The following is a 113,826-nucleotide window of genomic DNA, read 5'->3' as shown; positions in this document are numbered from 1 at the left end:
CACACCGTGAACAGTGCATTGGCTTTGCCGGCCTTCAGCTTCAGGGCCACGCCTTGGGCCGTGCGCGTCGCCTGCACCTGCGGCAGGCCCGGCTTGTCGCTGCCCAGCCAGGGCGTGGCCGGCACCAGCGCCGGGGTCGCGTAGAGCTGGGTGCGCAGCTGGTCGGTGATGCCCTTGCGGTTCTGCATCAGCGCAGCCATGCTGAAGTGTACGTGACCGCCGGCCTGCGGGCGCGCACGGGTCGCGTCGATCTGGTCCAGGATTTCCTGCGGCTGGTAGTCCTTGCTAGGGGCGCCGATGCGGCTGGTGTACAGGCCCGGCCAGATGTGGCGGCCCATGGTGTTCTGGCCGATCCAGTAGTCGAGCAGCACGTCGTAGGCTTGCGCCGTCTGGCTGCGCGCCCAATACAGCTGGGGCGTGAAGTAGTCCAGCCAGCCGTTCTGCAGCCACAGCTCGGCGTCCGCATACAGCTTGTCGTATTGCGAGAAGCCGGCAATGCCCGGCGGACGGCGGTCGGGACGGCCCAGGCCGAAGGGGCTGATGCCGAAGCGGACCCAGCTCTTCTCGCGGTGGATGCCCTTGTACATGTCCTCGATCAGGCGGTTGACGTTGTCGCGGCGCCAGGAGGCGCGGTCGAGCTTGCCGCCGCGGGCGAGGTAGCGCTCCCAGGCCGGTCCGTCCGGGAAGTCGAGCTCGGCCTTGGTCGCCGGCTTGCCGTCGAGCGCGGCCTGGTTGCCGGCCACCGCCGGGGTCGCCTCGATCGGGTAAGGATAGAAGTAATCGTCGATGTGCACGCCGTCGATGTCGTAGCGGCGCACCACGTCGAGCACCACGTCGAGGGTCTGCTTCGATGCGGTTTCCTCGGCCGGGTCCATCCACATGAACTTGCCGTAGCGTTTCACCGCCGTTGGGTTGGCGCGGGTAATGTGGTTCGGCGCGGCCGGCGAACGGGCATTGTCGTGGCGGGCGCGGTAGGGGTTGAACCAGGCGTGCAGCTCGAGCCCGCGCGCGTGCGCCTCGGTCACCCAGAATTTCAATGGGTCGTACCAGGGCTGCGGCGCCTGGCCTTGCGCGCCGGTGAGGTATTCCGACCACGGCTCGATCTTCGAGGCGTAGATGGCGTCGGCCGAGGGGCGCACCTGCAGGATGATGGCGTTCATGTTCATCGCCTTGGCGCGCTCGAGGATGGCGATCGCCTCGGCCTGCTGCTGGGCCGCGCTCAGGTTCTGCTTGCTCGGCCAGTCGATGTTGGCCACCGTCGAGACCCAGGCGGCGCGGAATTCACGCGGCGCCGCCGGCGGCACGTCGCCGGGAGCGATGATGCTGCCGTCCGGCGTGGCGGCGTGGCGCGTTCCGGGCGTCGAGCAGGCGCCCAGGAAGCCACTCATGGCCAGTACGCCGGCGACACCGGCCAGCGCGAACGCGCGTCGTTTCTTATCAGCTTGCACTACCGCTCCCCTATGCTTTTCGATGTTTATACTTTGACGAACCACTTCCGGCGCCACATGAACCAGGCGATCGCGAACATGCAGGCGTTGAACAGCAGCGCATGCAGCAGCGAACTGTTCACCGCCCCGATCGGCAAATCCCTGAGCGGCGCATACAGGCTGCGCCCGAGCGACAGCGTGCCGCCGTCGGGCTGGGCCAGCTTGATAAAGCCGAGCATTTTCGCCACCAGGCCCGAGAACGCGAAGATGAATAGCGCATTCATGCCGTAGATCTTGAACGGATGGGTCCAGCGCGCCGCCGCCTCGCGCACCGCGCGGTAGGGATTCACGTCGAGCAGCCAGAAGAAGGCGCTGAATAGTAGCAAAGCCCAGCCGGTCATCAGGAAACAATAGGACGGCGTCCACAGGCTTTTGTTGATCGGCATGAGGACGGTATCGAGGATCACGCCGAGCCAGAGGCACAGCAGGCCGGCCAGCAGCATCCAGACGACCTGCTCGGTGCGGTCGATCTTCGAGAGCAGGAAACGCCCGGCCAGCACGCCGAACAGCTGGCTGCACAGGGCGGGCAGGGTGCTGAACAGACCTTCCGGATCCCAGGTCTTCGATTGCACCCACATGTGGCCGTCGAGCACCATGCGGTCGATCCAGGCGCCGAAGTCCTTGCCCGGCTCGAGCACGCCGGCGCCGATGCCGGGCACCGGATAGAACAGCATCAACGCGCTGTACACGGTGAGAAGCAAGCCGATGATCGCCAGCTGCATGCGCCAGCCGCAGTAGACGACGATGGGCGCGGCCAGCAGGGTGCACAGGGCGATACGCTGCAGCACGCCGGGGATGCGCACCTTGTCGAAATTAAAATAGGGGATCAGGTTCAGCAGGAAGCCGATCAGGAAGATCAGCATCGCGCGCTTGGCCAGCTTCAGCAGCAGTTTCGGCTTGTCGGCGCCCGCGGCCGCCAGGCGGCCGAGCGAAAGCGCCATCGAGACGCCGCCGATGAACAGGAAGAAGGGGAAGATCGCATCGGTGAAGGTCCAGCCATGCCAGAGGGCGTGGGCCAGTTGCGAATACAGGTTGCTCCAGTCGCCGGGATTGTTAACCAGCACCATGGCGGCGATGGTGAAGCCGCGGAAGGCGTCGAGCGAATTGAGGCGGCCGGTGGGGTCGCTCATTGGTGGTGTGTCTCCGTTGGTTTTATTTTTGGATACGCATAGGTTCGTTGAACGCGTGGGCCGTAGGGTGGACGGGTTCCCCGTCCACGCGTCCAACCAGCCTTCGCACCGCCGCGCTATTACTTCTTCCCAAACTCCGGATCGATCTTCACCAGCGCCGCCATGATGAAAGCGGGAATCGTCGCCAGGCAGGTCCAGATAAAGAAGTTTTTATAGCCCAGGTATTCCTGCAGCGCGCCGCTCCACATGCCCGGCACCATCATGCCCAGCGCCATGAAACCGGTGCAGATCGCGTAGTGCGCCGTCTTGTGTTCGCCCTCGGCGACCATGATCATGTACAGCATCATGGCGGTGAAGCCGAAGCCGTAGCCGAACTGCTCGATCGCCAGGAAAGCGGAGATCAGATAGAAATTGGTCGGCTGGGCCTGGGACAGATAAACAAATACCAGGTCCGGCAAATGCACCGCGAACACCATCAGCCACAGGCAGCGTTTCAGGCCCAGGCGCGAGATCAGGTAGCCGCCGGCCAGGCCGCCGATGGTGAGAAAAATGATGCCGATGGTGCCGTAGGCGATGCCGTACTGGGCCGTGGAGAGGCCGAGGCCGCCTTTTTCGATCGGGTCCTTCAGGAAGGGCGCGACCAGTTTCAGCAGCTGCGATTCGCCCAGGCGGAAGGTCAGAATAAAACCGAGGATCAGCCAGATGTCGCGCTTGCGGAAGAAGGCGCCGAAGGTGCCGAAGAATTCGCGCAGCGGGTTTTCGCCGCGCGCCACGGCGCGGTCCTCCGGCGGACGCGGCAGCACCAGCTGGTGCCAGGCGAAGGCCAGGGCGAACATGCCGGCCAGCACGAAGAACACGACCGACCAGGCCTGGTGCGCGTCGTTCAGGCTGACGGCCAGGTAGCCGGCCAGCACCACCAGCGGACCTTGTCCGGCCAGGGTCGCCAGGCGATAGAAGGTGCTGCGCACGCCGACGAAGGCGGCTTGCTCCTTCTGGCGCAGGCCCAGCATATAAAAGCCGTCGGCGGAAATGTCGTGGGTGGCGGAACTGAAGGCCATCAGCCACATCACGGCCAGGCTGACGCTGAAGAACACCGGCAAATGCAGCACCATGCCGACCGCCACCAGCGAAGCGGCGACCACCAGTTGCAGCGCCACGGTCCAGCCGCGCTTGGTGCCGAACATGTCGACCACCGGCGACCACAGGGGCTTGATCACCCAGGGCAGGTAGAGCAGGCTGGTATAGAAGGCGATGTCGGTGTTCGAGATCCCCAGGTCCTTGTACATGATGACCGACAGCTGCATCGCCACCACGTAGGGAATGGCCTGGGCAAAATAGAGCGACGGCACCCACAGCCACGGACTTTTCGCTTGCGAAGTTTGCATAACTCTTTCGTGATGGAAGTACAGAGCCGCTGCGCGCCTGGGCCGGAACCGGCCCTGCCGGCTTGCTTATCCGACCAGGGCCTGGCGCACGCTGCCGCGCGCCGCTTCCAGCAGGGCGCGTGCCTGCTCGACATCCGTTTGTTTGGACAAGGCCACGATCGCGGTCTTGACGTGGAAATCGCACTGTTCCAGCACGGCGCGGGCGGCGTCCTCGCTGGCGCCGGTGGCGAACGAGGTCAGGCGGATGGCGCGGCGTACCAGCTTGGCGTTGGTAGCCTTCAAGTCTACCATCAGGTTCCCGTAAACCTTGTTCAAACGCACCATCAAGGCGCTGGAAAAACTGTTCAGGGCAATCTTTTGCGAGGTGCCGGCTTTCAGGCGGGTGCTGCCGGAGATGACTTCCGGGCCGGTGTCGAGGGTGATGCCGATCTCGGCCTCGTTGGCGATCGGCGCGTCGGTATTGTTGGCGAAGCCGATGGTCAGCGCGCCCAGTTCGCGCGCGCGGCGCAGCGCGCCCAGCACGTAGGGGGTGCCGCCGGAGGCGGCGATCAGCAGGACGACGTCATCGGCCGTGACGTTCACCGAATCCAGGTCGGCCGCGCCCTGCACCGCATCGTCCTCGGCGCCCTCGACCGCGACGAACATGGCGTCGGTGCCGCCGGCCAGCAGGGCGACGGCGCGGCCGTGCGGCCAGGAAAAGGTGGGGTACAGTTCCACGCTGTCGAGCACGCCCAGGCGGCCCGAGGTGCCGGCGCCGACGTAGACCAGGCGTCCGCCCGCTTCCACCCGCGGCAGCGCGGCGGCCACGGCGGCGGCCAGGCGCGGCGCGGCGGCGCGCACCGCGTTGACCGCGTTGAGCTGGTCATCCACCAGCGCGTTCACCAGCTCCGTGGTCGGATACTGGTCGAGCTCGGCATGGTTCTGGGATGGGGTTTCGGTCTTCAGCATGATCGCAACGGTCCAAACGGGATTATCGATAAAACCAGTGTAATACCAATTACGCAGGGCATCCCATGAAAGGAAGGGCTGTCGTTATGTCCAAAAGTTATGCCCAACGCTTATGCGGCCTCTTCCGCTGCCGCGTGGTCGGTCCATTACGCCGGCGCCCGGCGTAGTTCGGCGACAAAATCGTAATAATCGCTGCGGCAGTACGAATGGGTCAGCTCGACGGCCACGCCCGACTCCAGGTAACCGACGCGGGTGATGAACAGCACCGCCTGGCCTTCCGGCACGCCGAGGCGCTCGGCCAGTTCCTGCGGGGCGTTCATGGCGCGGATGTGCTGCAGGGCGCGCACCGGCACCTGGCCGCCGCGCTCGAGGTGGGCGTACAGCGAATGCGATACTTCCTGCGGTTGCGGCAGGATGCTCGCCGGGATCACGCTGGTCTCGTAGGCCATCACCACCTCGTCGGCCAGGCGCAGGCGCTCGAGGCGCGCCACCCGGGCCCCGGGCGACAGGCCCAGCGCCAGCTGCTCGTCGGCGTCGGCCGCCACCACCTCGCGTTTCAGCCAGTGCGAATTCGGCGTATAGCCGCGCTGCTGCAATTGCTCGGAAAAGCTCGACAGGTTCGACAGCGGCTGCTCGATGCGCGGCGCGATGTAGTTGCCCGAGCCGCGCCGGCGCACCACCAGGCCCTGCTCGACCAGCTGGTCGATCGCCTTGCGCGCCGTCACGCGCGAGACGTCGAGCTGCTCGGACAGGGTGCGCTCGGACGGTAAAGCCTGGTCGGCCTGGTAGCGGCCCTCGCGCACGTCCTGCATCAGCTTGCGCGCCAGCTGCATGTAGAGCGGAGAATTGTCGTTCAGGTCGACCTTGAAGTCGGTGATGGGTTGGTTCATAAGCGCCAAGTGTAAGGGCAGTGCCGCGCTCGCAAGCGAAAATTTGCGTGCGCACGCTCTATCATGCGCAGTTTGTGCGCGGCAGCATATCAAAAAGTTATGTGGCGTTCACGGCATTTCATTGGCAGGGGCGGCGGGCACTCCCTATGCTCGACGCAGACAATACAGGAGAACACAGGCATGGACCAGGGCAGGCGAACGGTAGTCGGATTGGCATTGCTGGGAGCGGCCCAGCCGCTGTGGGCCATGGCGCCGGCGGGGGGACCGGCGGCGCAGAAGCAACTGGAACGCGAACTGGCGGCGATCGCCCAGGACCCGGCCTGCGAATTGGCCAGCGTGTCGGTGCTGGCGATCCGCGGCGGCAAGCTCGCCTTCGAGGGCGCTTGCGGCCGGCGCCGGATCGGCGCCAGCCCGGAGCAAGACCTGCCGGCCACGCCCGACACCCTGTACCGCATCGCCTCGGTCTCGAAGATGATGACCACGCTCGGCCTGATGCGCCTGGTGGAAGACGGCAAGGCCGAACTCGACGCCGACGTCTCCGCCTACCTGGGTCTTACCTTGCGTAACCCGCACTTCCCGAAGCAGGCCATCACCCTGCGCCAGCTGCTGACCCACCGCTCCTCGCTGCGCGACGAGGCCGGCTACTCGTTCCCGGCCGGCACCGCGCTGCGCGACTTCCTGCTGCCCGGCGGACCGCTGCACGGCGCCGGCGCGATGTGGTCGCCGAAAGCGGGGCCGGGCGAATACTTCACTTACTGCAACCTCGGCTGGGGCCTGATCGGCACGCTGATGGAGCGGCTCACGGGCGAACGCTTCGACCGCCTGATGACGCGCCTGCTGCTGCGACCGCTGGGCATCGAGGGCGGCTACAACCCTGCCGAACTGCCGCCGCGGGCGCTGGCGAACCTGGCCACCCTGTACCGCAAGCGCACGGTCGACACCGAAGTGTGGGACGCGGCCGGCCCCTGGATCGCCCAGGCCGACGATTACGCCGGCCGCGCGCCCGCCGCGCCGCCGGGCCTGGAAAAGTACGTGATCGGCGAAAACGCCACGCCCTTCAGCCCAACGGGCGGCCTGCGCATCTCGGCGCGCGGCCTGGGAACGATCATGCTGATGCTGATGAACGGCGGCGTGCACGAGCATCGACGCATCCTGGAGGCGGAGACGCTGGCGCGCATGTTCGCGCGCCAGTGGACGGCCGATGGCCAGGGCGGCAACGGCGACACCCTGGGCGGCTTCTTCAATGCCTGGGGCCTGGGCAATGCGCAGTTCCCGGACCAGCCGGGCATGCGCTTGGTCGAGGGCGGCTTCGATGCCGTCGGCCACCTGGGCGACGCCTACGGGCTGCGCTCGGTGTTCGCCTTCGACCCGACGCGGCGCAACGGGATGATCGTCCTGGTCGGCGGCAGCGCGCGCGATCCGGGCAGCCAGAAAGGGCGCTATTCGGCGCTCGCGAGTTTCGAAGAAAAATTGCTTACCAGCACATTTAACCATGCCATCGTCGGCTAAATCCGCTTTTGTTGGATAGATCTATCCATGGTGCATGAAATGTGCATGACTGCCGGTTATGGCGAGACATTTCACTTTCATTGGCACGAAAGGGGTGTCAACCCCTAAGCTCTTCCTTTATATCAGCAAATAAAAAGTGTATCGGGATGCAGCAAAAGAGGCAGCAAATCATCGTCATCGGTGGCGGAGTCGTCGGCCTGACCTCGGCCTGGTGGCTGCTCGAGGCCGGCTTCGAGGTCAGCCTGGTCGAGCGCGCTCCCGAGCTTGCCAGCGGCGCCAGCTACGGCAATGGCGGCCAGCTGAGCTACCGCTACGTGTCCCCGCTGGCCGACGCCGGCGTGCCGCTGAAAGCGGTCCAATGGCTGTTCCAGGAACACGGACCGCTGCGTTTCAGGCCCGAAGCCGACCTGCGCCAGTGGCGCTGGCTGGCCAGCTTCCTCGGCCAGTGCACGGCCGCGGCGAACCGCCGCACCACGGCCAAGCTGCTGGAATTGGGAGAATGGTCGCGCGCCGGCATGCACGAACTCGGTTCCCTCATCTCGCCCGACGATTTTGCCTGGCGCGACGCCGGCAAGCTGGTGGTCTACCGCTCCTCGAAGATCTTCGAACAGGCCGCCGGCAAGGCCACCGCCGGCGAAATCTGGAGCGGCGCCGAATGCGCCGAGCGCGAGCCGTCGCTGGCGGCGGCTCGCAGCCTGCTGGCCGGCGGCATCTACAACGCCGGCGAAGCCGTGGCCGACTGCCATGCCTTCTGCGTGGCGCTGGCCGAGCGCGTGCGTGCTCACCCGCGCTTCAAAGGGTTCATCCAGGCCGACGTGGAGCGCATCGTCGCCACCGGCGGGCGCGTGGTCGGCCTGGACACCAGCATCGGGGCGCTGGGCGCCGACGCCTTCGTGCTGGCGGCCGGCATCCAGAGCCGCAACCTGGCGTTTCAAGTCGGCATCGACCTGCCGCTGTACCCGCTCAAGGGCTACAGCCTCACGGCGCCGATCCGCCCGACCGACACCGGCCCGCAGATCAGCGTGACCGATTTCGAGCGCAAGGTGCTGTACGCGCGCATCGGCGACAAGCTGCGCGTGGCGGCCATGGTCGACATGGTCGGCGAAGACCTGACCCTCAACCCGAAACGCGTCGCCAGCCTGACGCGGCAGGTGCGGGAGACCATGCCGCACGCAGCCGACTACAGCCAGGTATCGAGCTGGGCCGGCCTGCGCCCGGCGACACCGAACAGCGCCCCCATCATCGGCGCCTCGCCGCTGTCGAACCTGTGGCTGAACGTCGGCCATGGCCCGCTCGGTTTCACCTTTGCCGCCGGCACCGCGCGCATCCTGGCCGACCTGATGCAGGGCAAGAACCCGCCGTTCGCACTCGAGATGCTGGCGCTGCGCGGCTGAGCACGGCCTACGCGGCGGCCGCGCCGCCGCGCGAAAATCGCGGATAATCCGCGCATGCTTACCAAGAACGCCAAGAACGTCTCCTCCGGAACCTGCCCCTGCGGCGGTCCGAGCCTGGCCGCCTGCTGCGGCCCATATATCGCCGGCGCCGCCCTGCCGCCCACGGCCGAAGCCCTGATGCGCTCGCGCTACACCGCCTACACCCAGCGCAATGAGGATTACCTGCGCGCCACCTGGCATCCGCGCACCCGCCCGCAGGACGCGATCCTGGACAAGGACGAGAACCTGCGCTGGCTCGGCCTTGAGATAAAATCTGCTTTACGTTTACGTCAACGTAAAGCAGAATTGCCGGAGAACCCAGATAGCGATACGGTCGAATTCGTCGCCCGTTTCAAGGTCGGCGGACGCGCGCACCGGTTGCACGAGGTCAGCCGCTTCCTGCGCGAACCCGACCCGGACCTCGGCGGCACGCCCCGCTGGTTCTATCTGGACGGCACATTTCCAAAATAAGCGTGCCTGGACATATCCCTCAGGGCTAGCCATGAGGGATATGTCAGGCGATCAAGAAGAGATAGAGGACGGCAATGCCCCACATCGAGAGCAAACTCAACCCACGCAGTGAAGATTTCAAGGCGAATGCGACGGCCATGCAGCAGATCGTGGACGACCTGCGCGCGAAAGTGGCGGCAATGAGCGAAGGCGGCGGCGAAGCGGCGCGCGCCAAGCACGTCGCCCGCGGCAAACTCCTGCCGCGCGACCGCGTGCAGATGCTGCTCGACCCGGGCACGCCCTTCCTCGAGTTTTCCCAGCTCGCCGCCTACGAGATGTATGAGAATGCCGCCCCTTCGGCCGGCATCATCACCGGCATCGGCCGCGTCGCCGGCCAGGAATGCGTGATCGTCTGCAACGACGCCACGGTAAAAGGCGGCACCTACTACCCGATGACGGTCAAGAAACACCTGCGCGCCCAGGAAATCGCCGAGCAGAACAATTTGCCGTGCATTTATCTGGTCGACTCGGGCGGCGCCAACCTGCCGAACCAGGACGACGTCTTCCCCGACCGCGACCACTTCGGCCGCATCTTCTACAACCAGGCGAATTTGTCGGCGAAAGGCATCCCGCAGATCGCGGTCGTCATGGGTTCGTGCACCGCCGGCGGCGCCTACGTGCCGGCCATGAGCGACGAGTCGATCATCGTCAAGGAGCAGGGCACCATCTTCCTGGGCGGCCCGCCGCTGGTGAAGGCCGCGACCGGCGAGGTCGTGAGCGCGGAAGACCTGGGCGGCGGCGACGTCCACACCCGCCTGTCAGGCGTGGTCGACCACCTGGCCCAGAACGATTTGCATGCGCTGTCGCTGGCGCGCACCATCGTCTCGAACCTGAACCGGGTGAAACCGGTGCAGGGCGCGACGCGCGAGGTGGTGGAACCGAAGTACGCGCCGCAAGAGCTGTACGGCGTGATTCCGGTGGATACCCGCAAGCCCTTCGACGTGCGCGAAGTGATCGCGCGCGTGGTCGACGGCAGCGAATTCGACGAGTTCAAGGCCCGCTACGGCACCACCCTCGTCTGCGGCTTCGCCCACATCTACGGGGTCAAGGTCGGCATCATCGCCAACAACGGCATCCTGTTCTCGGAGTCGGCGCTGAAAGGCACCCACTTCATCGAGCTGTGCTGCCAGCGAAAAATCCCGCTGGTCTTCCTGCAGAACATCACCGGCTTCATGGTCGGCCGCAAGTACGAGAACGAGGGCATCGCCCGCAACGGCGCAAAAATGGTGACGGCTGTCGCCACCGCTTCGGTGCCGAAGTTCACCGTCATCATCGGCGGCTCGTTTGGCGCCGGCAACTACGGCATGTGCGGCCGCGCCTTCTCGCCGCGCTTCCTGTGGATGTGGCCGAACGCGCGCATCTCCGTGATGGGCGGCGACCAGGCCGCCTCGGTGCTGGCGACGGTGAAACGCGACGGCATCGAAGCCAAGGGCGGCCAGTGGTCGCATGACGAGGAAGCCGCGTTCAAGCAGCCGATCAAGGAGCAGTACGAGCACCAGGGCCACCCGTATTACGCCAGCGCGCGCCTGTGGGACGACGGCGTGATCGATCCTGCCGATACGCGCATGGTATTGGGCCTGGGACTGTCGGCGGCGCTGAACGCGCCGATCGAAGAGACGAAGTTCGGCGTGTTCCGGATGTAACAGCGCGGATGTAAACAAGGATTGGTCATGGATTATCAAACCCTCACGATCGCGATCACCGACAAGGTCGCCACCGTCACCCTGAACCGCCCGGAACTGCGCAACGCCTTCAACGAAGGGGCGATCGCCGAGCTGGCGCTGGCCTTCGACGAACTCGGCCGCAACGAACTGGTGCGCGCCATCGTCCTGGCCGCCAACGGCCCGGCCTTCTGCGCCGGCGCCGACCTGAACTGGATGAAGAAAATGGCCGGCTACTCGCATGACGAGAACCAGGCCGACGCGGCGCGCCTGGCCGACATGCTGCGCACGATCTACCTGTGTCCGAAGCCGACCGTGGCCAAGGTGCAGGGCGACTGCTACGCCGGCGGCATGGGCCTGGTTGCGGCCTGCGACATCGTGGTGGCCGCCGAAGGAGTAAACTTCTGCCTGTCCGAAGTGAAGCTGGGCCTGATCCCGGCGACGATTTCGCCCTACGTGATCAAGGCCATGGGCGAGCAGGCCGCGCGCCGTTACTTCATCACCGCCGAGCGTTTCGACGCCACCGCGGCGCGGCGGATGGGCTTTGCCCATGAAGTCGTACCGCTGGAGGAGCTCGACGTCACGGTCATGGGCATCGTGCGCGGCCTGGTCTCGAACAGCCCGCACGCCGTCGGCGAAGCGAAAAAGCTAGTGCGCGAGATCGTCGGCCAGCCGGTCAGCGACGCACTTCTGGACGACACGGCGCGCCGCATCGCGGAGATCCGCGCGTCAAGCGAGGGACGCGAAGGCGTTTCTTCCTTCCTGGAGAAGCGCAAGCCCTCATGGCTGAACTAGAGAAGCATTGGATTCATTTTGAAGCAACATACATCGTCCGACTGGATCGCACGCAGCCTGCGCAGCGTGTGGCATCCCTGCACGCAGATGCAGCACCACGAGGAAGTGCCGCTGATCGCGGTCAGCCACGGCAAGGGCGCCTGGCTGTACGACCACGAGGGCCGGCGCTACCTCGACGGCATCAGCTCGTGGTGGGTCAACCTGTTCGGACACGCGAACCCGCGCATCAACGCGGCGCTGAAGGACCAGCTCGATAAACTCGAGCACGCCATGCTGGCCGGCTTCACCCACGAGCCGGTGATCGAACTGTCGGAACAGCTGGCCGCGCTCACCGGCCACGCGCTCGGCCACGCCTTCTACGCCTCCGACGGCGCCTCGGCGGTCGAGATCGCGATGAAGATGAGTTTTCACACCTGGCGCAACGCCGGCTACCCGGACAAGCAGGAGTTCGTCTGCCTGCAGGGCAGCTACCACGGCGAGACCATCGGCGCGCTGGCCGTCACCGACGTCCCGCTGTTCAAGGACGCCTACGGCCCGCTGCTGCGCGCCGCCCACGTGGTGGCTTCGCCGGACGCGCGCAACGCGGCCGAAGGAGAATCCAGCCAGGACGTGGCGCGCCGCGCATTGAAAGACGTGGAAACGCTGTTCGAGGAACGTGGGCATAAAATCGCGGCCATCATCGTCGAACCGCTGGTGCAGTGCGCGACCGGCATGGCGATGTACGACCCGCTCTACCTGGAACTGCTGCGCGCGCTGTGCGACCGCCACCACGTGCACCTGATCGCCGACGAGATCGCGGTCGGCTGCGGCCGTACCGGCACCTTCTTCGCCTGCGAGCAGGCGGCGATCTGGCCGGATTTCCTGTGCCTGTCGAAGGGCATCAGCGGCGGTTATTTACCGCTGTCGCTGGTGCTGAGCACCGATGAAATTTATCAGGCCTTCTACAGCGAAGACATCACGCGCGGCTTCCTGCATTCGCACTCCTACACCGGCAATCCGCTGGCCTGCCGCGCCGCACTGGCGACGCTGCAGATCTTCCGCGACGACGACGTGTTGAACCGCAACCGCGAACTCGCAACGAAGATGACGGTGGCGCTGGCGCCGCTGGCCGAGCACGAGCGCACCCAGCAGTTCCGCCAGCGCGGCATGATCTTCGCGTTCGACGCCATCGAGCCGGATCCGGCCAAGGCCTCGAGCTTCGCGCGCCGCTTCTTCACGGCCGCCGTCGAGAAGGAACTGCTGCTGCGCCCGATCGGCCGCACCGTCTACATGATGCCGCCCTACGTGCTGGGCGACGAGGAGATCGAGCTCCTCGCCGTGCGCACCCGGGCCGTGTTCGAATCCGTGATCGGGGCTTGAGCATGGACCTGATCGCAAGCGTCCACCGCAAGCTCGCGGCGCTGGAACAACAAAGCCTCACGCGCCGCCGCCGCATCGCCGACACGGCCTGCGCGCCGGAGCAGACGGTCGATGGCCGCCCGATGCTGGCCTTCTGCAGCAACGACTACCTGGGCCTGGCCAACCACCCGCGCGTGGTCGAGGCCCTGCGCGAAGGCGCGAGCAAATACGGCGCCGGCAGCGGCGCCTCGCACCTGATCAGCGGCCACGGCCGCGCGCACGCGGTCCTGGAAGAGCGCCTGGCGGCGTTCGTCGCGCCGCATCTCGAGGATGCGCGCGCGCTCTACTTCAGCACCGGCTACATGGCGAACCTGGCGGTGCTGACCGCGCTCGGCGCCGAACCCGACGCCATGATCTTCTCGGAGGCGCTGAACCACGCCTCGCTGATCGACGGCGCCCGCCTGGCGCGCGCTGCCGTGACTGTCTATCCGCACGGTGACGTCGACGCGCTGGCCGCGCAACTGGAGGCGAGCAGCGCGGCCACGAAAATCGTCGTCACCGACAGCGTCTTCAGCATGGACGGCGACATCGCGCCGCTGCCGGCACTGCTGGCCCTGTGCGAACGCCACGGCGCCTGGCTGGTGGTCGACGACGCCCACGGCTTCGGCGTGCTCGGACAAAGCGGACGCGGCGCGCTGGAACACTGCGCGCTGCGCTCGCCGAACCTGGTCTACGTCGGCACGCTGGGCAAGGCCGCCGGCGTCTCCGGCGCCTTCGTCGCCGCGCATGCCAGCGTGATCGAGCTGCTGGTCCAGCGCGCCCGGCCCTACATCTACACGACCGCGTCGCCGCCGGCGCTGGCCCACGCCCTGCTCACCAGCCTGGACATCATCGCCGGCGAGGAGGGCGCACGGCTGCGCGCCCACCTGGCGGCGCTGATCGAGCGGCTGGATGCATCGCTGCGGCTGGCACGCTGGCAGCGCCCGGTCTCGCACACGCCGATCCAGCCGATCGTCATCGGCGCCAACGACGAGGCGCTGCGCGTGGCGGCAAGCCTGCACGCGCAAGGCCTGTGGGTGCCGGCGATCCGTCCGCCCACCGTGCCTGCGAACACGGCGCGCCTGCGCGTGACGCTGTCCGCCGCCCATACCCTGGAGCAGGTCGACCGGCTGGCCGGCGCCATCAACGAACTGGAGGCCATGTGACCCGCAACCTCAACGAACCCCAGGAACCGGCGGTCGAGACCGCCGTCGTGCAGCCGCCGGTGCAAACGGCGCCGAGCGCCCCGGACGAGACGCCGGCACCGGCCGTGTCCGAAGCATTGGCCGCCGAAGGCATCCCCTCGCGCTTCGCGTGTTTCGTCACCGGCACCGACACCGAGATCGGCAAGACCCTGGTCTCCGCCGCGATCCTGCATAAACTGGTGGCAGCAGGCCAGCGCGCCTGCGGCATGAAGCCGATCGCCGCCGGCGCCGAACTGGTCGACGGTATACTGCACAACGAGGACGCCGACATGCTGGCGGCGGCCGGCAACGTCCACCTGCCGCAGAACATCACCACGCCCTTCATGCTGCGCGAACCCTGCGCGCCGCACGTGGCCGCCGCGCTCGAGGGCGTGACCATCGACCCGGTGCCGATCATCGCGGCGTACGCCGAAATCTCGGCCGCGTCCGATTCGGTCGTGGTCGAAGGCGTGGGCGGCTTCCGGGTGCCGTTCACCGACACCTTCGACAGCGCCGACCTGGCCGCGCAGCTGAATTTGCCCGTGATCCTGGTGGTCGGCATGCGCCTGGGCTGCATCAGCCACGCGCTGCTGACGGTGGAAGCCATCGTCGCGCGCGGGCTGGTGCTGGCCGGCTGGGTCGCCAACACGGCCGACCCGGACATGCGCTTCGTCGACGAGAACGTCGAGGCGCTCGCGGCGCGCATTCCCGCGCCCCTGCTGGGCATCGTGCCGCGCCTCGAACAAGCCAGCGCCGCCAACGCGGCCCGATTCATCGATCTCGCGGGACTGCCGGGCTGGCCGTCTTCGAAGATCCAAGCACCACAATAAGGAAACACCCATGAACGCTCCACACACCGTCGCCCTCCACCGCCCGACCGCCGCCATCAAGGAACGCGCGGACGCCACCTGGCCGCTGGCCGACGTCCTGGCCCTGTTCGAACTGCCGTTCAACGAGCTGATGTTCCGCGCCCAGCAGGCGCACCGCACCCACTTCCCGGACGGCGACGTCGAACTGGCGACCCTGCTGTCGATCAAGACCGGCGGCTGCGAGGAAGACTGCGGCTACTGCCCGCAGGCCGCGCGCTACGACACCGGCGTCGAAGCGAAAAAAATCCTCGACATCGACACCGTGCTCGACGCCGCGCGCCAGGCGAAAGCCAACGGCGCCACCCGCTTCTGCATGGGCGCCGCCTGGCGCAGCCCGAAGGAGCGCGACATGGCCAAAGTCGAAGAGATGGTGCGCGAGGTAAAAGCGCTGGGCATGGAAACCTGCGCCACGCTGGGCATGCTGGAAGAGGGTCAAGCCGAACAGCTGAAAAATGCCGGCCTCGATTTCTACAACCATAACATCGACACCGCGCCCGACTTCTACAACAACGTGATCTCGACCCGCGAATACCAGGACCGCCTGGACACGCTGGGCCGCGTGCGTAACGCCGGCCTGAAGGTCTGCTGCGGCGGCATCGTCGGCATGGGAGAGACGCGCGAACAGCGCGCCGGCTTGCTCGCCCAGCTGGCGAACCTGAACCCGTATCCGGAATCGGTGCCGGTCAACCACCTGGTGCAGGTCGAGGGCACGCCGCTGCACGGCCTCGATCCGCTCGACCCGCTGGAATTCGTGCGCACCATCGCGGTCGCGCGCATCACCATGCCGAAGGCGCGCGTGCGCCTGTCGGCCGGCCGCCGCCAACTGGGCGAGGCGGTGCAGGCCATGTGCTTCATGGCCGGCGCCAATTCGATCTTCTACGGCGACAAGCTGCTCACCACCGGCAACCCGGAAGCGGAAGACGACCGCGCGCTGCTGGCCAAGCTGGGCCTGAAGACCCGCTCGGCCACGCTGGAGTCGGCGCCGAAGGAAGCCTGCGGCTGCTGACACTTACCAGGAGCGCCTGCCTGCCCCGGGCGCTCGAACCCGATCAACACAGAGAATAAAGCGAGACAAACAGCATGTTCACCAAGATCCTCATCGCCAACCGTGGCGAAATCGCCTGCCGTGTCGCCGCCACCGCGCGCCGCATGGGTATCCGTACCGTCGCCGTGTATTCCGAAGCGGACGCCGGATCGAAGCACGTGGCGGTCTGCGATGAGGCGGTGTTGATCGGGCCGGCGCCGGCCAAGGAAAGCTACCTGCGCGGAGAGAAGATCATCGAGGTCGCGCTGGCCACCGGCGCCCAGGCGATCCACCCGGGCTACGGCTTCCTGTCGGAGAACGCCGAGTTCGCCGAAGCGTGCGAAAAGGCCGGCCTGGTCTTCATCGGGCCGCCGGGTTCCTCGATGCGCGCGATGGGTTCGAAGTCGGCTGCAAAACAACTGATGGAGGCTGCCCGCGTGCCGCTGGTGCCGGGCTACCACGGCGACAACCAGGACCCCGATTTCCTGCGCGACCAGGCCGACCGCATCGGCTATCCGGTACTGCTCAAGGCCAGCGCCGGCGGCGGCGGCAAGGGCATGCGCGTGGTCGAGCGCAGCGAGGACTTCGTCGCCGCGCTGGCCTCGTGCAAGCGCGAGGCGATCAGTTCCTTCGGCGACGACAAGGTGCTGGTCGAGAAATACCTGATCCGTCCGCGCCACATCGAGATCCAGGTGTTCGCCGACAAGCTGGGCAACTGCGTCTACCTGCACGAGCGCGACTGCTCGGTGCAGCGCCGCCACCAGAAGGTGCTGGAAGAAGCGCCGGCCCCCGGCATGACTCAACACCGCCGCGCCGACATGGGCGAAGCGGCAGTGGCGGCCGCGCGCGCCGTCGGCTACGTCGGCGCCGGCACGGTCGAATTCATCGCCAACCAGGACGGCTCGTTCTACTTCATGGAGATGAACACCCGCCTGCAGGTGGAGCACCCGGTCACCGAGATGATCACCGGGACCGACCTGGTCGAATGGCAGCTGCGCGTGGCCGCGGGCCAGCCGTTGCCGAAGAAGCAGCACGAGCTGGCAATCCACGGCCATGCGATCGAGGCGCGCATCTACGCCGAGAACCCCGAGAAGGGTTTCCTGCCGTCGATCGGCACGCTGCGCCACATGGACACGCCTGCCGCCGTCAGCTTCGAGCTGGGCGGCACCGCCGGCGTCGAGCCGGCCGCCGTGCGCATCGATTCCGGCGTGCGCGAAGGCGATGCCATTTCTCCCTTCTACGACCCGATGATCGCGAAGCTGATCGTCTGGGGCGCGGACCGCACCCAGGCGCTGGCGCGCCTGTCGCAGGCCTTATCCGAATTCCAGATCGTCGGCCTGGCCACGAACATCGCATTCCTGAAACGCCTGGTCGAGGGCGAGGCCTTCGCGACGGCCGACCTGGATACCGGCCTGATCGAGCGTAACCATGCGTCCCTGTTCCCGGCCTCGAAAGCGGCGCCTGCCGGCGCGCTGGCGCTGGCAAGCGTGGCCCTGATCGAGGGCGAAAAGGGGCAGTCGAGCGGCGCCTCGCGCGTGGCCGCCGATCCTTGGGGCCAGGCCCAGGGCTGGCGCCTGAACGGCGACTACCGGCGCGTGCTCTCGTTCAGCGACGAGCATGCGGCCGGACTGGAAGGCGGCGCCTACCAGGTCGGCGTCACCTACCACCCGCAGGGCTGGGAGCTCGACGTGAATGGCGGCAAACAGTCCTTGACCCTGCTGGCGCGCGACGGCGCGGCCTATTCGATCCGGCTGGGCGAGCAGTCGATGCACGGCAATGTGCGCCGCGACGGCGAGCTGTTCCACGTGTTCACCAACGGCGAACACCACACGCTCTCATACAACGACCCGATGGCCCATGCGGGCGAAGCGGAGGCCGCCGGCGGGCGCCTGACCGCGCCGATGCCGGGCAAGGTCGTCGCCGTGATGGTCGAGGCCGGGCAGGAAGTCACGAAGGGCACGCCGCTGGTCATCATGGAAGCGATGAAAATGGAGCACACCATCGCCGCGCCGGGCGACGGCCTGGTGGAAGAGGTGCTGTACGCGGTCGGCGACCAGGTCGCGGACGGCGCGCCGCTGCTGGCCTTCAAGGCCGCCTGAGATGCCGGCTGCACTACGCATCCTGCTCTACCGCGGCGATGGCCAGGTCGCGCCCTGGGCCGAGGATCTCGCGCGCCTGATGCCGGGCGTCGAGACCGTCGGCTGGCAGGAAGGCGAGACGCTGGCCGCGTGCGACTACGCGGTGCTGTGGAATCCGGCGCCGAGCCTGCTGCCGCAGCTGGCCAGCGTGAAAGCCGTGTTCCTGATGGGCGCCGGCGCGGATGCCATCCTGAAATTCGGCGACGCGCTGCCCGACGTGCCCATCGTGCGCCTGGGCGACGCCGGCATGGCGGTGCAGATGGCGGAATACGTGGCCTACGCGACGCTGCGCTACTTCCGCCGCTTCGACGAATACGAGGAACAGGCCCGTCACGGGCTGTGGTCGCCGCTGCCAACCTACGCGAAGGAGGACTTCACGGTCGGCGTCATGGGACTCGGCAAACTCGGCCTGCGCGTGGTGGAGACCATGCGCGGTTTCGGCTTTCCGGTGCGCGGCTGGAGCCGCAGCGCGAAGGACATCCCGGGCGTGGACTGCTACGCCGGCATGGAAGCGCTCGACGATTTTTTGCGCGGCACGCGCGTGCTGGTGTCGCTGCTGCCGCTGACACCCGAAACGAATAATTTGCTCGACCGCCGGCGCCTGGCGACGCTGCCGCAAGGCGCTTATCTCATCAACGTCGCGCGCGGCGCCCAGGTGGCCGAGCCGGACCTGCTCACGCTCATCCGCTCGGGCCACATCGCCGGCGCCACGCTCGACGTCTTCCGCAACGAACCGCTGCCGGCGCCGCATCCGTTCTGGGAAGAGCCGCGCATCACGATCACGCCGCACATCTCGGCACTGACCGTGCGCGGCGAGGCGGTGCGCCAGATCATCGAAAAAATCACCGCGATCGAAGCGGGCCAACAGGTCGACGACGTGGTCGACCGCTCACTGGGATACTGACATGAACAATGGAACCACCCTGCCGAAGAAGGTCAAGATCGTCGAAGTCGGCCCACGCGACGGCCTGCAGAACGAGAAGGAAACCATCAGTGCGCAAGTGAAGATCGAGCTGGTCGACCGCCTCACGCGCGCCGGCTTTTCGAACATCGAGGCGGCCTCCTTCGTGTCGCCGAAATGGGTGCCGCAGATGGCCACCAGCACCGAAGTGATGGCGGGGATTACGCGCAAGCCCGGCACCCTCTACTCGGCGCTCACGCCGAACATGCAGGGCTTCGAGGCGGCGCTGGCCGCCAGGGCCGACGAGGTCGTGATCTTCGGCTCGGCGTCGGAAGCCTTTTCGCAGAAGAACATCAACTGCTCGATCGCGGAATCGATCGCGCGCTTCGAGCCGGTGGCGAAGGCAGCCAAGGCCAACGGCATCCGCCTGCGCGGCAGCATCAGCACCGCCTTCGGCTGCCCCTACCAGGGAGACGTGCCGTTAGACGCCGTGGCCGACGTGGTGCGCCGCATGCGCGACCTCGGTTGCGACGAGATCGACATCGCCGACACGATCGGCGTCTCGACCGCACGCAAGACCCAGGAAGTGATGCTGGCGGCCGCGCGCGAATTCCCGCTGCAGCAATTGTCGGGCCACTTCCACGACACCTATGGGCAGGCGCTGGCGAACATCTACGCCAGCCTGGAAGTGGGCGTGCAGATTTTCCATTCTTCCATTGCGGGACTCGGCGGCTGCCCGTATGCGAAGGGGGCGACGGGGAACGTGGCGACCGAGGATGTGGTCTACATGCTGCACGGCCTCGGCATCGAGACCGGCATCGACCTCGACCAGGTGGTGGATGCGGGGCAGTTCATTGCGCAGCAGCTGGGGCGCAAGGGTTCCAGCCGCGCGGGGAATGCGATTGCCGCGAAGCGGGCCGGCTGATTGGCGAAAATGTGGTGGACGTAGGGTGGGCTCTTGAGCCCACGCGGTGATAGTTAGCTGCAAGATCATCGCGCACGAACACGGAGCCGGTAACGATCACCGCGTGGGCACAGGTGCCCACCCTACGGATGGCATTAACACCGGCCGACGGAAATGTCGCCGATGGGTGATAGACAACCGCGCCCACCAAATATCCCCGGCAACATGTCGATAAAAACCGCGACGACAACGAAAAAAGCCGACAACTTTCGCTGTCGGCTTCTCTCTTAATACTGGTCGGAGTACAAGGATTCGAACCTTGGACCCTCTGGTCCCAAACCAGATGCGCTACCGGGCTGCGCTACACTCCGAAGACATCCATCATAGCCGCTGTAGGGTTAGCGGTCAAGGTTGCATGGGCAAATAGCTGATCTTTTTGGGATTTTTCACACAAGCGGAAGCAGGTATTGTGAATTTGGCAGCAACAGGTATGGGATCGTTCGACGCGGAAGAACGCCGCCGGGTACGGCGCGTGGCCTGGGGAATCGTCGTGTCCATCCTCGTCCATGGCGCGCTGCTGACGGCCTGGCGCGGCGGCCAGCCTGTCGTGGCGCCGGCGCCGCCGCGTCCGATCGCCGTGCGCGTGCAGCCGCCGCCGACGCCACCGCGCGTCGAGACCTTGCCCCCACCGGCGCCCAGGCCCGCGCCTTCAGCGCCGACAGCCAGGCCGAAGCCGAAACCGAAACCGAAGGCGCCGGTGATTGCCGTTCCGCCCGACACGAGCCGCGCGGGCGAACCGGATCCTTTCGTGGTCGAGCAGCAGGAAGCCCCGGCGGAGCCGGAGACGCCGCGTTTCGATCCAGAAGCGGCCAGGCGTACGGCGCGTTCGCTCGCCAACATGCGCGATCCGGCGAAGGAGGGCACGGCGGTCGGGCAATTTCCCGAGAAGCCGCTGGAAACCGAGAGCCGCGCCGCGCGCGCCATCAAGGCGGCCAAGCGGCGCGATTGCAAGGATGGGATTCCGGGAGGCTTGCTGGCGCCCTTGCTGCTGTTGGCGGACAAGAAGGACAGTGGGTGTAAATGGTGACGGGTGCGATGCGGCAATGCGTGCGCTGCTTGAACGCGTGGGCGGCGCACCTGGTGCGGGACATCAATCGTCTGGTGGAGCCGCCCACCCTACTACCCGTAGGGTGGGCGGCTATACCCGGCAACGTGCACGCACGGAACCGGTAGGCCGCCCACGCGTTCAACCAGCTCCAGCGTCAAACCTGCTCGCCCTTGATCTGCAGCGCGCGCTCATACAGCGCATTCTTCTTGCGCCCGGTAATCTGCGCCGTCAGGTTCGCCGCCTGCTTCACACTACACTCGGTCAACAGGATGTTCAGGATGCGCTCGGCTTCCAGGTCCTCGGCGTCGCTCGCCAGGGTCGCGCCCTCGACCAGCACGACGAATTCGCCGCGCTCGCGGTGCTGGTCGGCCTTGACCCAAGCCAGCGCTTCGCTCAAGGGGCAGCGGTGCACTTCCTCGAACAATTTGGTCAATTCGCGCGCGAACACGACCTGGCGCGTCGGCTCGAACGCGGCAAGCAGGCCTTCGACGCAATCGACAATCCGGTGCGGCGCCTCGTAGATGACGAGGGTGGCCGGCTCGCGCACCAGTTCCATCAACGCCGCCTCGCGCTGCTTGGCCTTGGCCGGCAGGAAGCCGACGAAGTTGAAACGGTCGTTGACCAGGCCGCTGGCGGACAGGGCCGCGACGGAGGCCGATGCGCCCGGCAGCGGGATCACGCGCAGGCCGGCCGCGCGCACCGCGTCGACGATGCGCGCGCCGGGGTCGGACACGGCCGGGGTGCCGGCGTCCGACACCAGGGCCACGCGCTCGCCGGCCTGCAGGCGGGCAATCAGTTTGTCGGCGACTTCGCGCTCGTTGTGCATGTGCGCGGCCACCATCTGCTTGTTCAAGCCGTAACGGGTGAGCAGGGCGCCGGTTTTGCGCGTATCCTCACAAGCGACCACGTCGGCCAGCGCCAGCAGGTGCAAGGCACGCAGCGTGATGTCGGTGGCATTCCCGATCGGGGTGGCCACGACGTACAACGTTGCGGTAGGATAGGACTGCTGAGCTGCCTCGGCCATTACTGGCAGCTTGGCAATATCGATGGACTGGTTGTCGGTCATGTTGGAGAGACGATGCTCGTAAATAATCTGAAGGGCCCGCGTGCGATTGCCGTTGCCGCCGCTGTCGTTGCCAGTGCGATGGTAGCCGGCTGCGCCAGCACGCCCCTGCCACCCGATCTGGGATGCGGCGTACCGGGCGGATTGTGCGCGCCCGCAGAGCCAAACACAAGTGCGCAGCGCCCGCCGCCCCCGCCGCCGCCCGCGTCGGCGCCGCGTTCCGAGACCCGCACCATGCCGGTCGACCTGTATCCGCGCACCGACGGCAGCCACGCCGCGGTCCCCGGAGCGCAGGCGCGCGTGGCCCTGCTGCTGCCGCTGCAATCGCCCTCGCTCGGCCAGGCGGCCGAAGCGGTGCGCGCCGGCTTCCTGGCCGGCCACGAGCGCGACAGCGCCGGCATCACGGTCGACGTCATCGCCAGCGGCGACACCCCCGAATCCACGCTGGACGCCTACACCCGCGCGGCCGAGCAGGCCGACGTCGTGGTCGGCCCGCTGGCGCGCTCCGCCGTCGCCGCCCTGGCCGCGAGCCGCTTCGTGACCAAGCCGACGGTCGCGCTGAACCACCCGCAGACCGACCGGCCGCTGCCGGCCAACATGCTGGTGGTCGGGCTGTCGCTGGAAGACGAAGCGCGGCAAGTCGCCGACTGGGCCGCGCAGGAACACCCGGCCGGACGCGCGCTCGTCGTCAGCGGCAGCACCGCCTGGCAACAGCGCGCCGTCGGCGCCTTCAGCGAACGCTGGGGGCAATTGAAACGCAACAACGCCACCGTCGAACTGCCGGTGCACGACGGCTACGTCGACGGCAATGCGCTGGCCGAGCTGCGCGCGCGGCTGGAAGTCGACCGTCCCGACCTGGTGTTCGCGGCGCTGGGCGCCAGCCAGCTGCGCCAGGTGCGCAGCGCGCTCGGCACCTCGCTGCCGACCTATGCGGTGTCGGCGGCGAATCCGGGCCGCACGCCGGGCGCCGCCTGGCCCGAGCTCGACGGCATCCGCCTGCTCGATTTGCCGTGGACGGTCCAGCCCGACCATCCGCAGGTGATGGTCTACCCGCGGCCGCTCGACGCCGACACGCTCGACATGCAGCGCCTGTATGCGCTGGGCATCGACGCCTTCCGCGTGGCGCGCGAAGTGGCCCAGCATCCGGGCACCTCGTTCGAGCTGGACGGCGTCACCGGCCGCCTGTCGGTGCGCGTCGACAACAGCGGCGCCTATGCGCTGCGGCGCCAGGAAGCGGCCGCCGTCTACCGCGACGGCATCGGTTTCGACACGGTGGCCAACGACGAATAAGCATGCCCGGTCCGCGACTGTCCGCCAAGCAGTCGCAGGGCCGCGACTGGGAACAGGTGGCGCTGCGCCACCTGAAACGCCAGGGCCTGGCCTTCGTCGAGGCCAATTTCACCTGCAAGGGCGGAGAAATCGACCTCGTCATGCGCGACGGCGCGTCCCTCGTCTTCGTCGAGGTGCGCCAGCGCGCCGGCAGCCAGTACGGCGGCGCGGCCGCCAGCATCACTCCCGCGAAAATCCGGCGCCTGCTGCGCGCCGCCCAGGTCTACCTGCTGCGTTTTCCGAAGACGCCGGCCTGCCGTTTCGACGTGGTCGCCATCGACGGCGAGCAACTCGAATGGTTGCGCAACGTCATTGAAATGTAAGCAATTCTTAAAACCCTTTGCCCGCCCGTGCTTGCCACTGCACTATAATCGTCGGCTATGAACACTCAACGCATCCTCGCTCACTTCCAGGAGAGCGCCGATCTCAAGCTGAAGTCGGCTGCGGCGCTGTCCTCTCCCATCTCGCAGGCGGTCGAACTGATGTTCAGCGCCCTGTCCAACGGCAACAAGATCCTCGCTTGCGGGAATGGCGGTTCGGCCGCCGACTGCCAGCACTTCGCTGCCGAGCTGGTCGGCCGATTCGAGCGCGAGCGCTTCCCGCTCCCCGCCATCGCCCTGACCACCGATACCTCGATCATGACCGCGGTCGGCAACGACTACAGCTTCCGCGAGATCTTCTCGAAACAGGTGCAGGCCTTCGGCCAGGCCGGCGACATCCTGCTGGCGATCTCGACCTCGGGCAACTCGGCCAACGTGCTGGCTGCCGTCGAGGCGGCGCTCGAGCGCGAGATGCGCGTGGTGGCGCTGACCGGCAAGGACGGCGGCGCGCTGGCCAAGCTGCTGACCGACGCCGACGTGCACATCAACGTGCCGCACAACCGCACCGCGCGCATCCAGGAAGTACACCTGGTGGCGATTCACTGCATTTGCGACGGCATCGACGTCGCGCTTTTCGGAGGAGACGTGAATGAGTAAGACTGGCCAGGCCCTGAAGGGGCCGTTGACCAAGGCAATCCTGTGCGCCGCCCTGCTGGGCTCGCTCCAGGGCTGCGTGCCGCTGGTGATGGGCGGCGCCGCGCTGGGCGCGGCCGCGACCATGGACCGCCGTACCCTGGGCGCGCAGACCGAGGACAAGTCGATCACGGTGAAGGCCGAGATGGCGGTGCGCAAGCTGGTCGGCGACGCCGGCCACGTCAACGTCGCCAGCTACAACCGCAAGGTCCTGCTCACCGGCGAAGTGCGCGACGAGGCGATGAAGGCCTCGGTCGAGCGCGAAGTGCGCGGCATCGAGAACGTGATCTCGGTCATCAACGAGCTGGCGATCGCCGGCCCGTCGAGCCTGACCTCGCGCTCGTCCGACGCCCTGATCACCACCAACGTCAAGGCCAGCCTGGTCGAAATGAAGACCATCTCGGCCACCTCGTTCAAGGTCGTCACCGAGCGCGGCACCGTCTACCTGATGGGCCGCGTGACCCAGCGCGAAGGCGACCTCGGCGCGAAGATCGCCCAGAGCGTCTCGGGCGTCCAGCGCGTGGTCAAGATCTTCGAATACATCACCGAAGAAGAACTGCGTACGCAGTATCCGCAGACCTCCTCGGTCCAGCTGTAATCATCTCGGCAGGGTCCGCCCTGCCGTTTTTTTTATTGCACTGCCATGACTGCTTCCGCTTCCCGTTCCTGGATCAAGCCCGCCGCCATCGGCGCGGTCGTGCTCGCGCTGGCCGGCGTCGGCTACGCCACGCTGGGCAGCAGCCAGAAAGCCCCCGACGTCACCTTCATCAGCCTCGCCGGCGACAAGATCAGCACCCAAGGGCTGCGCGGCAAGGTGGTGATGGTGAATTTCTGGGCCACCTCCTGCGCCAGCTGCGTGCGCGAGATGCCGGCGATGGTCGACACCTACAACAAGTTCAAGGGGCAAGGCCTGGAATTCGTCGCCGTGGCCATGCAGTACGACCCGCCGAACTACGTCGTCAACTTCACCGAAACCCGCAAGCTGCCCTTCATCGTCGCGCTCGACGCGGGCGGCGACCTGGCCAAGTCCTTCGGCGACGTCACCCTGACGCCGACCACCTTCGTCATCGGCAAGGATGGCACCATCCTCAAGCGCTACGTGGGCGAGCCCGAGTTTTCCCAACTGCACGCCCTACTGCAGAAGGCGCTGACGGCCGGCTGAGCAAGTCCGGCCGTGCTCGCCTTGCCGCGCCTTCCCTCCCTTATTACACTGGCGGCTGCGAACGTCGACAGGCGCACCGCGCTATCCTGGTTTTCACAACCGGAAGCGCTGCGCCTATGCCACAGCACGCCTGATAAAACGCAAGCCTGGAGCGCCGGAATCGGCCAAGCTTGACGCGTTCGCTGACCGCAAACCCGTGGTCATGCTCGTAAAGGAGATGTAATGGGTCACTTTCTTCGCACGACAGCTATTGCCGCCGGCATGCTGGCGCTCGCCGGATGTGCGCAGCCGCCACGCAAGGCCGATGCTGTCCTGCACTACCAGCACGTGGCCAACGCGCACGAAATCCGCTTCACCAATCCGATCGCGCTGTCGGCGGCGCTGTACCGCGTCGGCTACCTGGCGCCGGTCGATTCCAAGGGCTTCTGGGCCATTTTCTTGCTGTGCAATGTCGACGTGGCCGAGCAATCCGTGCGCGGCTTCCATTACAACGTCAACAATTTCCGCGTGACCTACCAGGGACGCGACATTGGCGGCCTGCCGCCCTACAGCCTGCGCTACCAGGGCCAGGTCGACCTGAACAATGCCGGCGACACGCTCCCCATTCTCGACGCCATTGCCGCCGAGATCCAGGAAGGGCCGCCCGAGCAGATCTTCCAGAGCGGTTTCTATCCCGACCTGAACTACCGCTTTGCGGTGTTCGTTCCCAAGGAACTCGAGGGCTATGCCGGCGAACAATTGCAGCTCAGCTACAAGGGCCAGGACGCCATCCTGGTCGGCAACGGCAAGTCGCCGTCCGACCTGCCGGCCGTCGGCGCCACCGCGGCCGGGGTGACCGCGGTCTGCCTCCCGCCGGCGCCTTGATCACTCCAGTTTCGGACTTATTTATGTCCGAAAATGGAGTCGTTTTATTTCGGATACAGGATCATCTGGGTGCAGCGGAACAGGGCGATGGTCTTGCCATTCGCCTCGTCCGTCACGGTGACGTCCCACACCTGCGTCGTGCGGCCCAGGTGCGCCGGCGTGGCGACGGCCGCGATCGCGCCTTCGCGCGCGGTGCCGAGGTGGTTTGATTTCAATTCGATGGTGGTGAAACTCTGGCCGCCTTCCGGCAGGTGGGCCATGCAGGCATAGCCGGCGGCGGTGTCGGCCAGGGTCACCACGCTGCCCGCGTGCAGGTAGCCGTTCGGCGCCAGCAAATGGGGTTGAATTGGCAGGCGCGCGGCGATGCGGCCCTCGGCGACCTCCGTGATCTCGATGCCCAGGTAGGCGGGCAGGGTACCGCCGCCGCGTTCGTTGAAGATTTCGGGAGTCAGTTTCTTGTTCATGTTCGCAAGTGGATGATGAGGAATTCGTCATCGTACACGTGCTCGCGGCCATGCGCTGAACGTAGGGCGGACACTCCGTGCCCGCGCGGAACGTCGCGGCGTGTTGGCTGCGCTTAAATGTTGGGTTATGCGATGAGATGCGGCGTCACCATGCGGGCCACACGGCTTCAATCATGCCAACGTTATGCACGCTTTCGCGTGGGCACGGGATGCCCACCCTACGGTTCTTTAATGATGCCAACGCCATGCACGTGTTCGCGTGGGCACGGGGCGCCCACCCTACGATTTTCCGCTGACATCCTCAATAACGCGAACAATAGGCAAACCAGCACAGCCAAGTACCTCTTACGCGCGCCGCTTCTGCTTCCCGCCTGCCCCTGCATGCTTTCCGCCGCCCGCCTGGCGCCGGCGCGAGGCCGAATTCTGCTGCTGCAGGATCGCATCGACCCGCTCGGCCGCCTCGCGCGCCAGTTGCTGGGCTTCCTCGATGCTGGGGAAGAAGTCCGGCTGGCGGTAGCCCAGCCAGGCATAGGCCGAGTACATGCGGCAGGTGTCCTCGACTTCCTGCAAATTCATCCAGAACAGTTCCTGGGTGTGCGGCTGCAGCTTGCAGATCTTCTTCTTCGCCAGCGACAAGGACCAGTGCTCCCAGGCGCTTTGCAGCATCGGCACCCTGGTCGAGATCGGCACCAGCGAGAGCATGAATTTCTCGGCGATCGACAGCGGTAACGTGTCGAGCCATTCGGCGCGCTCGTTCTGCTCCTCGGTAATCTTCGGATAGAAAAAGCCGTCCGGCACGTCGATGTTGTGGACGAAGCGCTTGAGCAATTTGACCAGCGAGGTCTCGCCGGTGACGGCCGAGATGCGGTGCAACTGCTCGAGCGAGGGCGCGACCGCGAAGCCACTGGTCGGCACCGGCGGAATCTTCTCTTTCATCAGCGCGCGCATCACCTCGTGGGTATCGTCGTCGTAGCCGGCGACAAAGCCCTCTTCGTGCACGCCGTAGCGCCCGGCGCGGCCGGCGATCTGCTTGGCCAGCGCCGCCGAGATCTCTTCCTCTTCATAACCGTTGTACTTCACGGCGGTGGTCATGACGATGCGCGCGATCGGCATGTTCAGGCCCATGGCCAGCGCGTCGGTGCCGACCACGATGTCGGCCTGCCCCTCCCTGAAACGCTCGGCCTGGGCGCGCCGCACTTCCGGCGACAGGTTGCCGTAGACGGTGGCAACGGATAAACCCTTTTCAGTGATCATGTCGCGCCACATCAGCACCTCGCGCCGCGAAAAGGCGATGACGGCGTCGCCGCGGCGCAGGTTCGACAATTTACGCACCGGCGACGGCTCCATCGCCAGCGGCGCCATGCGTTTCAGCACGTGCACCTCGAGCGGCACTTCCAGGCGGTCGGCCAGGGCCTCGATCGCGCGCCGCGCTTCCGGCGCGCCGACCAGGTAGACGGTGTTGGCGGGCGCGCCGCAGACGGCGGCGGTCCAGGCCGCGCCGCGGTCGCGGTCGGCCAGCATCTGGATCTCGTCGATCACCGCCACCTCGACCGGCGTTTTGGTGTCGAGCATCTCGACCGTGCTGGCGACGTGGGTGCTGCCCTCGGCGATGCGGCGCTCTTCGCCCGTGACCAGGCTGACTTTGAGTTCCTCGCCGTGCGGACGTGCCGCCTGCAGGCGCTCGTAGTTTTCCAGCGCCAGCAGGCGCAGCGGAGCGAGATAGACGCCGCTGGCGGCCTTCGCCAGCGCCTCCATCGCGCGGTGGGTCTTACCCGAGTTGGTCGGGCCGAGCAGGGCGATGAACTTGCGCGGCAGGCGGCTCGCCGCCTCGAACGATTGCGGGTATTCGGCCAGATTGATGCTTTCCTTGGTGCGCGCGGCGTGGCGTTCTTCCTGCTCGCGCTCGATGGCGTGGGTAACGCGCTGGCGAATGCGGTCGAACACGTACTCGGCCGGTTCCGAGGTTTCCAGCTCGTCGAGCACGCCCAGGAACACGCGCGGATCGAAGCCGGCATCATCCGCCTCGTCGGCGATCTCGCGCACGAATTCCTCGGTGTCGACCTGCAATTCGGCGATCGCCTTGTCGCCCGTCCTCTCCTCGATCAGTTCGCGGCGCGCCTGCATGTCCATCTTGCGCCACTTGCTCGGCTTGGCCAGCACGCCGCGCGAAGGCACCAGCGCGTAGCGCACGCGCAGGCCCTCGTACTTCACTTCGCCGGAGAAGCGCAGGAAGACGCGGCCTTCCATCTTGACCAGCGCGATGCCGCGCGCGGCCAGCCCCATGTCCTGTTCGAGGAAGGCGTCGTCGCCGGTATCCATCTCGGGATTGTCGTTGTCGCGGGAATGGCTCATGTGTCGTGAATGCGATGTCTGGTTGTTATCACTATATCGCGGAAGGAAAACGGGCACGGTTCAGGACGGACATGCGCCCGCCCCAAAAAAAACGGCCTCCATCCGGAGGCCGTCTTTCCGAAGACCGATAACGGCAGTTTATGCCGCCACGCCCGCGTCGTGCGCCTGCTGGTCCGCGTGGTACGAGGAACGCACCATCGCGCCGACGGCGGCGTGCACGAAGCCCATCTCGTAGGCCGCTTCCTCGAACTTCTTGAACTGGTCCGGGTGCACGTAGCGGCGCACCGGCAGGTGCGAGTTCGACGGCGCCAGGTACTGGCCGATGGTCAGCATGTCGACGTCGTGGGCGCGCAGGTCGCGCATCACTTCCAGGATTTCCTCGTCGGTCTCGCCCAGGCCGACCATGATGCCGGACTTGGTAACGGCGTTCGGGTACTTGGCCTTGAAGTCGCGCAGCAGTTCCAGCGAGTGCTTGTAGTCGGCGCCCGGGCGCGCTTCCTTGTACAGGCGCGGCACGGTTTCCAGGTTGTGGTTCATCACGTCCGGCAAGCCGTCGGCGAAGATGTTCAGGGCCTTTTCGAGGCGGCCGCGGAAGTCCGGCACCAGCACTTCGATCTTAGTGCTCGGCGACAGCGCGCGCGTCTTCTGGATGCACTCGACGAAGTGGCCGGCGCCGCCGTCGCGCAGGTCGTCGCGGTCGACCGAGGTGATCACGACGTAGGAGAGGCGCAGGTCGGCGATGGTCTTGGCCAGGTTGCCCGGCTCGTTGACGTCGAGCGGGTCCGGACGGCCGTGGCCCACGTCGCAGAACGGGCAGCGGCGGGTGCACTTGTCGCCCATGATCATGAAGGTCGCGGTGCCCTTGCCGAAGCATTCGCCGATGTTCGGGCAGCTGGCCTCTTCGCAGACGGTGACCAGGTTGTTCGCGCGCAGGATGTCCTTGATCTCGTAGAAGCGCGACGAGGCGGTCGCGGCCTTCACGCGGATCCAGTCCGGTTTTTTGAGGCGTTCGCCGTCGGCGATCGGCACGATCTTGATCGGGATGCGCGACGTCTTGCTGGCGCCCTTCTGCTTTTCGCTGGCGTTGTAGGCGGCGTTGTTTGCGGGAGTCACACCGGTGTCGGTTTCGGTAGTCATGTCGCTCATGCCCGGAAGGGCTCAGTTGGTTTGTTCGGTTCGCGGCGAATTGTCGGCAACGTCGGCCGCTGTCGCTTCGATCGGCTGGGACAGGTGGCGCACCAGTTCGCGCGCCAGCGCCTGCTGCACGTCGGCCAGCGGCGCCTCGATGCCCATGCTGCGCATGTCGACCGTGGCCAGGCCCGAGTAACCGCAGGGATTGATCCACGAGAACGGCGCCAGGTCCATCGCCACGTTCAGCGACACCCCGTGATAGGTGCAGCCGTTGCCGCGCACCTTGAGGCCGAGCGCGGCGATCTTCGCGCCCTTGCGCGGGCCGTCGGCGATATAGATGCCGGGGGCGCCGGCGATGCGCTCGCCGCCAAGATTATACGCCGCCAGCACGTCGATGACCGCCTGTTCGATTTTCGCCACAAATTGTCGGGCGTATAACTTGCCGCCCGGCTTGTTGCGGCGCAGGTCCATCAGCAGGTAGATCACGACCTGGCCGGGACCGTGGTAAGTCACCTCGCCGCCGCGGTCGGTCTGCACCACGGGGATGGCGTGCGCCGGCACGCCCGGGCCGGCCAGCAGGTGCCCGCGGTCGGCGCCCAGGCCCAGCGTGAACACCGGCGGATGCTCGACGATCCACAATTCGTCCGGCGTATCGGGCGTGCGCGCATCGGTGAAGGCGCGCATGGCGGCGAAAGTGGGCTCGTAGTCGGCGCGGCCCAGCTCGCGGATGATCGGGCTGGCGGGACGGGTCGGGTGCATGGGGTCTGGTCGGAGTGTGGAACAGCCCCGACATTATAAGCCAGTGCCCCCGGCAGTGCCGGGGCACCGGATAGTCTTACTTTACAGAACGATCTTCACCATCGGGTGCGACGACAGGGTGCGATAGATGTCGTCGAGCTGCTCGCGGCTGGTGGCGCGCACGATGCAGGTCAGGCCCGTGTAGTTGCCCTTGCCGGAAGGACGCACTTCCATGCGGCCGTGGTGGAAGGTCGGGTCGAAGCCCATCACCACCTCGACGATGGTGGCGGCGAAGGTCTCGTGCGTCGGGCCCATCACCTTGATCGGGAAGTCGCTCGGGTATTCGATGAGGGATTCTTTCGGGTCCATATGCAATTCCAGTGCAAAAGCACATTGTAGCCAATGCGCGCCGACGGCGTATCGCCGGCGTCCGGTTCGGCGCGCCGGATCAGCGTTCCATCTGGCGCGGGATGCCGCGGCGCATGCCGCTGTCGATATGCCTCGGCTGGGAGGGCGCCGCTTCGCTCCGGTCCGGCGCGGCAACCGGCGCCGGCGCCGAAACCGGCGGCGGCGGCGGCGACACCACCGCCGACGGCGTCGGCATCGCCCGCGGCGCGCTCGGCATCGCGCGGGGCGGCGGCGGCGCCACCGCGACCGGCGCCTGCTGCGCCTGCATTGCCTGCTGCGCCTGCATTGCCTGCTGTTCCCGCTGCGCCCGCATCCCCGCGGCGGCCTCGAAGACGGCGCGGCCGCCGCCATGCCGGGCCGACGGCGGCGCCGGCTCGGTGGAGAGGGTCGGCACCGGCATCGCCGGACGCCGCGCGGGAGCGCCGATCACGCCGACCGCACCGCCGCTCTCGGCTTGCTGCTGGTAGCGCTGGCGGCGCGCATCCTCGAACGCGGCGCGCGCTTCGCGGCGGCGCTCGTCCTGTGCGCCGCCATTCAAGACCGGCGGCGCGGTCGTGATCACGCCCGGCTGTGAAATCGCCTGCTGGACCGGCTGCGTGCCGGCCGCCACCGGCGCCGGCTGGGTACCGAGCACCGCTGCCGCCTGCGGCGCCGGGCTGGCGCCGCGCCGGTCGCCGCGCAGCCAGTCGCGCCGTCCATCTCTGCCTTCGGCGCGGCGGTTCTCGCCGCCGCCGCTGTGCCAGATCACCGGCGGCGTCGGCGGCAGCGCCACCGGGGCGCGCTGCCAGTCGGCCGGCGGCGTCACGCGCGGCTCGCGCGGCACCACGACCTCGCCGCGCCGGTTGAAACGGTCCTGCGGCACCACGGTCAGGCCCTCGCGGCGGTAGTCACGCTTGCCGCCGTCGCGCTTGCCGCCGTCGCGGTCGCGCCAGCCCTGCCAGTTCAGGCGCCGCAGGCGCTCGTCCGACAAGCGGTAGCCGGGCACGTAGCGTTCGTGCGGCGCCAGCGGGTACCAGCCCTGGCCCGGCGCCGGGCGGGCATTGACATTCAGGTTCCAGCCGCTGCCGCCGACCCAGCCGACCAGCGCCGGCGACCACACCGGATGGCGGTCGTGGCGGCCCGGGGCCCAGGCCCAGCGCCGGTTCACGTGGACCCAGCGGCCGTAGTGGAAGGGCGCATAGCCCCAGGGCGCGTTGTCGACCCAGGTCCAGCCCCAGGGAGCGATCCAGGTCCAGCGGCCGTCGCGGTAGGGTACCCAATCGGCTGCGACCGACGGCATCCAGAGCGTGCCGTATTCGCTGTCGTTGCTCCAGCTGCCGTAGCGGTCGAGCTCCTCGTAGCCGGTCATTTCCGGCGGGATGTAGCGGGTGGCGAGTACGGCGTCGGCGGCGCGGTCGCGTCCCGCGGCCCAGTCGTCGAAGGCGTCGCGCACGGCCTGCGTGGTGCGCAGGTCCAGGCCCTCGATGTCGGCGCGGCGGCCGGCGCGCACGGTCAGGCGCTCGCCGCCGCCTTCGACGATGGCGACGCCGTCGAACACGTTGACGCTGCTGGTATCGGGCTCGCGCCCGGCGTCCACACGCAGGCGGCCCGGCTCCTGCAGCAGCACGCGGCCCTCGGGCGTGGTCAGCTCGAAGCCGGGCAGCACGTCGGCGTTCACGATGCGGATGCTGGCGCTGCCGTAGTGCAGGCGCAGGCGCAAGTTGTCGTCGTCGAGCTGGACCACCTCGAGCGCGGAGTCGCCGTCGAGCCGGATCGCGGTCGAGCCGACGCGCAGCTCGGTGCGCGCGCCCGGCGCGGTGGTGATGGTGTTGCTTGAGGTGAGCGGCCAGTTGACCAGGGCGCTGCTCGGGCTGTCGCCGGGACCGGCGCTGATGCTGACCTCGCCCTGGGTGAGGGCGATGCGCCCGACCCGTGCCGGCGGATCGTCCGCCAGCGCCGGCTGCGCGGCGAGCGCGGCGCCGAGCGCAAGCGCCAGGAGCGTTGCGGTCTTCAGAAAACGTGGTTTCATGATGGGGCTCCGGGCGTGGGACGGTGGGCGTCTACCCGATTACAACGCAGGAAGGGCGCCGGGGCAACGCGGGTTACAGTCGGTTGCAACTTGTGCGCGAGCGAAACATCAGCCTTGCGCGCCGCGCTTAACGAAGAACAGCATCGAACCGACGACGACCAGCACCGCGCCGAAGAAGCGGTTCTGGATGCGCACCGCGCGCGCGTCGCGGAACAGGCGCTGCATCGAGGCCGCCAGCGCGGCGTAGCCGTGCATGACCAGGCTGTCGATGGTGACCATGGTCACGCCCAGGATCAGCAGTTGCGGCAGCAGCGGCGCGTCCTTCGAAATGAACTGGGGCAGCACCGCGACCATGAAAATGATGCCCTTCGGGTTGGTGGCGTTGGTGAGGAAGCCGGTCAGCACGCGCTTCTTGACGGACGGGTGCGCGGCCAGGCCGGCGCTGCTCGCCATCGGGCCGGAGTCGGCCTTCGAGCGCCACTGCGACACGCCCAGATAGATCAGGTACAGCGCGCCGATCACCTTCACCACGGTGAAGGCGGTTTCCGAGGCCAGCAGCAGCGAGCCGACGCCGGCGCCGGCGATCGCCAGCACCAGGATCAGTCCCAGCTGCAGGCCGAGCACGGTGGCGCTGGCTTTCCGGACGCCATAGGCCAGGCCGTGGGACATCGACAGGACGGCGCCCGATCCCGGCGAAATGGCGATGACGGTGCCGGCGATGACGAAGGCGATCCAGGTGGCGAAACTCATGCTGGCAACTCGGGGAAGGAAAGGGGAAAAGCGGGAGAAAAGAGAAGGAAAACGGGAAACGGCAGGGCGCGCGGCGTCAAGCCGCGGCGCCCTGCCGTGGCATGCGATATTACTTCTTGCGCGGGTTGACGGCGGCCTTCAGGGTCGCGCCGGCCGAGAAACGCGGGGTCTTCGATGCGGCGATCTTGATGACGTCGCCGGTTGCCGGGTTGCGGCCCTTGCGGGCTGCGCGCTTGGTCACCGAGAAGGTGCCGAAGCCGGTGATGCCGACCGTGTCGCCTTTTTTCAGACGCTCGGTGATGATCTCGATGATCGTGTTGACCGCAACGTTGGCCGCGGTACCCGACATGTCGGTACGCTTGGCAAATTCAGCGATCAGTTCGCCTTTTTTCATGGTGCCTCCGGGGTTGAAAGAGCGGAAAGATTAGCACAAAAAATTGCCAGTTGTAATCTTTCGCGCGGCCGTGCGCAACGGCCGTCGTTTCCCGGGAAGGCTTAAAAGACGGGCTTCCTGCGAAATCGGCGCAATCCGGCGCGCCGCAACCGTCGGGTGGGCGGATTCTCCGCCCACGCGGCGATGGTTGGCGATGGCGCTGCCGGGTTCGACGATCCTGCCGGATCAGAGCAAGCCCGTCTCCGTCCCCGCATTCGCCAGGCGATGACGCAGCGCGGCATTGATCAGGGTCTGGTAGCCGGTGCCGCAGCGCTCGGACAGGTTGCGGAACTCGGTCAGCACTTCGTCGTCGAGGTAGATCGTGATCCGGGTCTTGCGTTTGGGCGGACGCGTGCGGCGCACCGGCGCAGTGGCTTGGTGTGCGGCTTGATGCGCTGCTGGGTTCGCGGCTTGGTTCGTGGTCGGGGTCATGGATGTCTCCTTCGCTAGGCGAGGCTGCCGTACCGCAGCACTCGATGCTGGACTATACGTATGTCGGCGTCCGGCGGGGGGCGAAAGCGACGAGCTGCAGTTTTTCGCGCCTGAACTGCAATAAATCGCGCTGAACCGTGTGCCTGGAGCTGCTGCCCTCGGTTAAGATGCTGCCATATTGACATCACAGGAGCAGGGCCCATGGCTGCAGGCAGTTTGCTGGCATTACTCGACGACATCGCAAGCGTACTCGACGACGTCACGCTGATGAGCAAGGTGGCGGCGAAGAAGACCGCCGGCGTGCTCGGCGACGACCTGGCCCTGAATGCCCAGCAGGTCACCGGGGTAAAGGCCGACCGCGAGCTGCCGGTGGTATGGGCGGTCGCCAAGGGCTCGCTGATGAACAAGGCGATCCTGGTGCCGGCGGCCCTCTTGATCTCCGCCTTCATCCCCTGGCTGATCATTCCACTGCTGATGATCGGCGGCGCCTTCCTCTGCTACGAGGGCTTCGAGAAGCTCGCCCACAAATTCCTGCACAGCGCCGAGGAGGACGCGGCCAACGAGGAACGCCTGGCGGCGGCGCTGGCCGACAGCAACGTCGACATGTGCGCGGTGGAAAAGGACAAGATCAAGGGCGCGATCCGCACCGACTTCATCCTGTCGGCCGAAATCATCGTCATTTCGCTGGGCACGGTGGCGGCGATGCCCTTCCTGCAGCAGTTCTCGGTGCTGGTGATCATCGCGCTGGTGATGACGGTCGGCGTGTACGGGCTGGTGGCGGGCATCGTCAAGCTCGACGACGCCGGCCTCTACCTGAGCAGGAAGACGAGCGGCTTCGCGCGCGGCCTGGGCCGCCTGCTGCTGGCCGCCGCCCCGCGCCTGATGAAATTCCTGTCGATCGTCGGCACGGCGGCCATGTTCATGGTCGGCGGCGGCATCATCGGCCACAACTGGGAGCCGCTGCACCACTTCGCCGTGGGCGCCGCCGAAAAAATGGGCACGGTGCCGGGCGTCGGCGGCGTGCTGGAGGCGATCACGCCGGTCGTGATCGACGCGCTGGCCGGCGTCATCGTGGGCGGCCTGGTGCTGCTGGTGGTGACGGTCGTGAACAAGCTGCGCGGCAAGAAGGCGGCGGCGCATTGAGATGGAGCGCGGCCGGTACCAATTGGGTATCGGCTGCGCTGACGCCGTACCGCGTGGGTTCAAGAACCCACCCTACGGGCCCGTGTTGTCGTAGGGTGGGTTCTTGAACCCACCCTGTATAACGCTTCCTGAACGCACAGCGGTTCTTCGCCTGCGCTTTGCCGCGCCTCCATCGCGCGTCGCGTACAGCGCCTCTTCAAGCCTGGACTGCCTGCTGCTTGCCCCTACCGGTTGCGGCGCAGGGCGATCGCGCCCAGCGCGAGGCCGACGGCGAAGGCGGCGTAGACGCCGGCCAGCGATTTTTTCGACAGGCGCTTCTCGTAGCCCGGCTGCAGGCGCTTCGGCGTGAGCTTGTAGTCGGCGAAGCAGGCGAACGCCGAGGTGGCGGCGGACGCGGCGAGCGTCACGCGCAAATCCTTGCGGTCGAGTTTTTCGCCGGCCAGGCGCTCGAACAGCACCGACCAGAAGGTGGCGCTGAGGTGGTGGATGGCGTAGCCGGTGATCGTATACTTCAGCGAAAAGCCGTCGTGCTCGGCGGCCTCGTCGCCCCAGATCCAGTGGCTGACGGCATTGGTCGGGGCATAGGCGCTGCCCGCCTCGCCGCGCCCGAGCAGGGCCAGGGCCGCGGTCGAAACCACGCTGGAAGCGGCGCCCGAGACCAGGCCGCGTTGCATCGATGTCGTCCAATCTGTCATTGTGTCGTCCTCATTCATCGGTAAAGGAGTGTGCATGCGGATCTTGCTGACGGGAGCCAGCGGCTTCATCGGACAACACCTGCTGCAGGCCTTGCTCGCGGAAGGCCACCACGTCGTGTGCGCGGTGCGCTCGCCGAAAACCAGCCCTGACCCGCGCCTGAGCTACATGCATGCTGACTTCGCAAAAGATACCGATAAATCCGTCTGGCTGGCGCGCCTTAGCGGCATCGACGCGGTGGTGAACACGGTCGGCATTTTCCGCGAATCGGGCAGCCAGACCTTCGAGCGCCTGCACCTGGAAACCCCGCGCGCGCTGTTCGCCGCCTGCGCCGAATCGCAGGACGTGCAGATGGTGGTCCAACTGTCGGCGCTGGGCGCCGACGGCGCCGCCGAGACCCGCTACCACCTGACCAAGAAGGCGGCCGACGACTTCCTCGCCTCGCTCCCGTTGCGCGCATACATCGTCCAGCCTTCGCTGGTGTACGGCCGGGGAGGCGCCAGCGCGCGCATGTTCAAGGCGCTGGCCAGCCTGCCGTTCGCGTTGCGCTTCGGAAACGCGCCGCAACTGGTGCAGCCGGTGCACATCGACGACGTGGTCGGCGCCATCGTCGCTCTGCTGCGCCACCGCCTGCCGCCCGCGCCCGGCGTCACCGCGCAGCGCGTGCCGCTGGTCGGGCCGCAGGCGCTGTCGTTCACCGATTACCTGGCGGCGCTGCGCGCGGCGATGGGGATGGGAAGGCTGCGCGTGCTGCCGCTGCCCGGCTTTGTCGCGCGCGCCATGGCCAAGCTGGGGCGCTGGCTGCCCGGCGCCATCCTCGACGAGGATGCGCTGCGCATGCTCGACCGCGGCAACACCGCCGACCCGGCCATCACCGCCCACCTGCTGGGCCGGCCGCCGACGCCGATCGCGCAGTTCGTGACCGACCCGCAGGCCGAGCGCACCGCGGCCAAGCTGGGCTGGCTGCTGCCCGTGCTGCGCTGGAGCATCGTCGCGGTCTGGATCGTCACCGCCATCGTCTCCTTCGGGCTGTATCCGGTCGAGGCGAGCTACGATCTGCTTGCCCGCACCGGCATTCCCCCCTCCCTGCAGCCGCTGATGCTGTACGGCGCGGCCAGTTTCGACCTGCTGCTCGGGCTCGGTATCGCGTTTCTGCCGCGGCGGCGCTGGCTATGGCTCGCACAATTGGCCCTGATCAGTTTTTACACGGTCGTGATAGCGTGGAAGCTGCCGGAATTCCTGCTGCATCCCTACGGGCCACTGACCAAGAACCTGCCGATGCTGGCCGCCATCTGGCTGCTGTATGAACTCGAGGAGAAATAATGGAGTACGTCGTCGTGAAATGGCTGCATATCCTGTCGTCGACCTTCCTGTTCGGCACCGGCATCGGCTCGGCTTGGTACATGCTGTTCGCCAACATCAGCCGCGACGTGCGCGCCATTGCCGTGGTCGCGCGCAACGTGGTGATCGCCGACTGGATTTTTACCGCCACCACGGCCGTCATCCAGCCGCTCACCGGCTTCTACATGATCCACCTGGCCGGTTATCCCCTGCACAGCAAGTGGATCATGTGGTCGATCGCCCTGTACATCCTGGCCGGCGCCTGCTGGTTGCCGGTAGTCTGGATCCAGATGCGCCTGCGCGACCTGTCCGCCGAAGCGGTACGCAACAATACCGAACTGCCGCCGCTCTACTGGCGCTATTTCAAGACCTGGGTGGCGCTGGGCGTGCCGGCGTTTATCGCCTTTGTCGTCATCTTCTGGCTGATGGTGGCCAAGCCGATGTAAGCGTACGAAGTGCACTGGCGGACCGCAGTAGAATGGCCCGCCTTGATTATCAACTCATGGAGGAAGCAATGCGGGCTTACCAGATACTTCCCGGCAGTAATATCGACGGACTGCAGTGCGTGGATTATCCCGAGCGCGAGCTGGCGCCCGGCGAAGTGCGGGTGCGGGTGCATGCGGTGTCGCTGAACTACCGCGACCTCATGGTTGCCAGCGGTAATTATCTGGTGAACGTGGACGATCCCATCATCCCCTGCTCGGACGGCGCCGGCGAAGTCCTGGCGGTCGGCAGCGGCGTCACGAACCTGCAGGTGGGCGACCGCGTGGCCGCCTCCTTCTTTCCCTACTGGCAGGACGGCCGCACCGCGCCGGAAAAGGTGCGCCATGCCCTGGGCGGCGACATCGACGGCATGCTGGCCGAGGAAGTCATCCTGCACGAGGAAGCGCTGGTCAAGATTCCGCCGCAGATGAGCTTTGTCGAAGCCTCGACCATGCCCTGCGCCGGCGTCACCGCCTGGAACGCGATTTTTGAATCGAGCAACGACATCAAGCCGGGCGACACCGTGCTGCTGCTGGGCACCGGCGGCGTGTCGGTGCTGGGCCTGCAGCTGGCGAAGGCGGCCGGCCTGCGCACCATCATCACGTCCTCGAGCGACGAAAAGCTGCAGCGGGCGCGCGAGCTGGGCGCCCACCACACGATCAACTACCGCCGCACGCCCGAGTGGCAGGAAGAAGTGCTGCGCGTGACCCACGGTCGAGGAGCCGACGTGGTGCTGGAAGTGGGCGGACAAGGCACCGTCAACCGCTCGGTGGCCTCGGCGGCGATGGGCGGCAGCGTCGCCATCATCGGCGGCGTCAGCGGCTTCGGCGGCGAAGTCAATCCGGCGACCCTGCTCGCCAGCGCCAAGCGCATGGTCGGCATTTTCGTCGGCAGCCGCAAGATGCTGGAAGACGTGATGCGCTTCGCCGCCGTCACCGAACTGAAACCCGTGATCGACCGCGTGTTCACCTTCGACCAGGCAAAAGAGGCCTACCGCTACATGGAATCGGGCTCGCACTTCGGCAAGGTCGTGATCGCGGTGACCGCTTGAACCCTATCTGCCCTCGAAGCGCACCAGCTCGATTTCAAACAGCTTGGGCCACAGCTTGCCGGTGACGTAGAGCCGGCGGTGCTTGCCGTCCCAGGCGATGCCGTTCAGGACGGCATCGACCGAGCTGGTGCCGCGTTTTTCGCGCGGCAACAGGTTCGTCAAATCGACCCAGCCGACCACGCGGCCGGATGCGGGATCGATGCGCGCGATGACGTCGGTGCCCCAGACGTTCGCAAACAGTTCCCCATCCACGACCTCCAGCTCGTTGAGCGCGTCGATCGGCTTGCCTTCGGCCGTGACCGTCACGCGCCGCACTTCCTTCAGGGTAGCCGGGTCGAGCACGCGGATCTGCGCGCTGCCGTCGCTCATGTAGATGGCGCGCGCATCGCTCGCCAGACCCCAGCCCTCGCCCTCGTACTGGAAACGGCCCTTCAGGCTGAAGGTCTTGGCGTCGAACACGTAGCCGGTCTTCGATTGCCAGGTCAGGCCGAGGATCCGGTCGCCGAAGGCGGTCGATCCCTCGCCAAAGACGTCCGGCGGCAGGTCCGTCTTCTGCAGCACCTTGCCGGTTTTGAGGTCCACCTTGCGCAGCGTCGAGCGGCCGGTCAGGCCGGTGGTCTCGTACAGGTGGCCGTCGCGGAAGAACAGGCCCTGGGTAAAGGCTTGCGGATCGTGCGGGTAGGTGTTCTTGACAACGAAACCGTAGACGGGAATCGCGGCCTGCGCGGCGTGGCTGGCGCAGGCCGTCAGGACGAGCGCGGCAATGGCGGATGTTTTCAGCATGGGAGGGCTGGATGAGGCTGATCGAAGCGGTCACTGTAGCAGAAAAGGAGAAGCGGACAGGCGGCTACACATAGGCCAGCAGGCGCCCGCAGCTGATCACGCCGATCCAGAGCAGGATCGACAGCAGGGCGTGCAGGCGCGCCGCGGGCGGCGCCGGCAGCGCGCGCTCCCAGGCGCCGACGCCGCGGTACGGGAACATGTGAAAAGCGAGCGCATTCAGGCCGGCGGCGGCGATCAGGACCAGTTTTAGCTGGAACACGGGATTGCGCGCCAGCTCCTCGGGATGGGCGGAAAACAGCAGCAGCCCGGCCGGCACGACCAGCAACAGGCTGGCCAGCGCCCAGCGCAGCAGGTGACTCGCCAGCGCCGTGATCGACAGGCCGCGCGCACAACCAAGCACGCGCAGGTCGAACAGCAGCACGCTGCCGACCAGCACGGCAAAGCCGAGGATGTGGACGATCTCGACGACCGGATAGAGCCAGGCATTGCCGCGCATGACCCGGGACAGCGCGGTGGCGCCCAGCCACTGCGCCGCGTCCCATCCTGACATCAGCGCAGCTCCGTCGTCTTGCCCTCGATGGTGATGCGCTCGGCGCGCAGCTCGTCGCCCTTGCTGCGGTGCGGATAGCCGTGGACGCTGGCCTTCTGGCCCGGCACCAGCTTATCGGGCGGCAAGCCGCGGCTTTCCATGCGCGAGGGCGGCGCCAGCACGACAAGCCAGGTTTTGTTATCGGCCGTTTTCAGGCGCACGAAGCCGTGCGGCTGCTCGTAGCCGGCCTGTTCGATGGTGCCGGACAGGTCGAGCGGCTTGTCGGCCTGGTATTCGCTCCAGCCGTGGTGGGCAAAGGCGCTGCCGGCGGCCAGCGCAGCGAGCAGGATCAGGCGTTTCATGAGGTGTTGTTTCATGACGGACTCCCGGGACGCGACAGGGACCGATTGTACGTCGGCCTTTTTCCCCGGCGTGCGAAGCGCGTCTATCGTGCGGAAGACGCCGTCCACCCGACAAGGGCACGTCATTTGCCGGCAGGCGGCCGCGCGTGGAGATTCAGGCGGCCGATCACTTCCAGGCGATCGGCGTGCGGCACCGCCAGCAGCATCTCTCCTTGCGCCAGGGTTTCCCCGGTCAGGGCGCGGATGTTGACGTCGTGCGTGACCATCACCAGCGGACCGGTCTCGCGGCGCGCGGCCAGCTGCGCGCGTAGCGTGCGCAGCTTGGCGCCGGCGGCGTCATCGTCGTCCCTGAAGATCGAATCGAGCGCGGGTTCCGGCGTGGCCTGGTCGAAGGCCAGGCGCGCGGTGTCCAGGCAGCGGCACCAGCGGCTCGACCAGACCGCGTCCGGATCGATGCCGCGCTCGCGAAACGCGGCGCCGATGGCGAGCGCATCGCGCCGCCCGGCCTCGGACAGCTTGCGCTGGGTGGCGCAGTTGCCGAGCGCAAAACCGGGCGGGTCGCCGATGCCCGGCGTGGTGGCCGCATGGCGCATCAGCACCACCACGTCCCCGGCGCGCAGCCGCTGCCACAGGACGTCCTCGTCCGCGTTCGCCGCATGGGCCGCGTGGACGGTGGAGAGGAAGAACAACAGGCAGAAAACGCTACGTCGGCGCATGGCGGGCCTCCGGTCGGGGAGCGGCCCATTATGGCGTCAGGCGCCCAGGACGGGCGCACGGGGCGTGTTACTCTTTGGAAATTATGTTTTTGTGAACATTCTCATGCGTTTGAAGACGATGTGCGTAGCAGCGCCTGGCCTGGGCCTGTGTGCGATGTTGCTGTGTGGCGCGGCGCAGGCGGGCGCCGGCTCCGCGTCCTGCGCGGCGTACGCCCAGGATCTGGCGGTCATGGCGGGCGCCGACGCAGCCCTGCGCGGGCGCCAGGATTTGCTGGCTTCGCCCGAGGACCCTGGGCAAGCACGGCGCCGCAGCCAGCTGGCCCTGGTCGAGCGCAGCAATGGCGTCCGCCTCAAGGCGCTGCTGGCGAGCTGCGGCTGGCCGCTGCGCGGCGTCCATGGCGAACAGGCGGGCAAGGATGCCTGGCGGCTGGTCCGCCAGGCCGGAGACGATCTGGCCTTGCAGAAGACGGCGGCGCCGCACCTCGAACAGGCAGTGCTGCGCGGCGAAGCGCCGGGCCGCGACTGGGCGCAGCTGGACGACCGCATCGCCGTCGCCGAAGGGCGGCCGCAGCGCTACAGCACCCGGATGCGCCAGCGTGATGCCTGCCACTGGGTGTTTTACCCGATGGACGACCGGGCCAGGGTGGCCGAGCGCCGCGCGCAGGTCGGACTGCCGACGCTGGAACAGCAGGAAAGCATGGCGAACGGCATGGTCATTCACGAAAACTGCCCGCCGCCGAACAATCCGCCCGCCCCCGTCCATATAGAATAATACGGTTTATATTGTTTATTCCGAATAAACGATATAAACAGTATGCAACGCCAACTCGGCGGTTTTTCCGACCTTTCCCGAACTCATCAAAAAATCCCGGGAGACGCCGAAAAACCGCTTATGAAATCACGCTCCGAAACCTTCGAGCACGACCTTGCCGTTGGCGGCGCCACTCTCGATAAAGGCGTGCGCGCGGCGCAGGTTGGCAGCATTGATCGGGCCGAAATTCTGGGCCAGCGTGGTGCGGATGCGCCCGGCGTCGACCAGTTCCGACACCGCGTTGAGCAGGTCGTGCTGGGCCTGGATGTCGGGCGTGTCGAACAGCGATCGGGTGAACATCAGCTCCCAGTGCAGCGAGATGCTCTTGCGCTTGAGCAGGCGCACGTCGATCGGTTCCGGATCGTCGATCAGCGCCAGCTTGCCTTGCGGCTTGAGCGCGTTGACCAGGGCGGTGAAGTGCTGGTCGGTGTGGGTCAGGCTGATTGCGTAGTCGACTTCGCCCAGGCCGGCGTCGAGCAGCGCCTTGTCGAGCGGCTGGCGGTGGTCGACGACGTGCTGGGCGCCGAGGTCGCGCACCCAGGCCTGGGTCTGCTCGCGCGACGCGGTGGCGATCACGGTGATGCCGGTCAGCTGGCGCGCCAATTGAATCAGGATCGAGCCGACGCCGCCCGCGGCCCCCACCACCAGCAAGGTTTCGCCGGCGTGGCCGCCTTGCTTGAGCCCCAGGCGGTCGAACAGCAGCTCCCACGCGGTGATGGCGGTCAGCGGCAAGGCGGCGGCTTCGGCAAAGCCGAGCGAGGCCGGCATGCGGCCGGCGATGCGCTCGTCCACCAGGTGCAGCTCGCTGTTGCTGCCCGCGCGGTTGATGGCGCCGGCGTACCAGACGCGGTCGCCGGGCCGGAACAGGGTCACGCTCGGTCCGACGGCGCGCACGATGCCGCTCGCATCCCAGCCGAGCACGCGCGGCTCGGCCTGGCCCTCGGCCGGCAGGCCGCGGCGCACCTTGGTATCGACCGGATTGACGGATACGGCGTGGACTTCGACCAGCAGGTCGTGGCCGCTGGCGACCGGATCGGCCAGCACCAGGTCTTGCAGGGCGCTCGGATGGTCGGCGGGCAGGGCGGCGAATGCGGCAATGGCTTTCATGGTGTTTCCTGATGTGGGTTTGAATAGACAAAGTGTAGCGCCTGGGGATTGTGTTGATTAGTCGCTATAATCCGAAAAGACTATCCACAAAGGCGGACAATGAAGCTCGACGCCATGGCGCTGTTCGTGCAGGTCGCCGCCAGCGGCAGTTTCACCGCCGCGGCGCTGGCGAGCGGGCTGCCGAAATCCACGGTCAGCCAGCGCGTGGCCGAACTCGAAGCGGCGCTGGGCGTGCGCCTGCTGCACCGGACCACGCGCCGCCTGAGCCTGACCGCCGCCGGCCAGGTGTATCTCGCGCACTGCCAGACCATGCTCGACGCCGCCCATGCGGCCGACGCCGCGATCTCCCGCCTGCGCGACGAGCCGGCCGGCAACCTGCGCCTGACCGCGCCCGAAGCCTCGGGCATCCTGTTACTGCCGCCGCTGCTGGCGGCCTTTCATGCGCGCTATCCCGCCGTGACGGTCGACTGCGTGATCACCGATGTCCACCTCGACCTGGTGGCCGAGCGCATCGACCTGGCGCTGCGCACCGGCCAGCTCGGCGACTCGTCCTTCGTGTCACGCCGGGTGGGCGCGGTGCGGCGCGTGCTGGTGGCCTCGCCACGCTACCTGGAGCGGCACGGCGCACCGCGCCAGCCGGCGGACCTCGCGCGCCACCAGTTGCTGCTGCACGACGTGCTGCCGCAATGGCCGCTGCGCAGCGAAGGGAAGGTGATCCAGGTGTCGGCTGCCGGCGCGACGCTGCGCGCCAACAACCTGAATACCCTGCGCGGCCTGGCCGTGGCCGGCGCCGGCATTGCCTTGCTGCCCTGGTTCCTGGTGCGCGACGCGCTCGAGAACGGCGGCGTCGTGCTGGTGCTGCCCGAGCATCCCCCCACCGACAACAGCTATTACGCCGTCTATCCGGGCCGCAGCCACCGTCCCGCCGCGTTGAGCGCCTTGCTCGATTTTATCGATCAGTTCGGCTTGGCAAGCTACCTCTCCTGAGCGCATCTGTGCGAACGGTGCTTCTGACAAACTGTGCGCCGGTTACATAAAAGTTAATACTAAGATGGGCCACAACGGTATGCCCCGCGCATCCCGAGAAGCCGGCTGCGCGCGCAGCCGGCATCCCCCCATCATCCCGAAAGGACTCATCATGCCCGCTCCCGAGCGCTACCCGCTCAGCCTGCGCATCAACGGCCGCGACCACCAGATGGAACTCGAAGCCTGGGTCACGCTGCTGGACCTGCTGCGCGAGCGCCTGCACCTCACCGGCTCGAAGAAAGGCTGCGACCACGGCCAGTGCGGCGCCTGCACCGTGCTGGTCGACGGCCGCCGCATCAATTCCTGCATGACGCTGGCCGTGATGCAGAACGGCCGCGAGATCACCACCATCGAAGGCCTGGCCGAAGGAGAGAAGCTGCACCCGGTGCAGCAGGCCTTCGTCGACAACGACGCCTTCCAGTGCGGCTACTGCACGCCGGGCCAGATCTGCTCGGCCGTCGGCCTGATCAAGGAAGGCAATGCCAGGACCGCCGCCGAAGTGCGCGAACTCATGAGCGGCAACGTCTGCCGCTGCGGCGCCTATCCGCAGATCCGCAAGGCGGTCTGCGCGGCCGCCGGCATCGAGGATGGGGACAACGCGGTGCACGCAGTGGTGCCGGGGACGGTGCCGGCATGAACCCCTTTTCCTTTTCCCAGCCCGAGGACGCCCAGGACGCCATCGCCCAGGTGGCGGACAACCCCAGCTTTGCCGGTGACGCCGTGCGCTTCATCGCCGGCGGCACCAACCTGCTCGACCTGATGAAGGAAGGCGTGATGGCATCGCGCCGCCTGGTCGACATCAACCGCCTGCCGCTCGACAAGATCGAGGAAGACCAGGATGGCGGCCTGCGGCTGGGCGCCACCGCGCGCAACGCCGACACCGCTTACCACCCGCTGGTGCGCGAGCGCTATCCGCTGCTCAGCGCCGCCATTCTCGCCGGCGCGTCTCCCCAGCTGCGCAACATGGCCAGCAACGGCGGCAACCTGCTGCAGCGCACCCGCTGCTACTATTTTTACGACCTCGCCACGCCCTGCAACAAGCGCGAGCCGAACACCGGCTGCGCCGCGATCGGCGGCATCACGCGCCAGCATGCGATCCTCGGCGCCAGCGAGCAGTGCATCGCGACCCACCCGTCCGACATGTGCGTGGCGCTGGCCGCGCTGGAAGCGACGGTGCACGTCGAGTCGGCACGCGGCAAGCGCGCGATTCCCTTCGCCGAGTTCCACCGCCTGCCGGGCGAGGCGCCGCAGTACGACAATGTACTCGAGGCCGACGAGCTGATCACCCACATCGCGCTCCCGGACGCGCGCCGCTACGCCCGCCATTCGGCCTACCTGAAGATCCGCGAGCGCCTGTCGTACGCCTTCGCGCTGGTCTCGGTCGCAGCCGCGCTCGACATCGGTTCGGACGGCGTCATCAGGAGCGCGCGCATCGCCCTCGGCGGCGTCGCCCATAAACCCTGGCGCCGGCCGGAAGCCGAGGCGCTGCTCGAAGGCGCCAGGCCCGATGCCGAGCGCTTCCGGCAGGTGGCCGACGCGCTGCTCGACGGCGCGCGCGGCCAGGGCCACAACGACTTCAAGATCCGCCTGGCGCGCAACACCATCGTGCGCGCGCTGGAAACGGCGGTGCAGGGCACCGTCACCAATACCGGAGAACGCCATGACTGACCTGATCCAGGATTTGCGCGCGCCCGTCGCGGAACCGGGCACCGGCCAGGTGCGCACCGGCAGCGCCGTCTCGCGCATCGACGGCCGCGCGAAAGTGACGGGCGAAGCCCGCTACGCCGCCGAACACTTCGCGCCCGACCTGCTGTATGGCGTGGTGGTGAGCAGTACGGTCGCCAAGGGCCGCATCGTGACCATCGACGACGCCGAAGCGATGGCGCTGGAGGGCGTGGTCGAGGTGATGAGCCACCTGAACCGCCCGAAGATGCGTTCCTTCGACATCCACTACAAGGACATGACGGCGCCGCCCGGCTCGCCCTTCCGTCCCTTCTACGACGACAACGTCATCTACAGCGGGCAGCCGGTGGCGCTGGTGCTGGCCGACAGCTTCGAGGCGGCGCGCCGCGGCGCCGCCCTGGTGCGCGTGTATTACCACGAGGCCGACGAGGGCCACGACACGCGCATGACCGCGAACCTCGATCGCGCCTACAAGCCGACCGGGCTGCGCGCCGGTTTCGAGCCGCCGCCGCCGGAAAAGGGCGACGCCGAGAAGGCCTGGAAGGCGGCTCCGGTGAGGGTCGAAGCCGAGTTCCACCATGGCGTCGAGCACCACAATCCGCTCGAACTGTTCGCCTCGACCGTGATCCGCGGCGAGGACGGTCACTTGACCATCTACGACAAGACGCAAAGCTCACAGAACAGCCGCTGGTACGTCTCGCACGTGTTCGGCCTGCCGAAGCACAAGGTCACGGTGCGCAACCCGTATGTTGGCGGCGCCTTCGGTTCCGGCCTGCGCCCGCAATACCAGCTCACATTGGCCGTGATGGCGTCACTCAAGCTGAAGCGATCGGTGCGCGTGGTGCTGACGCGCCAGCAGATGTTCAGCTTCGGCCACCGCCCGGAAACCGTGCAGTACGTGAAGCTGGCGGCCGAGAAGGACGGCACCCTGACCTCGATCATGCACGAGGCGATCGGCGAGACCTCGAAGATCGAGGACTACGTCGAGGTCGTGGTGAACTGGTCGGGCCTCCTGTACGCCTGCGACAACATCAAGCTCGGCTACAAGCTGGTGAGCGTCGACCACTACACGCCGATGGACATGCGCGCGCCGGGCGCGGCCCACGGCATGGTCGCGCTCGAAATCGCGATGGACGAGCTGGCGTATGAACTGCGCATGGACCCGCTCGCGCTGCGCCTGAAGAACTATGCCGAGCGCTCCCCGGCCGACGACAAACCGTATTCGAGCAAGGAACTGCGCGCCTGCTACGCGCAGGGCGCCGAGCGCTTCGGCTGGGACAAGCGTCCGCTCGAACCGCGCTCGATGCGCGAGGGCTCGGAGCTGGTCGGCTGGGGCATGGCCACCGGGGTATGGGACGCGATGCAGATGTTCGCGCGCGCCAGCGCCGTGATGCACGCCGACGGCAGGCTGGTGGTGTCGAGCGCGGCCAGCGACATCGGCACCGGCACCTATACCGTGATGGCGATGATCGCGGCCGAAGCCATGGGCCTGCCGCTCGAGCGCGTGACTTTCCAGCTGGGCGACTCGACCCTGCCGGCGGCGCCGGTCGAAGGCGGCTCCTCGCACGTGGCGACCGTCGGCTCGGCGGTGGCCGGCGCCTGCGACAAGTTGCGCCTGACCCTGCTGCGCTACGCCCAATCGGCCGCCGATTCTCCGTTCCGCGACAAGCGTTTGAAAGACGTGGAATTCGTCGACGGCGCGCTGCGCCTGAAGCGCGACCCGTCGACCTGGGTGTCGCTCGCCACCATCGTCGAGCGCAGCGGGCACGACAGGCTTGAGGAACAGTACCTGATGCTGCCGCAGATGCTCAAGCAGCGCAAATACCGGCGCATGGTGCACTCGGCGGTGTTCGTCGAGGTGCGGGTGGACGAGGAGCTCGGCGTGGTGCGCGTCACGCGCGCGGTCAGCGCGATCGCCGCCGGACGCATCATGAACACCAAGACAGCAAGCAGCCAGATCGTCGGCGGCGTGGTCTGGGGCATCAGCCAGGCGCTGCACGAGGAAAGCCATACCGACCACCGGTATGGCCGCTTCATGAACCACAACCTGTCCGAGTACCACGTGGCCGTGAACGCCGACATCCACGACATCGACGTCATCTTCGTGGAAGAGGACGACCGCATCGTCAGCCGCCTGGGCGCCAAGGGCGTGGGCGAGATCGGCATCGTCGGCGTGCCGGCGGCGATCAGCAACGCGATCTTCCACGCCACCGGCAAGCGCATCCGCAGCATGCCGATCACGCCGGACAAGGTGCTGGCCGGCGGGCCGTAAGGTTCGTGCAGGCGCACCGGACTGTCCGGTGCGCCATGCGGCCTGTTCGACACGTGCGCGCGGCGCGGTCCATGCGGCGCATACTGCTGTTCACATTCACGGAGAGCGCGACATGAGCACGGAAACGCAAGCAATGGATGCCGCAACGCTGTCTCGTTACGATGACCTCGGCAAGCTGGTGCTGCGCCTGGCGCTGGGCCTGATGCTGCTGTTGCACGGTATCGCCAAGCTGGTCGGCGGCATCGGTTTCGTCACCGGCGCGCTGCAGAAGATGGGCCTGCCGGAGGCGATCGGCTACCTGGTCTACGTCGGCGAGGTGATCGCGCCGCTATTCGTCGTGTTCGGCCTGTGGACGCGGCTGGGCGCGCTGATCATTGCCGGCAACATGATCGTGGCCGTGCTGCTGGTGCACACGGCGCAGTTCTTCGCCCTGAACGCCACCGGCGGCTGGGAGCTGGAACTGCAGGGCATGTTCTTCTTTGCGGCCGTGGCCCTGGTCCTGCTTGGCGCCGGCCGCTACAGCATCGGCGGACGCGCGGGACGCTGGAACTGAATCACCAAGCGCCGGCCAGGCCGTGTTCGCAGATCCAGTCGACGAATACGCGCACGCGCGCCGACAACTGGCGGTTGCGCGCATAGACGACCGACACCGGCAGCGGCGCCGGGCGGTAAGCCGGCAGCACCTCGACCAGCCGGCCGTCGGCGAGCAGCGCGTCGACGCCGTGACGCGGCACCTGCACCATGCCCAAACCGGCGAGACAGGCGGCGAGGTAGGCGTCGCTGCTGCTGACCGACATCGCACTTTGCATCTTCACGCGCCGGGTTTCGCCCCGTTCCACCCATTCCCACGGCAACTCGCGCCCGGCGCGGGTAGAAAAATAGCTCACGGCGACATGTCCGGGCAGGTCGGCCGGCGTGAGCGGAATCCCATGGCGCGCGATATAGGCCGGCGCTGCGCAGTTCACCTGCGCCATCTCGCCAATGCGGCGCGCCACCAGGCTCGAATCGGCCAGGGGCCCGACCCGCACCGCGCAGTCGACGCCTTCGCCGACCAGGTCGACAAAGCGGTCGCTGGCCGCCATGCGGATCTGGATGTCGGGATAGCGCGCGAAGAAATCAGGCAGGGCCGGGATGATCGACAGGCGCGCCAGGCGCTCGGGCAAGTCGACGCGCACCACGCCGCGCGGGCGCGTGCGCGCACCGGAAAACAGCGACTGGGCATCGTCGATGTCGGCAAGCAGGCGGGTGCAGCGCTCGAGATACAGCGCGCCATCGTCGGTCAGCGTGACCTTGCGCGTGGTCCGGTGCAGCAGGCGCACGCCGAGTTCGCGCTCGAGCTCCTGCACGATATGGGTGACCGTGGCCGCCGGCAGCGCCAGCCGCTCGGCCGCCCGGCTGAAGCTGCCGAGCGTGGCCACCTGGGAAAAGACCTGCATCGCACGTGCGACATCCATCGAGCAATTATTGATATGAGCTGAATAATGAATTGATTATATGCGTATTTATTCAGCAAGACGAAAGATCTACACTGCTCGCATCCGATCCAACAAGGAAAAACGATGACATACGCAGCACAATCGGCAGGAACAGGAAACGGCAAAGCGGCCATCGTCACCGGCGCCTCGCGCGGCATCGGGCGCGCGATCGCCCTGCGCCTGGCGCGCGACGGCTTCGCGGTCGCGGTGAACTACGCCAGCCGGATACAGGACGCCGCGGCAGTGGTGGCCGAGATCGGGACAGCCGGCGGCCGCGCCGTGGCGATCAAGGCCGACGTCGCCCAGGCCGGCGACGCCCGGCGCCTGTTCGACGAGGCGCAGGCGGCGTTCGGAGACATCGACGTCGTGATCAACAACGCCGGTGTCATCCAGCCCGGCACGACGATGCTGGCCGATACCGACGACGCGCTCTACGAGCGCATCTTTGCGATCAACACGCGCGGCACCTTTCACATGCTGCGCCTGGCCGCCACGCGCCTGCGCCATGGCGGGCGCATCGTGAATTTCTCGACCAGCGCCATCGGCCTTGCGCTGCCGGGCTATGCCGTCTACGCCGGCGCCAAGGCGGCGATCGAAACCTTCACCAACATCTTCGCCAAGGAAATGCGCGGCAAGCGCATCTCGGTGATGTGCGTGGCGCCGGGGCCGACCGCCACCGAGTTGTTCCTGGACGGGAAGCCGCCCGAGCTGGTCGCCCGCCTGGCGCAGGCCGCCCCGCTCGAACGCCTCGGCACGCCGGAGGACATCGCGAATACGGTCGCCTTCCTGGTCGGGCCGGAGGGCGAGTGGGTAAACGGGCAGACGCTGCGGGTGAATGGCGGGATCGTCTAGGCCGATTACTCTTCCAGCATCGCTGGGACCGTTGTGGACAGTTCCGGCGCCGGAACCGGCGGCGCTTCCCCGGCACCGGCCGGCGCGCCAGCTGGCGCATCGATCGGTGCATCGGCCGGCGCATCGCTCAGAGCAATGGCAGCCGGCCGGGCACGCGCACGCGGCTCGGCCGCCGGCAGCTGCGGCTTCGCGGGCGCGCTGCTTCCCGATATGGTGACCTGGAATATGCGCGACACGCCTGGCGGAAACGGCTTGGCGTCGAGGATCGCGCGCGCGACTGCCATGTCGAAATCCGGGTCGCCCGACGATGGCTCGATCATGTCGGTGGCATTTACCGTGCCGTCGTCGAGCAGGAATACTTCATACGTGACCGAGAGCGTACCGGCACGGGTCGGCGTATAGCGCACGGGCGCCAGGTGCTGCTTTATCAGTTCCGGTGGCGGTGGCGCGCTGGCCTGGATCGGCGGCGGCGCGGGCGGCGCGGACGCCGGCTTGCGTGCCATGTCGTACAACGCGTGCAACACGAAGAAAGCGACAAAGAAGAACACCAGGTACATGAACCAGCGCGCCAGCCGTTCCCGTTTGCTGGTGCCGGGCGGCGGCTCGATGTCGACGGCGTGCTCGGCGTGGACCGTACGCCAGTGTTCGATCTTGTCGGTATCGGCGACCACGGCCAGCAGCGCCGGAAAGCGCAGTTCGATGTTCTCCAGCTCGTCCATGTGGTCGAGCACTTCCTGCACGCTGGCCGGTTCCTGGCGGCGCAGGATCGCGGCGATGCGCTCCTGCACGCCGCGCTTCACCGGCGGCTGGGTATCGAACAGCGCGCGCTCGTCGATGGCCTGGTTCAGCAGGTTGCCGGTATGGCCGAACAGCGCCAGCCGGCGCCGGTCCGCGGCCCAGTCGAACACGTCCACCGCCGCCGGGAACAGGGCCTCGTTGCCCGGATACCAGCCGTGGCCGAGCACGTGCACGATGCGTTCCTCGAACAGCGTGCGCGCGGCGATGCTGTCGAGCTCCGCGTCGCCCAGCCGCGCCAGCAGCAGCGCGCGCCAGGCATGCGGATCGTCCAGGCGGCCCTGTTCGGCCAGCCCGGCCGCGCCCTGGCCCAGACGCTCAAAAACCAGGGCGGCCAGTTGTTCTTCCTGCGGCCGGTCGGGAGGCGCCGGCGCCATGGCCGGTTCCGGTATGGCTTCCATTACAGCCTCCGCTACGGCCTCCAATCCGGTGGCGGGCACCGCTTCCGGCGAGCCTGCCGGCACGGCGGCGGGTATGGGTTCCGGTTCGGGGACATGGGCCGCTGCCGCCGCATTCCCGCTCTCCTGCGCCGCCTCGCGCTCGCGGTACTCGGCCCAGGCCAGCGCGCTTTCGTAGGCGTCGCGCAGGGCCTGGAAACCGGCCGGGTCCAGGCCCTGGTCGATCTGCTTGAGCTTGCGCGCATAGGCACGGCGCACCTCGCGCACGCCGGCCGTCTCGTCCAGCCCGAGCGCGAGCAGGAAGTCGTGGGTTGCGTCCATCCTTCAGTCTTCGGGTAGCAGGAAACTCTGGTGCTCGAAATACTCGAGCACTTGCCGGAACCTGTCGGCCGCAGGTGCGATGACGTGGCGGTCCTGCGATTCGAGTGCGCGCTCGAAATGCACGATCTGCTGGCCCAATTCCTCGCGCGCCGCGCCGCGCAACTGCTGGTACTGGCGCTCGCCACGCGCCAGCAAGGTGCGGTTCTCCATGCTGTCGCGCGGATGGATCTTCAGTTCCGACAGCGCCGCGAAACGCTGGGCGATTTCCTGCTCGCTGAGCAGGCCCGGATTACCCTCGATGACCAGGGTGTGCACTTCTCCCGTACGCACCAGCGTCGCCTCCACCTGCAGCAGGCCGTTGACGTCGTAGGTCAGGCGCACGTCGACCGGGTTCTCGTCGCGCGGCGCCGGCGTGAGCTTGATCTTCAGCTGGCCCAGCTTGATGTTGTCGGCCGCCATGCGCGCTTCGCCCTGGAAGATGTTCAGCTCGACTACGGCCTGGTTGTCCTGTATCGGATAGTAGCGCTTGACGCGGCTCACGGGGATCACGGTGTTGCGCTCGATGATGGGATCGAAGTGGCCCTGCGACATGCCGCCGCCGTCGAGGCTGATGGCGGTGTCGGTGCCGAGCGAGTAGGGCGCGACGTCGGTCATCACGACCTCGTCGAGCGCGGCGTCATTCATCTTCAGGCCGGCCTGCACCGCGGCGCCCAGCGCGACCACCTCGTCGGGATTGATGTCGCAGGCGGGGAAGCGCCCGAACATGCGCGCGACCATGCGCCGCACGGTCGGCATGCGCGTGGCGCCGCCGGCCAGCACGATGTTGTCCAGCTCGGCGATCGGCAGGCGCGCGTCGCGCAATGCCCGCTCGACCGGATGGCGCAGGCGCGCCAGCAGGGTGGCGCAGCTCTTTTCCAGTGCCGCCTCGTCGAGTTCCATGAGGTAGTCGGTCTTGCCATCGCCGACGCGCACGGTCGCTTGCGGCGCTTCGCTCAAGGACCGCTTGGCCTGCTCGACCTGGGCATGCAGGCGCTGCATGAAGCGCGCGTCGCGCCGCAGCGAAGCGGGCACCTTGGCGGCGTCGAAAAAACGCTCGACCAGGGTCGCAACGAAATCCTCGCCGCCCAGGTGGTTGTCGCCGGCCGAGGCGCGTACCTCCATCACGTTCTCGAACAAGTCGAGCACGGACACGTCGAAGGTGCCGCCGCCGAGGTCGAAGACGAGGAATTTGGATTCGCTGTCGCGCAGGTGGATGCCATAGGCCAGCGCCGCCGCGGTCGGTTCGTTCAGCAGGCGCTCGACCTTCAGGCCCGCGAGCTGGCCGGCGGCACGCGTGGCCTTGCGCTGGGCATCGGAGAAATAGGCGGGCACGGTGATAATCGCCTCCAGCACCGGCTGGCCGAGCGCGGCTTCCACGTCTTCCTTCAGCGAGCGCAGGATCAGGGCCGACAATTCCTCGGGGCGGAACGCGCGCTTGCCGAGCATGAGCGTCTTGTCGCTGCCCATCAGGCGCTTGAAATTCGCCGCGCTGTGCTGGGGATGCGTTTGAAGGCGTTCGCGCGCCGCGCGGCCGATCAGGATCGAACCGTCGTCGTCGACACTGACGCAGGAAGGCGTCAAGACCTCGCCCAGGCTGTTCGGAATCAGGCGCGGCGCACCGTTTTCCCATACCGCGACCAGGCTGTTGGTCGTGCCCAGGTCGATTCCGACGATCATATTGTTCCTTTTAATTATTAGTTATTACAAATATGATATCTCATCCGCTACACCGGTTCCAGACACGGCAAGAAGCGACGTTCGCGCCGAATACCACGAAGGCGCCCGCCATGCAGATATAGCGTTGTATTAAAGTATACTTTTACCTCAACTAATGTATTTTATAGCAATAATATACTGGATTTCTTTCTTAAATAGCATAGTAATGCTGATTTTTTAGCAATTATAAGAACGAATGATATCTCATGGTGACTGTTGGTTTCACGTGAAACCACATTAGCTATGCGCTTGGTGAATTTGACGATTTTGCTTATTCGCGTGTAATCCCGTAGCGATCACCTGAGACCAGACGTGACGGCGAAGGTTGCCGCGACAACGCGCCGACTCACCCGGCAAGAAGCTCGTAGCGCACGTCGCGCCGGTCCTGTTCCTGCGGGCCCTCGACGAGATAGGCATCCCAGCCCAGGCGCCCCAGCGTGCCGCTGGTCGAGATGGTCACCGGCCGCACCTCGGCCGCGCGCAGCACCAGCTCGATTTCGTATTCGAGCGTGATGCCGGTGAACATCGCCAACAGGCTTTTCAGGGCGCGCGCCGCCATCCCGCCCGGCAGGAAGGCGGTGAAGCCGGCATGGTCGAGCGGCCCGACAATCAGGCGCAGGCGCAGGTCGCGCTGCCAGACGCGCCCGCCCGCGATCGCATCCTTGCCGAGCACGCCGATCTCCCCACCGAGCACAGTTTGCTGGGCCAGCGGCACCTCATACCAGCGGCCGACGAACTGCTCGACTTGCACTGGATGGCCGAAGTATTCCGACAGCACGCGCGCCAGCTGCACGGCCGAGGTGGGCCGGTGCCGGATCGCGCCGGCGAAGTAGCCGATCGATTCGTCGAGCACGGCGCCGTCCGCGCGGCTGGACAGGCGCTTGCGCAGCGATGCATTGCCCAGGCCGGCCAGGGACAGCAGCAGCGGCAGGAAGGCGTCCTGGCCGTCGAGCTGGTACTGGAAGGCCAGCCGGTACTTGCGCCAGGCCGCGTAGAACAGCGCCAGCGAACGGTTCGAGAAGGTGTCGAGGAAGGCGCGCGCGCCCTCGTCCTTTTCGTTGAACAGGTGCTCGGCGATGCGCTCGGTGTAGTGCGCCGGCAGCACGCCGTTCCCGCCCAGCAGGCCCATGAAGGAGGGCGTCAAGCGCACGTACTTCAGCTGCTTCGCCGCCAGCGCGGTCCCGAGCGCGGCGGCGTCGCGCGCAATGTCGCGCGGCTCGGTCTGGATGGCTTCCAGTTGGCTGGCCGGGAAGCGCAGCGAGGTCGAATTCTGGAAGCGCAGGAAGTCGGCGACCAGCTGGCGCGGCGGTGCGCCGTTGCGCTTGAGCCAGAGCTCGAGCACGCGCACCGCTTGGAAGTACTCGAAGCGGTAGGGTTCGCGGAACAGCCGTTCGATTACAGCAGGCTCGAATCGCCGCTTCGTGGCGCACATGAGAGCAATTCCTCACCGTTCTTGTTGGAGACGACCACCAGCCGGGTAAAACTGTTGGCGTGCACATAGAGCGCCAGGAAGCGCTCGACGATGTGGGCAAAGGCGTGGATGCCGCTGCCGACAAAGGCTTCCTCGTCGATGCTCAAGCGCACTTCGACGCCGCGCACCAGGCAAGTAAAGGGGTTGCCGGACATCCAGGCCGTGGCCGCATGCTGGGCGAGGTCGGCGATGCCGCCGATCTGGCGCTGCGACGCGGGAGAGCGCGGCAGGTCGTACAGCGCCAGCATCTCCCGGAAGGCATCGATGCCGCCTTCGGCCAGCGACAGGTGGTTCAGCGACAGGTGCGAGATCAGGCGCCAGTGGGCGCCGCGCCCGCGCCCGAAGCGATAAGAGGGCGTCGGCTTGCGCAGGAAGGCGATCGCGCGCAGGTTCGAGCCGCCCTCGAGGAACAAGTCGCCGCCGGGCTGGCCGTAGCCGAGCAGGGAGGGCAGATCGCGGTTGCTGCAGGTCAGGTCGATGTTCAGGGTATCGGTCTCGACCGCGGCCGGATCGAAGTCGATGTCGACGATCGAGATCTGGGCCTCGAAGCCCGGGCTGCGTTCCATCAGCTCCTCGTCGCGCCGCATCGCCCAGTAGTGGCCGTTCTGCTCCGGCGTCTGCGCGTGCTTCAGCGAATAGAAGGGGCGGAACTCGACGACGGTCTCTCCCTGCGGCGTCTGGCGCACCAGGTTCACGGAATCGATCGAATAGATCTCGTAGGCAAAGGCGCGGCGCGCATCGGCCAGCACCGGGTAGCTGGCGCTGGCGTGGGTCAGGCGGATCGGTTCGCCGCGCTGGCGGAACAGGTTGATCACCGGTGTGCAACCCAGCAGTAGGTTGTTGGTCGACAGGGTCGAGAGCATGCGCGCGGTGTTCGAATCGGCGCGAATGCCCTTGATCCCCAAGTGCAGGGTGATCGAGCGGGCGCCCGGCGGCAGGGCGGCGGCGATGGCCGCCAGGTCGATATCGAAAAAATTGAATTTCTCGGGGAAGCAGAAGTATTCGGTCAGCAGGCGGTAGGCCGCATGTGAGCGGGCCGGGAAATCGATCAGCGCCTCGTCCTCCTCGAAGCCGGCGGCCTTCACCGGAATGGAAGACAGCGCCACCCAGCGCCCGTTGTGGTCGGCCTCGGCCCAGGCGCACAGCCCGCGCATGAACAGCGCATCGCGCAGCGCCGCGCAGAACGAGGGCTCGCCGTCGATGAAGACGCGCAGCGCGGGCAGGGCCGGAATCGGCGCGGCGCCGCCGCCGGTGCTGTGCAGGGTGAGGTGCAGGCAGCTGCTCACGCCGGCGGGCAGGCGCACGGCGTCGGGCGGGCTGGCGATGGGGTCGAAGCCGGCGTGGCTGAAGGCGAGCGGCGCCAGGGTCACCGGATACACGGTGCGGAAGATGCAGGGGGCGCCGCGGATCGGACGCGTACCCAGTTGCGTGCCGCGCGCAATGACGCTGACGCCGCCCTGGGCGCCCTCGGTCTCCACGCGCGCGATCGAGCACGAGGGAAAGGGCCGCAGGTAATGCGGATACAGCACGTCGAACAGGGCCTCGGTGAATTCCGGGTAGTCGTCGTCGAGGCGCTTGGCGATACGGGCATTGAGCAGGGAGAAGGCCTCGATCATGCGCTCGGTGTGCGGGTCCTCGCAGACCTCGCCGCTGATCAGGAGGCGCCCGGCGATCTTCGGATAGCGTTCGGCGAATTCGCGCAGGTTGCGGCGCAGGTAGCCCAGCTCGCTTTCGTAATATGGCAGTAATTGCTCCAACTCAGGCTCCCGCGGGCGCGGCGCGGCCCGCCTTGCTGATGCTGTAGCTCAAGGTCGACGGCTGCAGCACGGCATCGAAATTCACCGTCTCCTGCGCCGCGTTCACGATGAGCAGGGCGGTGATCGCGAAATCGAGCCGGTTGACGCTGTTGGCGCGCAGCTCGAGCGAAGCCTTGACGTCCTTCAGGCGCGGCTCGTGGCGCGCGATGACGCTTTCGATACAGGCGCAGATGTGGGCGCGATCGGTCGGACTCGACAGCGACAGGTCGGCAAAATCGATCAGGCCGTAGCTGACGATCGACGCGGCGCATTCCGGATAGGGTTTCAGGAGTTCCTCGGGGAACACCGAACGCGTGTTGAGCAGGGCTTCGAGATCGCGCGCCACCATGTCCTTCATGTCCTCGAGCAGCGCGCGCGGATTGGCGCCCGCGCGGACCGGCACGCCCAGCAGCCGGTCGAATAATCCAGGCGTAAATCCTTTCATCGCGTCTCCTTTTCTAGCGCGGCCGGTGCGAAGCAAACCGCATGTTGCCACGTTGCGCAGCGCGAACATTTGAGCAACTTCACATGGGCAACTTCTGCCTGTTGTTATTGTTCCGTGAGCAAAGTTCGACCTATATCAACCAAGAGCGTCTGGCAACGCCTTCAGGGCAAGGCGCATCGTCGAAGACAGTACGCAAGTACGGCGAGACGATGCAACGCCGCCATGGAGGCGTTGCCAGGCGCTCCACTTGAGGGATGCCGGAATGAGCAGCAAAGTACTTTGGGGCGAAGGCCTCCTGTTACGCCCACAACACTTCCAGCGCCAGGACGAATACCACGAACACTGCCTGCACAAGGGCATCAAGGCGGTCCACCCTTACGCCTGGGGCGTCGAGCGCCTGCAGCTCGACCGCGAGGCGCTGGCCAGCAACATGCTGCGCGTCGTCGAGCTGGCGGTGCGCTTCCAGGACGGCGAACTGGTCGACGCCCCCGGCGCCGACGCGCTGCCCGATGCGGTCGACCTGAGCCTGCTGACGCAGTCGCAGCAGAGCGTGACGTATTACGTGGCGCTGCCGGGACTGAAACCCTTCAGCGGCAATTTCGCCCAGCCGGGCCAGGCCTCGAACACGGCGCGTTTCGTCCAGGCCAACCAGGACACGCCCGACCTGTACACCGGCGCCGCCCCGGTCCAGCTGGCCTACCTGAAAAAGTCGGTGCGCCTGGTCTCGGAGTTCGAGCCGCGCGACGCCTACGTCCACTTTCCGCTGCTGCGCCTGCGCCGCGTGAGCACCGGCGGCTTCGAGCTCGACCCGGCTTTCGTGCCGCCCAGCCTGACGGTGGCCGCGGCGGCGCCGCTGTTCCAGCAACTGCGGCGCCTGCTCGACGCCCTGCAGGCGAAAGTCAGCGCCCTGTATGGCCACCACCGCGAGCCGAGCAAGAACGTGATCGAGTTCCGCTCGGGCGACATGTCCTCGTTCTGGCTGCTGCACACGGCCAGCGCCGCCTACGCCGAACTGACCCACCATTTTCATCACCCGGCCCTGCATCCGGAGCGGCTGTACGAGCAGCTGCTCGGCGTGGCAGGACGCCTGATGACCTTCTCGAAGAGCTGGACCCTGGCCGACCTGCCGCCCTACCAGCACGCCGACCCCGGCCCCGGCTTCACGAAGCTGCACCAGATCATCCGCGAGCTGCTCGACACCGTGATCTCGTCCAAGTACTTCGCCATCGCCCTCGGCGAAAACCGGCCCTGCTACCACATCGGCATGCTCGACTCGGGCAAGATCGACGAGAAGACCACCTTCTACATCGCGGTGAGCGCCGACATCCCCGCGATCGAACTGGTCGACGTGGTGCCGCTGCGCTTCAAGGTCGGCGCCCCGGACGACGTCGAGAAATTCGTGCTCTCGGCGCTGCCGGGCGTGCGCCTGCAATACACGCCGCAACTGCCGGCCGCGGTGCCGGTGCGGCCCGACACCTGCTACTTCCTTCTGGAAGCGAAGGGGCAGATGTACGAGCGCATGCTCAAGGCGCAGTCGATCTCAATCTACGTGCCGGCCGGGATGAAGGAACTGCGGCTGGAGTTGCTGGCGGTGGCGGCGTAAGGGAAGCGCGCATGTCCGGACCATTGATCACGCTCGGCGACAAGACTCACAGGACGGCGCCAGCCTGAAAACTGGCGGCGGGCGCCGCCGTGCGCCGGCGTGGCATGCCAGCCACATCGTTGCATTGTGATAATTCGATAGTCTTTTTCCCATCGGCACGAGCTACCATTCGCTCCGGCTTGACACCGGCATCGTCATCCCGACGCCCCAGTACACGCCACTATTTCAAACACGCACTCGAAACAACGCCAGGCCTGACCGGCGCCGTATCGTCGATCCCGCGGCGATCGCGGCATCGCCGCATGCGCATGGCTGTCCAGGCCTGGAAACACATAACAACAGCAGCCCCTGAAAGAGAAAAATCATGCACAAACCCCGTTTCTTCCTGGCCCTCGGCTCGGCCCTGCTGCTGTCCGCCTGCGGTGGCGGTGGCGGCAGCAGCGGCACGACGACGAACCCGGGTCCGGTATCGACCCTGTCGCCGATCACCGCCAGCAATGCGACCAAGGTCGCGGCCAACGCCTACGTCGCCGCCAGCGCGATCGACGATTCCTCGTCCTCGCTGGGCGACCTCCTGACCGGCGTCAGCGTCGCGCGGTCCAACATCAGCACGGTGAGGCCGGTGCTCGACCTGGTCAAGCGCGCCTATACCCGCGACGCGACGCCGTTGCTCACCGGTGTGTCGGTCTCCGAGGCGTGTAGCGGCGGCGGCTCGATCACCATCGAGGCCAACCTGCGCAACCAGCAAACGGTGAGCAACGGCGACAGCATCGTCATGATGGCCAACCGCTGCATCGAAGATGGCGAGATGATGAACGGCACCTTCAAGGCCACCTTCTCGAACGTGACCGGCGACGTCCTGAACTCCTGGATCTGGTCCGCCACAGTGGACACCCGCTTCGAGAACTTCAGCATCGCCAGCGGCAGCGAAACGCTCAGCGTGAATGGCGACATGAAGATCGCGATCAACCAGACGAGCGCGAGCAACAGCTCGCTGACGGTGTCGGGCAACTCGCTGCAGACGACCGAGCAGCGCTCCGGCACGACCGTCGCGGCCCGGACGCTGAGCGACTTCAGCATGAACAGCAGTAACCGCAGCGGCACCGTGACCAGCGCCGCCAACTTCGCGATGTCCGGCAATACCGGCGGCCTGGGCCAGTTCTCCTATACGGTCCGGAATATCCAGCCGTTCGTGACCGTCGGCGCCAGCATGCCGAGCTCCGGTGCGCTGGTCGTCACCGGCGCAACCACCGCGGTCACGCTCACCGCGGTCAACGCCTCCGGCGTGCGCCTGGACCTGAGCGACAAGGCCAGCGGCGCCGTCACGCAAACGACGACGGTTAGCTGGCTCGACCTGCTGCTGTCGTTCTGATCGCACCATAGGCGGCAAGCCACGCTGTACGGGCGCGGCTTGCCCATCCTGCCGACTGCGGGCGGCATTTTTTTGATGGAACCCATGAGATTACTACTTCGCGTCGGCCTCGCCGCCGCGCTGCAGGCATGCCTGCTTCCAAGCGCCAGCGCGCAATGGCAGGGCAGCATCGGCGTGAGCGGCCGCGGCGTGGTGCACGCCGAATACGATACAGCCGGCCATCGCGTGGTGCGCGAAACCGGCTGGCTGCCCGGCATCGCACTCGCGGCGTCCTATCAAACGGGCAACGTGACGCTATTCGGCGGCGCCGACTGGTACCGGGACGACATCGCCTACCGCGGCCAGACCCAGGCCGGGGTAGCGGCCAATTCGCGCACCGCCACCACGTTGGGCGCCGTGCGCCTTGGCGCCGCCTATGCCTGGGGTGGCGGATATGCGCTGCGCGCCGCGCTCGAATTGGACCGGTGGCAACGCGATATCGCCGGCACCGGCCGCAGCGTCGGGCTGCAGGAAACCTACCGCTCGGCGCGCCTGATCGCCGGCGTCGGCAAAACCTGGCAGCCTGGCTTCGGCGTGCTGGGCGCGGATGCGGCCGTCGTCCTTTCCACACCAGAGCGCATGCACGTCGCGTTTTCCGGCGTGATCGACCCGGTTTCGCTCGACACCAAACGCGGGCACGGCGTCCGGCTCGGCGCCAGCCTGCGCCCGGCGTTTGCGCCGCGCCTGGAACTGCGCGGCAGTGTCGACTGGATCAAAGTGCCGCGCAGCGACGCCGTGGCGCTGAACGCCAACAATCCCTTCCTGGGCACCGTCGCGCAGCCGGAGCATACGCGGCAAGCGCTCAGCCTGACGGTGGCGGCGCTGTTTTAAGGGGAGGCGGCCGATACAAGGTGCGTCCGACCGCGCCCGGTTTGACAGCCGCCTACGGTTCGCGGTCGTCCCCGATCCCGGCGTCGTCCGAAGTGGTATCGGTACCATGGCTACTCCGGCCTTTATGCACCGGGTCGAGCAGGACCGGGCCGCAGAGTTCGGCCTTGCAAGCGTAGCCGACTACCTGGCCACTGTCGTTAATATCTCGTGGGTAAATGAGGCGGTAGCCTGACGCGGGATCGATCAGCTCGTTCAGGTTGCGTGAACCCCGGCCCGGGGTGTACAGGAACCCACCCTCGCGCGTGTAGACGCCGCCCACGGCCTGTCCGAGATTATTGACACCCCTGGCATAGGAGGGCTCATCCACCAATGTGATACGGGCGCCGTTCTTCCACATGACGGCCCGGCGTCCATCGATATCACCACCAATTTTCTCGGTCCATCCCACAATCTGGCCTGAGCGATTGATGCGGACCGCATGGCTGCCATATCCGGCAGGGGTCGCGAGCGCCCGCATGACGCCGTGCTCATGCAGGAAAGCGATCGTAGCGCCGATCTCGGGCGGCGTGTTCGGGTTGCCCACGTCGCCAACGATCTGACCACGATCGTTGATGCCGAAGCCCGCATCATTGCGTCGCGGCGCGCCGAGCGTGCCGAGGTCGCGCAACGTTCCGTGCCAGGACATGTAAGGCATGGACTGGCCAATCGTGTCGGAAAAACCGCCGACAATCTGGCCCAGGTTATTGATGTCGTTCGCTTCGGAATACAGGCGATTGGCCACCGACAGGCTGCGCGCCCGCCCCTGGACAAACATGACGGCACGCTGCGGCCGGTCAAGCGAATAGGAGACGCCCACCACCTGGTTCTTGTCGTTCAACCCGAGCGGATAGGCGAACGTGTCGCCGGCGAGCGGCGTCAGTTGCGTCAGCTTGCCGCGGTACCAGCAGAACCCTCCATTGCCAAGCAGGCCGCATACCATGCCGCGATGATTGATCATCATGGCCACTCCGGACCCTTGCCCCGGAGTGAACGGCACGAGCGGGATCACTTTATAGGCGTAGTCCGGTCGCGCCTGTCCGGCGGCGGGCCAAAGCACGACAGCGGATAACACCATGCAGCAAACACGTCTGATTCTAAGCACGCTAACCTCCTGATCGGTCGACATGGGCCGGGCGATGCCCGGATAGCCGACTGTAGCAGGAGGCTTGTTCGCGCCGACGGGTGTTCGTCAAACATTGCGCGCTCTCAGGAGCTTGTTGCCGACAGCCCCCGAAGCGGTCGCAGTCGCAGCCGAGCGCATGGGAAGTCTTCGCGCGAAAGGCACGGCGGCGTCAACAGTGCCGCCGCTGCCGCTTACTCCACCGTCACCGACTTCGCCAGATTGCGCGGCTTGTCGACGTCGGTCCCACGCGCCAGCGCCGTGTGGTACGCCAGCAGCTGCAGCGCCGCCACGTGCAGGATCGGCGACAATTCTCCGTAGTGCTCCGGCAGGCGGATCACGTGCACGCCATCGCCCGAGGTGATGCGCGAGTCGACGTCGGCGAACACGTACAGCTGGCCGCCGCGGGCGCGCACTTCCTGCATGTTCGACTTCAGCTTCTCCAGCAGGGCGTCGTTCGGGGCGATGGTCACGACCGGCATCTCTTCGGTCACCAGCGCCAGCGGGCCGTGCTTCAGTTCGCCCGCCGGGTAGGCTTCGGCGTGGATGTACGAGATTTCCTTGAGTTTCAAGGCGCCTTCCAGGGCGATCGGGTAGTGCAGGCCGCGGCCCAGGAACAGGGCGTTTTCCTTGCGCGCGAATTCCTCGGCCCAGGCGATGATCTGCGGCTCCAGCGCCAGCACCGACGACAGCGCGACCGGCAGGTGGCGCATCTGCTTCAGGTGCTCGGCTTCCTCTTCGTCGCTCAGGCGGCCGTTGACCTGCGCCAGCGTCAGCGTCAGCAGGAACAGGGCGGCCAGCTGGGTGGTGAAGGCCTTGGTCGAGGCGACGCCGACTTCGACGCCGGCGCGGGTGATGTAGGCCAGTTCGCATTCGCGCACCATGGCGCTGGTGGCGACGTTGCAGATCGTCAGGGTGTGCGGCATGCCCAGGCTGCGCGCGTGCTTCAGCGCGGCCAGGGTGTCGGCGGTTTCGCCCGACTGCGAGATCGTCACGACCAGGGTCTGCGGGTGCGGCACGCTGTCGCGGTAGCGGTATTCGCTGGCGATCTCGACGTTGACCGGCACCTTGGCGATGCACTCGATCCAGTATTTCGCCGTCAGGCCGGCGTAGTAGCTGGTGCCGCAGGCCAGGATCAGCACGCGGTCGATTTCCTTGAACACCTTATAGGCCTTGTCGCCGAACAGCTCCGGCATGATGCCGGTGACGCCTTCCAGGGTGTCGCCGATGACGCGCGGCTGCTCGAAGATTTCCTTCTGCATGTAGTGGCGATACGGGCCCAGTTCCGCCGCGCCGGTGTGGGCGTGCACGGTTTTCACTTCACGCTCGACCGGGCGGCCTTCGGCGTCGACGATCCAGTAGCGCGACAGTTGCAGGTCGACGACGTCGCCTTCTTCCAGGTAGATGATCTGGTTCGTGGTGCCGGCCAGCGCCATCGCGTCCGAGGCGACGAAATTTTCGCCTTCGCCGACGCCGACGATCAGCGGCGAGCCCTGGCGCGCGGCGACCACGCGGTGCGGTTCCTCGCGCGAGAACACGGCGATCGCGTAGGCGCCGTGCAGGCGTTTCACGGCCTGCTGGACGGTGTCGAACAGGTCGCCGTTGTACATGTGGTCGACCAGGTGGGCGATGACTTCGGTGTCGGTCTGGCTCTGGAACTGGTAGCCCAGTTCGGTCAGTTCGCGGCGCAGTTCGTCGTGGTTTTCGATGATGCCGTTGTGGACCAGGGCGATGCGCGCGCTGTCTTCGTTCGGCGAGAAGTGCGGGTGGGCATTGTGCGAGGCCGGGGCGCCGTGGGTGGCCCAGCGGGTGTGGGCGATGCCGGTAAAGCCCTGCAGGCCGGTGCCTTGCACCTGCGTTTCGAGGTCGGCCACGCGCGAGGTGCTGCGCGAGCGCGCCAGGCGGCCATCCACGTGCAGGGCGACGCCGCAGGAATCGTAGCCCCGGTACTCGAGGCGCTTCAGGCCCTCGATCAGGATGGGGGTGATGTTACGTTGCGCTACCGCGCCAACAATGCCGCACATGGAAGATCCTCGTCTAAAAAATTAGCAATAATGCATATCCTATGGCAATGCGCGTGAAATAAGCTTTCAGAATTCAAGCTAAAACGTTATAAAATTTCACGATCGTAGAACAATGAAATATTATTTCATCTGAACCTGAATTTTTATATTTAATTTCATGACTGACACCACCCAGCCTTTGGACGAACTTGATCGTCGCATCCTCAATGCCCTGCAGACTGACGCATCGCATACCAATGCCGAATTGGCGGAGCTGGTCCACGTCTCGCCGCCGACTTGTCTGCGCCGCGTCAAGCAGCTCACCGATGCAGGTGTTATCGAAAGGCAAGTTGCCATCGTCGATCCGGACAAGGTCGGCGCGCGCCTGACCGCCATCGTCGAAATCACGCTCGACGTCCAGGCGGCCGACCGCATGGAACAGTTCGAGCAGCGCGTGGCCGGCGAGGAAGCGGTGCTGCAGTGCTACCGCGTCGCCCCGGGGCCGGATTTCGTGCTGGTGGTGCAGGTCGTCGACATGCCGGCCTACCACGCGCTGGCGCACCGCCTGTTCGCGACCCACGCCAACGTGCGCAACGTGAAGACGTATTTTTCGACCTTCCGCAGCAAGTTCGAGACCCGCATCGCCGTCTGAGACGATGGAACAGCTGTGGATAAGTCGGTGGATGAGTATGTGGAAGGCGGGAGGGTAACCCCGGGATAAGCCGGTGGATTACCCTGTGATTACCTTGTGATTTTGTTGTCAATAAGCTGTCCATATCCGGTGGATTGGCTGTGGACAGCACGACCTCACTTCTTCTTCTTCTTGACCGGGCGGTTCCAGCCTTCGACCGTCATCTGCTTGGGACGCGAGATGGTCAATTTACCGGCCGGCGCGTCCTTCGTGAGCGTGGTGCCGGCGCCCAGCGTTGCGCCCTTGCCGACGGTCACCGGGGCCACCAGCTGGCTGTCGCTGCCGATGAAGGCGTCGTCCTCGATCACGGTGCGGAATTTATTGGCGCCGTCGTAATTACACGTGATGGTGCCGGCGCCGATGTTCACGCGCGAGCCGACCGTGGCGTCGCCGACATAGGCAAGGTGGTTCGCCTTGCTGTGCGCAGCGACCTGGCTATTCTTGATCTCGACAAAGTTACCCACATGGACGTCTTCGCCCAGCTCGGTGCCCGGGCGCAGGCGCGCGTAGGGGCCGATCTGCGATTGCGGGCCGACGACGGCTTCCTCGATGTGGCAGAAGGGCTTGATGGTGGCGCCTTGCGCGACCTTCGCGTTCACCAGCACGCAGTGCGGGCCGACGGTGACGCCGTCGGCCAGCTCGACGCGGCCTTCGAACACGCAGCCGACGTCGATCACGACGTCGCGCCCGCAGACCAGTTCGCCACGCACGTCGATGCGCGCCGGGTCCATCAAGGTCACACCCTTTTCCAGCAGCGCGTTGGCGATGTTCAGCTGGTGGCGGCGCTCGAGCTCGGCCAGTTGGACCTTGCTGTTCACGCCCGCGACTTCCCATTCGGCCGAGGGCGAGGCCGAGACCACCTCGACGCCATCATTCACGGCCTGGGCGACGATGTCGGTCAGGTAGTACTCGCCCTGGGCATTGTTGTTCGACAGGGCGGCGAGCCAGCGCTTCAGGTGGCGGGTCGGGATGCACATGATGCCGCTGTTGATCTCGCGGATCGCGCGTTCGGTGTCGCTGGCATCCTTTTCCTCGACGATGCGGACGATGCGGCCGTTTTCGCGCACGATGCGGCCCAGGCCGAAGGGATTGTTTTGTTCCACGGTCAGGATGCCGAGCTTGTCGCTGCCGGCGGCCTCGACGAGGCGGCGCAGCGAGGCTTCCTGGGTCAGCGGCACGTCGCCGTACAGCACCAGGGTCGGCGCGTCCTCGATCAGTTGCGGCACGGCCTGCATTACCGCATGGCCGGTGCCCAGCTGGGGTTGCTGCAGGGCGGTGTCGATCGGCGCCTGGCCGTCTTGCGCCAGCCCGGCCACCATCTCCGGCACCGCTGCGCCGCCGTGACCGTAGATCACGCATAATTTGCTCGGCGACAGGCTACGCGCCGTATCGATGACGTGCTGCAACAGCGGCTTTCCAGCCAGCGGGTGCAACACTTTAGGCAGGGCGGACTGCATCCGCTTCCCCATGCCGGCGGCAAGGATGACAACGTTCATAAGCCGATTTTCACAGAAGAGTTAATAAGATGAAAAAGTCTATCACGCAAGATACCTTGTTCCAGCGCACGCGTGCGTTGTTCCTGATCGCGCTGATCGCCTTGCTGGCAGCCTGCAGCACCATCCGCTTCAGCTACAACCATGGCGACACCTTACTGTACTGGTGGCTGGACGCCTATGTGGATTTCGAAGGCGATCAGGCCGACTGGGTCAAACGTGATATCCGGGAACTGTTCCAATGGCATAGAAAAACCCAGTTGCAGGACTATGCGGCGCTGCTCGGCAAGTTCCAGCGCCAGCTGGCCGCCAATCCGACCCAGGCCGACCTGGTGAACGCCTACAAGGAAATCCGTAACCGCACCGAGGTGCTGGCCTACCGCGCCGTGCCCGACATGGCCGACCTGGCGCTGTCGCTCACGCCCGACCAGATCCATCAAATGGAACAGCGCTTCGAGAAAAAGAACAATGAATACCGCCGCAAGTTCGTCAGCGGCAGCGTCGAGAAGCGCAACGAGGCGCGCTTCGACAAATCGATGGAGCAATTCAAGCTCTGGTTCGGCAGCTTCAGCCGCGAGCAGGAAGCGGCGCTGCGCCGCGCCTCGGATGCGCGTCCGCTCGACAACCAGATCTGGCTGGAAGAGCGAATCGATCGCCAGCGCAAGATCCTGGCCCTGGTGCGCAAGATCCAGGCGGACAAGCCGAACAAGGAACAGGCCGCGACCATGATCACGGCCCTGATCCGCGAATTTTTCGGCCGCATGGATGCGCCCGAGCGCAAGAGCTTCTACGACAGCTATACGCATGCGACGACCAACTACATCCTGACCGCGATCCGGATGACCACGCCGGAGCAGAAGGCGCATGCCCACAAGCGCATGCAAGGCTGGATCGACGACTTCAACGCGCTCGCCCGGGAAGCAAAGTAAGCCCGCGAAATCGGGGGCAAGGGCGCATGGTATAGTGCGCGCCATGCAAAGAAAGCCAGCAAAACCACAGGGCCAGCACGGGCGTCCGCGCCTCGCGCCGCAACAGGTGCGCATCATCGGCGGCGCATGGAAACGGCGCCTGCTGCCGGTACTCGACGCCCTCGGCCTGCGCCCCACGCCGGACCGCGTGCGCGAAACCGTTTTTAATTGGATTAACCATCAGGTCGGCGGCGACTGGGACGCGGTCGATTGCCTCGATTTGTTCGCCGGCAGCGGGGCGCTGGGCTTCGAGGCGGCCAGCCGCGGCGCCCGCTCGGTCGTCATGCTCGACTACCACGGCCCGGCCGTGCGCCAGCTCGAACTGAACAAGGAAACGCTCAAGGCCGACAACGTCACGCTGCTGCGCGGCGACGCCTTCGCCGTGGCGCGCGACATGGCCCTGCGCGGCCAGCGTTTCGACGTCATCTTCTTCGATCCGCCTTATCAACAGGACTTCGTGGCCAAGGCGCTGCCGCTGTGCAGGGACCTGCTGAAGGAGGGCGGCATGGTCTATGTCGAGGCCGAATTCGCGCTGCCGCAAGACGAAGCGCTGCCCGATTGGCTGGCGCCGTGGGAGCAGGTGCGCGCCGACAAGGCGGGCATGGTCTACTACCATCTGCTGAAATTGCACGAAAACAAGGCTTAAAGCCCTTAATGTTGCTCAATTTGCGGGCAAGGGGAGCTCCGGGCTGGGGCAACTGCCGGATTTTCAGGCATAATGCGCCTTTAATAAACACAGGTGTTTCTCCCAGGGAGCCACAATGGTTGTAGCCGTTTATCCAGGTACTTTTGACCCGCTCACCCGCGGCCATGAAGATTTGGTCCGTCGTGCTTCGGGCCTGTTCGACACGCTCGTGGTCGGTGTCGCCGACAGCAAGAACAAGAAGCCCTTCTTCACGCTCGACGAACGCCTGGAAATCGCCAACGAGGTGCTCGGCCATTATCCGAACGTGAAGGTCGAAAGTTTTTCCGGCCTGCTGAAGGATTTCGTGCGCCAGCATGACGCGCGCGTGATCGTGCGCGGCCTGCGCGCCGTTTCCGACTTCGAGTACGAGTTCCAGATGGCGGGCATGAACCGCTACCTGCTGCCCGACGTCGAGACTTTGTTTTTGACCCCGTCCGACCAGTACCAGTTCATCTCCGGCACCATCGTGCGCGAGATCGCGATGCTGGGCGGCGACGTGTCGAAATTCGTGTTCCCTTCGGTGGACCGTTGGCTGCAAAAGAAGATCGCAGCGATGAACCTGCCGAAAGCCTGAGATCCAGGTTATTTTGAGAGCAGCAGTACCATGGCCTTACTGATTACCGACGACTGCATCAACTGCGACGTGTGCGAGCCAGAGTGCCCGAACGACGCCATCTCGATGGGCGAGGAGATCTACGAGATCGATCCGCATAAATGCACCGAGTGCGTCGGCCACTTCGACGAACCGCAGTGCGCCTCGCTGTGCCCGGTCGCCTGCATTCCGCTGAACCCGGCCTGGCGCGAAACGCGCGAGGAATTGCAGGCGAAATACGAGCGCCTGACGGCGGCGAAGAACACCGCCTGATCACGCCGCCGGCACCGTCGCCGGCGCTGTCCTTCCTTCGTGCACGCGCCACATGCACCGGCATGCCGGTTGCGTGCGCACGCTTGCCGCGCCGGCAGGCGAGGCCGGAACCGCATGCTATGCTGGCTTCATGGCCGCCCATGACGACACGGATTCCTGCGGGCCGCTGCCGCCCAGCGTCAGCGAAAACATCGGCACGATCGCCGAATACTGCGAGCGCAACGAAGAACAGGTCACGGCGGCGCAAAAAATCGTCGAAAAAGTAAGCCTGTTCCTGGGCAGTCCCGGCTACTTCGCCGTCAACGTCAGCTTCATCGTCGGCTGGATCGTCTGGAATGTCGCCGCGCCCGAGTTCGGCGGCAACCAGATCGACGAGCCGCCCTTCTTCTGGCTGCAGGGCTTTGTGTCCCTGAACGCCTTCATCATCTCCACCACCGTGCTGATCCGCCAGAACCGCATGTCGAAACTGGCCGAGCGCAATGCCCACCTCGATTTGCAGATCAGCCTGCTGTCGGACGAAAAGACCAGCAAGATCATCGCCATGCTCGAGGATCTACGGCGCGACGATCCGAATCTACCTGACAAGCCCGACCGCGAAGCCGACGAGCTGGCGCAGCCTGCGGATGCGCCGAGCGTGCTGGGCGCCATCGAACGCAAGACAAAATAAGCCCCGTTGTATTGTGCTCTTGCAGCATTGAAATAGTTATTGCATCTTGATTTTCGTCAAGATTTCAATGCTATATTGCTATTGCTGTTTTAGCACGATCATTCTATTTCTGTGGAACGGGGACGGTGTGAACATCAATAACTTGCGTATCGGCCAGCGCCTGGCCATCGGCTTCGGTATCGTGATTTCGCTGCTGGTCCTGCTGGCCGGCCTGTCGTATGCGCGCATGGCCAGCCTGGACGCCGAGATGGCCCATCTGCTCAAGGTGCGCTACGCGAACACCGTCAGCGCCAACGCCATCAAGTCCGACGTCAACGAGGCCACGCGCGCCATGCTCAGCGTGCTGGTGATGGCCGACCCCGAGCAGGTCAGGAAGGAACTCGAGAACGCAGGCCGCAAGAGCGCCGGCGCCAGCGCCGCCGTGGCGCGCCTGGTGCAGAACACGCGCGACGCCGAAGGCGCCCGGATCCTGGCGGCGATCGCCCAGGTCCAGGCGAAATTCCTGCCGGCCCAGGATGCCTTCGGCAAGCTGGTGCTGGAAGAGCGCAAGGACGAGGCGATGGTGAAATTCATGTTCTCGCTGCGCCCGCAACAGGCGAAATACTTCGAGCAGCTCGACCAGTACATCGCCTACCAGAACGCGGCCATGACGCAGGCAGGCGAGGCCGCCGCCGCGCTGACCCGCCGTACCCAGCTGCTGGTGCTGGCGCTGGCCTCGGTGGCCGCCGCTATTTCCCTCGGCGTGGCCTTTCTTGCCACGCGCAGCATCACGCGGCCGCTGAACCAGGTGGTCGCTATCGCGCGCCGCGTCGCCGACGGCGACCTGCGCAGCGAGATCCGCGCCGACACGCGCGACGAGACCGGCCAGATGATGCAGGCCCTGCGGCACATGAACGCCAGCCTGATGCGCATCGTCGCCGAAGTGCGCGCCGGCACCGAGGCGATGGCGGCCGCCTCGCATGCGATCGCCAGCGGCAACCTCGACTTATCAAACCGCACCGAGCAGCAGGCCGCCGCGCTCGGCCACACGGCCGGCGCGATGCGCGAACTGACCGACACCGTCCAGCAGAACGCCGACAACGCGCGCCAGGCGAATCAATTGGCGGCCAGGGCCTCGGACGTGGCCGAGCAGGGCGGCACGGTGGTGGCGCGCGTGATCGACACCATGGGCTCGATCACGGCATCCTCGCAGAAGATCGTCGACATCATCGGCGTCATCGACGGCATCGCTTTCCAGACCAATATCCTGGCCCTGAACGCCGCCGTGGAAGCGGCGCGCGCGGGCGAGCAGGGGCGCGGCTTCGCCGTCGTGGCTTCCGAGGTGCGCAACCTGGCCCAGCGCTCGGCCGCCGCCGCCCGCGAAATCAAGGACCTGATCGGCGACTCGGTCGACAAGGTGCGCGAAGGCAGCAGCCTGGTCGAGCAGGCCGGCGCCACCATGCAGGACGTGGTGGCGAGCGTGCGCCGCGTCACCGACATCATGGCCGAGATCACGGCCGCTAGCATGGAGCAGAGCGCCGGCATCGCCCAGGTCAGCCGCAACGTCCTGGAGATGGACCAGGGCACCCAGGAAAACGCCGCCCTGGTCGAGGAAGCGGCGTCCGCCGCCGCCGCGATGCAGGAACAGGCGGCCCAGCTGGCGCAGGCCGTCAGCATTTTCAAACTGGCGGACGAGGCGGCCCGGCTGGCGGCCCCATCCCCACTCAAGCAATTGACCGCACGTTAAAACGAGAAGGAGACAACATGAACACCCTGAAAACCCTGGCCACCGGCGCCGCCCTGGCGCTGGCCCTCGCCCTGCCGGCCGCGGCCGCCGTCGATGTGAACGGCATCAAGTTCGAGGACGTCAACAAAGTCGGCGGCAAGGACCTGAAACTGAACGGCGCCGGCATGCGCACCAAGCTGGTGATCAAGGTCTATGCCGCCGGCCTGTATCTGACGGAAAAGAGCAAGAACGTCGCCGACATCCTGAAAATGGACGGCCCGCGCCGCGTCACCCTGGTGATGGCACGCGACATCTCCTCCGAAGACCTGGGCAAGGCTTTCATGGACGGCATCAACGAAAACCTGGACAAGGCGGAAAAGGCGAAGATCGTCGGCCAGATCGGCAAGTTCGGCGAGATGTTCGCCAGCGTCGACCAGATCCGCAAGGGCGACGTGCTGCACATGGACTGGATTCCGGGCACGGGCACCGTGTGCGAGCTGAACGGCAAGCGCATCGGCGAGCCTGCGTCGGACATCAATTTCTATAACGCCGTGCTGCGCATCTGGCTGGGCGAAAAGCCGGCCGACCGTTCCTTGAAACCGGCGCTGCTGGGCGAGGCAAAATAAACCGTAGCGACGATAAAAAACGCGGCGCCGGGGTCCCGGTCGCCGCGTTTTTGTTTATGCGGAAAGTAGCTTGTTCTTCAGGCGCCCGAACCCAGGGTGCCGGTGCCGGGACCCTTGGCCGAGTCGATTGCGCGCTGCAACACGGCGCCGGTTTTTTGCGCCAGGCGCGCCGCGCGCTGTTCCTTGGTCATGCGCGGGCGCACGGTCAGCAACAGGGCGCGCACGATGCCGGTCAGCAGCGGACGGAAAAACATCAGGACACTGGCCAGCAGCGCCAGCAGCAGGGCGGCGCGCAGCAGCTCCGCCAGCGGAAGCGTGGGGAAGGAAAACTGCGTCAGGGTCGAAACGAAGGACATGATCAGGCCGGAATGTTGTTTTTTAGAACTATAGTGCAATGCAACATATAAATCTAATTCCGTTTGCTGATGTGGCTTATATTGATCATGAATGAAATCGGGTACACTGGCACGCAGACCTATAACGGGCGTGCAATTGGCGCCATATATCGAGACACCACATGAGCTTCCTGACGCTGGACCTGAACCTGCTGCGCGTATTCGACGCAGTCATGACCGAACAAAACCTGACGCGGGCCGCCGGCCATCTGGCGATGACCCAGCCGGCGGTATCGAATGCGATCAAGCGCCTGCGCGAAAGCCTGGGTGACGAATTGCTGATCCGGACCGCCTACGGCGTGAAGCCGACGCCGCGCGCCGAGGCGCTGTGGCCGGCCGTGCGCCAGGCGCTGGCGGCGCTGGAAGCGGCCGTGATGCCGGAAACCTTCGACGTCTCCAAGGCGCAGGCCACCTTCCGCATGGCGATGGCCGACGCCACCGCCGCCTACTGGCTGCCGTCACTGATGCGCTCGATCGAGCGCGAGGCGCCGGGCGTCAACATCCGCATGGTGCCGCTGACCACGCGCGAACCGCGGCCGATGCTGCTGCGCGGCGACATCGATCTTGCCGTCGGCTTTTTCCCGGGCGTGGCGGCCCAGCTGTCCTACGAGACCGGTTCGCCGATCCGTCATGAACGCCTGTATTCGGGCAAGTATGTGTGCGTGATGCGCAAGAACCACCCGCTGGCGGACGGTCAGCTGGACCTGGATTCCTATTGCAAGGCGAACCACCTCTTGGTGAGTTTTTCCGGACGCGCCCATGGCCTGGTCGACGAAGCCCTGGCCCAGATCGGCCGCGAGCGCCGCATCCTGCTGACGGTGAACCAGTTCTTCACCGCCGGACGGGTGGTGGCCAATTCCGACCTGATCACGGTGCTGCCGAAACACCTGATGGGCTCGACCGGCATGACCGACGCCCTGATCTGGCGCGAACTGCCGTTCGCACTGCCGGCCGTGCACCTGGACATGCTCTGGCACGAACGCGACGGCCGCAGCCCGGCGCACCGCTGGCTGCGCAATAACCTGGAAACGACGGCGGCGGCGGCAACGAAACCGCTGGTGGAGCGCCAGGCGGCGTAGATCCGACGGTTTCGTAGGGTGGGGTCATTGATGCCGGGGGCATCAATGACGTGCCCACGCGGTAGGGCGCATGTGCTCACGGAAGGCGTGCGAACATGACGCACCGTTCCGCGTGGGCAGTGGGGCTGGCTAAATGCCAGCACCACAAAGTGCCCACCCTACGGGATGCGTCAACGCATTCGTTCACATAACGGCGTGCAAGCGCCGGAAAAGATCACCGAATCGGCAACTTCGTCGTATTCTTGACTTCTTCCATCACCGCATAGGTGTGCGTTTCGCGCACGCCCTTCTGTAGCAGCGTCTTGCCGAGGAATTCGCGGTAGGCGGCCATGTCCTTGACGCGCGCCTTCACCAGGTAATCGAAGCCACCGGCCACCATGTGGCATTCGAGCACTTCCGGAATCAATTGGACGCTCTGTTTGAAGGCGTCGAACACCTCGGGCGTGGTGCGGTCCAGCACCACCTCGATGAAGACCAGCAGCGAGACATCGAGCAGCTGGGGATTCAACTGGGCCGTGTAGCCCGTGATGTAGCCGGACTCGTGCAGCTTGCGCACGCGCTCGAGGCAGGCCGCCGGCGACAGGTTCACGCGCGCGGCCAGCTCGACGTTGCTGATGCGTCCGTCGTTCTGCAACTCGGCCAGAATTTTTTTCGAAATCTTGTCCAGCATGGTGTCTCTCTCTTCACCGTAAATATTATTTGGCCGAATTCTCGCATCAAAAACTATCTATTGCTAGTACCCTTTAAAAACAGAATTAATCCAGAAGATTTCCTTCTACAATCAAACGATTGAGAGTGCTTAAAAAAATCTCCACTGCAAGGCGCAGCGCCGGCTAGCGATGGGGATGATTAAGCGCTCGGAAGCACGTACCAAAACGCGCGCCGACTGCACCCGCAGGACGGCGCGTTTTGCTGTGTACGCTCCTTGATCCGATCTTTTTCTTTCTTACAGACCGCCATGCAGATCGCCGCCACTCCGGCCACCACCTTCGTTCCCTTCGACGCCTTCCAGGCGGAAACCAAGCAGGAGCAGACACCCCTGCGCGCCGCCATCACCGCCGCCTACCGCCGCGACGAACAGGAAGCCGTCCAGTGGCTGCTGGCCCAGGGCGCGCGTCCGAGCGCGGATGCCAAGCCGCTGGCGCACCGCCTGGTCTCGAGCGTGCGCGCGAAACGCACCCGCGCCTCGGGGGTCGATGCACTGATGCACGAGTTCTCGCTGTCGTCGGAAGAGGGCGTGGCGCTGATGTGCCTGGCCGAAGCGCTGCTGCGCATTCCCGACAGCGCCACCGCCGACCGCCTGATCGCCGACAAGATCAGCAAGGGAGATTGGCGCAGCCACCTGGGCGAATCGCCGTCGCTGTTCGTGAACGCGGCCACCTGGGGCTTGCTCGTCACCGGCAAGCTGGTTTCGACCACCAGCGAACGCGGCCTGGGTTCGGCGCTGACGCGCCTGATCGCGAAGGGCGGCGAACCGCTGATCCGCAAGGGCGTCGACATGGCCATGCGCATGCTGGGCAACCAGTTCGTCACCGGCCAGACGATCGAGGAAGCGCTGAAGAACAGCCAGGCCAACGAGGGGCGCGGCTACCAGTATTCCTACGACATGCTGGGCGAAGCGGCGCTGACCGAGCTGGATGCGCAGAATTACTACGCCTCGTACGAAGCGGCGATCCACGCGATCGGCAAGGCCTCGAACGGACGCGGCATCAAGAACGGCCCCGGCATCTCCATCAAACTGTCGGCCCTGCACCCGCGCTACAGCCGCGCCCAGCATGCGCGCGTGATGGGCGAACTGCTGCCGCGCGTGCGCAGTCTCGTGCTGCTGGCGAAAGGCTACAACATCGGCATCAACATCGACGCCGAGGAAGCGGACCGCCTGGAAATCTCGCTCGACATGCTGGAAGCCCTGGCGTTCGATCCGGAACTGGCCGGCTTCGAGGGCATTGGTCTCGTGGTGCAGGGCTACCAGAAGCGCTGCCCCTTCGTGATCGACTACGTGGTCGACCTGGCCAAGCGCAGCGGCCGCAAGTTCATGGTGCGCCTGGTGAAGGGCGCCTACTGGGACGCCGAGATCAAGCGCGCGCAAGTGGACGGCATGCCGGGCTATCCGGTGTACACGAGAAAAGTCTACACCGACGTGTCGTACCTGACCTGCGCCCAGAAGCTCTTGGGCGCGACCGACGTCATCTACGCCCAGTTCGCCACCCACAATGCGCACACCCTGTCCGTGATCTACACCTGGGCCAAGGAGCGCGGTGTGGACAACTACGAATTCCAGTGCCTGCACGGCATGGGAGAGACGCTGTACGACCAGGTCGTGGGCAAGGATAACCTGAACAAGGCTTGCCGCATCTACGCGCCGGTCGGCTCGCACGAGACCCTGCTGGCGTATCTCGTGCGCCGCCTGCTGGAAAACGGCGCCAATTCCTCGTTCGTGAACCAGATCGTCGACGAGAAGATCCCGGTCGAGACCCTCTTGAACGACCCGTTCGAGGTGGCGCGCGCCAGCGGCGGCCTGCCGCACACGGGTATTTCCCTGCCGCGCGCCATGTTCGGCGCCGAGCGCAAGAATTCCGCCGGCCTGGATCTCACCAACGAAGACACGCTGCGCCTGCTCGGCACGGAACTGTCGCGCCAGCGCGAGTACAAGGCGACGCCGCTGGTCGCCGGTAGCGTGCAGGGCGCCGATGCGCTGGCGGTCGTCAACCCGGCGCAGTCGGCCGACATCGTGGGCAGCGTGCTCGAGGCATCGAAGGCCGACGTCGACACCGCCCTGCAGGCGGCCGCCGACTTTGCCGGCCAGTGGCAAGCCAGCGCCAGCTCTGATCGCGCCGCGATCCTGATGCGCGTGGCCGATTTGTTCGAGGACAACATGGCCGAATTGATGGCCCTGGCCGTGCGCGAAGCCGGTAAATCGCTGCCGAACGCGATCGCCGAGATCCGCGAAGCGGTCGACTTCCTGCGCTACTACGGCGCCCAGGCGAAAGATGCCGACGCCGCGCAGGCCCTCGGACCGGTCACGTGCATCAGCCCATGGAACTTCCCGCTGGCGATTTTTACCGGCCAGGTCGCCGCCGCCCTGGCCGCCGGCAACGTCGTGCTGGCGAAACCGGCCGAGCAGACCCCATTGATCGCGTACCGCGCGGTGCAGATGTTCCACGCAGCGGGCATCCCGGCCGCCGCCCTGCAACTGCTGCCGGGCCGCGGCGAGGTGGTCGGCGCCGCCCTGACTTCGGACGCGCGCGTCAAAGGCGTGATCTTCACCGGATCGACCGAAGTGGCGCAATTGATCAACCGCACGCTGGCCGCGCGTGCCGACAAAGAGGGCATCGACATTCCGCTGGTGGCGGAAACCGGCGGCCAGAACGCCCTGATCGTCGATTCCTCGGCGCTGCCGGAGCAGGTGGTGCAGGACGTGTTGAGCTCGGCCTTCGATTCGGCCGGCCAGCGTTGCTCGGCCCTGCGTGTGCTGTTCCTGCAGGAAGATATTGCCGATAAAACGATTCGCATGCTCAAGGGCGCCCTGGGCGAACTGCGCGTCGGCAGCCCGGACCGGCTGGCGACCGACATCGGCCCGGTGATCGACGCCGAAGCCCAGCGCAATTTGCTGGCCCACATCGAGCGCATGAAGGCCACCGCGAAACAGCATTTCGCGCTCGAGCTGCCGGCGGCCATCGCCTCGCAAGGCACCTTCGTGCCGCCGACCGTGCTGGAAATCGGTTCGCTGTCGGAACTGAAGCAGGAAGTCTTCGGCCCGGTGCTGCACATCGTGCGCTACCGCCGCGCCGACCTGGGCCGTGTGATCGATGCGATCAACGCCACCGGTTACGGCCTGACCCTGGGCGTGCATTCGCGCATCGACGAGACCATCGACTTCATCGTCACCCGCGCCCACGTCGGCAACATCTACGTGAACCGGAATATCGTCGGCGCCGTCGTCGGCGTGCAGCCTTTCGGTGGAGAAGGCAAATCCGGCACCGGCCCGAAAGCCGGCGGTCCGCTCTACCTGAAGCGCCTGCAGCGCGGCGCGGCGCCGCTGCTGGAACACACGAACACGCCGAATCCGGCCCTGGTGTCGCTGCTGGTTTGGGCGCGCAATCATGGCCACGACGGCGTGGTGGAGCTGGGCGACCAGTACATCCGCACCCACCTGAACGGGATCACGCTCGACTTGCCGGGCCCGACCGGCGAGCGCAACCGCCTGTCGTTCTGCCCGCGCGGCGCCGTGCTGTGCGCGGCCGACACGCAAGCGGCGATGCTGAACCAGCTGGCCGCCGCGCTGGCGGCCGGCAACCGCGCCTATGTGCTGGCCAGCGCCCAATCGGCGGTACCGGACGACCTGCCGGCGGAGGTCAAGGACCGCATCCGTTTCGTCGGCGCCGCCGAGGTGGCGCAGTGCGAGTTCCAGATCGCCCTGCTGGAAAGCGGCATGCGCGGCGAGCTGCGTTCCCAGCTGGCGGCGCGCCCGGGCGCCATCGTCGGCATCGTCGACACCGACGCGCAGTCTCCGGTGGACCTGTGGCGCCTGGTGGCCGAACGCGCCGTGTGCGTGAACACGACCGCGGCTGGCGGCAACGCAAGTCTCATGACGCTGGGGCTGTGATCATGTAGGAGTTTCAATCGTAAAACTGGAGGAAGACATCATGCTAGTCGGCGTTCCGAAGGAGATCAAAAACCATGAGTACCGGGTCGGTCTGACCCCGCCTTCCGTGCAGGAGCTGGTCGCACGGGGGCACCAGGTCATTGTCCAGACGAACGCCGGCGGCGAGATCGGGCTGTCCGACGATCACTACCTGGCCGCCGGCGCCAGCATCGTCGAGACGGCGAAGGAAGTCTTCGCACGCGCCGACATGATCGTGAAGGTCAAGGAACCGCAGCCGAACGAATGCGCGATGCTGCATGAAGGCCAGATCCTCTACACCTATTTGCACCTGGCGCCGGATCCCGAGCAGACTTCGGCCCTGGTCGCATCGAGCGCGGTCTGCATTGCCTACGAAACCATCACCGGCCCGGGCGGCGGCCTGCCGCTGCTCGCGCCGATGAGCGAGGTGGCGGGGCGCATGGCGATCCAGGCCGGCGCCGCGCACCTGGAAAAGTCGAAAGGCGGCATGGGTTTGCTGCTGGGCGGCGTGCCGGGCGTGGCGCCGGGCCACGTGGTCATCATCGGCGCCGGCGTGGTCGGCACCAATGCGCTGCAAATGGCGGTCGGCACCGGCGCGCGCGTCACCGTGCTCGATAAAAACATCGACCGCCTGCGCCAGCTCGACCTGGTCTACGGCAACCGCATTTCCACCCTGTATTCGAACGCCCATGCGATCGAGGAGGCCGTCGTCTCCGCCGACCTCGTCATCGGCGGCGTGCTGGTGCCGGGCGCCGCGGCGCCGAAGCTGGTCACGCGCGGCATGATCGCGCGCATGAAGAAGGGGTCGGTGGTGGTCGACGTGGCGATCGACCAGGGCGGCTGTTTCGAGACCTCGCACCCGACCACGCACGCCGACCCGACCTTCGTCGTCGACGGCGTGGTGCACTACTGCGTGGCGAACATGCCGGGGGCGGTGGCCCGCACGTCCACCTTCGCGTTGAACAACGCCACCATCGGCCACGCCGTGGCCCTGGCCAGCAAGGGCTGGCGCCAGGCGCTGGAAGACGACGTCCACCTGCGCCAGGGCTTGAACGTCTGCCAGGGCAAGGTCACCTACCAGGCCGTGGCCGACGCCCTGGGCTACGACTACACGCCGGCCGCTTCGCTGCTGGCCTGAACGATCGATCCTTCCGTTTCCAGGCAAAAGCGCCTGACGATGTGGAAGGCATAGCGCGCGGCCACCGACTTCACGAAACGCATGAAGTCGGTGGCCGCGTTTTCATTGGCGTTGTCGGAAATCGTCCGGATCACGGCGCAGGGCAGGCCCAGCTCGTGGCAAACCTGGGCCACCGCCGCTCCTTCCATTTCCACCGCCACCAGGCCGGGCAGCGCCGCATTCAATCCATTGATGTGCTCGCGATCGTTGACGAACTGATCGCCGCTGGCGATCAGGCCGCGGTGGATGCGCGGCCGGGACAAGTGGAAGGCCGCTTTCTCGAGCGGATCGATGGCGTCGATAAAATCCTTGTCCAGGAAAGACTGGGCCGCATCCATCAGGCGTGCGCCCAGGCGATGGTCGGCCGGGAAGTGGGTCAGGCCGGTCAGCGGCACTTCAAAACGGGGAAACAGCGGGCTGGCATCCATGTCGTGCTGGACCAGCGATTCGGCCACCACGATGTCGCCGACTTGCACCGTTTTATCGCCCGCACCGGCAACGCCGGTAAACAGGATGTGCGTAACTCCGAACTTCTCCACAAGCGTTGCCGCCGTCAACGCAGCTGCAACCTTGCCTATACGCGATAAAACGCACACAGCGTCGATTTCCCAGAGTTGTCCGAGGCAGTACTCGCGCTGACCATGGATGAGCTTGTAGGGCTTCTGCATGGCCTCCACGAGCCCCTGCTGTTCTTCGTACAGCGCGCTGATGATCCCTAGACGCATATTTTTGCTTGTTTGATGGGTTGAAAAACGCTGTGCAGCAGGGTGTTGGGCAGCTGTTGGACGCTGTATCCCCGCTGTTCGCGGTGTTTTTGCTGTTTACAGTAGTAAACGTATATGTATACAGCTGGTAGTGATAGTAAACGATGATGCTGTTGTGGATAAGAAGAGATTTCTCCACAAGATCAGCGGTTTACGTGCGCGCGAACTGGCTGGACAAGGATTGTATCGAGCCTGCATGGATGTTGGAGAAAAAACGGCTTGTCTTCAGTAAACGCGTTTCTGCACATCCGATCCTGTGGATATGCAGCGGCTTGTCCACAGTTGAGCCAGCAAAACGTGGCGATGGACCCGTAGGGTGGGCGGCTCATCCCTGACATTTGCAGGTCGGCAGCGTGAGCGCCGCCCACGCGTTCAATGTCCACATGCATTGCGGGGCAGATCCGGCGTCGCTTGAACGCGTGGGCGGCGCAACTGCTGCGTGGACTTTTACGCCAGGGTGCAGCCGTCCACCCTACGCCTGTTGCCGGCAACCTGGACGAACTTGGTTTTCAAGTCATCCGGACTCGACATGTTTCTCTCAAAGCAATCCAAGTTCGCAAGCAAAACGCCGGCAGACCGTTTCGCTGCCATCGTCGGCAACGTTCGCAGCATCGCGACTTCCTGCCAAACCGCTTTTTGGTCGACCAGACGACAGCTGTCGCCCTGGCCTGCGGAGCGAGCGCGACCTTGTCCACGGCCCGCGGCACTTCTCTTTTTAATACATAGAGATAAATATAAAGCTGGTAGTAGTAGTAAACGGCCGCAGAACTGTGGATAAAGTCGGTTTACTCCACAGCGTCAAGGGTTTACGTGGTTTCTGAAGTGCTGAACAAACCTTGCGTCTGGCTTGCACGGATTTTGTACAAATTTTTCGGTCAAATAAAAGTCGGCCGTTCTGCACATTCGTTCCTGTGGATATACATGGGCTTGTCCACAGTTGCCAGGCCATCTGCGGCGTTGGTGTACGCGTTTTGGTTGGCGAGCAGGGGACAGGCGCCGGTCGATAAGCGCCGGAAGACAAGGCAGGGATGCGTGAAGCGACGATTGCGGCTTTGCGCCAACAGTCGAGTCCCCACGAAAAAAAAAATTTGCCGAGCGCACAGCGCGAGGCTCGTCAGGTTTACAACCAAAATCTGTATACAACGATAGTAGTAGTGTTAACAACTGCCGTTTTCTGTGGATAAGCCGGTAAACGGACGAGAAATCAGCGGTTTACGGGCGGTATAAGCCGGTGGTTTGCCGCTGTATGTTCCTGGTGGCAAATCTGGACAACAATTCGGGCTGTTGAAAAAGCCGCGTTTCTTCACAAACCGTTCCTGTGGATATCAAGAAGCTTATCCACAAGAGGGGGTCTGGCGTATCGTTTACGATCTGGTAAGCTTGCTGTTGTGAACTGAAACGGGAGCCACGAACGGGCTTCGGCGTGGCTGTGCGCGCCGTGTGATCGCGGGACCGCTGGGTGGAGCGGGGCCGTGGCGCAGGCTCGACGGGGTTTTCGTAGGGTGGGCTCTTAAGCCCACGCGAACTCACCGTTTGTTCAGCGGAAGTGCGACGCCGAGTGCGATGTGTGCGGCCTGTCGGGATGCGTTTCGATACGTGAATGGTCGACAGCGTGGGTTCGAGAACCCACCCTACGCCGAACCGGCCCGTCGACGATGTTCGCCACCGACATGACGGCCTGGTAAGTTTTGCCAAATTGAATCGTTTTGCGGAGGAATGTCGGATGGACTTCGATTCGCTGTTCAAGCTGCCCATCGTTCAGGGACCGATGGCGGGCGGCGCGACGACGCCGGAGCTGGTCGCCGCCGTGTCGAATGCCGGCGCCGTCGGCGCCTTTGCCGGCTCGCTGCTCGCCCCAGGCGCCATCCGTACCCAGGTCGAGCGCATCCGCAGCCTGACCGGGCGGCCCTTCCTCCTCAATTTCTTCGTCCAGAAAACCCCGGCGCCGACGGCCGAGGAAGTCGCGCGCGGCGTGGAGTTGCTGCGCCCGGTCTGGGAAAGCCTGGGCTGGACCGAGTTGCCGCAACCGACAGCCTGGTGCGAGGATTTCGATGCCCAATTCGAAACCCTGCTGGAGCTGCGCCCGGCCGCCGCCAGTTTTACGTTCGGCATTCTCGACGCGGTCCAGGTCGAGCGCCTGCACGCGGCCGGCATCCTGGCGATCGGCACCGTCACCACGGTGGAGGAGGCGCTGGCCTGGCAAGCCATCGGCGCGGACGCCGTCATTGCGTCCGGCATCGAGGCCGGCGGCCACCGCGGCACCTTCATCGGACGCCAGGAAGACGCCGCCCTGACGGCGCGCGGCCTGTGGCCGGCGGTGGTGCAGGCCGTCTCGATTCCCGTGATCGCTGCCGGCGGCATCATGAACGGCGCCGACATCAAGGACGCGCTGGCCCTGGGCGCGAAGGCGGTGCAGATCGGCACGGCCTTCCTCGTCACCGAGGAGTCGGGTATCCATCCGGCCTACAAGCAGCGCCTGATCGACGCGCAAGGGCAGCCGACCCGCCTGACGCGCAGCTTTTCCGGACGCTACGCGCGCGGCATCGAGAACCGCTTCATGCGCCAGATGGCGGCAAGCGAAGCGCAGGTGCCGCCTTACCCGATCCAGAACGCGCTGACCGGCAGCATCCGCGCCGCCGCGGCCAAGGCGGGCGACACCGAACTGATGTCGCTCTGGGCCGGCGCCAATGTGGCGCGGGCGCGGCCGATGCCGGCCGCGCGCCTGGTCGAATTGCTGGTATCCGAATTGCAGTCCTGAAGGGAGCGCCCGCGTGGAATCGGCTGGAGAATACGACTACATCATCGTTGGGGCCGGCACTTCCGGCTGCGTGCTGGCCAATCGCCTGACCCGCGACAAGGACGTCAACGTCCTTCTCATCGAAGCGGGCGCGCGCGACGACTATTTGTGGATCCACATCCCGGTCGGCTACCTGCACTGCATCGGCAATCCGCGCACCGACTGGCTGTTCAACACCGAACCCGACCCGGGCCTGGGCGGCCGCGCCCTGATCTATCCGCGCGGGAAAGTGCTGGGCGGCAGCTCCTCGATCAACGGCATGATCTACATGCGCGGGCAGAAGGGAGACTATGACCGCTGGGCCGAGGCCTGCGGCGACGATTCCTGGCGCTGGGAGCAGGTGCTGCCGCTATTCAAACAGAGCGAAGACCATTATCGCGGCGCCAGCGAACTGCATGGCGCCGGCGGCGAATGGCGCGTGGAAAAGCAGAGATTGTCCTGGCAGATCCTGGACGCCTTCCGCGACGCCGCCGCCGAAGTCGGCATCGCGAAGGTCGACGATTTCAACACCGGCGACAACGCCGGTTCCTCCTACTTCGAGGTCAACCAGCGGCGCGGCATCCGCCTGAATACGGCGAAAGCGTTCCTGAAGCCGGCGGCGCAGCGCCCGAATCTGACCATCATGACGGGTTGCCACGTGGAACGCTTGCTGGTCGAGGAGAGCGGGAACGGTAAAGTCTGCCGCGGCGTGCAGTTCAGCGGCGGCGGGCGCATGTTCACGGCGACCGCCCAGCGCGAAACCCTGCTGGCGGCGGGCGCGATCGGCTCGCCTCACATCCTGCAATTGTCCGGCATCGGGCCGGCAGCAAGCCTGCAGCGCCACGGCATCGCGCCGCTGGTCGATGCGCCCGGCGTCGGCGAAAACCTGCAGGACCACCTGCAACTGCGCATGGTCTACAAGGTCAGCGGCGTAAAAACCCTGAACGAGACGGCCGCGAACTGGTTCGGCAAGATGAAGATCGGCCTCGAGTACGCGCTGTTCCAGAGCGGGCCGATGTCGATGGCGCCTTCGCAGCTGGGCGTGTTCGCGCGCTCGGGCCCGCACGAGGCAACGCCGAACCTGCAATACCACGTGCAGCCGCTGTCGCTGGAGAAGTTCGGCGACCCGCTGCACGGTTTCCCGGCATTCACGGCGAGCGTGTGCAACCTGCGCCCGACCGCGCGCGGCCATGTGCGCATCGCTTCGCACGACAGCTATGCGCCGCCGAAGATCACGCCGAACTACCTGAGCACCGAGGAGGACCGGCGCACGGCCGCGGCGGCGCTGGCGCTGACGCGCCGCATCGTGGCCGCGCCCGCGCTGGCGAAATACCAGCCGCAGGAATTCAAGCCCGGCCCCCTGTACCAGACCGAGGAAGAACTGGCCGAAGCGGCGGGCCTGATCGGCACCACGATTTTTCATCCGGTCGGCACCTGCCGCATGGGCAAGAGAAATGATCCGCTGGCGGTGGTCGACAGCCAATTGCGCGTCATCGGCGTCGCACGCCTGCGCGTGGTCGATGCGTCGATCATGCCCTTCATTACATCCGGGAATACGAATTCGCCGACCTTGATGATCGCGGAGAAGGCGGCGCAGATGATCGCAGGGCGCTGATGTTTTCGTAGGGTGGGCACGCCGTGCCCACCCTACGGTCCGCAGGGCGAAACGCCGTGATAGCTCGTGCATTCATGCACAATGAGTGGGCAAATCTACCCACGTGTGCACCCGTGCACAGGGCTTGCGTTGTATTGTGGACCATAACTGTTGTGTGTAATATCTGTTAAGACTCTACGCAGATAGGGCATCGGTTCTCGAGCAGTACGTGTTAAACGTTCCGGAGACACAATGGCAGAAGTCATTCTTGAAACAAAGCGCCTCACCAAGGAGTTCAAGGGTTTCACTGCCGTCAGCGGCGTCGACCTGCGGGTGCAGCGCGGTCACATCCATGCGCTGATCGGCCCCAACGGGGCGGGCAAGACCACCTGCTTCAACCTGCTCACCAAATTCCTCGTTCCCTCGTCCGGCCAGATCCTGTTCAATGGCCGCGACATCACGCAGGCGAAACCGGCGCAGATCGCGCGCATGGGCATCATCCGTTCCTTCCAGATTTCCGCCGTCTTCCCGCACCTGAGCGTGCTGCAGAACGTGCGCATCGGCCTGCAGCGCGGGCTCGGCACCAGCTTTCATTTCTGGCGCAGCGAACGTTCCCTCGACCAGCTGAACGAGCGCGCCATGGCGCTGCTGGCCGAGGTCGACCTGGAGGGCTTCGCCGACACCATCACCGCCGACCTGCCGTATGGCCGCAAGCGCGCGCTCGAGATCGCCACCACGCTGGCGATGGAGCCGGAACTGATGCTGCTCGACGAGCCGACCCAGGGCATGGGCCACGAGGACGTGCACCGCGTGACGGCCCTGATCAAGAAGGTGTCCCAGGGCCGTACGATCCTGATGGTCGAGCACAACATGAACGTCGTCTCCGGCATCTGCGACCGCATCTCGGTGCTGCAGCGCGGCGCCATGCTGGCAGAAGGGACCTACGCCGAGGTATCGAAGAATCCGCAGGTGATGCAGGCCTACATGGGCAGCGCCGACGGCGAACTGGAAGGAGCCCACGCATGAGCCCAGGCGCTACCCCCGCCGCACTCGAGATCCGCAACCTGCAGGCCTGGTACGGCGAATCGCACATCCTGCACGACATCGGCTTCACGGTGGCCCAAGGCGAAGTCGTCACCCTGCTGGGCCGCAACGGCGCCGGCCGCACCACCACGCTGCGCGCCGTCATGGGCCTGACCGGGCGCCGCACCGGCTCCATCAAGGTCAACGGCGTCGAATCGATCGCGCTGCCCACGCACCGCATCGCCCACCTCGGCGTCGGCTACTGCCCGGAAGAGCGGGGCATCTTTTCCTCGCTGTCGACCGAAGAGAACCTGCTGCTGCCGCCGGTGCTGCCGAAGGCCGGCAGCGCGATGTCGCTCGACGAGATCTACGAGATGTTTCCCAACCTGTACGAGCGCCGCCACAGCCAGGGCACGCGCCTGTCCGGCGGCGAGCAGCAGATGCTGGCGGTGGCGCGCATCCTGCGCACCGGCGCGCGCCTGCTGCTGCTCGACGAAATCTCGGAAGGCCTGGCGCCGGTCATCGTGCAAAGCCTGGCGCGCATGATCACCACGCTCAAGGGCAAGGGCTACACGATCGTCATGGTCGAACAGAACTTCCGCTTCGCCGCGCCGCTGGCGGACCGGTTTCACGTGGTCGAGCACGGCCAGATCGTCGAAACCATCGGCGCCGCCGATCTCGACGCACGCATGCCGGTGCTGACCGAGCTGCTGGGAGTGTAAGCAGAGGCTTTCTGCAGCAGACGTTTTTTCACGCTTCACATACAACAACGGAGACAAGATGAAACGCACGACCCTCGCCCTCGCCACCGCCGCCGCCTTTGCCGGCTTCGCCCTCCCGGCATCCGCCCAGATCAGCGACGACACCATCAAGATCGGCATGATCACCGACCTGTCCGGCGTCTATTCCGACGTCGACGGCAACGGCGGCGCCGAAGCCGTGCGCATGGCCATCGCCGACCTGGGCGGCGCTGTTGCCGGCAAGAAGATCCAGTTCATGGTTGCCGACCACCAGAACAAGCCGGACATCGCCGCCTCGAAGGCGCGCGAATGGTTCGACCAGCAGGGCGTCGACATGCTGATCGGCGGCACCAACTCGGGCGCCAGCCTGGCCATGGCCAAGGTCGCGGCCGAGAAGAAGAAAGTCTTCATCTCGATCGGCGCCGGCACCGCGCAGCTGACCAACGAGCAGTGCTCGCCCTACACCGTGCACTACGCCTACGACACCGTGGCGCTGGCGCGCGGCACCGGCTCCGCGGTGTTGAAGCAGGGCGGCAAGAGCTGGTATTTCCTGACCGCCGACTATGCCTTCGGCCAGTCGCTGGAGAAGGACACCTCGGAAGTCATCAAGAAGAACGGCGGCACCGTGCTGGGCAGCGTCAAGCACCCGCTGTCGGCCTCGGACTTCTCGTCCTTCCTGCTGCAGGCGCAGTCCTCGAAAGCGCAGGTGCTGGGCCTGGCCAACGCCGGCGGCGACACCATCAACGCGATCAAGGCCGCCAACGAGTTCGGCCTGACCAAGAAGATGAAGATCGCCGGCCTGCTGGTGTTCATCAACGACGTCCACACCCTCGGCCTGAACACCACGCAAGGCATGTACCTGACCGACGGCTGGTACTGGGACCAGAACGCCGACACCCACGCCTGGGCGAAGCGCTACTTCGCCAAGATGAAGAAGCAGCCATCGATGCTGCAGGCGGCCGATTACTCGGCGACCATGAACTACCTGAACGCGGTCAAGGCTACCGGCACCGACGACTCGACCAAGATCATGGAACACCTGAAGGCGACCAAGATCAACGACATGTTCGCCAAGAACGGCGTGATCCGTCCGGACGGCCGCATGGTCTACGACATGTACCTGATGCAGGTGAAAACGCCGAAGGAATCGAAGGGCCCGTGGGACTACTACAAGGTCGTCGCCACGATTCCGGGCGAGCAGGCGTACACGACCAAGGCCGAGACCAAGTGCGCGGCGTGGAAGTGATTATTCGCGTTTCGCATGCATGCCGCGTTTGACACAGGCATGAGTTGAACGCGTGGACGGCGGAGCCGTCCACCCTACGGGTATAGCGGAGGGACGTAGGGTGGACGGGTGTCCCGTCCACGCGTTCAACGAACATTCGCATTATCGCGGCGCCAAACCCTACGCCCGTTTCGCCGGCGCCCGCATCACCGCCTCCCGACATAACCCCTGGTGCCTATGGAAATCTTCGGAGTCCCCCTGCAAGCCCTGATGAGCCAGCTCCTGCTGGGCCTGGTCAACGGTTCCTTCTACGCGATGCTCTCGCTGGGCCTGGCCGTCATCTTCGGCCTCTTGAACGTCATCAATTTCTCGCATGGCGCCCTGTACATGATGGGCGCCTTCATCGCCTTCATCGGCGTCAGCACCTATGAACTGAACTACTGGATGATGCTGGTGCTCGCGCCGCTGGTGGTCGGCGCCTTCGGCATCGCGGTGGAAAAAACCATGCTGCGCTGGCTCTATAAACTCGATCATCTATATGGCCTGCTGCTGACCTTCGGCATCACGCTGTTGCTGGAAGGCGTGTTCCGCTCCTTCTTCGGCGTCTCGGGCCAGACCCTGGACGTGCCCGAGCAGCTGGCCGGCGCCACCGACCTCGGCTTCATGATCCTGCCGAACTACCGCGCCTGGGTCGTCGCCGCCTCGCTCACGGTCTGCCTCGGCACCTGGTTCGTGATCGAAAAGACCCGCCTGGGGGCCTACCTGCGCGCCGGCACCGAGAACCCGAAACTGGTCGAGGCCTTCGGCATCAACGTGCCGCGCATGGTCACGCTGACCTATGGCTTCGGCGTCGCGCTGGCCGGCCTGGCCGGCGTGCTGGCGGCGCCGGTGATCAACGTCACGCCGCTGATGGGCTCGAACCTGATCATCGTCGTCTTCGCCGTGGTCGTGATCGGCGGCATGGGTTCGATCCTCGGCTCCATCGTCACCGGCCTGATGCTGGGCGTGATCGAGGGATTGACCCGCGTGTTTTATCCGGAAGGCTCGGAAGTCGTCGTGTTCGTGGTCATGGTCATCGTGCTGCTGCTGCGCCCGGCCGGCCTGTTCGGGAAGGAGAAGTAAGCATGAACAAGAAAATCGGTTACGGCATCGCTCTCGCCCTGGCGCTGGCCGCGCCTTTCTTCGGCTATCCGGTGTTCCTGATGAAGCTGCTGTGCTTCGCCCTGTTCGCCTGCGCCTTCAACCTCTTGATCGGTTTCACCGGCCTGCTGTCGTTCGGTCACGCCGCCTTTTTCGGCAGCGCGGGCTACGTCACCGGCCACCTGCTGACCGTGGTCGGCTTGCCGACCGAGCTGGGCATCCTGGCCGGCGTGGCGGCCAGCGCCGTGCTCGGGCTGGTCGTCGGCGCGCTGGCGATCCGCCGCCAGGGCATCTATTTTTCGATGATCACCCTGGCCCTGGCGCAGATGGTGTATTTCGCCGCGCTGCGCAGCCCGTACACCCACGGCGAGGACGGCCTGCAGGGCGTGCCGCGCGGGCGCCTGTTCGGCCTCATCGACCTCGGCAACGACCTGACCCTGTACTACGTGATACTGGCCATCGCCGTGCTGGGCTTCGCTTTGATCGTGCGCATCGTGCACTCGCCCTTCGGCCAGGTGCTGAAGGCGATCAAGGAAAACGAGCCGCGCGCCATTTCGCTGGGCTACGACGCCGACCGCTACAAGCTGCTCGCCTTCGTGCTGTCGGCCGCATTGACCGGCCTGGCCGGCGCCACCAAGACCCTGGTGCTCGGCTTCGAGACCCTGACCGACGTCCACTGGACCATGTCGGGCCTGGTGGTCCTGATGACCCTGGTCGGCGGCATGGGCACGATGGCCGGTCCGATCATCGGCGCCTTCGTCATCGTCGCGCTGGAAAACAAGCTGGGCGACCTGGGGCTATGGCTGAGCGAGACCACCGGCATCGGTTGGTTCTCGACGCTGGGCGAATCGGTGGGCATGGTGACCGGCCTGATCTTCATCGTCTGCGTGCTGCTGTTCCGCCGCGGCATCGTCGGCGAGATCGGCGCCCTGCTCGAGCGTCGCGCGCGCGCCAGGCCCGACGCTGGCGCTAGAATGGCCGTGAACAAGGAGCGGGAGGCCGCGTGAAAGATGCATCGGCGACGTTGAGCGTGAATGGTTTGCGCATGCACGTGATGAGCGCGGGGGAGGGGCCGCCCGTCTTGCTGCTGCACGGCTTTCCCGACACCCACGTCGTCTGGCGCAAGCAGGTCGGTCCGCTGGTGCGCGCCGGCTATCGCGTGATCGCGCCCGACCTGCGCGGCTACGGCCAGACCGATGCGCCCGAGGCCGTGGCGGCCTACCGCAGCGAGCACCTGGTGGCCGACATGCTGGCGCTGCTCGACGTCATGGGGATTCAGCAAGCGCGCGTCGTCGGCCACGACTGGGGAGCGCTGATCGGCTGGCTGCTGTGCATGCGCGCGCCGCAGCGCGTCGCGCAGTATGTGGCGTTGTCGGTCGGCCATCCGGCGGCGTTCGCGCGCGCCGGCATCATGCAGCGCCTGCGCAGCAGTTACATGCTGTGGTTTATGGCGCCGCTGCTGGCCGAGACATCGCTGACGGCCGCCGACTTCTTCGCCATGCGCCATTTCACTTCCGATCCGACGCAATTGTCGCACTGGCGCCGCGACCTGCGCGAGCCCGGCCGCATGACCGCGGCCCTGAATTATTACCGCGCGAACGTGCCGCATGGCTTCAAGCTTGGCGCCGAGACCGAGCCCGTTAAGGTACCGGTGATGGGCATCTGGAGCAGCCGCGACGTCGCGCTCACGCAAGAGCAGATGCGCGACTCGTCAAAGTACGTGGCCGAGACCTTCCGCTACGAGCGCATCGAGGGCGCCGACCACTGGCTGCAACTGACCGCGGCCGACCAGGTCAATGCGCTGCTGCTCGATTTTTTCGGGGGCCTGTCCCGGGCCGACACTGCAGCGGCCCGGCCGGGCTAAGTTCCTTCTGAATCTCTACAGCGCCGCGGCGTAGATGGCGCGCGCATCTTCTCGCGTCATTTCCCGCGGATTGTTCCCGAGCAGGCGGGTCTGGAGCATGGCGTCGTCCGCCAGCCGGTCCAGGTCGTTGTCCGTGATGCCGACCTGCTGCAGCGTAGTCTGGATTCCCGTCATGCGGGCGGTCTGCTGCATGGCCGCGATCAGCGCTTCGGTGCGCGCTTCGGCGCTGCCGCTGGCGTGGGGGACGGCAATCGCCGCCAGCTCGGCGTAGAGCGGCGCCGCCGCCGGCGCATTGAAACGCAGCACGTGCGGCAGCACCAGGGAATTCGACAGGCCGTGCGCGACGTGGAAAATGCCGCCGACCGGGTAGGCCAGCGCGTGCACCGCGGCGACCGGCGCGTTCGAGAAGGCCTGGCCGGCCAGGCAGGCGCCCAGCAGCATGGCCTGGCGCACCTCGAGCCGGCTGCCGTTTTCGCAGGCAGCGATCAGGTTGCGCGACAGCAGCTCCAGCGCCTGGCGCGCCAGCGTGTCCGACAGCGGGTTCTTCTTGTGACGGCTGGTGTAGGCCTCGATCGCGTGGACCATGGCGTCGATGCCGGTGGCGGCGGTGACCATCGGCGGCAGGCCCAGGGTCAGCGCCGCGTCCAGCACGGCCAGGTCGGCGTAGAGCTGGGGAGAGACCACGCCCATCTTGGTGGTGGCGCCGGTGGTGACGATCGCGATGTTCGTCACCTCGGATCCGGTGCCGGCCGTGGTCGGCACCTGCACCAGCGGCAGGCGGCTGCCCTCTACCTTACCGATGCCGTAGATCGCGGCCAGCGGCTGTTCGCTCGCCGCCAGCACCGCGACCAGCTTGGCCACGTCCATCGAGCTGCCGCCGCCCAGGCCGATTACCAGATCCGCGTCGTTCGCGCGCGCGAAGTGCACCGCCGCCATCACCACGTCTTCCGGCGGGTCGGCGACCACGCCTGAAAAGACGCTGACCGTGAAACCCTGGCGCTTCAGGTCGAGGCAGGGCATCTCGGCCAGCCCGGTACGCAGGAAGCCGGCGTCGGTGACGACCAGCGCGCGGCGGGAGGAGGGGAAGCGTTCGCGGACGATCTCGCCGAGGCGGCTGGCGGCGCCGGGTTCGGAAACGATGTGGGCGACGGTGCTGAAGGCAAAGGCGGTCATGGTGTTTCCCGTGCGTTTGGATCGATCAAGATTACACCAGAATGGATAAGCTGCGCAGAAGTCGACGGCTGCGCCGTGGTCCGAACCTGCGTACAATTTCGTCTCTTCAACGTATCGAAAGCAGGTGATGATTGACTTCGTATGGCTCGGCGGCGCAGCCTTCCTCGCCGGGCTGGTGGACGCTGTGGTGGGCGGCGGCGGACTGATCCAGGTTCCCGCGATCTTTTCCGTCTTGCCGAAGGAAGTGCCGGCGACCCTGCTCGGCACGAATAAACTGGCGAGTATCTTCGGCACCGGCGCGGCCGCGGTGAACTATAGTCGCCGGGTGCGCGTCGCCTGGAGTGCGGCGGCGCCGGCGGCGCTGGCGGCCTTTGCCCTGTCCTTTGTCGGCGCCTGGACCGTGACCCGGATACCGGGCGACTTCGTGCGCAGCCTGCTGCCGCTGATCCTGCTGGCGGTCGCCATCTATACCTTCCGCAAGAAGGACCTGGGGTCGGTGCACGCGCCGGTCCACAGTGGCTCGGCGGAGCGCTGGTGGGCGATCGGCATGGGCGCGGCCATCGGTTTCTATGACGGCTTCTTCGGTCCAGGCACGGGTAGCTTCCTGATCTTCCTCTACGTCCGCTTCTTCGGCTTCGATTTCCTCAGCGCCTCGGCGGCGGCGAAGATCGTGAACGTCGCCTGCAACCTGTCGGCGTTGATGTGGTTCGGCTACAGCGGCCACCTGCTTTGGCAGCTGGGCCTGCTGATGGCAGGTTGCCAGATCGCCGGGTCCCTGGTCGGTACCCGCCTCGCCATCAAACACGGCAGTGCCTTCGTGCGCAAGTTGTTCCTGGTCGTGGTTTCGGTCCTGATCGTCAAGACCGGCTTCGATGCCATCGTGCGCTGGGCAAGTTGAGTCACTTGTTTCACGTGGAACAAAAGCCGGGTTCGCCCGGCTTTTTTTGCGCCTGCGCATCCTGAAGCAGCCCATTGTTTCACGTGAAACAGCGATCATTGCCTTTCGAAGCTGTGTTCCACGTGAAACAAAAACCGTCGCGTTTTCGGTCCGAGCCGAGTCCACGCCGATAAATGCTTCTATAATCGAGAATTAGTCTCCTCGCTCCACACTTCCATCATGCTATTTCCTACTGAATTCGACGTGATCGTCGTCGGCGGCGGCCATGCCGGCACCGAGGCGGCACTCGCGTCCGCACGCACGGGGCAGAAGACGCTGCTCCTGACGCACAACATCGAAACCCTGGGCCAGATGTCGTGCAACCCCTCCATCGGTGGCATCGGCAAGGGCCACCTGGTCAAGGAAGTCGACGCCCTTGGCGGCGCGATGGCAATTGCCACTGACGAATCGGGCATCCAGTTCCGCATCCTGAACTCGTCCAAGGGGCCGGCCGTGCGCGCCACCCGCGCCCAGGCCGACCGCATCCTCTACAAGGCGGCGATCCGCTCGCGCCTGGAAAACCAGCCGAACCTGTGGCTGTTCCAGCAGGCTGTCGACGACCTGATGGTGGAGGGCGACCGCGTGGTCGGCGCCGTCACCCAGATCGGCCTGCAGTTCCGCGCCCGTGCCGTCGTGCTGACGGCAGGCACTTTCCTGGACGGTAAGATCCACGTCGGCCTGCAAAACTATACCGCCGGCCGCGCCGGCGATCCGGCCGCACTGTCGCTGTCCGCCCGCCTGAAAGAGCTGAAGCTGCCGCAGGGCCGCCTGAAAACCGGCACGCCGCCGCGCATCGACGGCCGCAGCATCGACTTCTCGGTGTTGACCGAGCAGCCCGGCGACCTCGATCCGGTTCCCGTGTTTTCCTACATGGGCAAGGCCAGCATGCACCCGCGCCAGGTGCCGTGCTGGGTCACGCACACGAATGCGCAGACCCACGACATCATCCGCAGCGGCCTCGACCGCAGCCCGATGTACACCGGCGTCATCGAGGGCGTCGGCCCCCGTTATTGCCCGTCGATCGAGGACAAGATCCACCGCTTCTCGTCGAAGGAATCGCACCAGATCTTCCTCGAGCCGGAAGGCCTGACGACCAACGAGTTCTACCCGAACGGGATCTCGACCAGCCTGCCGTTCGACGTGCAATTGGCCCTGGTGCGCTCGATGAAGGGCATGGAAAACGCCTTCATCCTGCGCCCCGGCTACGCCATCGAATACGATTATTTCGACCCGCGCGGCCTGAAATCCTCGCTCGAAACCAAGGCGATTCGCGGCCTGTTCTTCGCCGGCCAGATCAACGGCACGACCGGCTACGAGGAAGCGGCGGCCCAGGGCTTGCTGGCAGGCCTGAACGCTGCGCTGCAAACCAAGGGGATCGATGCCTGGACCCCGGGGCGTTCCGAAGCCTATCTCGGCGTGCTGGTCGACGACTTGACCACCCAGGGCGTGGCCGAGCCTTATCGCATGTTCACGAGCCGCGCCGAGTACCGCCTGTCGCTGCGCGAAGACAACGCCGACATGCGCCTGACCGAGATCGGCCGCAAGCTGGGCGTGGTCGGCGACGCCCAATGGCAAGCGTTTGAACAGAAGCGCGAAGCCGTGGCGCGCGAGCTGGAGCGCCTGCGCTCGACCTGGGTCAACCCGCGCATCCTGGCGGCCGCCGAATCCGAGCGCGTGGTCGGGCAGGCGATCGAACGCGAATACAACCTGGCCGACCTGCTGCGCAGGCCAAACGTCGAGTACGACACCCTGGTGACGATGATCGGCGTCGAAGGGCAGCCCCTGGGCGGCCCCGGCGTCGAGGACCCGGCGGTCAAGGAGCAAGTCGAAATCCAGCTGAAATACGCGGGTTACATCGACCGCCAGGCGCGCGAGGTCGAGCGTCACGACCACTACGAGAACCTGAAACTGCCGGAAAACCTGGATTACCTGGAGATCGCGGCGCTGTCGATCGAGGTGCGCCAGAAGCTCGATAAACAGCGTCCGGAGACGCTCGGCCAGGCTTCGCGCATCTCGGGCGTGACCCCGGCGGCGATTTCCCTGCTGCTGGTGCACCTGAAAAAGCGCGGCGCCAAGGGCTTTACGTCGGCGCCGGCAGCGGACGCGGAGGCCGCGCAATGAGGGGTTTTGACCGCGAAAAACTGATGCAGGTGCTGAACGACGGCATCGACGCACTCGATCTGCCCCTGTGGGCCGCGCAGCGCGAGCAATTGATGGACTACCTGGCGCTGATGGCCAAGTGGAACGGCGTCTACAACCTGACCTCGCTGCGCGACCCGATGCAGATGGTGACCCATCACCTGCTCGATTCGCTGGCCGCGGTGGCGGCGTTCGAGGGCGTGAAAAGCGTGCTCGACGTCGGGGCAGGGGGCGGCCTGCCAGGCCTGGTGCTGGCCATTGCCCGGCCCGACATGCAGGTATCGCTGATCGACACCGTGCACAAGAAAACCGCCTTCCTGACCCAGGTAAAGGCGGAACTGGGCCTCGCCAACGTCACCGTCTACACGATGAAGGTGCAGGATTTGAAGGCGGGGCCTTTCGAGGTCATCACCTCGCGCGCCTTTGCCGACCTCTCGGACTTCGTCAACTGGTCCGGGCACCTGCTGGCCGAGGGCGGCAGGTTCATTGCCCTGAAAGGCACGGCGCCGGCCGAGGAGCAGCAAAGGCTGCCCCAGGAATGGAAGGTGCAGGAATTGCGGCCCTTGCGGGTGCCCAAGCTGGAAGCGGAGCGCCACCTGGTGTTCATCGAGCGCAATCGATAAGCGAGACCAATAAACAAACATAACGATATAAACGGTTTATACCGTTTAAACCATATAAACCGTTTATACGGTTTAAAGGGTATGAACGGTATAGTCGGATGTGTCGTGTCCGGATGAGATAGATGGCAAAGATTTTTTGCGTTGCAAACCAAAAGGGGGGAGTCGGCAAGACGACCACCAGCGTCAACCTGGCCGCGGGCCTGGCCAAGCTCGAGCAGCGTGTGCTGCTGGTCGACCTCGACCCGCAGGGCAATGCGACCATGGGCGCCGGCATCAACAAGGCGACGCTGGAAAGCTCGACCTACGAGGTGCTGCTGGGCGAGGCCGAGGTGAGCGCAGCGCGCGTGCGCTCGGAAGCAGGGCGCTTCGACGTACTGCCGGCCAACCGCGAGCTGGCCGGGGCCGAAGTCGAGATGGTCGAACTGGACAGCCGCGAGCGCCGCCTGAAGCATGCGCTGGCGAAGGTGGACGCCGACTACGATTTCATCCTGGTCGACTGCCCGCCGGCATTGTCGATGCTGACCCTGAACGGCCTGTGCGCCGCGCACGGCGTCATCATCCCGATGCAGTGCGAGTACTACGCGCTGGAGGGCTTGTCCGACCTGGTCAACACGATCAAGAAGGTGCACGCCAACCTGAACACGGATCTGAAGATCATTGGCCTCTTGCGCGTGATGTTCGATCCGCGCATGACGCTGTCGCAGCAGGTCTCCAAGCAGCTCGAGCAGCATTTCGGCGGCAAAGTCTTCAAGACCATCATTCCGCGCAACGTGCGCCTGGCCGAGGCGCCGTCCTACGGCGTGCCCGGCGTGACGTTCGACCCTTCCTCGAAAGGGGCGCAGGCCTACATCGCGTTCGGGGCCGAGATGGTCGAGCGCATCAAGACGATGTAATCAGGAGTTATCCACATGGCGACCAAAAAACTCAAGGGCCTCGGCCGCGGCCTCGATGCATTGCTGGGAGGCGGGCTGGACGACGCGCCCGCACCCGCGGGCGCACCCTCGGCCTTGTCCATTTCTCAATTGCAAGCAGGCAAGTACCAGCCGCGCACCCGGATGGACGAGGGCGCACTCAACGAGCTGGCGGCCTCGATCAAGAGCCAGGGCGTGATGCAGCCGGTGCTGGTGCGCCCGATCGACGGCGGCCGCTACGAGATCATCGCCGGCGAACGCCGCTTCCGCGCCGCCCAGCTGGCCGGGCTCGACGAGATCCCGGTGCTGGTGCGCGAGGTCGACGACCAGGCGGCCGCCGCCATGGCGCTGATCGAGAACATGCAGCGCGAAGACCTGAACCCGCTGGAGGAGGCGCAGGGCATCGCGCGCCTGATCTCGGACTTCGACTTCACCCACGAGCAGGCGGCCAGCGCGGTCGGCCGCTCGCGCAGCGCGGTGTCGAACCTGCTGCGCCTGGTGAACCTGGCCCAGCAGGTGCAGACGATGCTGATGGCCGGCGACATCGACATGGGCCATGCCCGCGCCTTGCTGTCGGTGGACAGCGCCAGCCAGATCGCGCTGGCGAACCAGGTCGTGGCGAAACGCCTGTCGGTGCGCGAAACCGAAAAACTGGTGGCGCGCGCGATCGAGGAGCAGAACAGCCCGGCCGCGGCGGCGCGCCAGAAGGAAAAGTCGGGAGATATCGTGCGCCTGGAAGAAGAGCTGTCGGACCGCCTGGCGACGCCGGTCGTGTTCAAGATGGGACCGAAGGGGAAGGGGCAGATGATCATCGACTTCCAGAACCTCGACGTGCTCGAAGGCGTGCTGGCGCGTTTGCGCGGGTGACCCCCCGGCGAACCGGTTCGCCTGCCTGAGCCGAAACGTAGGGTGGGCGGCTTCGCCGCCCACGCGTTCGACCACGTTCGCAAACCCGCTCCCTTCATTCGCTTTGCTGAGGTCAGCCGCCCGATCTCGCTGCGCCGCATCCGTCCTAAACATCTGTCTGCAATTCACAACAATAGTTGATCAGCCCAGCCGATCGAACGTTGACACGAATGTTTGCCTTTTCGGCATCCCGGCCTTGCCCGCGCCGCTTGAATGCGCGGACGGCGAAGCCGTCCACCCTACCTCCCTCCGGCATCCGCCCTCGAAGATTTTGCGCCCCAAAGTTCCTCCGGACATCTGCATTTCGACACGCGAACTACGGCGAAAACTGTTCGTTCTGTCAATATTTATGACACATTTTCCTGCCTCCACGAGTACCACGGAAGAGCCGGAATCGTTTGACTCAACGGGTATAACGAACTTATAATCCCGCTGATTCATGTAATTACCACACCGTAACTCGGTTCTCATGGCTAAGGCGAAAGAATAAAAATGTTGCGCCTGGTCTCCCTGCAATTGATCGCAACAGTCGTCGCCGGCCTCATCGCCGCACTGCTGGGGGGATGGCCTGCGATGTTTTCGGCGGTGCTGGGCGGAATCTGTTGTGTCTTGCCTAATGGCATCATGGCGTTGCGCTTGTTTGCCGCCACACACAAACCAGGCGGGACGAACCCGCTGACGTTTTTTGTCTGGGAATTTATAAAGATTGCACTGACGCTTGCCCTGCTGGGAGCAACTGCGTGGTTGTACCGCGATCTAAACTGGCTGGCGCTTCTCGCCGGCTTCATCGTGGCGCTGAAAAGTTACATATTCTTATTATTTAGGCATCGATAATGGCGACTCCAACCGCAGAAGGCGCAACCCACGCGCCCACCGCTTCAGAATACATCCGACACCACCTGGGCCATCTGGCGAACCACCACCAGGAAGGTCCGGTCGACTTCAACGTCCTGCACTACGACACCATCTTCTGGTCGATCGCCATGGGCGTCGTCGGCTGCCTGATCCTGTGGATGGCGGCGCGCAAGGCCACTTCCGGCGTGCCGGGCCGCTTCCAGGCTGCCGTCGAGATGCTGGTCGAGATGGTCGAAGACCAGTCGAAGTCGATCGTCCACGGCGACCGCAGCTTCATCGCGCCGCTGGCGCTGACCGTGTTCGTCTGGGTCGCCCTGATGAACTCGCTGGACTTCCTGCCGGTCGACATGTTCTCGGAAGCCTTCAAGTGGCTCGGCGTCGAGCACCTGTTCCCGTATCACCGCGTGGTCCCGACCGCCGACCTGAACGGCACCATCGGCATCTCGCTGGGCGTGCTGATCCTGATGCTGTACTACGGCATCAAGGTCAAGGGCCTGGGCGGCTGGCTCCACGAACTGTTCGCAGCACCGTTCGGCATCTACATGGCGCCGTTCAACCTGCTGCTGAACATCATCGAATACGCAGCAAAAATGGTGTCGCTCGGTATGCGACTGTTCGGCAACATGTTCGCCGGCGAGCTGCTGTTCCTATTGATCGCTTTGCTTGGTTCGACCGCCACCGTCTTCGGTTTCGTCGGCCACGTAATCGCAGGCTCGATCTGGGCGATCTTCCACATCCTGATCGTGTTCCTGCAGGCATTCATCTTCATGATGCTGACGCTGGTGTACCTCGGTCAGGCCCACGAAGGCCACTGATCGGCGCCGCAAGCATCGAACAAGATAGTGGTTGTAACGAAGTTGTAGTTTTTAATCTAGTTTTTAAATTAACTTTTTGGAGTAATCATGACTGACGTTTCTTTTGTTGCACTGGCTTGCGGTTTGATCATCGGCCTCGGCGCTATCGGCGCATGTATCGGTATCGCTCTGATGGGCGGTAAGTACCTGGAAGCCTCGGCACGTCAGCCTGAACTGATGAACACCCTGCAGACCAAGATGTTCCTGCTGGCTGGCCTGATCGACGCGGCATTCCTGATCGGCGTTGGTATCGCCATGCTGTTCGCATTCGCAAACCCATTCGTCGCCGGTTAATTACCTGGCAAATTGGTTTGAAGGGCCGAACCATCGCGGTTCGGCATCCGTTTTTGTGAGAAGGGAAAAACCGTGAACCTTAACGCAACTCTGTTTGCACAGCTCGCCGTCTTCCTCGTCCTGGCTGCCTTCACGATGAAGTTCGTGTGGCCGCCGCTGATGAAGGCGCTCGACGAGCGCGCCGAGCGGATCGCGAACGGCCTGGCCGCCGCCGACCGCGGCAAGGCCGACCTGGCCGCCGCCGAGAAACGCGTGCAGGCCGAACTGGCCGGCGCCCGTGACGAAGGCCAGAAGCGCATCGCTGACGCCGAAAAGCGCGCCGCGCTGATCATCGACGAAGCCAAGAAGACCGCCGCTGAAGAAGCCGCCCGTATCGTTGCCGCCGCCAAGGCCGACGCCGAGCAGCAGGTAACGCGCGCGCGCGAGGAACTGCGTGGCCAGGTCGCCGCACTGGCAGTCCAGGGCGCCGAGCAGATCCTGAAGCGCGAAGTGAACGCAGACGCGCACGCCGCCCTGCTGTCGCAACTGTCGACCGAGCTCTGATCATGGCTGAACTCGCAACCGTCGCTCGTCCCTACGCCGAAGCGCTGTTCCGTGTTGCCCAGCAGGGCAACCTGGCAGCCTGGTCCGAACTCGTGTCCGAACTGGCACAAGTCGGCGCCAACCCTGATGTGCAGGCGTTTGCCGCCAACCCGAACGTGTCCGCCGCCGATATCACCGGCGCCCTGACCTCGCTCGTGAAGTCGCCGATGACCCCGGAAGCGTCGAACTTCCTGACGATGCTGGCCGAAAACGGCCGCGTCGCGCTGCTGCCGGAAATCGGCGCGCAGTTCCAGGTGCTGAAGAACGCGCAGGCAGGCGCTGCCGACGCGACCATCTACAGCGCGTTCGACATGACCGATGCCCAGGTGGCGCAACTCGTCGCAACGCTGGAAAAGAAATTCGGCCGCAAGCTCAATCCCATGGTCACCGTGGACCCGTCGCTGATCGGTGGCGTGCGTGTGGTGGTCGGTGATGAAGTGCTCGATACCTCGGTACGCGCCAAGCTGCAACAGATGCATGTTGCGCTGGTCTCGTAAGCGTCACTTCGCAGGAACTTAGCACCTTCGACCGGCATCTCACGTCCTTGCCCTACGCATCAAGAAACTATTAGGAGTTAGCAATTATGCAACTTAACCCATCTGAAATCAGCGAGCTGATCAAGAGCCGGATCCAGGGCCTGGAAGGTTCGGCTGACGTTCGCAATCAAGGCACGGTGATCTCCGTCGCCGACGGTATCTGCCGCATCCATGGTCTGTCGGACGTGATGCAAGGCGAGATGCTGGAATTCCCTGGCAACACCTTCGGTCTGGCGATGAACCTCGAGCGCGACTCGGTCGGCGCCGTCATCCTGGGCTCGTACGAGCACATCTCCGAAGGCGACACCGTCAAGACCACCGGCCGCATCCTGGAAGTGCCGATCGGTCCGGAACTGCGTGGCCGCGTCGTCAACGCACTGGGCCAGCCGATCGACGGCAAGGGTCCGATCGACGCCAAGCTGACCGCCCCGATCGAAAAGATCGCACCGGGCGTGATTGCCCGTGAATCGGTTTCGCAGCCAATGCAGACCGGCATCAAGTCGATCGACGCGATGGTGCCGATCGGCCGTGGCCAGCGTGAGCTGATCATTGGCGACCGCCAGACCGGTAAATCGGCTGTGGCGGTGGATGCGATCATCAACCAGAAGGGCCAGGGCGTCACCTGCGTGTACGTGGCAATCGGCCAGAAGGCATCGACCATCAAGAACATCGTGCGTTCGCTGGAACAGCACGGCGCGATGGAGTACACCATCGTTGTCGCCGCATCGGCGTCGGAATCGGCCGCCATGCAGTACATCTCGGCCTACTCGGGCTGCGCGATGGGCGAATACTTCCGCGACCGCGGCGAAGACGCGCTGATCGTCTATGACGACCTGTCGAAGCAGGCAGTTGCCTACCGTCAAATTTCGCTGCTGCTGCGCCGTCCGCCGGGCCGCGAAGCCTACCCGGGCGACGTGTTCTACCTGCACAGCCGTCTGCTCGAGCGCGCAGCCCGCGTGAACGCCGACTACGTCGAGAAGTTCACCAACGGCGCCGTGACCGGCAAGACCGGCTCGCTGACCGCGCTGCCGATCATCGAAACCCAGGCAGGCGACGTCTCGGCCTTCGTTCCGACCAACGTGATTTCGATTACCGACGGCCAGATCTTCCTGGAGACCTCGCTGTTCAACGCCGGTATCCGTCCTGCGATCAACGCCGGTATCTCGGTCTCGCGCGTCGGTGGCGCCGCCCAGACCAAGGTCATCAAGGGCCTGTCCGGCGGTATCCGTACCGACCTGGCGCAGTACCGTGAACTGGCTGCGTTCGCGCAGTTCGCCTCGGACCTGGACGAATCGACCCGCAAGCAGCTGGACCGCGGTGCACGCGTGACCGAACTGCTGAAGCAGGCGCAATTCTCGCCGCTGTCGACCTCGCTGATGGCCGCATCGCTGTTCGCCGTCAACAAGGGCTACCTGGACGACATCGAAGTCAAGCAAGTGCTGCCGTTCGAGCACGGCCTGCACAACTTCCTGAAGGCGAGCCACGCTTCCCTGCTGTCGAAGATCGACGAAACCAAGCAACTGGACAAGGACGGCGAAGCTGCGCTGGCCGCCGCCATTGCTGATTTCAAGAAATCCGGCGCATTCTAATAAATGAGGAAGAATCCAGCATCGCAGTGGCAACACGGCGATGCTGGTGACCGGAAGGAGTAAGGACTCATGGCAGTAGGCAAAGAGATACGTGGCAAGATCAAGAGCGTAGAGAATACGAAGAAGATCACCAAGGCGATGGAAATGGTCGCCGCATCCAAGATGCGCAAGGCGCAGGACCGGATGCGCGCCGCCCGTCCCTACAGTGAGAAAGTTCGTAACATCACGGCGAATCTTGCTGGCGCGAATCCGGAGTACACGCACGTCTTCATGGCGCAAGCCAAGAACGTGCAGGCAAAAGCTGTCGGCTTCATCGTCGTCACGACCGACAAGGGTCTGTGCGGCGGCATGAACACCAACATCCTGCGCCAGGTGACGCAGAAGTCGCGCGAAATGGAAGCGGCGGGCAACCGCATCGAGGCCGTTGCCATCGGCAACAAGGGCCTGGGCTTCCTGAACCGCATCGGCGCCAAGGTCGTCTCGCACGCAACGCAGATCGGCGATACGCCGCACCTGGAAAAGCTGATCGGCCCGATCAAGGTCATGCTCGACGCATACCAGGACGGCCAGCTGGACGCGGTCTACCTGTGCTACACCAAGTTCATCAACACGATGAAGCAGGAACCGGTCGTCGAGCAGCTGCTCCCGCTGCCGGCCAAGCACCTGGAACAGGAAAAAGGCGGCATCTCGTGGGATTACATCTACGAGCCGGAAGCGCAAGTCGTGATCGACGAGCTGCTGGTGCGCTATGTCGAGGCCCTGGTGTACCAGGCCGTCGCCGAGAACCTGGCGTCCGAGCAGTCGGCACGCATGGTGGCGATGAAGGCGGCAAGCGACAACGCGGGTAACGTCATCGGCGAACTGAAGCTGGTCTACAACAAGACCCGCCAGGCAGCGATTACCAAAGAACTCTCCGAGATCGTCGCCGGCGCGGCAGCGGTCTAAATAAAGAATTTAACTATATCTGAAGGAACGAACATGGCTGATGGCAAAATCGTTCAGTGTATCGGCGCAGTGGTTGACGTGGAATTCCCGCGTAACGCCATGCCGAAGGTTTACGACGCACTGAAAATGGAAGGCTCCGAACTGACGCTGGAAGTGCAGCAGCAGCTGGGCGACGGCATCGTCCGTACCATTGCGCTGGGCAGCTCGGAAGGCCTGCGTCGCGGCATGACCATCCAGAACACCGGCAACCCGATCATGGTGCCGGTCGGCGTCGCGACCCTGGGTCGCATCATGGACGTGCTGGGCAACCCGATCGACGAGTGCGGTCCGGTCAGCCACGAGCGCATGGCCTCGATCCACCGCTCGGCTCCGGTGTACGACGAACTGTCGCCATCGACCGACCTGCTGGAAACCGGCATCAAGGTGATCGACCTGGTCTGCCCGTTCGCCAAGGGCGGCAAGGTCGGCCTGTTCGGCGGCGCCGGCGTCGGCAAGACCGTCAACATGATGGAACTGATCAACAACATCGCTAAAGCGCACTCGGGTCTGTCCGTGTTCGCCGGTGTCGGTGAGCGTACCCGTGAAGGTAACGACTTCTACCACGAAATGGCGGACGCCAAGGTCGTCGACCTGGAAAACCCGACCAACTCGAAAGTGGCGATGGTCTACGGCCAGATGAACGAACCGCCGGGCAACCGTCTGCGCGTCGCACTGACCGGCCTGACCATGGCGGAAGCCTTCCGTGACGAAGGCAAGGACGTTCTGTTCTTCGTCGACAACATCTACCGCTACACCTTGGCCGGTACCGAAGTGTCGGCACTGCTGGGCCGTATGCCGTCCGCGGTGGGCTACCAGCCGACCCTGGCCGAAGAAATGGGCCGCCTGCAAGAGCGTATTACCTCGACCAAGACCGGTTCGATCACCTCGATCCAGGCCGTGTACGTCCCTGCGGATGACTTGACCGACCCGTCGCCGGCAACCACCTTCGCCCACCTGGACTCGACCGTCGTTCTGTCGCGTGACATCGCCTCGCTGGGTATCTACCCGGCAGTCGACCCGCTGGACTCGACCTCGCGCCAGCTGGACCCGCTGGTCGTCGGCCAGGAACACTACGAGACCGCGCGCGCCGTGCAGGGCACCCTGCAGCGCTACAAGGAACTGCGCGACATCATCGCGATTCTGGGCATGGACGAACTGGCGCCGGAAGACAAGCTGACCGTGGCACGCGCTCGTAAGATGCAGCGTTTCCTGTCGCAGCCTTTCCACGTCGCTGAAGTGTTCACCGGTTCCCCGGGCAAGTACGTTTCGCTGAAAGACACGATCAAGGGCTTCAAGATGATCGCGTCGGGCGAACTGGACCACCTGCCGGAACAGGCGTTCTACATGGTCGGCACCATCGAAGAAGCGATCGAAAAAGCCAAGAAACTGGCCGCTTAATCGGTTTCTTCAACCTGAAGGACACACATGGCAAACACTATTCACGTTGACGTGGTCTCGGCCGAAGAGCAGATCTTCGCTGGTGAAGCCGAATTCGTCGCGTTGCCGGGTGAAGCGGGCGAGCTGGGTATCTACCCGAAGCACACCCCGCTGATCACGCGGATCCGCCCTGGTGCCGTACGTATCCAGGTGGCCGGCGGTGGCGAGGAGTTCGTATTCGTCGCCGGCGGCATCCTCGAGGTGCAGCCGAACGGCGTGACCGTGCTGGCCGACACCGCGATCCGCGGTGGCGACCTGGACGAAGCGAAAGCCCAGGAAGCCAAGCGCCAGGCGGAAGAACTGATGCAAAACCAGGACTCGAAGATCGACTACGCGAAAGCCCAGGCCGAATTGGCCGCGGCGATCGCGCAGTTGGCCGCGATCCAGAAGCTGCGCTCGAAGGGCCGTTAAATCCTTCGGTAGCAGCAACAGAAAGGCAGCCTGCGGGCTGCCTTTTTTTATTCCGCGCCCAGCGGAAATCAAGACAGCTTCGGCTGTCTTTTTTGTTGCCTGAACAATACTGAACAACGGTCTTTCTTGTTATTTCGAATAGTTTTCTATGTAAGCCTGTGTTGTACCGTAACAAATTACGTATTGATCCAGAACAATATGATTTCTCTGGTGGAAGTTAGCCCGTAGAATTCGTCCATAACGAGAAGAAACAAGGTTTTCCATGTCCATGACTCCAATTCCGCCCACGCTCGCCGGCTTTGCGGCGCAGCGCGGCACCGTGTTCGCCGTCGCCGGCGTGGACGGCGTCGCGCTCGACCTGTGCGAGACCGCTCCGCTCGATAGCCAGATGCCGGACGAGGGCCGCTTTTCCCTGATGTTCCGCGGACCGGCGCAACCGGTACTGCAGCAGGCGACGCACACGCTCGAGCATGCCGTCCTGGGAACGCTGGCGATCTTCCTGGTGCCTGTCGGCCGCGATGCGCAAGGCGTGCAATACCAAGCCATTTTCAACTGATATCGAACCCGGCCGTCACAACCGACCGGCCCGCCACCCGAGGAGCACCATGTCCGATCAGTATCTCGGCGAGATCCGCATGATCTCGTTCAACTTTCCGCCCAAAGGCTGGGCACTGTGCAACGGCCAGCTGCTGCCGATCAACCAGAATCAGGCCCTGTTTGCCCTGCTCAGGAATCGCTATGGCGGCGACGGGGTGGTGAACTTCGCCTTGCCGGATCTGCGCGGCCGCATGCCGGTGCACATGGGCCCAGGCTTCAATCTTGCTCAAAAGGGCGGCGAAGAAGCCCATACGTTGACGGTCAACGAAATGCCGCAACACGTACATGAGCTGAAGGCGAACACCGGCCTCACCACCGCCATGAGCCCCGCCAACGCCCTGCTCGGCAAGCGCGGGATGCGGGGACGCGACATGTTCGGCGCCGCCGCCAACCTGACGAACCTGCATCCCGGCAGCGTGACCACGGCGGGCGGGTCGCAGGCGCACGAGAACATGCAACCTTACCTCGGCCTGAACTTCGCCATCGCCTTGACCGGCATCTTCCCTTCCTCTAACTGATCGGAGCCCCACCATGCCACCTTATATCGGAGAAATCCGTATGTTCGCAGGCAACTTTGCGCCAGCCGGCTGGGAGTTGTGCCAGGGCCAATTGCTGCCGATCGAAGAGTACGACACCTTGTTCATGCTGATCGGCACCACCTACGGCGGCGACGGCCAGACCAACTTTGCCTTGCCCGACCTGCGCGGCCGCGTGCCGGTGCACGTCGGCGGCACGACCGGCAACGGGACCGGCCTGCGCCAGTTTGCCCTGGGCGGGGGAGGCGGGGTCGAGACCGTCACGCTGACCCCGAACCAGATGCCTGTGCATACCCATGCCGTGGTCGCAACGACCGACACGGCAGTCAGCACCTATGACGCCACCAACGGCGTGCCCGCCACGGTCGCCGCCACCAGCGTCTACGGGCCGGTCGGGACCCCGGGACCGATGACGGCGAACGCCATCGGCACGGCCGCCGGCGGCAACCAGCCGCACGCCAACATGGCGCCCTACCTGAGCGTGAACTTCATCATTTCGTTGTTCGGCATCTTCCCGATGCAGACTTAAGGAACACTTCAATGAGCGATCAATTTGTAGGCGAGATCCGCATCTTCCCGGGCGACTTCGCCCCGACCGGCTGGGCCCAGTGCAACGGCCAGCTGATGCCGCTGTCGCAGAACACCGCCCTGTATTCCTTGCTCGGCACCGTCTACGGCGGCGATGGCAAGAACACCTTTGCCTTGCCCGACCTGCGTAGCCGCGCGCCGCTGCAGCAAGGGCAGGGGCCCGGCCTGTCGAACCATCCGCTGGGCCAGGTCGGCGGCACGAGCGCCGTCACCCTGCTGCAAAGCGAGGTCCCGTCGCACAGCCACCAGCTGATGCATTCGGGCGGAGCGGCGGATGCCTCGACCCCGGCCCCGGAAAAGGGGTTTGCCCGCACCACGACGGCGCAGGTGTATGCGCCGGGCGACACCAGCGCGCCGGCCAGCCCGCAGGCGCTGGCCCCCAACGGCAGCAGCAGCCCGCACAACAACATGCAGCCTTACCTGGTGCTCAATTTCTGCATCGCCCTGCAGGGCATTTACCCGCCGCGTCCGTGATGAACCAGGAACTGCAGCTGCGCCCGATGCACCCCGGGGACGAGGCCTTCCTGCGCCGCGTCTATGCCGAGGTGCGTGCGCCCGAGATCGCGCTGTTCGGCTGGGATGCCGCCAGCGCGGAAGGCTTCCTGCACATGCAGTTCAACGCCCAGCACCATCATTACCAGAACCATTATCCGCAGGCCCGCTTCGACATCGTCGAGCGCGCCGGCGAGCCGCTCGGCCGCCTGTATGTGGACAGGAGCGCCGACGAGATCCATGTGATCGACGTGGCGCTGCTGGCGCAGTACCGCGGCCAGGGCATCGGCACCATCCTGTTGCGATCCCTGCAGGAGGAAGCGGCCCACGACGGACGCCGCCTCGTTCTCCAGGTCGAGCAGCACAATCCGGCGCAAGCGTTGTACCTGCGCCTCGGCTTTACCGAAACCGATTTCCACGGCATGCACCGGACAATGCAGTGGCTGCCCGCGCTGTCCGCCGCCCCGTCCCAGAACCAATAATGAAACGACGACAATTCCTGAAGTCCGCCGGTACGACGCTGGCGCTGGCCAGCTTCGGCCTGAACACCACGCTCGCGGCCGCCGCCGAGGATTTCCATTGGAGCCGCGCGAGCGCCGACGCACTGGTCGGCCAGTCCTTCTGGCTGAATCATCCCGAGTTCGGTGCGATGGCGATCACGCTGGCGGCCGTGCGCGTGCCGCCGACCAGAACGCCCGATCCGCGCCTGGACCAGTTCTCGCTGCTGTTCCGCACGCCGGCCGGGTTCGCGGTCGCCGACGGCATCTACGAGATGGACCATCCTGCGCTCGGACGCTTTTCGCTGCACCTGGCGCCGGGCGGCCATGACGCCCAAGGCGCCATGTGCCGTTCCGACTTCACCCTGCTGACCTGACCAACCCGACGGCCCTGTTACCGCCGCCCTAACCATCGCTCGCACCTGATCCCGCCATGCATAAACATGCCTCCACCAACCGTTTCTACCGGCTCGTCTGGAGCCACGTCCACTCCTGCTGGGTCGCCGTCGCGGAAGGCGCGCGCGGGCGTGGCAAGAGCGCCTCGCGCAAGCTGACGGCCGCGCTGGTCGGCACCGCGCTCTCGGGCGCCGCGCTGGCCGCGCCGCCGGGGTTTGCCGGTATCGCGGCGCCTGCCCCGAAGGCGCTGCCGGCCGCGCCGGCGGGGAACGCCTTGCCGACCGGCGCCCAGGTGGTGGCCGGCCAGGCCAGCGTGACCCAGGCGGCGAACCAGATGACGGTGCACCAGGGCAGCGACAAGGCAATCCTCAACTGGCAGAGCTTCGACATCGGCGCGAATGCCGGCGTGCGTTTCGTGCAGCCGAACGCGAATGCGGTGGCACTGAACCGCGTGCTGGGCAATGACCCTTCGCGCATCTATGGCCAGCTGAGCGCGAACGGCAAGGTCTTCCTGGTCAACGGGAGCGGCGTCCTGTTCGGCGCCAGCGCGCGCGTCGACGTCGGCGGCCTGATCGCTTCCAGCCTGGCGCTGCCGGACGGCGACTTCCTGGCCGGCCGCTATACCTTCAGCGGTTCGTCCAGCGCCGGCGCCGTGGGCAACGAGGGCAGCATCCGCACCAGTAACGGCGGCTACGTCGCGCTGCTGGGGCCGAGCGTGGCCAACAGCGGCAGCATCGTCGCGCCGAACGGCAGCGTGGCGCTGGGCGCCGGCGAACAGGTCGGCGTCGACCTGCGCGGCGACGGCCTGATCACCCTGCGCGTGGACCGCGGCGCGGTGGCCGCGCTGGCCGACAACAGCGGCCTGCTGCAGGCCGACGGCGGCCGCGTCGAACTGAGCGCGAAGGGCGCCGACGCGCTGGCGCGCGCTACCGTCAACAACACCGGCGTCGTGCAGGCGCGCGGCCTGGTGCATGATGGCGGCAGCATCCGCCTGGTCGGCGACGGCGAGGTGCATGCCGGCGCGCTGGACGCGTCCAGCGGCAACGGCAAGGGCGGCGCGGTCGCGGTCGAGGGCCGCTTCGTCGCGCTCGACGGCAAGATCGACGCCAGCGGCGTGCGCGGCGGCAGCGTGGACGTGAACGCGGCCGGCACCCTGTCGACCGCGGCGGCGACCAGTGCAATTGGTCGCGGCGGCGACGGCGGCGCGGTCAGCTACCGCAGCGCCGGCATGGTGATCGAGAGCAGCAGCGCCTCGGTCGACGCCAGCGGCCTCGCCAAGGGCGGCAGCATCGGCGTGCAGGGCGACAGCGGCGTGCTGTCGTCGAGCAGCTACAGCGCGCGTTCGAGCACCGGCATCGGCGGGCGCATCGACGTATCCGGCAACGACGTGCGCCTGCTCGGCGCCCAGCTCGACGCCAGCGGCAATACCCAGGGCGGCCTGGTGCGCGTCGGCGGCGCCTTCCAGGGCGGCGCCGTGCGTGCGGACGCGCCCGACCTGGCGCGCTTCGTGACGCGCTGGGGCCAGACGGCCCCGATCGCCAACGCCACCAGCACGTTTGTGAGCGACGGCAGCGCGATCAAGGTCGGCGCCACCGGACGCGCCGGCCAGGGCGGCACCGCCGTGGTCTGGTCGGACAAGCAGACCACGATGCTGGGCAGCGTCGACGCGCGCGGCGCGGGCGCCGCCGGCACCGTCGAGATCTCCTCGAAGGACGAGCTGCGCCACGTGGGCCTGGACCGCCTCGCGCTGGGCGCGGGCGGCCAGCTGCTGCTCGACCCGAAGAACATCACCATCGGCAGCTCGGGCAGCGCCTGGACCTACCAGGCCGTGCTCGGCAAGGGCGTCGCCGACAAGGGCACCGAAGTCGGCAACCTCGAGGACGGCGACGGTTTCGGCATGGCCGTGGCGCTGAACGCGGCGGGTACCCGTCTTGCGGTCGGCGCGCCGTATGACGACGGTTTTGGCATTGGTCCGAACACCGGTAACGAACGCGGTGCGGTGCACCTGTTCAGCTTTACGAACGCGAACTTCGCCGGTGCGACCCTGCAGGGGACGATTGGTTCCGGTTACACCGGCGGCAACAACCTCGCCATCGACCTGGATAATGGAGCGTGGTTCGGTAACTCGCTGGCACTCAACGCCGACGCCACACGACTGGCGGTTGGCGCGTCCAACGACGCAGGCGGCCTCGGCTCGGTACGCATGTTCAGTTTTGGCGGCGACCAGTTTGCCGCGCCGGTATTGACCGCGACCTTGAGGCCGGACAATCCTTCGCTCAACGTGCCGTTCACCAGCGCCTTTGGACAATCCGTCGCGCTGAATGCGGCCGGCGACCGGCTTGCCGTCGGCGCCCTGTACGATCAGGGCGCCAACGGCAACTGCGTCAACTGCGGCGCGGTTTTCCTGTTCAACAACGCTCTCGCCACCCCGACGTTCGTCAAGGGTATCGGCGCCGGCTATGCCGTCAACATGAATTTGCCGAGCGATGCCCAGTTCGGCATGTCGGTCGCCTTTGACGGCAGCGGCGACCGGCTCGCCGTCGGCGCCTATGGCGTCAACGACTCGAGCGGCGCGGTCTACCTGTTCAATAACCCCTACGGCGCGACCGTGCACGCCGCCACCTTCGGCAACGGCTTCACCGGCGGCAAGAACCTGAACGTGAACGTGCAGCGGTACGAAGGTTTCGGCTCGGGCCTGTCCTTCAACAGCAGCGGCACGCGCCTGGCGATCGGCTCGATGGGCGCCGGCAACGGCAACGTGCGCATCGTCGACTTCGTCGACAACCAGTTCAACGGCGCCGCCATCACCACCGTCCTCGGCAGCGGCAACACGGCGGGACCTGCTGCCGAGATCGGCCTGGAAGACGGCGAGAACTTCGGTGCTTCGGTCGCCCTGAACGCCGCCGGCGACCGCCTGGTCGTCGGCTCGCCTTTCGGCGACGGCAACGCCAACAACGCCAACTACGGCTATGGCGCGGTGCGCGCCTTCGGCCTGACGCCGGCCCCGGCCACCAGCCTGGCCTTCGGCGGCACACCGTCCGCCAACGCGACGATCGACGCCGGCATGCTGGAAAGCGCGCTCGACAGCGGCACCTCGATCACCCTGCAGGCCAACAACGACATCACCCTGGAAGCCGGCAACGACATCGTGGTCGCCGGCGGCAGCGGCAACGGTTCGCTCACGCTGCAGGCAGGCCGCAGCATCGCCCTGAACTCGACCATCATCACCGGCAACGCCGACCTGACCCTGGTGGCCAACGAAAGGACCGCCAACGGCGTGGTCAATGCCTACCGTGACGCCGGCGCAGCCAGCATCACCACCGCCGCCGGCACCACGATCAACGCCGGCAGCGGCCGGGTCAGCATGACGATCGCCGACGGCGCCGGCAGGACCGGCAGCGGCAGCGACAGCGGCGCGATCACCATCGGCGGCAACCTGCTGGCCGGCAGCGCCAGCCTGAAGAACCTGGGCACGAGCGCCAACAGCAACGTCGTCATCGGTGCGGGCGGCAGCATCCAGGGCACGGGCAACGACCTGATCGAGGTCGCCACCACCAACGCCGGCAGCACCTTCCTCAACTTCGCCAGCGCCGCCGGCATCAACCCGGGCGCGGGCCGCTACCTGGTGTACTCGAACAACCCGATGGCCACGCTCGAGGGCCTGAGCGGCTACAAGAAGCATTACAGCCAGGCGTATACCGGCATGACGCCGGTCTACGCCAGCAACGGCAACTGGTTCCTGTATTCGATCACGCCGACCCTGACCGTGAACGCGGCCGCGGCCAGCAGGACCTACGACGGCACCACCGCGCTGCCGGCGCTTGGCTTCAGCAGCGTGACCGGCTACATCGATGGCGACGACATCGGCGTCCTGACCGGTTCCCTGGGCGTGAGCGGCCTGACCAGGAACGCCGGCAGCTACGCGATCAATGCCGGCAGCCTCGGCAACAACCTCGGCTACGCGATCAACTATACCGGCGCCAATTTCACCATCACGCCGCGCGTGCTGACCGCCACCGTTACCGGCGTCAACAAGACCTACGACGGCAACAACGTCGCGGGCGTGAACTTCGGCGACGACCGCATCGTCGGCGACGTGCTGAGCTACGACGGCGTGGCCCGTTTCTCCGACAAGAATGCCGGCACCGGCAAGACCGTCGACGTCACCGGCATCACGCTCGGCGGTACGCACGCAGCCAACTACACGCTGGCCTCGAACAGCGCCACAACCAGCGCCGACATCGCCAAGCGCACCCTGGTGGTCGGCGCCACCGGCCTGAACAAGACCTATGACGGCGGCGCCGCGGCCAACGTGGTGCTGGACGACGACCGTGTCGCAGGCGACCTGCTGGCGCTCACCGCCGACGGCGCCAGCTTCCAGGACAAGAACGCGGGCAATGGCAAGACCGTCAGCGTCACCGGCCTCGCGCTGGGCGGCGACGATGCCGGCAACTACGCGCTGGCCTCGACCACCATCGCCACCAGCGCCAACATCTTCGCGCGCGTGCTGCATGCGAATGCCACCGGCCTGAACAAGACCTACGACGGCGGCACCGCGGCCAACGTGGTGCTGGGCGACGACCGCATCGCCGGCGACGTCCTGTCGCTGAGCGCGGACAGCGCCAGCTTCGCCGACAAGAACGCGGCTACCGGCAAGACGGTTACCGTGACCG

107 protein-coding genes and 1 tRNA gene (1 of these 108 only partly in view) are annotated in these 113,826 nt (G+C 65.8%); 73 read left to right on the top strand and 35 right to left on the bottom strand.

Going from position 1 to position 113,826, the window contains the following annotated elements; translation table 11 throughout:
- From RT688_RS01375 to RT688_RS01355, 5 genes are all read right to left on the bottom strand, one after another.
- On the bottom strand, positions 1 to 1,388 hold the 5' portion of the coding sequence (locus tag RT688_RS01375; RefSeq protein WP_409521865.1) for a glycoside hydrolase family 10 protein. It extends 166 nt beyond the left edge of the window; the window shows 1,388 of its 1,554 coding nt (coding positions 1–1,388); the start codon lies at positions 1,386 to 1,388; the stop codon falls past the left edge of the window.
- 86 nt (positions 1,389 to 1,474) lie between these two features.
- Positions 1,475 to 2,617, bottom strand: coding sequence for an acyltransferase family protein (locus RT688_RS01370; protein WP_313703058.1), 1,143 nt, complete (start codon positions 2,615 to 2,617; stop codon positions 1,475 to 1,477).
- Positions 2,618 to 2,736: 119 nt separating this feature from the next.
- Positions 2,737 to 4,002, bottom strand: a complete 1,266-nt coding sequence (locus tag RT688_RS01365) for an MFS transporter (RefSeq protein ID WP_313703057.1) — start codon at positions 4,000 to 4,002, stop codon at positions 2,737 to 2,739.
- Positions 4,003 to 4,068: 66 nt separating this feature from the next.
- Entirely contained in the window at positions 4,069 to 4,950 is an 882-nt protein-coding gene (gene murQ, locus RT688_RS01360) for an N-acetylmuramic acid 6-phosphate etherase (protein WP_313703056.1), read from the bottom strand.
- Between the two features lie 146 nt (positions 4,951 to 5,096).
- Positions 5,097 to 5,840 (bottom strand): GntR family transcriptional regulator, encoded by a 744-nt coding sequence (locus RT688_RS01355; RefSeq protein WP_313703055.1) that lies wholly within the window; start codon positions 5,838 to 5,840, stop codon positions 5,097 to 5,099.
- 180 nt (positions 5,841 to 6,020) lie between these two features.
- Here RT688_RS01355 and RT688_RS01350 point away from each other — a divergent pair, with 180 nt between their 5' ends.
- From RT688_RS01350 to RT688_RS01295, 12 genes are all read left to right on the top strand, one after another.
- Entirely contained in the window at positions 6,021 to 7,349 is a 1,329-nt protein-coding gene (locus tag RT688_RS01350; RefSeq protein WP_313703054.1) for a serine hydrolase domain-containing protein, read from the top strand.
- A 146-nt stretch (positions 7,350 to 7,495) separates the two neighbouring features.
- The gene (locus RT688_RS01345) at positions 7,496 to 8,743 is read left to right on the top strand and encodes a D-amino acid dehydrogenase (protein ID WP_313703053.1); all 1,248 of its coding nucleotides are present in this window, start codon (positions 7,496 to 7,498) and stop codon (positions 8,741 to 8,743) included.
- A 54-nt stretch (positions 8,744 to 8,797) separates the two neighbouring features.
- Positions 8,798 to 9,253, top strand: a complete 456-nt coding sequence (locus RT688_RS01340; RefSeq protein WP_313703052.1) for a YchJ family metal-binding protein — start codon at positions 8,798 to 8,800, stop codon at positions 9,251 to 9,253.
- Between the two features lie 74 nt (positions 9,254 to 9,327).
- On the top strand, positions 9,328 to 10,935 hold the full coding sequence (locus tag RT688_RS01335; RefSeq protein WP_313703051.1) for a carboxyl transferase domain-containing protein: 1,608 nt from the start codon (positions 9,328 to 9,330) through the stop codon (positions 10,933 to 10,935).
- A gap of 27 nt (positions 10,936 to 10,962) precedes the next feature.
- On the top strand, positions 10,963 to 11,748 hold the full coding sequence (locus RT688_RS01330) for an enoyl-CoA hydratase/isomerase family protein (RefSeq protein WP_313703050.1): 786 nt from the start codon (positions 10,963 to 10,965) through the stop codon (positions 11,746 to 11,748).
- Positions 11,749 to 11,766: 18 nt separating this feature from the next.
- The gene (bioA, locus tag RT688_RS01325; RefSeq protein ID WP_313703049.1) at positions 11,767 to 13,107 is read left to right on the top strand and encodes an adenosylmethionine--8-amino-7-oxononanoate transaminase; all 1,341 of its coding nucleotides are present in this window, start codon (positions 11,767 to 11,769) and stop codon (positions 13,105 to 13,107) included.
- A gap of 2 nt (positions 13,108 to 13,109) precedes the next feature.
- Positions 13,110 to 14,291: an 8-amino-7-oxononanoate synthase gene (bioF, locus tag RT688_RS01320; RefSeq protein WP_313703048.1), complete on the top strand. Its 1,182-nt coding sequence runs from the start codon at positions 13,110 to 13,112 to the stop codon at positions 14,289 to 14,291.
- A 104-nt stretch (positions 14,292 to 14,395) separates the two neighbouring features.
- A complete protein-coding gene (gene bioD, locus RT688_RS01315; RefSeq protein ID WP_313703146.1) occupies positions 14,396 to 15,139 on the top strand; it encodes a dethiobiotin synthase in 744 nt (247 codons plus the stop codon).
- A gap of 10 nt (positions 15,140 to 15,149) precedes the next feature.
- A complete protein-coding gene (gene bioB, locus RT688_RS01310) occupies positions 15,150 to 16,184 on the top strand; it encodes a biotin synthase BioB (RefSeq protein ID WP_313703047.1) in 1,035 nt (344 codons plus the stop codon).
- A 74-nt stretch (positions 16,185 to 16,258) separates the two neighbouring features.
- Entirely contained in the window at positions 16,259 to 18,301 is a 2,043-nt protein-coding gene (locus RT688_RS01305; protein ID WP_313703046.1) for an acetyl/propionyl/methylcrotonyl-CoA carboxylase subunit alpha, read from the top strand.
- Between the two features lies 1 nt (position 18,302).
- Positions 18,303 to 19,244: a glyoxylate/hydroxypyruvate reductase A gene (locus RT688_RS01300; protein ID WP_313703045.1), complete on the top strand. Its 942-nt coding sequence runs from the start codon at positions 18,303 to 18,305 to the stop codon at positions 19,242 to 19,244.
- A 1-nt stretch (position 19,245) separates the two neighbouring features.
- Positions 19,246 to 20,166 carry a hydroxymethylglutaryl-CoA lyase gene (locus RT688_RS01295; protein WP_313703044.1) on the top strand — a complete coding sequence of 307 codons (921 nt, stop codon included), beginning with the start codon at positions 19,246 to 19,248 and terminating at the stop codon, positions 20,164 to 20,166.
- A 273-nt stretch (positions 20,167 to 20,439) separates the two neighbouring features.
- Here RT688_RS01295 and RT688_RS01290 read toward each other — a convergent pair.
- A tRNA-Pro gene (locus tag RT688_RS01290) sits at positions 20,440 to 20,516 on the bottom strand.
- A gap of 119 nt (positions 20,517 to 20,635) precedes the next feature.
- On the opposite strand from RT688_RS01290, the gene RT688_RS01285 reads away from it, so the two are divergent.
- Complete coding sequence (locus RT688_RS01285; RefSeq protein WP_313703043.1) at positions 20,636 to 21,232, top strand: hypothetical protein; 597 nt, start codon at positions 20,636 to 20,638, stop codon at positions 21,230 to 21,232.
- A 175-nt stretch (positions 21,233 to 21,407) separates the two neighbouring features.
- On the opposite strand, the gene rsmI is transcribed toward RT688_RS01285, so the two are convergent.
- Complete coding sequence (gene rsmI / locus RT688_RS01280) at positions 21,408 to 22,319, bottom strand: 16S rRNA (cytidine(1402)-2'-O)-methyltransferase (RefSeq protein ID WP_313703042.1); 912 nt, start codon at positions 22,317 to 22,319, stop codon at positions 21,408 to 21,410.
- 231 nt (positions 22,320 to 22,550) lie between these two features.
- On the opposite strand from rsmI, the gene RT688_RS01275 reads away from it, so the two are divergent.
- The 6 genes from RT688_RS01275 to RT688_RS01250 all read left to right on the top strand — a co-directional run bounded on the left by RT688_RS01275 (position 22,551) and on the right by RT688_RS01250 (position 26,684).
- Complete coding sequence (locus tag RT688_RS01275; RefSeq protein WP_313703041.1) at positions 22,551 to 23,606, top strand: penicillin-binding protein activator; 1,056 nt, start codon at positions 22,551 to 22,553, stop codon at positions 23,604 to 23,606.
- Positions 23,607 to 23,608: 2 nt separating this feature from the next.
- Positions 23,609 to 23,968, top strand: coding sequence for a YraN family protein (locus RT688_RS01270; RefSeq protein ID WP_313703040.1), 360 nt, complete (start codon positions 23,609 to 23,611; stop codon positions 23,966 to 23,968).
- A 57-nt stretch (positions 23,969 to 24,025) separates the two neighbouring features.
- Entirely contained in the window at positions 24,026 to 24,622 is a 597-nt protein-coding gene (locus RT688_RS01265) for a phosphoheptose isomerase (RefSeq protein ID WP_313703039.1), read from the top strand.
- Positions 24,615 to 25,256: a BON domain-containing protein gene (locus tag RT688_RS01260; RefSeq protein WP_313703038.1), complete on the top strand. Its 642-nt coding sequence runs from the start codon at positions 24,615 to 24,617 to the stop codon at positions 25,254 to 25,256. Before RT688_RS01265 ends, RT688_RS01260 begins: the two co-directional genes overlap by 8 nt.
- 45 nt (positions 25,257 to 25,301) lie before the next feature.
- Positions 25,302 to 25,820, top strand: a complete 519-nt coding sequence (locus tag RT688_RS01255; RefSeq protein ID WP_313703037.1) for a TlpA disulfide reductase family protein — start codon at positions 25,302 to 25,304, stop codon at positions 25,818 to 25,820.
- A gap of 222 nt (positions 25,821 to 26,042) precedes the next feature.
- Positions 26,043 to 26,684: a hypothetical protein gene (locus tag RT688_RS01250; RefSeq protein WP_313703036.1), complete on the top strand. Its 642-nt coding sequence runs from the start codon at positions 26,043 to 26,045 to the stop codon at positions 26,682 to 26,684.
- Between the two features lie 44 nt (positions 26,685 to 26,728).
- On the opposite strand, the gene RT688_RS01245 is transcribed toward RT688_RS01250, so the two are convergent.
- From RT688_RS01245 to RT688_RS01205, 9 genes are all read right to left on the bottom strand, one after another.
- Positions 26,729 to 27,148 carry a PaaI family thioesterase gene (locus tag RT688_RS01245; protein WP_313703035.1) on the bottom strand — a complete coding sequence of 140 codons (420 nt, stop codon included), beginning with the start codon at positions 27,146 to 27,148 and terminating at the stop codon, positions 26,729 to 26,731.
- 345 nt (positions 27,149 to 27,493) lie between these two features.
- Positions 27,494 to 29,500 carry a helicase-related protein gene (locus tag RT688_RS01240; RefSeq protein ID WP_313703034.1) on the bottom strand — a complete coding sequence of 669 codons (2,007 nt, stop codon included), beginning with the start codon at positions 29,498 to 29,500 and terminating at the stop codon, positions 27,494 to 27,496.
- A 138-nt stretch (positions 29,501 to 29,638) separates the two neighbouring features.
- Entirely contained in the window at positions 29,639 to 30,637 is a 999-nt protein-coding gene (gene lipA, locus RT688_RS01235) for a lipoyl synthase (RefSeq protein WP_409521860.1), read from the bottom strand.
- A 21-nt stretch (positions 30,638 to 30,658) separates the two neighbouring features.
- On the bottom strand, positions 30,659 to 31,390 hold the full coding sequence (lipB, locus tag RT688_RS01230) for a lipoyl(octanoyl) transferase LipB (protein WP_313703032.1): 732 nt from the start codon (positions 31,388 to 31,390) through the stop codon (positions 30,659 to 30,661).
- Positions 31,391 to 31,471: 81 nt separating this feature from the next.
- Positions 31,472 to 31,738: a DUF493 family protein gene (locus RT688_RS01225; protein WP_313703031.1), complete on the bottom strand. Its 267-nt coding sequence runs from the start codon at positions 31,736 to 31,738 to the stop codon at positions 31,472 to 31,474.
- A gap of 79 nt (positions 31,739 to 31,817) precedes the next feature.
- Positions 31,818 to 33,785, bottom strand: coding sequence for a DUF6600 domain-containing protein (locus RT688_RS01220; protein ID WP_313703030.1), 1,968 nt, complete (start codon positions 33,783 to 33,785; stop codon positions 31,818 to 31,820).
- Positions 33,786 to 33,893: 108 nt separating this feature from the next.
- Positions 33,894 to 34,535 (bottom strand): LysE family transporter, encoded by a 642-nt coding sequence (locus tag RT688_RS01215; protein ID WP_313703029.1) that lies wholly within the window; start codon positions 34,533 to 34,535, stop codon positions 33,894 to 33,896.
- A 109-nt stretch (positions 34,536 to 34,644) separates the two neighbouring features.
- Positions 34,645 to 34,929 (bottom strand): HU family DNA-binding protein, encoded by a 285-nt coding sequence (locus RT688_RS01210; RefSeq protein WP_313703028.1) that lies wholly within the window; start codon positions 34,927 to 34,929, stop codon positions 34,645 to 34,647.
- A gap of 225 nt (positions 34,930 to 35,154) precedes the next feature.
- A complete protein-coding gene (locus tag RT688_RS01205; RefSeq protein WP_313703027.1) occupies positions 35,155 to 35,400 on the bottom strand; it encodes a BrnA antitoxin family protein in 246 nt (81 codons plus the stop codon).
- Positions 35,401 to 35,601: 201 nt separating this feature from the next.
- Between RT688_RS01205 and RT688_RS01200 the strand changes: the two genes are divergently transcribed.
- Complete coding sequence (locus tag RT688_RS01200; protein ID WP_313703026.1) at positions 35,602 to 36,543, top strand: DUF808 domain-containing protein; 942 nt, start codon at positions 35,602 to 35,604, stop codon at positions 36,541 to 36,543.
- A gap of 224 nt (positions 36,544 to 36,767) precedes the next feature.
- On the opposite strand, the gene RT688_RS01195 is transcribed toward RT688_RS01200, so the two are convergent.
- Positions 36,768 to 37,217 (bottom strand): hypothetical protein, encoded by a 450-nt coding sequence (locus RT688_RS01195; protein ID WP_313703025.1) that lies wholly within the window; start codon positions 37,215 to 37,217, stop codon positions 36,768 to 36,770.
- Positions 37,218 to 37,272: 55 nt separating this feature from the next.
- On the opposite strand from RT688_RS01195, the gene RT688_RS01190 reads away from it, so the two are divergent.
- From RT688_RS01190 to RT688_RS01180, 3 genes are all read left to right on the top strand, one after another.
- The gene (locus RT688_RS01190; protein WP_313703024.1) at positions 37,273 to 38,559 is read left to right on the top strand and encodes an SDR family oxidoreductase; all 1,287 of its coding nucleotides are present in this window, start codon (positions 37,273 to 37,275) and stop codon (positions 38,557 to 38,559) included.
- Positions 38,559 to 39,023, top strand: coding sequence for a DUF2269 domain-containing protein (locus RT688_RS01185; RefSeq protein WP_313703023.1), 465 nt, complete (start codon positions 38,559 to 38,561; stop codon positions 39,021 to 39,023). Before RT688_RS01190 ends, RT688_RS01185 begins: the two co-directional genes overlap by 1 nt.
- Before the next feature lie 68 nt (positions 39,024 to 39,091).
- The gene (locus RT688_RS01180; RefSeq protein ID WP_313703022.1) at positions 39,092 to 40,111 is read left to right on the top strand and encodes an NAD(P)-dependent alcohol dehydrogenase; all 1,020 of its coding nucleotides are present in this window, start codon (positions 39,092 to 39,094) and stop codon (positions 40,109 to 40,111) included.
- Between the two features lie 3 nt (positions 40,112 to 40,114).
- Here the strand turns inward: RT688_RS01180 and RT688_RS01175 are convergent, their stop codons facing one another.
- The 4 genes from RT688_RS01175 to RT688_RS01160 all read right to left on the bottom strand — a co-directional run bounded on the left by RT688_RS01175 (position 40,115) and on the right by RT688_RS01160 (position 42,501).
- On the bottom strand, positions 40,115 to 40,894 hold the full coding sequence (locus RT688_RS01175) for a glutaminyl-peptide cyclotransferase (RefSeq protein ID WP_313703021.1): 780 nt from the start codon (positions 40,892 to 40,894) through the stop codon (positions 40,115 to 40,117).
- A gap of 64 nt (positions 40,895 to 40,958) precedes the next feature.
- Positions 40,959 to 41,444 carry a DUF6644 family protein gene (locus RT688_RS01170; protein ID WP_313703020.1) on the bottom strand — a complete coding sequence of 162 codons (486 nt, stop codon included), beginning with the start codon at positions 41,442 to 41,444 and terminating at the stop codon, positions 40,959 to 40,961.
- Positions 41,444 to 41,800 carry a DUF6152 family protein gene (locus RT688_RS01165; RefSeq protein WP_313703019.1) on the bottom strand — a complete coding sequence of 119 codons (357 nt, stop codon included), beginning with the start codon at positions 41,798 to 41,800 and terminating at the stop codon, positions 41,444 to 41,446. Before RT688_RS01165 ends, RT688_RS01170 begins: the two co-directional genes overlap by 1 nt.
- A gap of 107 nt (positions 41,801 to 41,907) precedes the next feature.
- Complete coding sequence (locus RT688_RS01160; RefSeq protein WP_313703018.1) at positions 41,908 to 42,501, bottom strand: histidine phosphatase family protein; 594 nt, start codon at positions 42,499 to 42,501, stop codon at positions 41,908 to 41,910.
- 91 nt (positions 42,502 to 42,592) lie between these two features.
- Between RT688_RS01160 and RT688_RS01155 the strand changes: the two genes are divergently transcribed.
- Positions 42,593 to 43,273, top strand: a complete 681-nt coding sequence (locus RT688_RS01155; RefSeq protein ID WP_313703017.1) for a DUF6624 domain-containing protein — start codon at positions 42,593 to 42,595, stop codon at positions 43,271 to 43,273.
- A 126-nt stretch (positions 43,274 to 43,399) separates the two neighbouring features.
- Here RT688_RS01155 and RT688_RS01150 read toward each other — a convergent pair whose 3' ends face one another.
- Positions 43,400 to 44,419 (bottom strand): zinc-binding alcohol dehydrogenase family protein, encoded by a 1,020-nt coding sequence (locus RT688_RS01150; protein ID WP_313703016.1) that lies wholly within the window; start codon positions 44,417 to 44,419, stop codon positions 43,400 to 43,402.
- 99 nt (positions 44,420 to 44,518) lie between these two features.
- Here RT688_RS01150 and RT688_RS01145 point away from each other — a divergent pair, with 99 nt between their 5' ends.
- From RT688_RS01145 to RT688_RS01125, 5 genes are all read left to right on the top strand, one after another.
- Positions 44,519 to 45,406 (top strand): LysR family transcriptional regulator, encoded by an 888-nt coding sequence (locus tag RT688_RS01145; RefSeq protein WP_313703015.1) that lies wholly within the window; start codon positions 44,519 to 44,521, stop codon positions 45,404 to 45,406.
- A gap of 151 nt (positions 45,407 to 45,557) precedes the next feature.
- Positions 45,558 to 46,082, top strand: a complete 525-nt coding sequence (locus RT688_RS01140) for a 2Fe-2S iron-sulfur cluster-binding protein (protein ID WP_313703014.1) — start codon at positions 45,558 to 45,560, stop codon at positions 46,080 to 46,082.
- Positions 46,079 to 47,113: a xanthine dehydrogenase family protein subunit M gene (locus RT688_RS01135; protein WP_313703013.1), complete on the top strand. Its 1,035-nt coding sequence runs from the start codon at positions 46,079 to 46,081 to the stop codon at positions 47,111 to 47,113. Before RT688_RS01140 ends, RT688_RS01135 begins: the two co-directional genes overlap by 4 nt.
- Positions 47,106 to 49,400, top strand: a complete 2,295-nt coding sequence (locus RT688_RS01130; RefSeq protein ID WP_313703012.1) for a xanthine dehydrogenase family protein molybdopterin-binding subunit — start codon at positions 47,106 to 47,108, stop codon at positions 49,398 to 49,400. The genes RT688_RS01135 and RT688_RS01130 overlap by 8 nt, the downstream gene beginning before the upstream one ends.
- Before the next feature lie 112 nt (positions 49,401 to 49,512).
- Positions 49,513 to 49,953, top strand: a complete 441-nt coding sequence (locus RT688_RS01125; protein WP_409521859.1) for a DoxX family protein — start codon at positions 49,513 to 49,515, stop codon at positions 49,951 to 49,953.
- 1 nt (position 49,954) lies between these two features.
- Here the strand turns inward: RT688_RS01125 and RT688_RS01120 are convergent, their stop codons facing one another.
- Positions 49,955 to 50,854 carry a LysR family transcriptional regulator gene (locus RT688_RS01120; protein ID WP_313703011.1) on the bottom strand — a complete coding sequence of 300 codons (900 nt, stop codon included), beginning with the start codon at positions 50,852 to 50,854 and terminating at the stop codon, positions 49,955 to 49,957.
- Between the two features lie 105 nt (positions 50,855 to 50,959).
- Here RT688_RS01120 and RT688_RS01115 point away from each other — a divergent pair, with 105 nt between their 5' ends.
- Complete coding sequence (locus RT688_RS01115) at positions 50,960 to 51,727, top strand: SDR family oxidoreductase (RefSeq protein WP_313703010.1); 768 nt, start codon at positions 50,960 to 50,962, stop codon at positions 51,725 to 51,727.
- A 5-nt stretch (positions 51,728 to 51,732) separates the two neighbouring features.
- Here RT688_RS01115 and RT688_RS01110 read toward each other — a convergent pair whose 3' ends face one another.
- The 5 genes from RT688_RS01110 to tssE all read right to left on the bottom strand — a co-directional run bounded on the left by RT688_RS01110 (position 51,733) and on the right by tssE (position 58,708).
- On the bottom strand, positions 51,733 to 53,241 hold the full coding sequence (locus tag RT688_RS01110) for a TonB C-terminal domain-containing protein (RefSeq protein ID WP_313703009.1): 1,509 nt from the start codon (positions 53,239 to 53,241) through the stop codon (positions 51,733 to 51,735).
- A gap of 3 nt (positions 53,242 to 53,244) precedes the next feature.
- Positions 53,245 to 54,957: a molecular chaperone HscC gene (locus RT688_RS01105; RefSeq protein WP_313703008.1), complete on the bottom strand. Its 1,713-nt coding sequence runs from the start codon at positions 54,955 to 54,957 to the stop codon at positions 53,245 to 53,247.
- A gap of 385 nt (positions 54,958 to 55,342) precedes the next feature.
- Positions 55,343 to 56,428 carry a type VI secretion system baseplate subunit TssG gene (gene tssG, locus RT688_RS01100; RefSeq protein WP_313703007.1) on the bottom strand — a complete coding sequence of 362 codons (1,086 nt, stop codon included), beginning with the start codon at positions 56,426 to 56,428 and terminating at the stop codon, positions 55,343 to 55,345.
- Positions 56,392 to 58,224: a type VI secretion system baseplate subunit TssF gene (tssF, locus tag RT688_RS01095; RefSeq protein ID WP_313703006.1), complete on the bottom strand. Its 1,833-nt coding sequence runs from the start codon at positions 58,222 to 58,224 to the stop codon at positions 56,392 to 56,394. Before tssF ends, tssG begins: the two co-directional genes overlap by 37 nt.
- Before the next feature lies 1 nt (position 58,225).
- Complete coding sequence (gene tssE, locus RT688_RS01090) at positions 58,226 to 58,708, bottom strand: type VI secretion system baseplate subunit TssE (protein ID WP_313703005.1); 483 nt, start codon at positions 58,706 to 58,708, stop codon at positions 58,226 to 58,228.
- Positions 58,709 to 58,970: 262 nt separating this feature from the next.
- Between tssE and tssK the strand changes: the two genes are divergently transcribed.
- The 3 genes from tssK to RT688_RS01075 all read left to right on the top strand — a co-directional run bounded on the left by tssK (position 58,971) and on the right by RT688_RS01075 (position 62,553).
- Positions 58,971 to 60,311: a type VI secretion system baseplate subunit TssK gene (tssK, locus tag RT688_RS01085; protein WP_313703004.1), complete on the top strand. Its 1,341-nt coding sequence runs from the start codon at positions 58,971 to 58,973 to the stop codon at positions 60,309 to 60,311.
- Positions 60,312 to 60,675: 364 nt separating this feature from the next.
- The gene (locus tag RT688_RS01080) at positions 60,676 to 61,683 is read left to right on the top strand and encodes a hypothetical protein (RefSeq protein WP_313703003.1); all 1,008 of its coding nucleotides are present in this window, start codon (positions 60,676 to 60,678) and stop codon (positions 61,681 to 61,683) included.
- Positions 61,684 to 61,722: 39 nt separating this feature from the next.
- Positions 61,723 to 62,553: a hypothetical protein gene (locus RT688_RS01075; protein ID WP_313703002.1), complete on the top strand. Its 831-nt coding sequence runs from the start codon at positions 61,723 to 61,725 to the stop codon at positions 62,551 to 62,553.
- 52 nt (positions 62,554 to 62,605) lie between these two features.
- Here the strand turns inward: RT688_RS01075 and RT688_RS01070 are convergent, their stop codons facing one another.
- A complete protein-coding gene (locus RT688_RS01070) occupies positions 62,606 to 63,553 on the bottom strand; it encodes a hypothetical protein (RefSeq protein ID WP_313703001.1) in 948 nt (315 codons plus the stop codon).
- 353 nt (positions 63,554 to 63,906) lie between these two features.
- On the bottom strand, positions 63,907 to 65,736 hold the full coding sequence (gene glmS / locus RT688_RS01065) for a glutamine--fructose-6-phosphate transaminase (isomerizing) (protein ID WP_313703000.1): 1,830 nt from the start codon (positions 65,734 to 65,736) through the stop codon (positions 63,907 to 63,909).
- A gap of 157 nt (positions 65,737 to 65,893) precedes the next feature.
- Between glmS and RT688_RS01060 the strand changes: the two genes are divergently transcribed.
- The gene (locus RT688_RS01060) at positions 65,894 to 66,367 is read left to right on the top strand and encodes an Lrp/AsnC family transcriptional regulator (RefSeq protein WP_313702999.1); all 474 of its coding nucleotides are present in this window, start codon (positions 65,894 to 65,896) and stop codon (positions 66,365 to 66,367) included.
- A 155-nt stretch (positions 66,368 to 66,522) separates the two neighbouring features.
- Here the strand turns inward: RT688_RS01060 and glmU are convergent, their stop codons facing one another.
- On the bottom strand, positions 66,523 to 67,902 hold the full coding sequence (glmU, locus tag RT688_RS01055) for a bifunctional UDP-N-acetylglucosamine diphosphorylase/glucosamine-1-phosphate N-acetyltransferase GlmU (protein WP_313702998.1): 1,380 nt from the start codon (positions 67,900 to 67,902) through the stop codon (positions 66,523 to 66,525).
- A gap of 29 nt (positions 67,903 to 67,931) precedes the next feature.
- Between glmU and RT688_RS01050 the strand changes: the two genes are divergently transcribed.
- The 7 genes from RT688_RS01050 to RT688_RS01020 all read left to right on the top strand — a co-directional run bounded on the left by RT688_RS01050 (position 67,932) and on the right by RT688_RS01020 (position 73,415).
- Entirely contained in the window at positions 67,932 to 68,828 is an 897-nt protein-coding gene (locus tag RT688_RS01050) for a DUF6279 family lipoprotein (protein ID WP_313702997.1), read from the top strand.
- A 43-nt stretch (positions 68,829 to 68,871) separates the two neighbouring features.
- Positions 68,872 to 69,513 carry a 16S rRNA (guanine(966)-N(2))-methyltransferase RsmD gene (gene rsmD / locus RT688_RS01045; protein ID WP_313702996.1) on the top strand — a complete coding sequence of 214 codons (642 nt, stop codon included), beginning with the start codon at positions 68,872 to 68,874 and terminating at the stop codon, positions 69,511 to 69,513.
- Between the two features lie 115 nt (positions 69,514 to 69,628).
- Positions 69,629 to 70,126: a pantetheine-phosphate adenylyltransferase gene (coaD, locus tag RT688_RS01040; protein WP_312547471.1), complete on the top strand. Its 498-nt coding sequence runs from the start codon at positions 69,629 to 69,631 to the stop codon at positions 70,124 to 70,126.
- A gap of 30 nt (positions 70,127 to 70,156) precedes the next feature.
- Positions 70,157 to 70,417, top strand: a complete 261-nt coding sequence (locus RT688_RS01035; RefSeq protein ID WP_313702995.1) for a YfhL family 4Fe-4S dicluster ferredoxin — start codon at positions 70,157 to 70,159, stop codon at positions 70,415 to 70,417.
- 130 nt (positions 70,418 to 70,547) lie between these two features.
- Complete coding sequence (locus RT688_RS01030; protein WP_313702994.1) at positions 70,548 to 71,084, top strand: DUF1003 domain-containing protein; 537 nt, start codon at positions 70,548 to 70,550, stop codon at positions 71,082 to 71,084.
- Between the two features lie 127 nt (positions 71,085 to 71,211).
- Positions 71,212 to 72,810: a methyl-accepting chemotaxis protein gene (locus RT688_RS01025; protein ID WP_313702993.1), complete on the top strand. Its 1,599-nt coding sequence runs from the start codon at positions 71,212 to 71,214 to the stop codon at positions 72,808 to 72,810.
- 17 nt (positions 72,811 to 72,827) lie between these two features.
- The gene (locus RT688_RS01020) at positions 72,828 to 73,415 is read left to right on the top strand and encodes a chalcone isomerase family protein (RefSeq protein ID WP_313702992.1); all 588 of its coding nucleotides are present in this window, start codon (positions 72,828 to 72,830) and stop codon (positions 73,413 to 73,415) included.
- 77 nt (positions 73,416 to 73,492) lie between these two features.
- Here RT688_RS01020 and RT688_RS01015 read toward each other — a convergent pair whose 3' ends face one another.
- A complete protein-coding gene (locus RT688_RS01015) occupies positions 73,493 to 73,771 on the bottom strand; it encodes a hypothetical protein (protein WP_313702991.1) in 279 nt (92 codons plus the stop codon).
- A 161-nt stretch (positions 73,772 to 73,932) separates the two neighbouring features.
- On the opposite strand from RT688_RS01015, the gene RT688_RS01010 reads away from it, so the two are divergent.
- Complete coding sequence (locus RT688_RS01010) at positions 73,933 to 74,889, top strand: LysR family transcriptional regulator (RefSeq protein ID WP_313702990.1); 957 nt, start codon at positions 73,933 to 73,935, stop codon at positions 74,887 to 74,889.
- A 214-nt stretch (positions 74,890 to 75,103) separates the two neighbouring features.
- Here RT688_RS01010 and RT688_RS01005 read toward each other — a convergent pair whose 3' ends face one another.
- Positions 75,104 to 75,559 carry an Lrp/AsnC ligand binding domain-containing protein gene (locus tag RT688_RS01005; protein ID WP_229436257.1) on the bottom strand — a complete coding sequence of 152 codons (456 nt, stop codon included), beginning with the start codon at positions 75,557 to 75,559 and terminating at the stop codon, positions 75,104 to 75,106.
- Positions 75,560 to 75,847: 288 nt separating this feature from the next.
- Here RT688_RS01005 and putA point away from each other — a divergent pair, with 288 nt between their 5' ends.
- The gene (gene putA, locus RT688_RS01000) at positions 75,848 to 79,495 is read left to right on the top strand and encodes a trifunctional transcriptional regulator/proline dehydrogenase/L-glutamate gamma-semialdehyde dehydrogenase (protein WP_313702989.1); all 3,648 of its coding nucleotides are present in this window, start codon (positions 75,848 to 75,850) and stop codon (positions 79,493 to 79,495) included.
- 40 nt (positions 79,496 to 79,535) lie between these two features.
- Complete coding sequence (gene ald / locus RT688_RS00995; protein ID WP_313702988.1) at positions 79,536 to 80,651, top strand: alanine dehydrogenase; 1,116 nt, start codon at positions 79,536 to 79,538, stop codon at positions 80,649 to 80,651.
- Here the strand turns inward: ald and RT688_RS00990 are convergent.
- Positions 80,621 to 81,415: a 5'-methylthioadenosine/adenosylhomocysteine nucleosidase gene (locus RT688_RS00990; protein ID WP_313702987.1), complete on the bottom strand. Its 795-nt coding sequence runs from the start codon at positions 81,413 to 81,415 to the stop codon at positions 80,621 to 80,623. The two genes, ald and RT688_RS00990, sit on opposite strands and share 31 nt — an antisense overlap.
- 1,762 nt (positions 81,416 to 83,177) lie before the next feature.
- Between RT688_RS00990 and RT688_RS00985 the strand changes: the two genes are divergently transcribed.
- The 8 genes from RT688_RS00985 (at position 83,178) to RT688_RS00950 (ending at position 91,816) form a co-directional block, all read left to right on the top strand.
- Positions 83,178 to 84,212, top strand: a complete 1,035-nt coding sequence (locus RT688_RS00985) for a nitronate monooxygenase (RefSeq protein WP_313702986.1) — start codon at positions 83,178 to 83,180, stop codon at positions 84,210 to 84,212.
- 13 nt (positions 84,213 to 84,225) lie between these two features.
- Positions 84,226 to 85,845 (top strand): GMC family oxidoreductase N-terminal domain-containing protein, encoded by a 1,620-nt coding sequence (locus tag RT688_RS00980; protein WP_313702985.1) that lies wholly within the window; start codon positions 84,226 to 84,228, stop codon positions 85,843 to 85,845.
- A 231-nt stretch (positions 85,846 to 86,076) separates the two neighbouring features.
- The gene (locus RT688_RS00975; RefSeq protein ID WP_313702984.1) at positions 86,077 to 86,850 is read left to right on the top strand and encodes an ABC transporter ATP-binding protein; all 774 of its coding nucleotides are present in this window, start codon (positions 86,077 to 86,079) and stop codon (positions 86,848 to 86,850) included.
- Positions 86,847 to 87,569 (top strand): ABC transporter ATP-binding protein, encoded by a 723-nt coding sequence (locus tag RT688_RS00970; protein ID WP_313702983.1) that lies wholly within the window; start codon positions 86,847 to 86,849, stop codon positions 87,567 to 87,569. The genes RT688_RS00975 and RT688_RS00970 overlap by 4 nt, the downstream gene beginning before the upstream one ends.
- Before the next feature lie 58 nt (positions 87,570 to 87,627).
- Positions 87,628 to 88,833 (top strand): ABC transporter substrate-binding protein, encoded by a 1,206-nt coding sequence (locus RT688_RS00965; RefSeq protein WP_313702982.1) that lies wholly within the window; start codon positions 87,628 to 87,630, stop codon positions 88,831 to 88,833.
- Between the two features lie 216 nt (positions 88,834 to 89,049).
- A complete protein-coding gene (locus tag RT688_RS00960) occupies positions 89,050 to 89,934 on the top strand; it encodes a branched-chain amino acid ABC transporter permease (protein WP_313702981.1) in 885 nt (294 codons plus the stop codon).
- A gap of 2 nt (positions 89,935 to 89,936) precedes the next feature.
- Entirely contained in the window at positions 89,937 to 90,959 is a 1,023-nt protein-coding gene (locus RT688_RS00955; protein ID WP_313702980.1) for a branched-chain amino acid ABC transporter permease, read from the top strand.
- Positions 90,956 to 91,816, top strand: a complete 861-nt coding sequence (locus RT688_RS00950; protein ID WP_313702979.1) for an alpha/beta fold hydrolase — start codon at positions 90,956 to 90,958, stop codon at positions 91,814 to 91,816. Before RT688_RS00955 ends, RT688_RS00950 begins: the two co-directional genes overlap by 4 nt.
- A 15-nt stretch (positions 91,817 to 91,831) precedes the next feature.
- Here the strand turns inward: RT688_RS00950 and RT688_RS00945 are convergent, their stop codons facing one another.
- Positions 91,832 to 92,989, bottom strand: coding sequence for an iron-containing alcohol dehydrogenase (locus tag RT688_RS00945; RefSeq protein ID WP_313702978.1), 1,158 nt, complete (start codon positions 92,987 to 92,989; stop codon positions 91,832 to 91,834).
- Between the two features lie 127 nt (positions 92,990 to 93,116).
- Here RT688_RS00945 and RT688_RS00940 point away from each other — a divergent pair, with 127 nt between their 5' ends.
- The 21 genes from RT688_RS00940 to RT688_RS00840 all read left to right on the top strand — a co-directional run.
- Positions 93,117 to 93,887 (top strand): TSUP family transporter, encoded by a 771-nt coding sequence (locus RT688_RS00940; RefSeq protein ID WP_313702977.1) that lies wholly within the window; start codon positions 93,117 to 93,119, stop codon positions 93,885 to 93,887.
- A gap of 219 nt (positions 93,888 to 94,106) precedes the next feature.
- Positions 94,107 to 96,047: a tRNA uridine-5-carboxymethylaminomethyl(34) synthesis enzyme MnmG gene (mnmG, locus tag RT688_RS00935; RefSeq protein WP_313702976.1), complete on the top strand. Its 1,941-nt coding sequence runs from the start codon at positions 94,107 to 94,109 to the stop codon at positions 96,045 to 96,047.
- Positions 96,044 to 96,688 carry a 16S rRNA (guanine(527)-N(7))-methyltransferase RsmG gene (gene rsmG / locus RT688_RS00930; RefSeq protein WP_313702975.1) on the top strand — a complete coding sequence of 215 codons (645 nt, stop codon included), beginning with the start codon at positions 96,044 to 96,046 and terminating at the stop codon, positions 96,686 to 96,688. Before mnmG ends, rsmG begins: the two co-directional genes overlap by 4 nt.
- A 122-nt stretch (positions 96,689 to 96,810) precedes the next feature.
- The gene (locus tag RT688_RS00925) at positions 96,811 to 97,581 is read left to right on the top strand and encodes a ParA family protein (protein ID WP_313702974.1); all 771 of its coding nucleotides are present in this window, start codon (positions 96,811 to 96,813) and stop codon (positions 97,579 to 97,581) included.
- Positions 97,582 to 97,596: 15 nt separating this feature from the next.
- Entirely contained in the window at positions 97,597 to 98,466 is an 870-nt protein-coding gene (locus RT688_RS00920; RefSeq protein WP_313702973.1) for a ParB/RepB/Spo0J family partition protein, read from the top strand.
- 531 nt (positions 98,467 to 98,997) lie between these two features.
- The gene (locus RT688_RS00915; RefSeq protein ID WP_313702972.1) at positions 98,998 to 99,339 is read left to right on the top strand and encodes an ATP synthase subunit I; all 342 of its coding nucleotides are present in this window, start codon (positions 98,998 to 99,000) and stop codon (positions 99,337 to 99,339) included.
- On the top strand, positions 99,339 to 100,175 hold the full coding sequence (atpB, locus tag RT688_RS00910) for a F0F1 ATP synthase subunit A (RefSeq protein WP_313702971.1): 837 nt from the start codon (positions 99,339 to 99,341) through the stop codon (positions 100,173 to 100,175). Before RT688_RS00915 ends, atpB begins: the two co-directional genes overlap by 1 nt.
- An 87-nt stretch (positions 100,176 to 100,262) precedes the next feature.
- Entirely contained in the window at positions 100,263 to 100,508 is a 246-nt protein-coding gene (gene atpE, locus RT688_RS00905; RefSeq protein ID WP_019139942.1) for a F0F1 ATP synthase subunit C, read from the top strand.
- A gap of 72 nt (positions 100,509 to 100,580) precedes the next feature.
- Entirely contained in the window at positions 100,581 to 101,051 is a 471-nt protein-coding gene (locus RT688_RS00900) for a F0F1 ATP synthase subunit B (protein WP_313702970.1), read from the top strand.
- A 2-nt stretch (positions 101,052 to 101,053) separates the two neighbouring features.
- Complete coding sequence (locus RT688_RS00895; protein WP_313702969.1) at positions 101,054 to 101,587, top strand: F0F1 ATP synthase subunit delta; 534 nt, start codon at positions 101,054 to 101,056, stop codon at positions 101,585 to 101,587.
- 86 nt (positions 101,588 to 101,673) lie between these two features.
- Positions 101,674 to 103,215 (top strand): F0F1 ATP synthase subunit alpha, encoded by a 1,542-nt coding sequence (gene atpA / locus RT688_RS00890; RefSeq protein WP_312547429.1) that lies wholly within the window; start codon positions 101,674 to 101,676, stop codon positions 103,213 to 103,215.
- A gap of 69 nt (positions 103,216 to 103,284) precedes the next feature.
- The gene (atpG, locus tag RT688_RS00885) at positions 103,285 to 104,160 is read left to right on the top strand and encodes a F0F1 ATP synthase subunit gamma (protein ID WP_312547428.1); all 876 of its coding nucleotides are present in this window, start codon (positions 103,285 to 103,287) and stop codon (positions 104,158 to 104,160) included.
- A 33-nt stretch (positions 104,161 to 104,193) separates the two neighbouring features.
- A complete protein-coding gene (atpD, locus tag RT688_RS00880; RefSeq protein ID WP_313702968.1) occupies positions 104,194 to 105,597 on the top strand; it encodes a F0F1 ATP synthase subunit beta in 1,404 nt (467 codons plus the stop codon).
- Positions 105,598 to 105,624: 27 nt separating this feature from the next.
- Complete coding sequence (locus RT688_RS00875; protein ID WP_313702967.1) at positions 105,625 to 106,047, top strand: F0F1 ATP synthase subunit epsilon; 423 nt, start codon at positions 105,625 to 105,627, stop codon at positions 106,045 to 106,047.
- 262 nt (positions 106,048 to 106,309) lie between these two features.
- Positions 106,310 to 106,603 (top strand): DUF6916 family protein, encoded by a 294-nt coding sequence (locus RT688_RS00870; protein ID WP_313702966.1) that lies wholly within the window; start codon positions 106,310 to 106,312, stop codon positions 106,601 to 106,603.
- 79 nt (positions 106,604 to 106,682) lie between these two features.
- Positions 106,683 to 107,162, top strand: coding sequence for a tail fiber protein (locus RT688_RS00865; RefSeq protein WP_313702965.1), 480 nt, complete (start codon positions 106,683 to 106,685; stop codon positions 107,160 to 107,162).
- 40 nt (positions 107,163 to 107,202) lie between these two features.
- On the top strand, positions 107,203 to 107,709 hold the full coding sequence (locus RT688_RS00860; RefSeq protein WP_313702964.1) for a phage tail protein: 507 nt from the start codon (positions 107,203 to 107,205) through the stop codon (positions 107,707 to 107,709).
- A gap of 11 nt (positions 107,710 to 107,720) precedes the next feature.
- On the top strand, positions 107,721 to 108,242 hold the full coding sequence (locus RT688_RS00855; protein WP_313702963.1) for a tail fiber protein: 522 nt from the start codon (positions 107,721 to 107,723) through the stop codon (positions 108,240 to 108,242).
- A complete protein-coding gene (locus RT688_RS00850) occupies positions 108,242 to 108,742 on the top strand; it encodes a GNAT family N-acetyltransferase (RefSeq protein ID WP_313702962.1) in 501 nt (166 codons plus the stop codon). Before RT688_RS00855 ends, RT688_RS00850 begins: the two co-directional genes overlap by 1 nt.
- A complete protein-coding gene (locus tag RT688_RS00845; RefSeq protein WP_313702961.1) occupies positions 108,742 to 109,134 on the top strand; it encodes a DUF6916 family protein in 393 nt (130 codons plus the stop codon). Before RT688_RS00850 ends, RT688_RS00845 begins: the two co-directional genes overlap by 1 nt.
- Before the next feature lie 56 nt (positions 109,135 to 109,190).
- Positions 109,191 to 113,826: beta strand repeat-containing protein (locus RT688_RS00840; protein ID WP_313702960.1), on the top strand; the 4,636-nt coding region annotated here is incomplete at its 3' end.

It is taken from the genome of Massilia sp. (assembly GCF_032106685.1).
Taxonomy (GTDB): Bacteria; Pseudomonadota; Gammaproteobacteria; order Burkholderiales; family Burkholderiaceae_D; genus Telluria.
This window is presented reverse-complemented; position numbering and strand designations above follow the sequence as displayed.

Coding starts and splice junctions, on each gene's coding strand:
- RT688_RS01105 (WP_313703008.1), bottom strand. CDS start 54,957: ATGATCGTCGGAATCGACCTGGGCACGACCAACAGCCTGGTCGCGGTA.
- RT688_RS01165 (WP_313703019.1), bottom strand. CDS start 41,800: ATGAAACAACACCTCATGAAACGCCTGATCCTGCTCGCTGCGCTGGCC.
- RT688_RS01275 (WP_313703041.1), top strand. CDS start 22,551: ATGCCGGTCGACCTGTATCCGCGCACCGACGGCAGCCACGCCGCGGTC.
- RT688_RS00990 (WP_313702987.1), bottom strand. CDS start 81,415: ATGCGTCTAGGGATCATCAGCGCGCTGTACGAAGAACAGCAGGGGCTC.
- RT688_RS01195 (WP_313703025.1), bottom strand. CDS start 37,217: ATGCAACGCGGCCTGGTCTCGGGCGCCGCTTCCAGCGTGGTTTCGACC.
- RT688_RS01255 (WP_313703037.1), top strand. CDS start 25,302: ATGACTGCTTCCGCTTCCCGTTCCTGGATCAAGCCCGCCGCCATCGGC.
- RT688_RS01215 (WP_313703029.1), bottom strand. CDS start 34,535: ATGAGTTTCGCCACCTGGATCGCCTTCGTCATCGCCGGCACCGTCATC.
- atpE (WP_019139942.1), top strand. CDS start 100,263: ATGACTGACGTTTCTTTTGTTGCACTGGCTTGCGGTTTGATCATCGGC.
- RT688_RS01185 (WP_313703023.1), top strand. CDS start 38,559: ATGGAGTACGTCGTCGTGAAATGGCTGCATATCCTGTCGTCGACCTTC.
- RT688_RS01240 (WP_313703034.1), bottom strand. CDS start 29,500: ATGAGCCATTCCCGCGACAACGACAATCCCGAGATGGATACCGGCGAC.
- atpD (WP_313702968.1), top strand. CDS start 104,194: ATGGCTGATGGCAAAATCGTTCAGTGTATCGGCGCAGTGGTTGACGTG.
- rsmG (WP_313702975.1), top strand. CDS start 96,044: ATGAGGGGTTTTGACCGCGAAAAACTGATGCAGGTGCTGAACGACGGC.
- RT688_RS01355 (WP_313703055.1), bottom strand. CDS start 5,840: ATGAACCAACCCATCACCGACTTCAAGGTCGACCTGAACGACAATTCT.
- RT688_RS01060 (WP_313702999.1), top strand. CDS start 65,894: ATGACTGACACCACCCAGCCTTTGGACGAACTTGATCGTCGCATCCTC.
- RT688_RS00975 (WP_313702984.1), top strand. CDS start 86,077: ATGGCAGAAGTCATTCTTGAAACAAAGCGCCTCACCAAGGAGTTCAAG.
- RT688_RS01250 (WP_313703036.1), top strand. CDS start 26,043: ATGGGTCACTTTCTTCGCACGACAGCTATTGCCGCCGGCATGCTGGCG.
- tssK (WP_313703004.1), top strand. CDS start 58,971: ATGAGCAGCAAAGTACTTTGGGGCGAAGGCCTCCTGTTACGCCCACAA.
- RT688_RS01170 (WP_313703020.1), bottom strand. CDS start 41,444: ATGTCAGGATGGGACGCGGCGCAGTGGCTGGGCGCCACCGCGCTGTCC.
- ald (WP_313702988.1), top strand. CDS start 79,536: ATGCTAGTCGGCGTTCCGAAGGAGATCAAAAACCATGAGTACCGGGTC.
- RT688_RS01135 (WP_313703013.1), top strand. CDS start 46,079: ATGAACCCCTTTTCCTTTTCCCAGCCCGAGGACGCCCAGGACGCCATC.
- RT688_RS00870 (WP_313702966.1), top strand. CDS start 106,310: ATGTCCATGACTCCAATTCCGCCCACGCTCGCCGGCTTTGCGGCGCAG.
- coaD (WP_312547471.1), top strand. CDS start 69,629: ATGGTTGTAGCCGTTTATCCAGGTACTTTTGACCCGCTCACCCGCGGC.
- RT688_RS00985 (WP_313702986.1), top strand. CDS start 83,178: ATGGACTTCGATTCGCTGTTCAAGCTGCCCATCGTTCAGGGACCGATG.
- bioB (WP_313703047.1), top strand. CDS start 15,150: ATGAACGCTCCACACACCGTCGCCCTCCACCGCCCGACCGCCGCCATC.
- RT688_RS00915 (WP_313702972.1), top strand. CDS start 98,998: ATGTTGCGCCTGGTCTCCCTGCAATTGATCGCAACAGTCGTCGCCGGC.
- RT688_RS00940 (WP_313702977.1), top strand. CDS start 93,117: ATGATTGACTTCGTATGGCTCGGCGGCGCAGCCTTCCTCGCCGGGCTG.
- RT688_RS00845 (WP_313702961.1), top strand. CDS start 108,742: ATGAAACGACGACAATTCCTGAAGTCCGCCGGTACGACGCTGGCGCTG.
- RT688_RS01300 (WP_313703045.1), top strand. CDS start 18,303: ATGCCGGCTGCACTACGCATCCTGCTCTACCGCGGCGATGGCCAGGTC.
- lipA (WP_409521860.1), bottom strand. CDS start 30,637: ATGACTACCGAAACCGACACCGGTGTGACTCCCGCAAACAACGCCGCC.
- RT688_RS01305 (WP_313703046.1), top strand. CDS start 16,259: ATGTTCACCAAGATCCTCATCGCCAACCGTGGCGAAATCGCCTGCCGT.
- RT688_RS01210 (WP_313703028.1), bottom strand. CDS start 34,929: ATGAAAAAAGGCGAACTGATCGCTGAATTTGCCAAGCGTACCGACATG.
- RT688_RS01180 (WP_313703022.1), top strand. CDS start 39,092: ATGCGGGCTTACCAGATACTTCCCGGCAGTAATATCGACGGACTGCAG.
- RT688_RS01125 (WP_409521859.1), top strand. CDS start 49,513: ATGAGCACGGAAACGCAAGCAATGGATGCCGCAACGCTGTCTCGTTAC.
- RT688_RS01175 (WP_313703021.1), bottom strand. CDS start 40,894: ATGCTGAAAACATCCGCCATTGCCGCGCTCGTCCTGACGGCCTGCGCC.
- RT688_RS01140 (WP_313703014.1), top strand. CDS start 45,558: ATGCCCGCTCCCGAGCGCTACCCGCTCAGCCTGCGCATCAACGGCCGC.
- glmS (WP_313703000.1), bottom strand. CDS start 65,736: ATGTGCGGCATTGTTGGCGCGGTAGCGCAACGTAACATCACCCCCATC.
- tssE (WP_313703005.1), bottom strand. CDS start 58,708: ATGAAAGGATTTACGCCTGGATTATTCGACCGGCTGCTGGGCGTGCCG.
- RT688_RS01265 (WP_313703039.1), top strand. CDS start 24,026: ATGAACACTCAACGCATCCTCGCTCACTTCCAGGAGAGCGCCGATCTC.
- murQ (WP_313703056.1), bottom strand. CDS start 4,950: ATGCTGAAGACCGAAACCCCATCCCAGAACCATGCCGAGCTCGACCAG.
- RT688_RS00955 (WP_313702980.1), top strand. CDS start 89,937: ATGAACAAGAAAATCGGTTACGGCATCGCTCTCGCCCTGGCGCTGGCC.
- glmU (WP_313702998.1), bottom strand. CDS start 67,902: ATGAACGTTGTCATCCTTGCCGCCGGCATGGGGAAGCGGATGCAGTCC.
- RT688_RS01160 (WP_313703018.1), bottom strand. CDS start 42,501: ATGCGCCGACGTAGCGTTTTCTGCCTGTTGTTCTTCCTCTCCACCGTC.
- RT688_RS01205 (WP_313703027.1), bottom strand. CDS start 35,400: ATGACCCCGACCACGAACCAAGCCGCGAACCCAGCAGCGCATCAAGCC.
- RT688_RS00875 (WP_313702967.1), top strand. CDS start 105,625: ATGGCAAACACTATTCACGTTGACGTGGTCTCGGCCGAAGAGCAGATC.
- RT688_RS00895 (WP_313702969.1), top strand. CDS start 101,054: ATGGCTGAACTCGCAACCGTCGCTCGTCCCTACGCCGAAGCGCTGTTC.
- atpB (WP_313702971.1), top strand. CDS start 99,339: ATGGCGACTCCAACCGCAGAAGGCGCAACCCACGCGCCCACCGCTTCA.
- RT688_RS01115 (WP_313703010.1), top strand. CDS start 50,960: ATGACATACGCAGCACAATCGGCAGGAACAGGAAACGGCAAAGCGGCC.
- RT688_RS01295 (WP_313703044.1), top strand. CDS start 19,246: ATGAACAATGGAACCACCCTGCCGAAGAAGGTCAAGATCGTCGAAGTC.
- RT688_RS01285 (WP_313703043.1), top strand. CDS start 20,636: ATGGGATCGTTCGACGCGGAAGAACGCCGCCGGGTACGGCGCGTGGCC.
- RT688_RS01080 (WP_313703003.1), top strand. CDS start 60,676: ATGCACAAACCCCGTTTCTTCCTGGCCCTCGGCTCGGCCCTGCTGCTG.
- rsmD (WP_313702996.1), top strand. CDS start 68,872: ATGCAAAGAAAGCCAGCAAAACCACAGGGCCAGCACGGGCGTCCGCGC.
- RT688_RS01015 (WP_313702991.1), bottom strand. CDS start 73,771: ATGTCCTTCGTTTCGACCCTGACGCAGTTTTCCTTCCCCACGCTTCCG.
- RT688_RS00855 (WP_313702963.1), top strand. CDS start 107,721: ATGAGCGATCAATTTGTAGGCGAGATCCGCATCTTCCCGGGCGACTTC.
- RT688_RS01010 (WP_313702990.1), top strand. CDS start 73,933: ATGAGCTTCCTGACGCTGGACCTGAACCTGCTGCGCGTATTCGACGCA.
- RT688_RS00850 (WP_313702962.1), top strand. CDS start 108,242: ATGAACCAGGAACTGCAGCTGCGCCCGATGCACCCCGGGGACGAGGCC.
- RT688_RS00920 (WP_313702973.1), top strand. CDS start 97,597: ATGGCGACCAAAAAACTCAAGGGCCTCGGCCGCGGCCTCGATGCATTG.
- RT688_RS01270 (WP_313703040.1), top strand. CDS start 23,609: ATGCCCGGTCCGCGACTGTCCGCCAAGCAGTCGCAGGGCCGCGACTGG.
- RT688_RS01035 (WP_313702995.1), top strand. CDS start 70,157: ATGGCCTTACTGATTACCGACGACTGCATCAACTGCGACGTGTGCGAG.
- RT688_RS01245 (WP_313703035.1), bottom strand. CDS start 27,148: ATGAACAAGAAACTGACTCCCGAAATCTTCAACGAACGCGGCGGCGGT.
- RT688_RS01225 (WP_313703031.1), bottom strand. CDS start 31,738: ATGGACCCGAAAGAATCCCTCATCGAATACCCGAGCGACTTCCCGATC.
- RT688_RS01050 (WP_313702997.1), top strand. CDS start 67,932: ATGAAAAAGTCTATCACGCAAGATACCTTGTTCCAGCGCACGCGTGCG.
- RT688_RS01330 (WP_313703050.1), top strand. CDS start 10,963: ATGGATTATCAAACCCTCACGATCGCGATCACCGACAAGGTCGCCACC.
- RT688_RS00865 (WP_313702965.1), top strand. CDS start 106,683: ATGATCTCGTTCAACTTTCCGCCCAAAGGCTGGGCACTGTGCAACGGC.
- RT688_RS00945 (WP_313702978.1), bottom strand. CDS start 92,989: ATGACCGCCTTTGCCTTCAGCACCGTCGCCCACATCGTTTCCGAACCC.
- RT688_RS01260 (WP_313703038.1), top strand. CDS start 24,615: ATGAGTAAGACTGGCCAGGCCCTGAAGGGGCCGTTGACCAAGGCAATC.
- RT688_RS01370 (WP_313703058.1), bottom strand. CDS start 2,617: ATGAGCGACCCCACCGGCCGCCTCAATTCGCTCGACGCCTTCCGCGGC.
- RT688_RS01020 (WP_313702992.1), top strand. CDS start 72,828: ATGAACACCCTGAAAACCCTGGCCACCGGCGCCGCCCTGGCGCTGGCC.
- putA (WP_313702989.1), top strand. CDS start 75,848: ATGCAGATCGCCGCCACTCCGGCCACCACCTTCGTTCCCTTCGACGCC.
- RT688_RS01150 (WP_313703016.1), bottom strand. CDS start 44,419: ATGAAAGCCATTGCCGCATTCGCCGCCCTGCCCGCCGACCATCCGAGC.
- mnmG (WP_313702976.1), top strand. CDS start 94,107: ATGCTATTTCCTACTGAATTCGACGTGATCGTCGTCGGCGGCGGCCAT.
- RT688_RS01340 (WP_313703052.1), top strand. CDS start 8,798: ATGCTTACCAAGAACGCCAAGAACGTCTCCTCCGGAACCTGCCCCTGC.
- RT688_RS00925 (WP_313702974.1), top strand. CDS start 96,811: ATGGCAAAGATTTTTTGCGTTGCAAACCAAAAGGGGGGAGTCGGCAAG.
- RT688_RS01200 (WP_313703026.1), top strand. CDS start 35,602: ATGGCTGCAGGCAGTTTGCTGGCATTACTCGACGACATCGCAAGCGTA.
- RT688_RS01130 (WP_313703012.1), top strand. CDS start 47,106: ATGACTGACCTGATCCAGGATTTGCGCGCGCCCGTCGCGGAACCGGGC.
- atpG (WP_312547428.1), top strand. CDS start 103,285: ATGGCAGTAGGCAAAGAGATACGTGGCAAGATCAAGAGCGTAGAGAAT.
- RT688_RS00965 (WP_313702982.1), top strand. CDS start 87,628: ATGAAACGCACGACCCTCGCCCTCGCCACCGCCGCCGCCTTTGCCGGC.
- RT688_RS00960 (WP_313702981.1), top strand. CDS start 89,050: ATGGAAATCTTCGGAGTCCCCCTGCAAGCCCTGATGAGCCAGCTCCTG.
- RT688_RS01005 (WP_229436257.1), bottom strand. CDS start 75,559: ATGCTGGACAAGATTTCGAAAAAAATTCTGGCCGAGTTGCAGAACGAC.
- RT688_RS01345 (WP_313703053.1), top strand. CDS start 7,496: ATGCAGCAAAAGAGGCAGCAAATCATCGTCATCGGTGGCGGAGTCGTC.
- RT688_RS00860 (WP_313702964.1), top strand. CDS start 107,203: ATGTTCGCAGGCAACTTTGCGCCAGCCGGCTGGGAGTTGTGCCAGGGC.
- atpA (WP_312547429.1), top strand. CDS start 101,674: ATGCAACTTAACCCATCTGAAATCAGCGAGCTGATCAAGAGCCGGATC.
- RT688_RS01220 (WP_313703030.1), bottom strand. CDS start 33,785: ATGAAACCACGTTTTCTGAAGACCGCAACGCTCCTGGCGCTTGCGCTC.
- lipB (WP_313703032.1), bottom strand. CDS start 31,390: ATGCACCCGACCCGTCCCGCCAGCCCGATCATCCGCGAGCTGGGCCGC.
- RT688_RS01145 (WP_313703015.1), top strand. CDS start 44,519: ATGAAGCTCGACGCCATGGCGCTGTTCGTGCAGGTCGCCGCCAGCGGC.
- RT688_RS01365 (WP_313703057.1), bottom strand. CDS start 4,002: ATGCAAACTTCGCAAGCGAAAAGTCCGTGGCTGTGGGTGCCGTCGCTC.
- RT688_RS01190 (WP_313703024.1), top strand. CDS start 37,273: ATGCGGATCTTGCTGACGGGAGCCAGCGGCTTCATCGGACAACACCTG.
- tssG (WP_313703007.1), bottom strand. CDS start 56,428: ATGTGCGCCACGAAGCGGCGATTCGAGCCTGCTGTAATCGAACGGCTG.
- RT688_RS00970 (WP_313702983.1), top strand. CDS start 86,847: ATGAGCCCAGGCGCTACCCCCGCCGCACTCGAGATCCGCAACCTGCAG.
- RT688_RS01350 (WP_313703054.1), top strand. CDS start 6,021: ATGGACCAGGGCAGGCGAACGGTAGTCGGATTGGCATTGCTGGGAGCG.
- rsmI (WP_313703042.1), bottom strand. CDS start 22,319: ATGACCGACAACCAGTCCATCGATATTGCCAAGCTGCCAGTAATGGCC.
- bioF (WP_313703048.1), top strand. CDS start 13,110: ATGGACCTGATCGCAAGCGTCCACCGCAAGCTCGCGGCGCTGGAACAA.
- RT688_RS01070 (WP_313703001.1), bottom strand. CDS start 63,553: ATGATGATCAATCATCGCGGCATGGTATGCGGCCTGCTTGGCAATGGA.
- RT688_RS01110 (WP_313703009.1), bottom strand. CDS start 53,241: ATGGACGCAACCCACGACTTCCTGCTCGCGCTCGGGCTGGACGAGACG.
- RT688_RS01030 (WP_313702994.1), top strand. CDS start 70,548: ATGGCCGCCCATGACGACACGGATTCCTGCGGGCCGCTGCCGCCCAGC.
- RT688_RS01335 (WP_313703051.1), top strand. CDS start 9,328: ATGCCCCACATCGAGAGCAAACTCAACCCACGCAGTGAAGATTTCAAG.
- RT688_RS01120 (WP_313703011.1), bottom strand. CDS start 50,854: ATGGATGTCGCACGTGCGATGCAGGTCTTTTCCCAGGTGGCCACGCTC.